Origin of the sequence: Ruegeria sediminis (assembly GCF_005938215.1) — a bacterium.
Classification (GTDB): Bacteria; Pseudomonadota; Alphaproteobacteria; order Rhodobacterales; family Rhodobacteraceae; genus Ruegeria; species Ruegeria sediminis.
Genome location: NZ_VCPD01000005.1, coordinates 111,576 through 222,987, shown reverse-complemented (window position 1 = coordinate 222,987; position 111,412 = coordinate 111,576). Strand labels below are relative to the sequence as shown.

Below are 111,412 nucleotides of genomic sequence, written 5' to 3'. Positions count from 1 at the left end.
GCGCGCCATCGCCGGATCGTACTCGGCCCGCCACGCCGTCGCGAAGGCCAGCGCGTCCACCTGCGGCAGCACCGCCGCGACCTCGCGCGCGACCGAGTTGCGCCAGTCCACGCAGGTTCCGAAAACGTCAAAGATAAGGGCCTGGATCATGGTCGGGCCTGTTGCTGTCAAACCGCCCGACCAGACTATCGCGAAAAAAGCGGCAGGCCAGCGGATTCAGCCGGCCCGCCCCCGATCAGCGCAGGATCGACCGCCCGGCATATTCGGCCACTTCGCCCAGGCTTTCCTCGATCCGGATCAGCTGGTTGTACTTGGCCAGCCGGTCCGACCGCGCCAGCGAGCCGGTCTTGATCTGCCCGCAATTGGTGGCGACCGCCAGATCCGCGATGGTGGCGTCCTCGGTCTCGCCCGAGCGGTGGCTCATCACATTGGTGTAGCGCGCGCGGTGCGCCATATCGACCGCCTTCAGGGTCTCGGTCAACGAGCCGATCTGGTTCACCTTGACCAGCATCGAGTTGGCGCAACCCCTCTGGATACCCTCGGCCAGCCGCTCGGGATTGGTCACGAACAGGTCGTCGCCCACCAGCTGCACCTTGTTGCCGATGGCGTCGGTCAGCGCCTTCCAGCCGTCCCAGTCATCCTCGGACATGCCGTCCTCGATCGAGATGATCGGATAGTCGTTCACCAGCGCCGCAAGGTAGGCCACGTTTTCCTCGCTGCTCAGGGTCTTGCCCTCGCCCGCCAGCACGTATTTGCCGTCCTTGTAATACTCGGTCGCGGCGCAATCGAGCGCCAGATAGATCTCCTCGCCGGGCTTGTAGCCCGCCTTCTCGATCGACTTCAGCACGAAATCCAGCGCCTCGCGGGTCGAGGCGATGTTGGGCGCGAAACCGCCCTCGTCGCCGACGCCAGTGGCCAGGCCCGCCGCCGAAAGCTCTTTCTTCAGCGTGTGGAACACCTCGGCGCCCATGCGCACCGCCTCGCGGATGTTCGACGCGGCGACCGGCATGATCATGAATTCCTGGATGTCGATCGGGTTGTCCGCATGTTCGCCGCCGTTGATGATGTTCATCATCGGCACCGGCAGCACCCGGGCCGAAGCGCCGCCGACATAGCGATACAAGGGCTGTGTCGTGAAATCCGCCGCCGCCTTGGCCACCGCCAGCGACACGCCCAGGATCGCGTTCGCGCCCAGACGCCCCTTGTTCGGGGTGCCGTCCAGTTCGATCATCGCGCTGTCGATGGCGACCTGCTCGGTCGCGTCAAAGCCCACCAGTTCCTCTGCGATCTCGCCATTCACGGCCGCCACGGCCTCCAGCACGCCCTTGCCCAGATACCGGGCCTTGTCGCCGTCGCGCTTTTCGACGGCCTCATAGGCGCCGGTCGAAGCGCCCGAGGGCACGGCGGCGCGGCCCATGGTGCCGTCTTCGAGGATCACGTCGACCTCGACGGTCGGATTGCCCCGGCTGTCGAGAATCTCGCGCGCGTGAATGTCGATAATGGTACTCATGTCAGCTCCTGAAAACGGATTGTTCGCCCGCCTCATAACCGGCCCGATTTCGAGATTAAAGGGTCGCCAAGGCCGCAGGCCGCTTTTTGCGCTCGCGCCACAGCGTATAGATGCCCGACCCCACGATCACCGCCGCGCCGGTCAGCATCATGGCGTCGGGGCTTTCCTTGAACACCACCACGCCGATGACCAGCGCGAACAGCATCCGCGAATACCGGAACGGTGTGACAAAGGACACCTCGCCGATCCGCATCGCCGCGACGATCGCGTAATAGGCGGCGACGCCCAGCGCCACGGCGCCCACGATCAAGAGCCAGTGATAAGAGGTCGGCCTGACCCAGCCCTGGTCGCTGAACTGCGCAAGGATGAACGAGGCCGGGATCAGCGTGAGAAAGGCCAGGAAACTGATCTGGAACGATGTCGTCTCCCGCGGAACCCGCCGCGTCGCCAGATCGCGGATCGCCAGGCCCACCACGCCCTGCACAGCGAACAGCGACTTGATGTCGAAGCCTTCGGTTCCGGGCCGGATCACCAGCATCACCCCCAGAAACCCGACGATGATGGCGCTCCAGCGCCGCCAGCCGACCGGCTCCTTCAGGAACAGGGCGGCGCCCAGCGTCACCGCCAGGGGCGTCGCCTGCAGAATGGCCGAGGCCTGCGAAATCGGCGTCAGCGCGATGGCGGTCACGAATCCCAGCGTCCCGACCAGCTCGCCCAGATTGCGCAGCAGCACCATCGGGTTGAGGTAGCCGCGCGAAAACAGCGGCTGGCGTTTCATCACGGTCAGGCCGGCAAAGATCACCGCCCCGCCTGCGCCCAGGAACAGGATGATCTGCCACGGCGCCATGGTTCCGGCCATGAGCTTGATGAACATGTCCTCGAAGGCAAAGCCAAGCATGGCCAGCGTCATCAAGAGCGCGCCGCGTAGATTTTCCATTTCCGGGTTCCAGATTGAGACCGTGTCGCCCCGCCTCCATGACGCGGGCCGCGGGCGAGTGCAAGCCGTATCGGGTTTTCCGCCCCCCTGCCTCCGCCGGTTTCGGTCACGTCACCGTGCGCCCGGTGCGCCGACTGATCCCTTCCGGCGACCCCCGCGTATCCCCTACACACCAAAGGAGGTTGACATGCGGCTTGCAGCGACAACTCTTTTCCTGCTGATCCCCCTTCCCGTCCAGGCGGGCTATGGATCGGCCTACGACATCTACCCCATGCAGGGCGACGTGTTCGAGGTCGTGGCGAAAACATCGCCCGGCGACGGCACGTTCTGGTGCGGCGCTGGACAGCACGCGATCGCGGATCTGAACAGGGATGCCACGCAACGGATCTACGTCGCGCGCGGCCGCGACGCCAGCACGGCGCAGCCGGGCCGCAGATCGGTCGTCTTCTCGTTCACGCCGCCAACCCCGGACCCGGTCCAAAGCCAGTCGATCTCGGTCGATCTGGTCGGCAACGCCATGAGCGCCGCGCAGGCGCAGGCCCATTGCTACGACCGCACGATCAAGGATTAACGCTTGCGGATCGGAACGCCGTACAGCTCCAGCTTGTGACCGCGCAGCTCGTAGCCCAGCTTGGCCGCGATCCTTTCCTGCAGCGCCTCGATCTCGGGATCGACGAACTCGATCACCTCACCCGAGGTCAGGTCGATCAGGTGATCGTGGTGGTCACGCTCGGCATCCTCGTAGCGGGCGCGCCCGTCTCCGAATTCCAGCCGCTCGAGGATCCCCGCCTCTTCGAACAGCTTCACCGTGCGATAGACCGTGGCGATCGAGATGCCCGCGTCCAGCGCCGAGGCCCGGGCATAGAGTTCCTCCACATCCGGATGATCCGCGCTCCGCTCCAGCACGCGGGCGATGACCCGGCGCTGTTCGGTCATGCGCAGCCCCTTGGCCTCGCACCGCTCGATGATCGTTTCCGTCATGATGCCCCCATCCGTCACTGGAACTCCGTCATAATATGCCGGAACCGGGTGCGCCACCGCGAAATGCGTGCCCGGGACCCGCTCAGGACGCGCGCCGCAGGTCGGCCCAGATCGGCAGGTGGTCCGACGCGATATGCGCCGGCCGTTCGGCATGGACCCCGTGCGCCTGCGCCTCAAGCCCCGCGCCCAGCGCGATCCGGTCCAGCGCGCCCAGGGGCTGCGCGGCGGGAAAGCTCGGCAGAGGCGGCAGAAAACGCATGTCGGGCGCCAGGTGGTCCAGGATCGGCTGGCGCGACCACTCGTTGAAATCCCCGGCCCAGACCGTCGGCATGTGGTTCAGCGCGCGGCTGTCCTGCCGCATGTGCAGGACCTGCATGTGACGCCAGCGGGACATAAGGCCCAGATGCACCCCCATAACCCGCAGCGGGCCGATCGAGGTCTCGAACTCGACCCGCACCGCGCCGCGCGGCTCCAGCCCCGGCAGGTCGTGGTGAAAGGTCTCGCGCACCGAGATGTGGTCGCCCCGCCAGATCACCGCGTTGCCGTGCCAGCCCAGGCTGCCCGCGCCGCCCAGATCGGCCGCGTTCCAGCCCGCCTCCTCCAGCATGAAATGCGGCAGCGCCGCCGGCCGCGGCGGCAGGCGCTTGTCGGCCTCCTGCAGCACGACGATATCCGCCCCGATCTTGTCGAGCACCTGCAGGATGCGCTGCGGCTGCCGCCGCAGGTCAAGACCGACGCATTTCTGGATGTTGTAGCTGGCCAGTCGCAGGGTGCCGTTTCGCGTCATCTTCTCAAGGCTCAAGGGGTCCGCCCCCAGTTTGCCAATGCGGACGCCCTGCGCAAGCCCCAGACCCGGCGCAGGCGGCCGTCCGGCGGGCAAACCGCCCCTTTTTGACCCATCAGACCGGGTCAGGTGCCGCAGAAAGTGGCATGAACGATCTCGCTCTCCGCCGGCGGGCGGGCCAGATCGGCGTTTTCGGGCTGGTCCTCGTAGGGTCTGGCCAGAACCGCGTTCAGCCGGTGGAACGGCGCGTAATCGCCCTGCACCGCCGACTGGATCATCTGCTCGACCCGGTGATTGCGCGGGATGAAAGCGGGGTTGGCCTGCCGCATCGTGGCCTCGGGCCCGGCCTCGCGCGCACAGCGCGCCTTCCAGTTCTCCTCCCAGGCGTCATAGGCGGCGGGATCGGTGAACTGATCGCGCGCCTTGCCGCCGCCCAGCGCCCGGAACGCGTTGGTGAAATCCGCCTGGTTCTGCGCCATCCGCGTCAGCAGGTCCGAAATCAGTTCCAGGTCGCCCTCCTCGGCCGACTTAAGCCCGATCTTGGCGCGGAACCGCGCCAGCCAGTGCGCCTGCATCAGTTCGGGCATGGCGTGGACGATGGCGGTCGCCTCCTCGACGGCGGCATTCTTGTCCTCCATCTGCTGGATCAGCGCCGTCGCCAGCTGCGCCATGTTCCAGACCGCGATCTCGGGCTGGTTGGAATAGGCATAGCGCCCGCCCCGGTCGATCGAGCTGAATACCGTGTTCGGATGATACCCGTCCATGAAGGCGCAAGGGCCATAGTCGATGGTCTCGCCCGAGATCGCGCAGTTGTCGGTGTTCATCACCCCGTGGATGAATCCCACGCTCATCCACTGCGGGATCAGCCGCGCCTGCGCGTCCCGTACCGCGCGCAGCAGCCCCATCGGCCCCTCGGCCTCGGGGTAGTGCCGGGCGATGGCATATTCCGTCAGCCGCTTCAGGCTGCCAAGATCGCCGCGCGCAGCAAAGACCTGGAACGTGCCCACCCGCAGATGGCTTTGGGCCACCCGCGTCAGCACCGCGCCGGGCATCGGCCCCTCGCGCAGCACGATCTCGCCGGTCTCGACCGCGGCCAGCGCGCGGGTGGTGGGCACGCCCAGCGCGTGCATCGCCTCCGAGACCACGTATTCGCGCAGCACCGGCCCCAGCCAGGCCCGCCCGTCGCCCGCCCGGGAATAGGGCGTGCGCCCCGATCCCTTCAGCTGGATGTCGCGGCGGGCGCCGTCGGTGCCGACGGTCTCGCCCAGCAGGATCGCGCGCCCGTCGCCAAGCTGCGGGTTGTAATGGCCGAACTGGTGGCCCGAATACAGCTGCGCCAGCGGCTCGGCCCCCTGCGGCACGGCGTTTCCCGCAAAGGCCTGCGCCATCTCCTCCACATCGCCCGGCGCGATCCCCATGATCCGCGCCAGGTCTTCGTTGAACGCCACCAGCCGCGGCGCGCGCACCGGCTCGGGCGTCAGCCGCGCATAGAACGAGGCCGGCAACCGCGCATAGGAGTTGTCGAACGGGATCGTCAGTGTCATGCGGCAAAACATATGGCCCTCGGGCGGGAATGCCATAGCGGATCGCGCCGTCGCATGCATAATTTCCCCGACACCGGACGGAACGCCATGACGCCGCAGCAGATCATCGACCGCCTGAACCTCGAACCCCACCCCGAAGGCGGCTGGTACCGGCAGACCTGGATCGCCGGCAACCAAGGCCGCGCGACGGGCACCTGCATCTACTTCCTGCTGCAGAAGGACGAGGTCAGCCACTGGCACCGCGTCGATGCGACCGAGATCTGGCTCTACCATTCCGGCGCGCCGCTGATCCTGTCGATGAGCGAGACAAACACCGGCCCCGCCGCCGACCACCTTCTGACCCCGGACCTCGACGCAGGCGCGCCGCAACTGATCGTGCCCGCCGGGCACTGGCAATCCGCGCGCAGCACCGGAGACTACACGCTGGTCAGCTGCGCCGTCTCGCCAGGCTTCCGGTTCGAAGGATTCGAACTCGCCCCGCCCGGATTCGACATACCGCGCGCTTGATCCGCCCAAAACACGGAATACAGTCGTTTCATGGACCACCGGACGCTCATCTCCTCGCTGCCGCCCGAAACCAAGGCCAGACTGCTGGCCCGTTCCGACGCGGCCGGGATCACGCATCTTGCGGCCTATTTCGGCGCATTGGCGCTGACGACGACGGGAATTCTGGTTCAGGTTCCGTTCTGGCAGGCCCTCTTGCTGCCGCAGGGCATCCTTCTGGTCTTTCTGTTCACCCTCAGCCACGAATGCACGCACAAGACCCCGTTCCGCACCAACTGGCTGAACGAGGTTGTGGGCCATGTCGTAGCGGTTCTGAACCTCCTGCCCTTCGTCTGGTTCCGCTATTACCACCTCGCCCATCACAAATGGACAAATGACCCGAGGCGCGACCCGGAACTGGCCGGGAAACCGCGACCCGAAAGCTGGGCCAGCCTGATGGTCTACCTGAGCGGCTGGTTCTACTGGAAGGGCATGGTGATTGTCCTGTTCAACAACGCCCTCGGCCGGATCGACGCGCCCTACCTGCCGGAAGGCCAGCACCGCGCGATGCGGCGCGAGGCGCGCATTCTGCTGGCGCTCTACGCCATTGCGGCGCTCAGCCTGTCCTGGTCGCCGGTCCTGTTCCAGCTCTGGTTGCTGCCCTTGCTGATCGGCCAGCCATTCCTTCGCCTCTATCTCCTGGCAGAGCACGGGCTCTGCCCGGCGGTGGCGAACATGCTGGAGAACTCCCGCACGACCATCACCAACCGGATCGTGCGTTTCCTGGCATGGAACATGCCCTACCATGCCGAGCATCACGCCTTTCCCAACGTGCCCTTCCACAAACTGCCCGAACTGCACGAATGGACGCGGGTCCACCTGAAATCAACGTCCCAGGGCTACCGCGCCTTCACGGCCGACTACGCACGGTCTCTGGCGCGCTGACAATGCCGCCGCCGACCAGCGCCCGCACGCCGGTCGTGCCGGGGCACGAGGTCGGCAGACCGCGCGCAACCCGCACCGCAAGATAGGCAAAGGCCTGCGCCTCAAGCATGTCTCCGTCAAGGCCGACGCTTTCGACCGGCTCGACCGGGCAATCCAGCGACACCCGCAGCATCCGCATCAGCACCGGGTTGTGCCGCCCGCCCCCGGTGACCAGAACGCGCGAGGGCGGCTTGGGGCAATGCTCCATCCCCTGCGCCACACCGGCCGCGCACATGGCGGTCAGCGTCGCAACCGCATCCTGGTCGCTCAACTCTCCCACCAGCCCAACCATCTCGGCGAAATCGTTCCGGTCCAGCGACTTGGGCGGCATTCTTGCAAAGAACGGTTCGGCCAGGAACAGCTCCAGCGCGCCGTTCTCGACCGTCCCGCCGCGCGCGACCGCGCCGTCGCGGTCCATCGGCAGGCCAAGGCGCGACTGCATCAGGTCATCGACCGGCGCATTGGCGGGGCCGGTGTCAAAGGCCAGCAGCGCGCCGGGCATCTCGGGCCGCTCAAAGGAGGGGTCCACATAGGTCAGGTTGCCGACGCCGCCGAGGTTCAGAAAACAGACCGGCTCGTCCGCGCCGATCCACTTGGCGCAGGCAAAGTGAAAGAACGGCGCCAGCGGTGCGCCCTCGCCCCCCATCCTCACGTCGTCCGAGCGGAAATCCCACACCACCGGCACGCCCATGGCCTGCGCCAGCGCGGTGCCGTCGCCCACCTGCAAGGTACCCCGCCCCTTGGGCTCATGCGCCAGCGTCTGGCCGTGAAACCCGACCAGGTCCACATCCCCGAACGGCGACAGCGCCTCGCGGTGGGCCTCGGTGACCAGCGCCGCGGCGGCCTCGACCTCATCGCCATGCCACTTGCCCAGCGCGGCCCGCAGAACCATGCGCTCGGCCTCCGAATAGGCGCGATAGCCGGTCTCGCCGAACTCCAGGATGGCATGGCCGTCGGTCTCGACCACCGCCGCATCCACCCCGTCCAGAGAGGTGCCCGACATCGCCCCCAGCGCCCTCACCGGCGCCGCCTTGCGAACGGCCTTGTTCATGGCCTTTTCCTTCCGTTTCCTGCCGCCTCGAACAGCCCGTGATTTTGTTCCTAAAACCGGTTTCCACTGTTCCGAATGCTCTCTATAAGTTGCCCCGCATTCGAGAGCAGAGGCAAGACATGACCTACCATCCCAAATCGGATTTCATCGCCACGATGATGGAGCGCGGCTTTCTGGCCGACTGCACCGATTACCAGGGCCTCGACGACGCCCTGATCTCGGGGGTGCAGACCGCCTATATCGGCTATGACGCCACGGCGCAGTCGCTGCACGTGGGTCACTTGCTCAACATCATGATGCTGCGCTGGCTGCAAAAGACCGGGCACCGGCCGATCACGCTGATGGGCGGCGGCACCACCAAGGTGGGCGACCCCTCGTTCCGCTCGGACGAACGCCCCCTGCTGGGCCCCGAACAGATCGACGCCAACATCGCCGGCATGAAGCAGGTCTTCGCCAAGTACCTCAGCTACGGCGACGCTCCGTCCGACGCGATGATGCTGAACAACGCCGAATGGCTGGACGGGCTGAACTATCTCGAGTTCCTGCGCGACATCGGGCGGCATTTCAGCGTCAACCGGATGCTGTCCTTCGAGTCGGTCAAATCCCGGCTGGACCGCGAGCAGTCGCTCAGCTTCCTTGAGTTCAACTACATGATCCTGCAGGCCTACGACTTCCTGGAACTGAACCGCCGCTACGACTGCGTCCTGCAGATGGGCGGCTCGGATCAATGGGGCAACATCGTCAACGGCGTCGACCTGACCCGCCGGGTGATCGACCACGAGGTCTATGGCCTCACCACGCCGCTGCTGACCACCAGCGACGGCCGCAAGATGGGCAAATCCCAGGGCGGCGCGATCTGGCTGAACGGCGACATGCTGTCGCCCTACGAATTCTGGCAGTTCTGGCGCAACACCACCGACGCCGACGTGGGCCGGTTCCTCAAGCTCTACACCGAACTGCCGCTCGACGAGTGCGAACGGCTGGGCGCGCTGGCGGGCTCCGAGGTCAACGCCGCCAAGATCATCCTCGCCAACGAGGTCACCGCCCTCCTGCACGGACCCGAGGCCGCCGCCACTGCCGAGGCGACCGCCCGCGAGGTGTTCGAGAAAGGCGGCGTGGGCGACGACCTGCCGACGCTGACGCTCAGCCCCGAGGAACTGGGCGACGGCATGTCCATCGTGCAGATCATCGTGAAATCTGGCCTCGCCAAGTCGGGCAAGGAGGCCAAACGCCTCATCGCCGAACACGGCGCCCGGCTCGACGACCAGCCGCTGACCGACGCCGGGCTGATGATCGACGCGGGCGCCCTCGCCTCGCCCATCAAGCTCAGCGCCGGCAAGAAGCGCCATGCGCTGGTGCAGTTGGGCTGATCTCCCCGCACCCGACCGAATGGACAACGGCCACCCGAAAAGGTGGCCGTTTTCATTCCCCCTGCCGGACGGGCGTTCACCTACGAGTTGTAGACGCTCAGATCCTGCGGCGCGTGAAGCAACGTGCCATCGTATTTCGGAAGATCGTCGTTCATCTGCAGCCACGGCAGCTTGCTTTGGTAGTTCACGTGGAAGGTCGGCTCGAATTTCAGGGGGTTCTCCAGCGAAGCGGCATATAGATGCATCCCGCCCGGGTAGTGATCCGCCTCGAACCCCATCGGAGACCCGCAATCCTCGCAGAAATGCCGGAAAACGCCCTTGGAGCTTTCCAGTGTTTTCGGCGCATCGCCCAACCACTTGAAATTCTTCAGCGGCACGCCAAGCCACGCGACCACCGGCGCCGCGCAATTCCGGCGGCAGTCGTCGCAATGACAGTAGCAGGCCCAGGTTACCTCGCCCGTGTACTCCCACCTGGTTTTCTTGCACAGGCAATGACCGCGTGTCGTCATTCATATCTCCGTATGTCGCGCCGAACAGCCGGTCCATGACTTCGGCTCCTTCCTTTCAAAAGCCATTTACAGCCTTTCTGGCCACGGACAGACGGGGGATGGACCGATCATCTTCCAAATGCGACATGGCGCTTGGGTTCGACCCGCTGCCTTGCGGAACAAACCGCTCCGGAGACGATCTGCCGGAAGCCGATTGCGCCGCGCCCGAAGCCGACATTCCAATGGATTTGCCCCCGGCAATGCCCTTACATTCGACTACATTCGACGGATCAACCAGCTCGCGGCAAAAGGGCAAGCAATGGCAACATTCGGTTTGGTTCACGGCGCTTGGCAAGGCGGGTGGTGCTGGAAACGGGTGGCATCGCTTCTGCGTCAGGCCGGGCACGACGTATTCACGCCCACCATGACGGGTCTTGGTGAGCGGGCGCACCTATTTGACACCGGGATCGACCTCGACACGCATATCCAGGACATTCTTGGCGTCATTCAGTACGAGGAACTGTCCGACGTCGTCTTGTGCGGTCACAGCTACGGAGGAATGGTGATCACCGGCGTGGCCGACAAGGCGTCCGAACGCATCCGCTCCTTGATTTACCTCGATGCCTTGGTGCCAGCCGACGGTCAAAGCGTTCTGGACGTCCTGCCAGCCGAAATCGCATCCGATCTGCACGACACTGCCAAAGACGGCCGGGTACCGCCAGGACCAGCCGCCGCTTTCTCCGTCAACGACAGGGATCAGACCTGGGTTGACCGGCGGAACGTCGATCAGCCGTTCAAAACCTTCCAGCAGCCAATTCACCTGGAAGGCAAATGGAGAATGGTTCCCAAACGCACATACATTTACGCAACCGGCTGGAACCCGGGCTTGGGCCGGACATTCTTCGAGAAAGCCCGGAACGAAGCAGAGTGGGAAGCCAGTTCAATCGCCTGCGGCCACTACGTGATGATAGACATGCCCGAAGAACTGACAGGCCTGTTGACCGCAGCGATCTGACTGCGGTCAAAAACGATTGGGCTGGGCGGCGGTGTTGTCGCTTGTGCCAATGTGATTTTCCGCTTCGGGCGGAGGGATGTCGATGGTCCCAAAAACCGCGCTCACCTCTCCACGCCGGTTGCAACACAACGTAACGGCAAGCCACCCCTAGACTCCCACCCCCCTCATCCATTATCTGAACACACGTTCATATCAGGGGGAGAGGAGCCCGCAATGCAACTCAGCACCACAGCCGCCATCGTCACCGGTGGCGCCTCGGGTCTCGGAGAGGCCACCGCCCGCCACTTCGCCGAGAACGGCGCGCAGGTCACGATCCTCGACCGCGACGCCGAGCGCGGTCCGCAGGTCGCCGCCGAGATCGGCGGGCACTTCGCCCAGACCGACGTGACCGACGAGGCCTCGGTGGCCGCCGCCATCGCCCATGCGACGGAAAAGATGGGCAAAATCACCGCGACCGTGAACTGCGCCGGCATCGCCTATGGCATCAAGACCGTCGGCAAGGAAGGCCCCCACCCGCTTGACGCATTCCAGCGCACCATCGACATCAACCTGGTCGGCACGTTCAACGTCTCGCGCCTGGCCGCCGTCGAGATGGCGAACAACCAGCCCGAGCCGGACGGCGCGCGGGGCGTGATCATCAACACCGCCTCGATCGCGGCCTTCGACGGGCAGAAGGGCCAGGCGGCCTATTCCGCCTCGAAGGGCGGCGTCGTGGGCATGACCCTGCCGATGGCGCGCGATCTGGCTTCGACCGGCATCCGGGTGATGACCATCGCGCCCGGCATCTTCATGACGCCGATGCTGGCCGGCCTTCCCGAAGAGGTGCAGCAGCAGCTTGCCGCCGACGTCCCGAACCCCGCCCGCCTCGGCGACCCGCGCGAATACGGCCGTCTGGCCGGGTTCATCGTCGAGATGGGTTACCTCAACGGCGAGGTCATCCGCCTCGACGGCGCACTCAGGATGCGCTGACCCGGTTCCGGCCCGGCCCATGGCGGCCCGGGCCGGCCTTTCCGGCGTTGTACAATCCGGAAGGTCACTGGTTCGCACCCTGTACAAAACGGAAGAAACTCAGCCCGCCTCGGCCTTTTCCTCGAGCGTCAGCCATTCCTCCTCGGCGGCGGCGAGTTTCTCCTGCCGCTCGACCAGCGCCTCGGTGGCCTTCTGGAACTTGACCGGTTCGCGGGAATACAGCTCCGGATCCGACATCAGCGCCTCCAGCTTGGCGATCTCCGCCTCCAGCCGTTCGATCTCGGCGGGCAGCTTCTCGAGCCGGTGCTTCTCGGAGAATGACAGCCCGGCTTTCGCCCTGCTCTCTTGCTTCACCTTCGGCTTGAAAGTCTTTGATTTATCTTCCTGTTTTTCGGAAATCTCACCACGCTGCGCGACATAGTCCGACCAACCTCCGGCATAGACCGTGGCGCGGCCATTGCCTTCCATCGCGATGGTGGTCGTCGCAACCCTGTCCAGGAAGTCGCGGTCGTGACTGACCAGCAGCACGGTGCCGTCATAGTCGTCCAGCAACTCCTGCAGCAGGTCGAGCGTCTCGACGTCCAGATCGTTCGTCGGCTCGTCCAGCACCAGCAGATTCGACGGCTTCGCCATCAACCGGGCCAACAGCAATCGCGCTTTTTCCCCTCCTGACAATGACTTAACTGGCGCTCTTGCCTGTCGCTCGTCGAACAGGAACTCCTTGAGATAGCCCACCACATGCTTCGGCTGGCCACGCACCATCACCTGATCTGCCTTGCCCGACACCCGCATCGCCGGGTCGCCTGTCAGGCTGTCCCAGAGGCTCAACTCGGGATCAAGCTGCGCACGGGCCTGGTCGAAAACGGCGGTTTCCAGGTTGGTGCCCAGCCGCACCGTCCCCTCGTCCGGCGCCTCCTCGCCCAGCAGCATCTTCAAAAGCGTCGTCTTGCCGACGCCGTTGGGCCCCACGAAAGCCACGCGGTCGCCGCGCAGCACGAGCAGATCGAAATTCCGGACAATCTGCTTGCCGCCGAACCGCTTGGCCAAACCCTCGGCCTCGATCACCTTGCGGCCGGATTTTTGTCCACTTTCCAATGACATGGCGGCAGAACCTTGCCGTTTGATCTGCGCCGCGCGTTCGCTCCGCAGCGCCTGCAGCGCCCGCACCCGTCCCTGGTTGCGCTTGCGTCGGGCGCTGATGCCCTCGACCGCCCAGCGGGATTCGGACTTGATCAGGCGGTCAAGCTTGTGCCGGGCCGTGTCCTCTTCCTCCCAGACCTGATCGCGCCAGGTCTCGAACGCCTCGAACCCCTTCTCCTGCCGCCGCACGGCGCCGCGATCGATCCACAACGTCGCCCGCGTCAGCGCCCGCAGAAAGGCCCGGTCGTGCGAGATCAGGACGAACGCGGCGCGGGTCGCCGCCAGTTCGCTCTCCAGCCAGCCGATAGCCTCGATATCCAGATGGTTCGTCGGCTCGTCCAGCAGCATCAGGTCGGGCGCCTCGGCCATCAGCTTGGCCAGCGCAGCGCGACGCCGCTCACCGCCCGATGCCGTCTCGACCGGCCGCGAGGGGTCGAATTTCAACCCTTCGCCGGCGCGCTCGACCTTGTAAAGCTCGCCCGGTTCCAGCCCGCTGGCGGCATAGTCCCCCAGCGTGGCGAAGCCTGCCATGACCGGATCTTGCTCCATGTAGCCAACCGATTTGCCCGGCGGGATCACGATATCGCCCGAATCCGGCTCGACCAGCCCGGCCATTACCTTCATCAGGGTGGACTTGCCCGAACCGTTGCGGCCCACCAGCGCAACGCGGTCGCCGGGCTGTACCACCAGGTCCAGATCGGAAAACACCGGCTCACCGCCAAAGGTCAGTGAAATGCCGGACATCTGCAAAAGAGGAATTCTCGCCATGAACGCCAGCTAAGACGGCGCAATCGGCGCGTCAACGCCCCTGTTTCAGCTTTTTGAAAAAACCCGGATCACCCGGCGACCGAGCGCAGCAGGCGTTTGCGCGCCGGCGGTATCGACCCGATCTCGAGCCCGGTGAAGACATGCAGCGTGTTCAAGTGCCGGTCCACCACCGCATGATCGCTGACCCAGCCCCCCATCAGCAGGTAGGTCTTCAACAACGGCGGCATGCGCAGCATCGCCTTTTTCGCGTCCGGCCTCCGGCGCAGGCGGGCGGCAAAACGGAAGACATCGGGCGCCTTGACCCGCGGCAACCAGCGTTTCGGCGCCAGGTGCCGCTGTTTCAGCATGGCGAAGGCATCCAGGTACTGCTCGGTTTCGGTGCCAGCAAAGGACGAACAGCCGAACAGCATCTCGATTCCGTTCCGGTCGACAAAGGCCGTCATCGCCCCCCAGGCGATGCGCAGGATGTCGGGATCGCTCCGGTCGGGATGGACGCAGAAGCGGCCCATCTCGACCATCGGCCCCCCAAACCCCTCAAGAGCCGACAGGTCATAATACTGCGCCGAATAGCTGCGCTGGATGTCGCTGCCGCCCGCCATGGTCAGCATCCGGAAACAGCACACAACCTGGCCGTCGGTCCGCATGTCTTCGATCAGCACATGCGAGCAGATCCCGTCAAACCGGTCGTGGTCGATGCCGGTTGTGCCGAACGTCACCGTCCGCAGGACCTGAGCCGCTTGCACGTCCTGATCCGTCCGCGCCAGCCGGGCGCGATAGCGCCCCTTGTTCAAAAGAACTGATCCTGTCACGCCCCGGTCCTCCGCAGTTGGCTCCTGCGCCGTTCCAGCCCCAACTACCACAAAAGATGTGACGCCTGGGTGACGCGGCAAGCCAGCGGCCCAGATCAATTCGTGACGGTGTTGGGGTTGAACGTGCCGATGTTGCCGATGAGCTGACGGATGAACGTCTTGTTCTCGACGCTCGAACTCGTCACCCGGCGCTCCAGCGGGACGACGATCCCGTGTTCCAGCCCGTAACGTTCGATGTTTCGCACCACGCCGCGCTGGTCAAAGCTGATCGCGACCAGTTCGCGCGACACGACCTCGGGCTCTTTGGCGCCGTAATGGCGGAACCTCGAGGCCACGTAGTAATACCCCGAATCCTTGAGTACCCCCGAAGAACTGGGCGCGCCTACGGCTTCGATCACGCTGTCGCGGGTATCCACCCCAACCTTCAGTTCCGCCAACTCATGCGGGCTCGGCACGTAACCGTGATTCTTGTAGATCGCGGTACAGCCGGCCGCGGCCCCCAGGCAGACGCAGAAGGCAACGGTCCTGACCGCCGGTTTTAGCATCTTGTCAAACATCAACATTGCAACCCTCTTGCCATGGCGCCATGCGGCTTCTATCCGATTACCGAAACCGACGTTCTGGTTCAACACAGGAAAGACCCCTGATGACCGACCAAACCGCCCTGCGGGTGGCCGACCTGCCGCAAAACGCGCCCACGCCCTTCGCGCTCCGGCCCGACGCCGACGCTCTCGAGAGGCTGAAACAGGAGCTTGGCCTCCTGGGTCTGCGCAAACTGAGCTTCTCGGGAGAGATCCGCGCCCAGGGCAAACGCGACTGGGTTCTGACCGGCAAGCTGGGAGCGACGGTCGTGCAGCCGTGCGTCGTCACGCTGGACCCGGTCACGACGCGGATCGAGACCGAGGTGCGCCGCATCTATCTGGCCGACTGGAAGGACCCGGAAGGCGACGAGGCCGAGATGCCCGATGACGACGAAGCCGAAGCACTGGGGTCCGAGATCGATCCGGGCGCCGTCATGGCCGAGGCCCTGTCGCTGGCCCTGCCCCAATACCCCCGCAAGGAAGGTGCCGGGCTGGGCGCAACCGTCCATACCGAGCCGGGCAAACCGGCCATGACGGATGACGATGCAAAGCCCTTTGCAGGGTTGGCTGGATTGCGCGACAGTTTGAAAAAAGGCGAGTGACAGCCGCCCCAAGACCTGTCATAGCAGGCCGTCAGAAAAACCGCTTGAACATGGCGAGAATCGCAGTATTTTCGCGCGCTCATCGGATTTTGGGTTGGACATTGCTGGGGCCGTGCCCTAAACGCGCGTCACGCCTGGAGAAAACGAAGAATGAAACCCGGTCGGCGGACTGATCCGCTGGCCCCAGTCAGACAAAGGTTGAGACAATGGCTGTCCAACAGAACAAAGTTTCCAAGTCGCGCCGCAACAACCGCCGCGCGCACGACGCTCTGGTTGCTGCCAACCCGAACGAGTGCCCGAACTGCGGCGAGCTGAAGCGGCCGCACCACGTGTGCGCCTCCTGCGGCCATTACGACGACCGCGAAGTCGTTGCTCAGGCCGACGAAATCGACCTGGACGAAGACGCGGCCTAAGCCCTTTCGAGTGCAGGCCACGGCATGACGGCTCAACCCGATCAAACCGGCGGACCGGCCGGACAGATCATCATCTCGGTTGACGCCATGGGCGGGGACGCGGGTCCATCGGTCGTTGTGGCAGGCATTTCGAAATCGGCCAAGAAGAACCCGGATATCGGGTTCATCCTTCACGGCCCCGAGGAACAGCTGCGCAAACTGGTATCGAAACGGCGCGTCCTGGATGGGCGCGTCGCTTTTCGTGATTGCCCCGACGTCGTCACGATGGAGGACAAGCCGAGCCAGGTGGTCCGCAGCGGCAAGCAGACCTCGATGTGGTCCGCGCTCGACTCGGTGCGCGACGGCGAGGCGCATGGCGCCGTCTCTTGCGGCAACACCGGCGCGCTGATGGCCCTGTCGATGATGCGGTTGCGCAAACTGCCGGGCGTGAACCGTCCTGCAATCGCGATTCTCTGGCCATCGCTCAACCCGCAGGGCTTCAACGTCATGCTGGACGTGGGCGCCGACGTGCGCGCCGACGCCAAGGATCTTCTGCAATTCGCGCTGATGGGCGCATCCTATGCCCGCAACGGCCTTGGCCTTGTCCGTCCGCGCATCGGCCTGCTGAACGTCGGCACCGAGGAACACAAGGGCCGCGCCGAACTGAAAGAAGCGCATGCCCTGATTTCCGATTTCGCGGAGCAGGGCAAGTTCGACTTCGTCGGTTTCGTCGAGGGCAGCGACATTCCCGGCACCAAGGCCGACGTGGTCGTCACCGACGGGTTCACCGGCAACGTGGCGATCAAGACGGGCGAAGGCACGGCCAACATGATCCGCGACCTTCTGCGCGAGGCATTCAGATACTCCCCGCTCTCTCGCCTGGCATCGATTCTGGCGATCACCTCGTTGCAGCGCCTGAAAAAGCGGGTCGATCCGCGCCGCGTGAACGGCGGCGTCTTCCTCGGCCTGAATGGCATCGTCGTCAAATCCCACGGCGGCGCGGACCCGACCGGAGTGTCCGCCGCATTGAAGCTGGCCTTCACCCTGGCCAAGTCCGGCTTTGCCGAAAAACTGGCGGCACGGGTTGCATCAACGTCGGAGCTTGACCAAGATGCCGCCCATGCTGCTTCGCAAGCTGAACGATAACAAAAAGGCAGTACCCAAATGGCAGGCCGCGCAGTTGTAGTTGGTGTCGGACATTATTTGCCCGAGCGTGTTGTCCCGAACTCGGAATTCGAAACGACGCTGGACACGTCGGATGAATGGATTCGCACACGGTCGGGGATCGAACGCCGCCACTTCGCCGCCGAGGGCGAAACCACCTCGGACCTCGCCTTCAATGCCGCCGAAGCGGCGCTGAAGGATGCCGGGCTGACTGCCGCCGACATCGACGCCATCATCCTGGCCACTTCGACCGCCGACCTGACATTTCCCTCAGCCGCGACCATGGTGCAGGCGCGTCTTGGAATGACAAACGGCTTTGCATTCGACGTGCAGGCCGTTTGCGCCGGTTTCGTCTATGCCCTGAGCAACGCCAACGCCCTGATCCTGTCGGGACAGGCCAAGCGGGTGCTGGTCATCGGTGCTGAAACCTTCTCGCGAATCATGGATTGGACCGACCGTTCGACCTGCGTTCTGTTTGGCGACGGCGCCGGGGCCGTTATCCTCGAGGGGCAGGAAGGCGCCGGGACCGCGCAGGACCGGGGCATCCTGTCCACCGACCTCAACTCCGACGGGCGGTACAAGGATCTTCTCTATGTGGACGGCGGTGTTTCCACCCAAAGCACCGGATACCTGCGGATGCAGGGCAACCAGGTATTCCGCCACGCCGTGGACAAACTGGCGGCGACCGCTGAAACCGCGTTGGAAAAAGCTGGCTTGAGTTGTGACGACGTGGACTGGATCGTGCCGCATCAGGCCAATATCCGCATCATTCAGGGCACCGCCAGGAAAATGGGCCTGCCGATGAAAAACGTTGTGGTGACGGTGCAGGATCACGGCAACACCTCCGCCGCCTCGATCCCGCTGGCCCTGTCCGTCGGCAAGGCGCGCGGCCAGATCAAGCAAGGCGATCTGATCGTGACCGAGGCCATCGGTGGTGGTCTGGCATGGGGCGCGGTCGTCCTGCGCTGGTGACAGGCACAATCCGGCTTACGCCGCCACCTGCAATTCATTGATATTGACAGGGAATTTCCCCTACCCCTATGCTTTGACAGCAACAGGGGGAAAAGAATGGGCGACAAGACACTCACACGCATGGATCTGAGCGAGGCCGTCTTCCGCGAGGTCGGTCTTTCCCGCAACGAAAGCGCACAGCTTGTCGAAAGCGTTCTGAACCATATGTCGGACGCGCTGGTGCGGGGCGAACAGGTGAAAATCTCGTCTTTCGGCACCTTCAGCGTCCGGGACAAATCCGCCCGCGTGGGCCGAAACCCCAAGACCGGCGAAGAAGTTCCGATCCAGCCCCGCCGCGTACTGACGTTCCGCCCGTCGCATCTGATGAAGGATCGCGTCGCTGCCGGAAACCGCAAGTAAGTCAGGGCCCATTGGACATGACCAAATCACCCGAAGCTTTTCGCACGATCAGTGAAGTTGCGGATTGGCTGGGGGTGCAGGCCCACGTCCTGAGGTTCTGGGAAAGCAGGTTTTCTCAGGTGAAACCGGTCAAGCGCGCCGGGGGGCGCCGCTATTACCGTCCCGGCGACATGCAACTGCTCGGCGGCATAAAGCGGCTTCTGCATGATGACGGCCTGACCATTAAGGGCGTCCAGCGCATCCTGCGCGAACAGGGCGTCGCCCATGTCGCGGGACTGTCACAGCCTCTGGAGGACTCGGCTGCGCCCGAGATGGAGGCCGGCAGTACCGTGGTTCCGTTCAAGGACAGACGCGCATCTGGCTCTGCTCAGTTCGACATGGACCTGGATCAGCCGCCGGCGAAAGAGGCGCCCGCCGCTGAAGCCGCGAATGGGGCCGCCACCTTGGGTCCGATGGCCCGAATCTGGGTCGCGGACGGGTTCGAGCCGGCCATTTTGCGCCAGTTGGCGCCGATCGCGCGGGAATTGCGCAACTGGCTCGACAGTGTCGAAACCCGGTCGGCGGGATAAGAAATCAGGCAATGTTTTCCTCTTGCCCCTGCCGGGAAAATCATTATGAACGTCCCAACGTCGGGCTATGGCGCAGCCTGGTAGCGCGTCCGTCTGGGGGACGGAAGGTCGCAGGTTCAAGTCCTGCTAGCCCGACCAAATCACACCGACGTTCCAGAACGAAATGCCAGGACCTCTGGCAAGAAGGGGGATCGGCATGACAGGCGTGTGTCCGAACCAGCAGATCGAAGCGATGATCCAGCGGGGCGAAATCACCGCCGACGTTCCGGTTCTGCCCGCGCAAGTGCAACCCGCAAGCCTGGATTTACGCTTGGGAACAGTGGCATACCGGGTCCGGGCTTCGTTTCTGGCGGGCGAAGGAAACTCGGTGGCCGATCGGCTGGCAGAGTTCGAGATGCACCGCATCGACATCACCGAGGGCGCGGTTCTGGAAAAGGGCTGCGTCTATCTGGTGCCGTTGATGGAGTCGCTCGCGCTGCCCCAAGATATGAACGCCGTGGCGAATGCCAAAAGCTCTACCGGGCGGCTCGACCTTCTGACCCGCACGATCACGGATGGCGGAAGCGAGTTCGACCGTGTGCCGACTGGTTATTCGGGACCGCTTTATGCCGAGATCTGCCCGCGTTCGTTTTCGGTGCTGGTGCGGCCCGGCATGCGCCTGAACCAGATCCGATTCCGGCAGGGTCAGGCGGTGCTCTCGGACAGGGATCTCTCTGCTTTGCACGCGGAGACGCCTCTGGTAGATGGTCCGGCGGTCATCCAGGACGGGTTGGGGTTTTCGGTCGATCTGCGCCTGCCCAAGACCGATCTAGTCGGCTACCGCGCCAAGCCTCATACCGGTGTGATCGATCTGGACCGTATCGGCGCCTATGATCCGCTTGAGTATTGGGAAGAAATTCGCACCCGCGACGGGCGCATCATCCTCGATCCCGGCGCGTTCTACATCCTGGTAAGCCGCGAGGCCGTCCACATTCCGCCGATGTATGCAGCCGAAATGGCCCCCTACCTTGCGATGGTCGGCGAGTTCCGCGTGCACTACGCCGGGTTCTTCGACCCGGGTTTCGGTCACGCGGCGGCGGGCGGCGAGGGGTCGCGCGGCGTGCTCGAAGTGCGTTGCCACGAGGCACCGTTCGTTCTGGAACACGGCCAGGTGGTGGGGCGTCTGGTCTACGAGAAGATGTCGGAAATGCCCACGCAGCTTTACGGCGCAGGCATCGCATCGAACTATCAGGGTCAGGGCTTGAAGCTGTCAAAACACTTCAAGACGCCTGCGTAAGCCGCGATAAAATAATCAAAACTTCACAAAGCGCCGCATCTGGCGTGTCAACCGCTGCGCCTGCTGGAACTTCTGTTTCTGATGTTTGACCGCATCGGCATCCTGTTGCGGAGACCTCGCCGAACCTGACTGCCCCGCTTCATTCTCGTGTTTCCGGGACATCCCTTCGGCAAGGTCGAACCCCTTGTCGATACCCCGGTTGACCAATGTGCGGATCGCGATCCGCACGAACCTGTCGATCATCCTGTTCGGATTCATGGCGCTCTCCGTTTTGCCATCCAGATACCCAACCCCTCTATTCCTCGAACAGTTCGGGCTGGCCTTCGTCGCTGCCTTCCTCTTCGCGTCCTTCGCCCACGGGCATCGACCCGGGCGGCGGGCGGTTTTCCAGCAGGCCGGCGGCCCGCAATTCCTTGAGCCCCGGAAGGTCGCGCGCGCTTTCCAGGCCGAAGTGATCCAGGAATTGCGGGGTGACGACAAAAGTGACCGGTCGGCCCGGCGTCATGCGGCGGCGGCCCAGTCGTATCCATTCCATCTCAAGCAACTGGTCGATGGTGCCACGCGACACCGACACGCCGCGAATTTCCTCGATCTCGGCGCGTGTGCAGGGCTGATGATAGGCCACGATCGCCAGGGTTTCGATCGCCGCGCGGCTCAGTTTGCGCGTTTCGACGGTTTCCTTCTGCATCAGGAAGCCCAGATCCCGCGCCGTTCGGATGGCCCATGCCTCTCCGACCTGAACCACGCGCACACCGCGCCCCTCGTACCGCTTGCGCAGCAGTTCCAGCGCCTGCGCGGCGTCGCTTCCATGCGGCATCCGCGCCTCCAGATCCGCGACCGTCACAGGTTCGGGGCTGGCGAACAGGACCGCCTCGACCATGCGTTCCTGCTCGGCCATGGGCGGAGCCTCGAACAGGGTGCCGGTGGCTTCGTCTTCGGTCGTGTCAGTCACGTTTGTCAGTCCTCTTGCGCAGATGGATCGGGGCGAAGGTCTCGCTCTGCCGGATTTCCATATGTCCTTCCTTGACCAGTTCCAGCGAGGCGGCGAAGGTCGCGGCAGTGGCCGAGCGGCGGCGCATCGGGTCTGCGCTCCACCCCTCGGGCAGATAGCTCTCCATGTCGGTCCAGCTTGCGGCGAAGCCGATCAGCGGCCGCATCCTTTCCAGCGCCTGCTCCATGGTAAAGACCGCATCCCGGTCCATCACGAAGGGCCGGAATTCGTCCCGCGTTCGAATGCGGGCATAGCCCTGCATCAGGTCCAGCAATGTCGCGGAATAGGTGACGGTGCGAATGCGCGTGACATCCTCACCCTGCCCCCGCTTGAAGAAGTCGCGCCCCAACTGATCGCGCGCCATCAACCGCGCGGCCACGTCCCGCATCGCTTGCAGACGCTCCAGTTGAAAGGCCAGATGCGCCGCCAGTTCCTCGCCCGTCGGGCCCTCTTCCTCGGGGTCGGGCGGCAAAAGCAGCCGGGATTTCAGAAAGGCGAGCCAGGCCGCCATGACCAGGTAATCGGCCGCCAGTTCGATCCTCAGCGCGCGGGCGCGTTCCACGAAGGCCAGGTATTGCTGCGCCAGCGCCAGAACCGAGATCTTGCGCAGATCGACCTTTTGCGTCCGCGACAGCATCAGCAGCACGTCGAGCGGGCCCTCGAATCCGTCCACGTCCACGATCAGCGCTTCCGCCGCCAGACGGTCGGCGATCGAGATCGGATCTTCGGAGAAAAGGTTATCCGTCATACACCCGCCCGCTCATGAGGCGAGATAGTTCCGCCTCGGCAGCGTCGATGTCAAGTTCCTGCGGGTTTTGCCGCATGGCCAGCGCGCGTTCGGCACGATCCTGCGCAACTGCGCCCATCTCTCCGGCGGCTTCCATGACCTCGGTCCGCTCGGCGAAGGTGCCGTTGCAGTGCAGCACCACGTCGCAACCGGCGTGCAGCGCCGCTTTCGACAAATCACCCAGCGACCCGCTGAGCGCCTTCATCGAAATGTCGTCCGTCATGATCAGCCCGTCGAATCCGATGCCTTCACGGATGAGCGTCATCATGCGTGTCGAGGTCGTGGCCGGAGCCGCGTCGATCCGGTCATAGACAAGATGCGCCGTCATCCCTAATGGCAAGTCGTTCAGGGCGCGGAACGGCGCGAAATCGGTCCGGTCGAGTTCGTTCTGCGCGGCATCCACGTGCGGCAGATCATAGTGGCTATCTTGGGTGGCCCGGCCATGACCCGGTATGTGCTTGACCACGGGCAGAACGCCGCCATCCAGATGCGCTTGCGCCACGGCGCGACCGATCCGCGCAACCGTGTCGGCATCGTGCCCATAGCAGCGGTTCAGCAGGAACGGATGCGTTCCGGGCTGCGCAACATCGACCATCGGCGCGCAGTTGCTGTCGATGCCAAGGTCCTTCAGTTCGTACGCGATCAGACGATAGCGCAGGTACATCGCCCGTTCAGCCTCTGCCCCCGCGCTCTTGGCATGCTCCAACGGCGGCGCCCATTCCCGCCAGACCGGCCCACGCAAACGTTGCACCCGTCCGCCTTCCTGGTCGATCGTGATCAGGCAATCGCGCCCGACCGCCTCGCGGAAATCGCCGCAAAGTGCCCGGACCTGGTCCGGCGTGTCGATGTTGCGGGCGAACAGTATGAACCCAAACGGGTTCATCTCGCGAAACAACGCCTTTTCCTCGGCTGCCAGGCGCAGGCCCTGTGCGTCAGTGATCGTAGCGCCGAATTTCACCGCACGGTCACCGGGATGCAATCCGCTCCCTGCGCGACCAGAGCGGCGCAGAACTGGCGCGAGTCGCTCAGATCGTCAAACCCAAGCGCGCGCAACCGGTAGAACGTGCGCCCGCCGCTCGAAGCTTTCTGGATAACGCGCTGTCTTCCATCCAGGTATTCCCCGAAGCGGCCGTAAAGCCGATCCCATTCCGCCTGTGCGATTTCGGCGCTCTCAAATGCCCCGAGCTGCGCCAACCGGGTACCGACCGGCAACGCATCGGCATCCATTTCCATGCCCACCGCAGCCATCACCGCCGCATCGATCGCCGCCTGGGCGCTTGCAGACGGTTCGGCGCGGCTTGGAATTGCGCGGGCCGGGCGGCGCTGCGGACGCGGCGAGGAAGCCACGCCGGGCGCATCCAGCCCCGCAATTTCGGCCTGCTGGGCCGCCCAGTCCACCGGGTCGATCGCGGGCTCTTTTTCCGGCTCTTCAAGAGCCGCCAAATCCTCGTCGCTCTGCTCGGTCTCGACCAGTTCCTGATCACCCGGGTCCGTCAGTTCGGGATCCGGGCTTTCCACGACGCCTTTCCGAAGATCAGCGGATTGTCCGTTAGAGGCGTCTTCCTCGACGACGAGAACCGCCGGGGTGGGTTTGAGTTCGCCCATCGGCGCGTCTTCGTCGGTCAGCGTGACCGGACGCGGCGCAAGGATCAGGCGATCCGGCGGCGGCGCGGCCGTGCCTTCGGCGGCCACGGTATTCACGGCCAGACCCTGATGATCCGCAGGAGTGCCGCCCGGGTTTTCCGGCTGTATCCGCATCGGGCCTTCGACGGCGCGGACCACGGGAACGCCACTGACGTCCCGCATCACCAGCTTGTAGCCCCAGACGCCAATGCCCACGATCAGCGCCAGCGAACCGACGGCCCCCGCGATGTTGACGATCCGGCCCAGACCGCCCGCCCCCTGCGGATGGTTGTCGGCCTCATAGTGCAGGTCATCTTCGGGTTCGAAATCACCGGGCTGGTGAAATTGGTCCGTGTATCTCACATGCTCGGGGCCCATGCGCCCCGAGTAATCGAAATTCGCCATATCCGCCTCACTGCCCATTGCACCGAAATGCGGTGTCCGGGTTTTCTTGTCTGCCTCAGTCCGGCGGTTCGGGCGGTATTGCTTACCGCATCTCCTGCGCCGGAGTGACGCCAAGAATACCCAAGCCGGCCGAAATCACAACCGCCACGGCACGGGCCAGAGCCATTTTCGACTGGCTTGTGGCCGCATCGCCATCCTGCAGGAAACGCAGCGAGGTCTCGTCGTTGCCCCGGTTCCACAGGGCATGGAAATCCCCTGCCAGCTCATAGAGATAGAAGGCAACACGGTGCGGCTCATGGGTGCGCGCGGCGATCTCGACCAGGCGCGGCCATTCGGTCAGTTTCCGGGCCACGGCCAGCTCGGCCTCGTGGTCGATTTTGCTGAGGTCGGCGGCGGCAAGCGTCGCCTCGTCGGCGTCGATCCCGGCCTCGGCGGCGCGGCGCAGAACGCTCATGACGCGGGCATGGGCGTATTGGACGTAGAAGACCGGGTTCTCGCGGCTCTGCTCGAGCACCTTGTCGAAATCGAAGTCGAGCGGCGCGTCGTTCTTGCGGGTCAGCATCACGAAACGGGTCACGTCGGGGCCCACCTGATCGACCACGTCGCGCAGGGTGACGAAGTTCCCGGCTCGCTTGGACATCTTGAACGGCTCGCCGTTCTTCCACAACTTGACCAGTTGCGTCAGCTTGATGTCGAGCGGCACCTTGCCGTCGGACAGAGCCGAGACCGCGGCCTTCATCCGCTTGACGTAGCCGCCGTGGTCGGCGCCGAAAACGTCGATCAGCGCGTCATAACCACGGCTCACCTTGTCGTAGTGATAGGCGATGTCCGGGGCGAAATAGGTCCAGCTGCCGTCGGATTTCTTCACCGGCCGGTCGACGTCATCACCATGCTCCGTGGATTTGAACAGGGTCTGTTCGCGCGGTTCCCAATCTTCGGGGGTCTTGCCCTTTGGAGGCTCCAGCACGCCCTCGTAGATCAACCCCTTGTCGTCGAGCGCGGCCAGCGCCGCCTCGATCCTGCCGGTGCCGTAAAGCGACTTTTCGGAAAAGAACACGTCCATCGTCACGCCAAGTTGCGCCAGATCCTCGCGGATCAGGTCCATCATCCGCTCGGTGGCGAATTCGCGAACCTCGGACAGCCACTCTTCCTCGGGTCGGTCAAGCAGGGTCGCGCCATATTTCTCTTTGAGCGCCTCGCCGATCGGGATCAGGTAATCGCCGGGATAAAGCCCTTCGGCGATCTCGGGGCTGAGGCCGTTCGCCTCGCGGTAACGCTCGTAGGCCGAACGCGCCAGCACATCGACCTGCGCGCCGCCATCGTTGATGTAATACTCGCGGGTCACGTCATAGCCGGCATAGTCCAGCAGGCTTGCCAGCGCATCGCCGAAGACGGCGCCGCGGGTATGGCCGACATGCAGCGGTCCGGTCGGGTTGGCGGACACGTACTCCACGTTGACCCGTTGCCGCTGCCCCATACCCGAACGGCCATAGTCGGTGCCTTCGGACAGGATAGCCGACAGAATGCCCTGCCAGACCGACGGAGCCAGGCGCAGGTTGAGAAATCCGGGTCCGGCGACTTCGGCGCTGGTGATCCGATCGTCGGCGGCAAGTTTCCCGGCCAACGCCTCGGCAATATCGCGGGGCTTGAGGTTTGCGGGCTTGGCCAGAACCATCGCGGCATTGGTCGCCATGTCGCCATGCGCCGGATCGCGCGGCGGCTCGACCGTGACGTTGTCAAAGTTCAGATCTTCGGGCAGAGCGCCTTCGGATTGCATCTGCTGCAGCGCGTCCAGAACAAGGCCGCGGATCTCGGAAAACAGGTTCATCTCGGTGTCCTCATGCTTGCCCGGCGGTTTATCACGCACCACGGCAAGGTCAATGGAACCCTGTCAGAGCCAGGATCAGATGCGTTTCGGATCGGCCCCGGTCAGACGCGCGTGATCCTGCAGGGCGAAGCGGTCGGTCATCCCCGCGATGTAATCCGACACCAGCCGGGCCAGCGCGGTTTCATCCTGAGCCGCCTCGATGTCCGAGTGCCAGCGCGCCGGCATCTGTCTGGGATCGTTCAGGTAGATCGGAAACAACTCTTCAACCACCTTCGCGACCTCGGCACGCACTTTCATGACCGACGGGGCGCGGTACATGCGGGTGAACAGAAAGGCGCGGATTTCCTTCAGTCGCGTCCACAAACCGTCCGAAAAACGAACGACCGGATGGCCCAGCCCCCGGATGTCTTCGACCGATTGCGCGCCCGAACGCGACAGGCAGTCGCGCGAAGTGTCGATCACGTCCGAAACCATGACCCCGAAGAACCTGCGCAGCGCCTCGTGACGCCGGCGATAAGGGTCGAGGCCGGGATATGCGCGGTCCACCTCGGCGTAACAGTCCGCCACGATGGGCAGTTGCGAAATGTCCTCGTCGGTGAACAGCCCCGCCCGCAATCCGTCGTGCAGATCGTGATTGTTGTAGGCGATGTCGTCGGACAGAGCGGCCACCTGTGCTTCGGCGCTGGCATGGGTGTGCAGTTCCAGATCGAAGGCCGCATTGCATTCGGCAAGCGCCCACGGCAGTTCGCCCACCACAGGACCGTTGTGTTTCGCAATCGCTTCAAGGGCTTCCCAGGTCAGGTTCAGGCCGTCGAACTCGGCATAGTGACGCTCAAGCTTGGTCACGATGCGGATGGCCTGGGCGTTGTGGTCGAAGCCGCCATAGGGTTCCATCAGCGCGTGCAAAGCGTCTTCGCCGGTGTGGCCGAACGGCGTATGGCCCAGATCATGCGCCAGCGCCACGGCCTCGGTCACCTCCGGGTTCAGCCGCAGCGCGCCCGCGATGGTGCGCGCCACCTGCGCCACTTCGATCGAATGGGTCAGGCGCGTGCGGTAATTGTCGCCCTCGTGCTCGACGAATACCTGCGTCTTGTGCTTGAGCCGCCGGAAAGCGCTGGCATGTATGATCCGGTCCCGGTCGCGTTGAAAGCATGACCGGAAACTGCTTTCCTCCTCGGGCACGAGCCGCCCCCTGGTGCGGCCCGGATCCGAGGCAAAACCCGCTCTGTTCAAAGGTCTTATCCTTGTCGCCTGTCCCTGCCCTTTCTATATTGTAGGACGCTCAGGAATGAAACTATCGGAGTACGGCATGAACCTGCCCCCCAAAGTCACCGAACGCGCTTTTGCCCGTCTGGCCGAAATCGGCGCCGCCGATCAGGGCCGGGCCCTTCGCGTTGCCGTGGAAGGCGGCGGGTGTTCCGGTTTCCAGTACGAGATCGCTCTGGACGAACCCAAGGATGACGACCTGGTGCTCGAAGGCCAAGGACAGAAGGTCGTGGTGGATTCCGTCTCGCTCCCATTCCTGGAAAACGCCACCATCGACTTCACCGAGGAACTGATCGGCGCGCGTTTCGTCATCGAGAACCCGAACGCGACATCCTCCTGCGGTTGCGGAACGTCGTTTTCCATCTAGCCAGGCTATGACTTGCCCCGCGCCGACGGATGCGGGATAGATCAACCGGCAGCCAGCCGAAGGATCGCGCATGAAAATCGCCACGTTCAACATCAACGGCATCAAGGCGCGCGCCGAAGCCCTTCCCCGCTGGCTGAACGACGCCCAGCCGGACGTGGCGCTGCTGCAGGAAATCAAATGCGTGGACGAAGCTTTTCCGCGCGAGATGTTCGAAGAGCGCGGCTACAACGTCGAAACCCACGGGCAAAAAAGCTTCAACGGCGTCGCGGTTCTGTCGAAACTTCCGCTCGAGGATGTGACGCGCGGCCTGCCCGGCGACGACGAGGACGAGCAGGCCCGGTGGATCGAGGCCACAGTTGTCGGCAAGCGGGCGCTGCGGATCTGCGGTCTGTACCTGCCCAACGGTAATCCGGCGCCGGGGCCCAAGTTCGACTACAAACTGGCCTGGATGGAACGGCTGTACGACCGCGCCCGGGATCTGCTGGCCTCGGAGGAGCCTGCGCTGATGGCGGGCGACTACAACATCATCCCGCAGGCCGAAGATGCCAAACGCCCGGATGCCTGGCGCGAGGATGCGTTGTTCCGCCCCGAAAGCCGGACAGCTTTCCGAAAGATCGTGAACCTTGGCTTCACCGAGGCTTTCCGCGCCTGCACGCAGGGTCCGGGCCACTATTCCTTCTGGGACTATCAGGCCGGGGCGTGGAACAAGAATGACGGTATCCGCATCGACCATTTCCTGCTGACGCCGCAGGCCGCCGACCTGTTGCGGGATTGCCGGATCGACGCCGAGGTTCGCGGCCACGAAAAGCCGTCCGACCACGTGCCTGTCTGGGTCGATCTGGACCTCTGATCCGCTTCAGGCGGTCGCGTCGTAGCCGTAGATCCACTCGTAACGGCGGCCAAGCCTCGGCCCGATCGCCGACAGGGCCAGTTGTGCGGCAAGCCGCATCGGACCCCGCAAGTGGAAATTGCGCGCATTGCTCGCCGCCGCCGCGACTACGCGGCGGGCCCTTTGCCGCCTGGCAGCCTGGTAATCGGCCAATCCCTGCGGAATTGTCTCCTGACCGTCCAATGACCTGGCCAGCATCCAGGCATCTTCGAGCGCAAGGCAGGCGCCCTGCGCCATGAATGGCAGCGTCGGATGGGCAGCATCCCCCAACAGGGCAACGCGCCCGTTCTGCCAGTTCTGCGCCACCGGACGCAGGAACAGCGCCCAAAGATGTGCTTCCTGTACGTCCGCCAGAATGTCCGCGACCGGGCCGCCGAAATCGGCGAACCGTGCGCGAAGATCGTCAGAATCGCCCCTCAGCCGCCAGCCTTCCTCGCGCCAGTCCGACCGCTCTTCGACCGCCACGATGTTCATCAGGGCGTGATCCCGCAGCGGATAGGTGACGACGTGGCGTCCCGGCCCCATGGTCAGTTCGGCCCGCGGCTGGTCCGCGCGGCGCCCCCAGGGAATCGTCGCCCGCCACGCAACCTGATGAGTGAACTGGGGCGTTTCCTCGCCGTTCAAGGCGGTTCTCAGACCAGACCTCCCTCCGTCCGCGGCCACGACACAGTCCGCGGTCATCGCGTCGCCGTCGCTGAACACGATTTCCGCGCCCTCGCCCGCATCCAGAACCGTTGTCACTTTCTGATCCAGACGGATCTCGACGCCATCGCGCAGCGCCGCCGAGCGAAGCAATTCTATGAGATCTGCGCGGTGGTAATAGTAGGTCGGCCCCGCTTTTGGCCCCGGCAGTTCGCTGACCAGGCGGCCCGACCGATAGTCCCGCAGAACCGTACCATAGGACCGAAGCCCCGCCTCGGGGGGCTCGCCCACAATCCCAAGCGCGCGCAGAACCACCATGCCATTGGCGCTGATCTGCAAGCCAGCACCCATTTCAGTGATTTCCGGGGCCTGTTCCAGCACCACGACCTCGGCTCCGCGCCGGCGCAACGCCACCGCGGCGGAAAGGCCACCGATGCCGGCCCCAACGACACAGAATTTCCGACCGCCAATATCCATGCCATTGGCATAAAGCAAAAACGCCGGGGCGGAAGGGCCCCGGCGTCAATTCCGTTGGTCGCACTTCGCGATCAATCGTCGCGGTGGACCTTTTCGCGGCGCTCGTGACGCTCTTGCGCCTCCAGCGTCATGGTCGCGATGGGGCGCGCATCCAGGCGTTTCAGCGAGATCGGATCGCCCGTCATCTCGCAATACCCGTACTCTCCATCCTCGATCCGGCGCAGCGCGGCGTCGATCTTGGCGACCAGCTTGCGCTGGCGGTCGCGGGTCCGAAGTTCCAGCGCCCTGTCGGTTTCCTCGCTGGCGCGGTCGGCGACGTCAGGAATGTTGCGGGTGTTTCCCTGCAGCCCTTCGATGGTGTCGCGGCTTCCTGCCAGCAGTTCGTGCTTCCACTTGATCAGCTTGCGACGAAAATATTCAAGCTGCCTGTCATTCATGAAAGGTTCATCTTCGGCCGGACGATAGTCCTCCGGCAGAAAAACTTCCTGCTTCATATTTGCTCCCTCGGCACGGCCAATAACGTCGGTCATAGTTGTGTCACCAGACATTCGGCTCTCCCTTCTGCGCTGCGTTTATCCGACAGGGCCGGGAATGTCACTACACAAACTCCGTATCCCAAGGTCAAAAAGACCGATGTGAACAAACTTGTCTAAATATGAGACATGTCTCATCAAAACCTTGTTTTTCTATGGTATTTCGCGGGCCATTTTAAGGCACGCGGCAATGTGCCGGACCTTGGGCGAATCGCGAATCACTTGAAAGCGCCTGTAGTTGCAGTGGAAATTCACGGGCCTGCGACGCAGCGGCTTCCCTTGCCAAATCCCCTCCCCCTCTGTAACCCGAACGACGCAATAAATTGCCGGACCCGGCGCGAACCAATGAGGGCCCCATGACCGCACGATTCCAAGGCACCGCCGAATACGTGGCGACCGACGATCTGACCATCGCGGTGAACGCCGCCGTGACGCTGGAGCGACCGCTGCTCGTCAAGGGCGAGCCCGGAACCGGCAAGACGGAACTGGCGAAACAGGTGGCGGGCGCGCTGGGGCTGAAGATGATCGAGTGGAACATCAAATCCACCACCCGCGCGCAACAGGGCCTTTATGAATACGACGCCGTCAGCCGCCTGCGCGACAGCCAGTTGGGCGACGAGCGGGTTCATGACGTGTCCAACTACATCAAGAAGGGCAAGCTGTGGCAGGCCTTCGAAGCGGATGAAAAGGTCGTGCTGCTGATCGACGAGATCGACAAGGCGGATATCGAGTTTCCCAACGACCTGTTGCAGGAACTCGATAAGATGGAGTTTTTCGTCTACGAGACCGGCGAGACCATCCGCTCCAAGCACCGCCCCATCGTCATCATCACCTCGAACAATGAAAAGGAACTGCCGGACGCGTTCCTGCGCCGCTGTTTCTTCCATTACATCCGGTTTCCCGACGAGGCCACGATGCGGCGGATCGTCGAAGTGCACCATCCCGGCATCAAGGAAACCCTTCTGACCACCGCCCTGACGCAGTTCTACGAGATCCGCGAGACCTCGGGCCTCAAGAAGAAGCCTTCGACCTCGGAGGTGCTGGATTGGCTCAAGTTGCTTCTGGCCGAGGATCTGACCGCCGACGACCTGAAGCGCGACGGGGTAAGCGCCCTTCCGAAACTGCACGGCGCGCTGCTGAAGAACGAGCAGGACGTGCATCTGTTCGAACGCCTTGCCTTCATGGCCCGGGCCAAACGCTGACCTTTCTGCAACGCTTCGATACCGGTGCCGATCACCCGGCCACGGAGACGGCTTGAATTGGGCAGACCGGGATGCGACCATGATCGGGCGCTCGACCGGCCTGCTGGCTGGTGAATATCGTTCACAAGTCAGGAAATCAGCCCGTGAGTGATCAGGCAGTCATCCGTCGACTTCGACCCGAAGACCAGCCGGAATGGGCCGAAATGTGGGGCGCCTACCTGGACTTCTACAACACATCCGTCCCGAAGGAAGTCTATGCTTCGACCTTTGCCCGCCTGCTGGGGGATGACCCGCAGGATTTTTCCTGTTTCGTTGCCGAACGGGGTGGGCGACTGGTCGGCCTGACGCATTATCTGTTTCATCGCCACGCCTGGAAGATCGAGAATGTGTGCTACCTGCAGGACCTTTTTGCCCGCCCCGAAGCGCGCGGCACCGGCGTCGGCCGCGCGCTGATCGAGGCTGTCTATGCCGAAGCCGACCGGCAGGGCGCGCCGACGGTCTATTGGCTGACGCAGGATTTCAACGCGACCGCTCGCAAACTGTACGACCGGATTGGCAAGCTCACCCCGTTCATAAAGTACCAGCGCGCATGATCCGGCTTGGCGTACTCATACTCGCGCTGGTTCTGGCTGGGTGCAACGGGGCGCAGTCGCTCGAAACCGCCACCCGCACCAAGGTCGCGGACAGCGCGTTGCCGCCGATGAAGAATTTCGCGACCGCGCGCCCGACCCCTCCAGTGCGGTCCAACGCCAATATTGCCGCCGATTTCCTGTCGCTGCACTTCGCGCTGGAAAGCGGGCGCGATCTGCCGGTTTTCACCCGGTTCGAAATGCCGATCACGGTGCGGCTTACCGGTTCGCCGCCGCCGACGATGAAATCCGACCTGAAACGCCTACTCGAAAGGCTTCGTCGCGAGGCCGGCATCGACATCCGGCAAGTCTCCGGCGGCACGGCAAACATCACGATCGAGGCGGTCAGCCATGATCAGATCCGCCGTGCGCTGCCCCAGGCGGCATGTTTCGTTGTTCCCAACGCATCCAGCCTGGCAGAGTTCAGACGCGACAGGCGCAAGGCGAAAAGCAACTGGTCCATGCTGCGCAGCCGCGAGCGGTTGGGCATCTTCATTCCCTACGACGTCAGCCCGCAGGAGGTCCGCGACTGCCTGCACGAGGAGTTGGCGCAGGCGCTGGGGCCGCTCAACGATCTCTACCGCCTGCCGGATTCGGTCTTCAACGATGACAATGTCCACACGGTCCTGACCGGGTTCGACATGCTGGTCCTGCGTGCCACCTACGCCCCGGAACTGCGCAGCGGGATGACACGGCCGCAAGTCGCGGCCGCGCTGCCCTCGGTCCTGCGGCGCCTCAACCCACGCGGGGATAGCATTGCTCCGATCCCCTATTCGGAAACCCCGCGCAACTGGATTGACGCCATCCAGACCGCCTTGGGACCGCGAACAGAAGCCTCGCGGCGAAACCGGGCGGCGAACACGGCTGCCAGCATCGCCATGCAATCCGGTTGGACCGACCACCGGCGCGCCTTTCCCCACTATATCATCGGACGGATGATCCAACTTGACGACCCGGAACAGGCCCAGCAGCACTATGGAACCGCGTTGCACTATCTCGCGCAGACCCCGGGAACCGAACTGCACCAGGCCTATGTGGCCACCCAAACCGCGGCCTACGCCATCGCGCGCGGCGACGGCGTCGGTGCGCTGCGCCAGATCAATCCCAGCATCGATGTCATGGCCCGCGCGGAAAACGCCGCCATGCTGGCGACGCTGATGATGCTCAAGGCCGAGGCGCTGGAACTGACCGGAAAGCCGGAACAGGCACGCGCCGTCAGGCTGGACAGCCTCGGGTGGGCGCGCTACGGGTTCGGTTCGGATTGGGCGGTTCGCTCGGTGATGCAGGACATCGCCCTGCTGAACCCCCAGAACAGGACGGGCGGATAACGGAAAGATGATAGTGCTGGCGATGGCGCTGATCGGCGCGGTGTTGGGCGGGCTCACGGCACGGAAACGGAACGGCACGCGCGCAGACATCGCGCAATACGCCGTGGGCTATGCGATTGCCTTCGGGCTGGCCGGGATGGTAGCAACCTTGGTGATCCACCGGGTAATGGTCTGAGCGATGTTCCTGCCCTTCTTCAAAAACCTGCGAAAAGGCGGCGTTCCCGTATCGCTGCGGGAATACCTGACTTTTCTTGAGGGGATGAAGCAGGGGCTGGCAACCTACGATGTCGAGGCGTTCTACTACCTCGCCCGCGTGTCCATGGTAAAGGACGAGCGCAACATCGACAAGTTCGACCGCGCCTTTGCGGCCAGCTTCAAGGGATTGGAAGAGATCAGTTTCGAACAGGTGCTCGAAGCGGTCGACATTCCCGCCGACTGGCTGGCGAAGATGGCCGAGAAACACCTTTCGGCCGAGGAAAAGGCCGAAATCGAGGCGCTCGGCGGGTTCGAGAAGCTGATGGAGACGCTGCGCGAGCGCCTGAAGGAACAGCAGGGCCGGCATCAGGGCGGCAGCAAGTGGATCGGCACCGCCGGCACATCTCCGTTCGGCGCGTATGGCTACAACCCCGAGGGCGTTCGCATCGGACAGAAGGAAAGCCGCCACCAGCGCGCGGTCAAGGTCTGGGACAAGCGCGAGTTTCGCAATCTCGACGATACGGTCGAACTGGGCACCCGCAACATCAAGGTGGCGCTCAAGCGCCTGCGCCGCTGGGCCCGCGAAGGCGCGGCCGAAGAACTGGATCTTGACGGCACCATCCGCGCCACCGCCGAGCATGGCTATCTTGACGTGAAAACCCGCCCCGAACGCCACAACGCGGTCAAGGTGGTGTTGTTTCTGGATGTCGGCGGCTCGATGGACCCGCATGTGAAGGTGGTTGAGGAACTGTTTTCCGCCGCCCGAGCCGAGTTCAAGCATCTGGAATACTACTATTTCCACAACTGTCTCTACGAAGGGGTCTGGCGCGACAACCGCCGCCGCTGGGACAGGCAGATCCCCACGCACGAAGTGCTGCGTACCTACGGACCAGACTACAAGTGCATCTTCGTCGGCGACGCATCGATGAGCCCCTACGAGATCGCCTATCCCGGCGGCGCCAACGAGCACTGGAACCAGGAGGCGGGCCAGGTCTGGCTGCAGCGCGCGCGCGAGCAGTGGAATTCGAACCTCTGGATCAATCCGGTTCCCGAGAAATACTGGGACTACACGCATTCCATCGGCATGATCCGCGAGATCTTCGAGGGTCGCATGGTTCCGATGACCTTGGCAGGTCTCGAGCGCGGGATGAAAGAACTGACGCGATAACGGTCGACCGACGACCGCTCCTGACCAAGCCTCCCTTGGCTACTGGTCGATGCGAAGACTTTCCAGAAGCGACGGAACGACCGCATCGGCCTTTGGCAATTCGACATCCAAAAGCACGGTCCGCTTCGCCGGCACCTCGCCCTGGCGTCCAGAAAACAGGATCAGACGGTGTGGCCGGTGGGTGGTTTCGAGATAGAGATATTGGGGCGAATTCGGCTGGGAACTGCCCGCAACCATTTCGGCCTCAAGCCGGAATTCCAACTGATAGCCGCTGGCAACGGCCGCTGACACGGCCTGGGCTTGCTCTGCGGTCATCGGTATTTCGGCAACTTGCGGAAAGAACGTGTTGTTCATTCCGAAATTCAGCGGCATCGTCTGGAACTGCTGATGCTGCGCGTTGAAATTCTGGACTGGCAGGACCTTTCTGACCGGATCATATGTGCCGACCTGCAACGCGCCGCTGAACGTCATCATGGTGGGCCCCCTGGTCTCGCCAAACTCAGCCAGCACCTGTTCGCGTGATTTTTTGGGTTCGTGTCCGCCGGTCGAATAGGCCTGCGACATGGCTTCGATGACCGCGTCGCTGTCGTTCAGCGTGGCGACGGCCCGAACGAAATCTTCGCCGCCGGAAAGCGGCCGTCTGAGGTATTCGACAACCTGGTCCGCCCTTGCCTGACGATCCGCCAGGGCCGGAGTGTAGTCAAACAGCAACTGCGTCAATCCGGCATCCGCAAACAGGGCGATCTGTTTGAGTTCAACATCCAGCGCCTTGCCGGGATTGTGGGAATAGTGATCCAGCGACGGGGGAACTTCGGGCGTGATCTGAGCGAAGATCGCCAGATGGAGACGCGTGTCATTCCTCTGCCGCAGGTAGTTGTCCAATTGCCGGGCCTGATCCAGATTTGCCACCAGTTCGTCCGGCAGAACGATTGCGCCGAAGGCGTTGGAAAGCTGCATGCTTTTCCACTGTGGGACCGGATATTGGCGCAATCTTTCACCATTCAGAGGAAAGGCGCCTTTGTCGAAGTCATACTCGCCCAGTTGGATCTGGACGGAATGATAGACATCTATCGGCCCGGTCTGGCGACGTGTGTCGAGACCCGGCGCCAGTTGCGTCCGCACGCGGTTCGCCAGATCACGCCTCTCGAACACTGACCATTGATGGATGTTCTTGTTGGCAAGAGGGCCTTTGAACTGCTGGAATTCGGCCGGCGTCAGCATCCGTTCCGCCACTTCGACGGCGATTTCGTCGTTCTGGATCACCTGCGGCCGCTCGGCATACACCCTGGCCGCAAGCACACGGGACCAGATGTCATTGTTTTCAAGCGAAACAAAACCTCGCACCGAGGGTACCGGCCCGAAATGCGCTGCGAACTGTGCGAAACTCAATCCCGGCTTGATTTCAGGTTTTTTGACCTCGGATATTTCTGGCCTGGCCGCCGCGGCTTTCTCGGACTTGGTCTCTGTGGATTGGGTGGGCGTTTGAGCAGCCTGTTTCGGTTCGGCTTCCGCCTTGGTCGACTCTGCCGGCGGATCCAGCCGCCAACCGTCCTCCCGCCGCACTTGGAAGGTGTAGCTGACCCCGCGATCCTTACCTGAGACGGAAACCACCCCAATGTCCGGGCAGCTCTGCGCCAACCCGGTGGCCATTTGCGATACGATGCTGTCAACCGAAGAACGATCTTCGGCGAACAAAGATCCGGCTGGTCCTTCCAGCGTGAATTCCGGCGGTTCCGAACAGGACACCGACGAAGGAGCCGAAAGGGTCAGCGCACCTTCGGAAATCTCGATACGCTCTTGCGCCGCCGCAAAGGTTGCGGAGAACACAAAACCGGAAAGCGGAAATATGCCAAACTTCCAAGCACTCATAACCGTTTCCTTAACAAAATGTACGTCGTCAATTGTGAACCCGCACCGGAATTTGTCAAGAAATTGGGGGATCCGGCATCGGCCGTTCCCGGGCCGAGTGAAAGGGCGAACTTGCGATGGCAATTCGTCTGGCCCATATCTAGGTCATGCTTCGTATCACGCCGATCCTGCTGGCGGTTCTCTACGCCATCGTTATGTACCGGATCTCGATCTGGCGCACCAATCGCGAACTGGACGCAAGATCCACGGAACTGGCCGACCCGCAGCTAAAACGGATGACGGATCGGCTGGCGGCTTCGCTCGATCTCGCGCGGATCCCCGTCTACATCTACGAAATCGATCCGGTGAACGGGCTGGCGGCCCCTGACGGGCGCATCTTCATAACGCGGGGATTCTACCGCAAGTTCAAGAACGGCGAGGTCACCGCCGAGGAAATGGCCTCGGTGATCGCCCACGAGTTGGGCCATGTGGCCCTGGGGCACGCGCGGCGGCGGATGATCGACTTTTCCGGGCAGAACGCATTGCGGACCGCCCTGATCATTCTGCTGAGCCGGTTCGTTCCGCTCATCGGGGTCTGGATCGCGAACGGATTGACCGCACTGTTGGCGTCGCGCCTGTCGCGGGCGGACGAATACGAGGCGGACGAATATGCCGCCGCTTTGCTGACCAAGGCCGGAATCGGCGTCGGGCCGCAGAAATCCCTGTTCCAGAAGCTCGAGGATCTGACGCAACAGCGCGCCGGCGTGACTCCGGCCTGGCTGATGAGCCATCCCAAGACGCAGGAGCGGATCCAGGCGCTTGAGGCGCTGGAACGGCGGTGGGAGAGTACAAGTTAGGTTGACAAGGCTTTGCCCAGTCGCGGCAGGCGGGCCTTTTTCATCAATCCGCGCATGGTCCACTGGCCACCGGACAGCCGGTTTGCTTCGGCCAGAACCCGATCCGCCAGCGAGGCCATTCCATCGGAGTCTTTCACCCAGAAACCATGCAGCAGGGCGTCCGGATCAATCCGGTCCAGACCCTCTTCGGCCAGAATGTGCTTTGGAAAATCCTTGGCGTTCAGCGTGATGATAGCATCCGCCGACCCGGCCACGGCAACGGCCAGCACGTGAATATCGGCGGCGTCGGGCAGCCAGAGGCGCTGTTCAACCCCCGGCGCCGGATCAAGCTCGGCCTTGGGCCAATTGGCCCGCGTCAACGCGATTTCGGCTTGCGCCTGCGCTTCTCCCGCGGGGCCGAACTTTCGGGCAGCGCGGGCCCATTCTTCGAGGATTCGCGCGGACCAGAGCGGGGTGAAATGGCCCAAGTCGGCCGCGCCCAACAGCATCTCGCGCATGACCGTCGGATAGATGACGCAGGTATCGAGAACCGCCTTCACAACCGGAAGAACACCGCTTTGAGGTAGCCGCTTTCCGCCAGTTGCGGCAACTGCGGATGGTCCGGCCCGGCAAAGCCCGTGTGGATCAACTGCGCCTGCCGCCCTGCCCGCCCGATGCCCCGCGCCGAAGCCTCGCGGAACCGGCCCAGATCGGCTGCATGCGAACACGAGCAAAGCCCGAGATATCCTCCCGGCTTGACCAGCGGCGCGGCAAGGCGGGCAACACGCTCGTAGGCGCGCAAACCGGCGTCGAGCGCCTGTTTCGAAGGCGCGAATGCCGGAGGATCACAGATCACGACATCGAACTGCGCGCGTTCCTCGCCCAAGTCGTTCAGAACCTCGAAGGCATCGCCCTGGCGGGTCGCGAAGCGACCGCCAACGCCGGTGGCCTCGGCGCCTTGTTCGGCAAGTGCCAGAGCGGCGGCCGAGCCGTCGACCGACAGCGCCGCTGCCGCGCCACCTGCGAGCATCGCCAGGGCAAAGCCGCCCACGTGGCTGAAGACGTCCAGAACCTGCGCCTCGGGGTGGACCAACCGGGCCGCAAAGGCGTGGTTCTCCCGCTGGTCGAAAAACAGCCCGGTTTTCTGGCCGCCCGTCAGGTCAGCCATGTAGGTGGCACCGTTCATCGGCACCGGCAAAGGCGCGTCGGGCGCCTGCCCGCGCAGGGTCATGCCCAGGTCGTCAAGCCCCTCCAATCCCCGGGTCCGGCCCGAAGCGTTCTTGAGAACCGTCGAGACACCCGCAACCTTGACCAGCGCCTCGGTCAGCAAATCCAGATGCGCCTCCGCCCAGGCGGCGTTGGGCTGGATCACGCAGGCATCGCCGAAACGGTCGATGATGACGCCGGGAAGGCCGTCAGCCTCGGCATGGACAAGGCGGTAATAAGGCACATCGAATAGCCGCTCGCGCAGCGCCAGTGCGTGGGAAAGGCGGGTTTCAAACCATGCGCCGTTCAGGTCCGCCTCGGGATTCCGGTCCAGGACCCGGCACATGATCCTGGAGACGGGATTCACCGCAACCAGCGCAATCGGGCTACGGTTGTCATCCTCCAGCACTGCCACTGATCCTGGCGCGATCTTGCGGGTACGGCGGTCGGTGACGATGTCGTTGTCGTAGACCCACGGAAACCCGTGGCGCAGGGCGCGCGCGTTGGCCTTGGGTTTCAGGCGGACACGAGGACGGTCGGAGGATGGAATTGGCGCAGTCATGGCGCCCTCATAATCCGGTTGCACGAGCGGGGAAAGCCCCAGCTTGCGCTGCCCCCGTTCAGCCCCGCGGACGCGACCGCCAGCCGCCGCGGCGTTTCGGAGCCTGCGACGCGCTGAGGCCATCGTTCAAGACCTGCGTCATCGGATGATCCGGCGCATCGGGTGCATAAAGAGCGTGCAGGTTTTGCAGTGCCTGCGCCTGGTCCCTGCCGTCCGGCAAGCTGAGCGCCCAGTCGAGGAAGATGCTCCGGCATTCGGGCATGCCGATGCCTTCGATGCGATACGCCTCGCGGATCAGCCCCTTCGGATCGTTTGGATCATTGCTGCGCGCCATCTGTTTCCTCTCCGACAACCGCCCCGATCAACAACGCGGCGGCCGCATAGTTCTTTTCCAACGCGGCCTGCAGATCGCTCAACCGGTCGAACCCGGTGGTGCGGCACAGGAATGCCGCCCCTCCCTCGCCGATCCGGTCGGCATCGATGGCCTTGTCCGACAAAAGCCGTGCCGCGCTTTGCACGGACCAGCATAGGTCATAGCAGTCCTTCAGCATCCGGGCGTCTGCGACATCAAACAGACCGGCAGCGACCGCGCCGTCGAGGCCCGAAGCCACGTCACGCTCGGCCCGGCCAGCCAAAAGCGCCCCGGTTTCGGCAACGAGTTCGATGTCAAGCAGCCGCCCCGGTCCGGTCTTGGCGTCCCAAACGCCTGTGGGCGGTTTGGCGGCCGCCAACCGGGCCCGCATTTCAGCCACTTCGCGCAACACTTTCTGCCTGTCCCTAGGGTTCGCGACAAGTTCCGCCCTGAACCGTTCGATATCCGCGCCCAGCCCGGCGTTACCCGCGACGACGCGGGCGCGCGTAAGCGCGAGGTGTTCCCAGACCCACGCCTCATTCTGCTGGTAATGCGTGAAACTTGCCCAACTGGTCGCCACCGGCCCCTGATTGCCCGACGGTCGGAGGCGCATGTCAACTTCGTAGAGCCGCCCCTGCGACATCGGCGCCGACAGCGCCGTGATCAGGGCCTGGGTCAGGCGCGCATAGTAGGTCCGCGTGGCCAGAGGCCGCGGGCCTTCGGACATGTCCTCGTCTTCCGGATCATAAATCACGATCATGTCCAGATCGGATTGCGAGTTGATGCGCCCCGCCCCAAGCGACCCCATGCCAAGCACCGCCGCGCCGCGCCCGGGCGCCGGGCCATGCTTGCGGGCGAATTGCCCGGTCACGTAGGGCAGGATCGCGGCAATAACCACATCCGCCAGTTCGGCATATTGCCGCCCCGCCGATGCCGCGTCGATCAGGCCGCGCAGCAGGTGTACGCCAATCCGGAAATGCCATTCCTTGCACCAGCGGCGGGCCATGTCGAGTTGGGTCTCGTAATCCTCTTCGGCTTCCAGCTTTTCCGCCAGTTCCACCTGCAAGGCGTCCCGCCCCGGCCATTCCTCGAAGAACCCGCCTCCGATCACGGCATCGAAGACCGACGAGTTGCGCGACAGGTGCGTGGCCAGCATGTGTGAGGTTCCGACGATATCCACCAGCAGGTCGATCAGTTGCGGATTGGCCTCGAACAGCGAAAACAGCTGTACTCCCGCGGGCAGGCCGGACAGGAAACCGTCGAGCGCCAGCAGCGCCTCGTCAGGTTTGGCGGTCCTGGCCAGGCGCGACAGAAGCTCTGGCTTCAACCGCTCGAATATCCGCGCCCCGCGCTGAGACCGCAGCGCCGGATAGGTCCGCCACCGGGCCAGAACGCCGGCGTCGAATTCGATTTCCTCGGCGGGCTTGGGCGCCGGCCCGGGTCCGGGGGCGAAGAACCCCTCGGTCAGTTCATGCACTTCGGTCAGACGCCGGGTCAGGTCCGCTTTCAATTCTGCGCTGCCAATGCCCATCAGGCAGGCGATCCTTTCGATCCCGTCCGGCGACTGGGGCACTTTGTGCGTCTGGGCATCGTGCACCATCTGGATGCGGTGTTCGACCTCGCGATGCGCGCGGTAGTGATCGGTCAGCTTGTCGGCCACGTCTTTCGGAACCCAGTTCTTGGAGGCCAGCGCCGCCAATCCCTCGACCGTGCCACGGACCCGCAAGTCATGGTCGCGCCCGCCCGCGATCAGTTGGCGCGTCTGGGTGAAGAACTCGATCTCGCGGATTCCGCCCTGCCCCAGCTTCATGTCGTGCCCCGGGATCGACAGCGCCCCGCCGGTGCCCTTGCTTTCGCGGATGCGCAGACGCATGTCGTGCGCGTCCTGAATGGCGGCGAAATCCAGGTGCCGCCGCCAGACGAAGGGGCGGATCGCCTCGAGGAACCGATTGCCGGCCTCGATATCGGCTGCGCAGGGCCGCGCCTTGATGTAAGCGGCGCGTTCCCAGGTGCGGCCCAGGCTTTCGTAATACCGTTCCGCCGCCTCCATCGCCATGCAGACGGGCGTCACCGACGGATCCGGCCGCAGGCGCAGATCGGTGCGGAACACATAGCCGTCCGCCGTCTTGTCGCTGAGCGTGGCGCAGAAATTCCGGGTCGCGCGCACCATACCCTGCCGCGCGTCGAAAAAGTCATCGGGGTCAAAACGTGTCTCGTCGAACAGGACGATCAGATCGATATCGGAACTGTAGTTCAGTTCGTGCGCGCCCATCTTGCCCATCGCCAGTATCACCATCCCGGCGGCGGTGGCGACATCGTCCTCGGTCATTCCCGGCAACTTGTTGCGCCGGATAAGGGCGGCGATCTCGGCCTTGGCTGCCACATCCGCCGCCAGTGCTCCGAAATCCGTCAGCGCCGCCGTCACCTTTTCCAGCGGCCAGGCCCCGGACAAATCGGCCAGCGCCGTCAGCAGCGCCAGCCGCCGCTTGGCCAGCCGCAGCCCCGGCTTCAGCTGATCTGGCGGCAAATTCGCTGCGCCCTGCATGATATCTGCCAGAGCGGCCTTCGGATCCGCCAGCGCCGGGGCAATCCAATCCGCCTCTACCTCGATCAACCCGTTCAGATAAGGGCTCGACCCCGCCGCACCGGCGATCAGCTCGCCCTGCTCGGGCGTCAGGTCCGGCACCTCGTCACGGGATCTTTCCCCGAGGGACTTATCAAAGGGGCGCGGTACGCGGGTGATGGCAAGTGGCGTGGTCATGCGCGGAAATTGCGCATTTGATTGCGGCAAGGTCAATGGGTCACATCCACCCGCCGCGGGCACGCCGCAGCACGTGTTTCCGATCACTCCGGACATGCTGGAAAAGCTGAGCCGCGCCACAAAGGCCGATTTCACTGAATAGCCGTCAGCCGGACCATTTACCCAGAAGCCGCCGAAGGACAAAGGCGAACAGCAGGCCGGCAAGGACGCCAGACGTGTTTGCCGCGATATCCGCGATATTCATGCTGCGGCCGACCAGCGGCTGAATCAGTTCGATCGCGATGCCCCACGCGACAATCCCGGCGGCCAGCCCGACAACCGGCCCGGATGCGCCCACCGCCGCAGGAAGCACGGCAAGAGCGTAGGCAATGACGTGCATCTGTTTGTCAGCACTTCCCGGATCGCCGGCGCTGCCCTTCGGCATCAGGCTGGCCACCGTGATCACCAGCATGAGCAGAAGGGTCATCGGGAAACCGGCCCGCGCGAACAGGGTTTGGATATTGGTTGAAAGGCGTTGCACACGGGCATTGAAACTCATGGCTTCTCAAATATCCATCGTTTCCCTGGAGCCGCGAGTGGAAAGAGTGTTCAGGGAGGAGGGTTGAGGGGCCGGCCCGAGGGGGGTAGCCAGCCCCTCATCGGGGGTTATTTGTGCAAGCCAATTCGTTTTCTTGTACGCGACCTTTGTACCCCAATACACGGCAGTCCGAAATTAGGGGTTCCCCGTATTGGACGAATTTTCTTCGCATGGCTGCATGTGACGTTGACCGGGATCGCACAGCCACACGGTTATCGACCCCTAAAGCGCCGCTGGAAGGTGACAAGAAAACTTCCTTGTGCTCTGATGCAACTCACCGGCTAACGGATATCTTCACGGAACGGTCCACGGCGATAAAATGAACAGAGCTACCGCAAACCGACAGACGCAGCCTGCCAAGCGCCGGTGTCACAGGTGCCACGGGTCGGGCCGGTCGCCATGCCAGATCTGCAACGGGGCCGGTCAGGTCGCAAAGCGCAAGGATGTCTTTGGGAATCCGCAGCACGAAAGGTGCGACGGGTGTTTCGGCATCAAGACCACACGTTGTTCGACCTGCGGCGGCGAAGGCTTCATCTGAGCTTGCGGCAGGTTTGGCGGCCCTCTGATACGGACACGCCGCAACCAGGGCGAAAACGGGCTCCAATGTAAATCTTTTTCACATTACCCCTTGCATCCGCGTCTTCACTCCCCATCTTGAGAAATGTGAAAGGGATTTACATCAACCTGGAGAGCCCCAATGACCACATTGTCCGAACCCGCCGCTCCGTCCCATTCGGGATGGTTTCACCGAGCTGAGGCTTGGCTTGACAGCAAGGGCAAAGGCGCTTGGATCGCCGTAATGGTCCTCGGCTTTGTCTTTTTCTGGCCCATTGGCCTGGCCCTTCTTGCCTATTTGATCTGGAGCAAACGCATGTTCGGAAAATCCTGCAGCCGCCGCAAGACCTGGCACAGCCACATGAGCGCGATGACCCCCACCGGCAACAGCGCCTTTGACGCCTACAAGGCCGACACGCTGGCCCGGCTCGAACGCGAGCAGCACGATTTCGAAGCGTTTCTCGAGCGTCTGCGCGAGGCCAAGGATAAGGCCGAGTTCGACCAGTTCATGGAAGAACGCGCCCGCGCCAACCGCGAAGAGGCGCAAGACAAGGAAAACGGCGACGCTTGATCGCCCACACCCTGCACTTTATCGGTGCAGGGTCTCGCTTCAACTCTGCACGGATAACCCGGAATGTCACACCTTCCCGACCCCGACCGCCAGCCCGAATTCTATCAGTCGGTGGCGGTAAAGCGCTTTTTCGCTTGGCTTTTCGACACAATCGTCATCCTGCTTCTCAGCCTCGTCGTGGTCCTGCTGACTGCGTTCGTCGGCGCCTTCATCTGGCCGATCCTGTACCTGACAGTGGGTTTCGTCTACCGCGTGGTCACCATCGCCAACGGTTCGGCGACCTGGGGAATGCGCTTTGTTGGGATCGAACTGCGCGACGCCTACGGCGCCAGGCTGGATACGGGCCTCGCCCTTGCGCACACGACGGGTTACACGGTCAGCATGGCCATCCCGGTGATCCAGGTAATCTCGGTCATCATGATGCTAACGAGCGCGCGTTGCCAGGGATTGACCGACGCCTTCCTTGGAACCGTCGCCATGAACCGGCGCGCGGTGGCCTGAACGGCATTTTGAACTCTTGGCGGGTCCCGGATCGGTTGTTATCATTCCTTCCGGAAAAGACGGGATCCGCATGCGCCACACGCTACCGATAGCGCCACAATTTTATGTGACGGCTCCTCAGCCGTGTCCTTATCTTGCGGACCGGCTGGAGCGCAAACTGTTCACGGCGCTGCAGGGCGAAGGTGCCGAGCGTTTGAACAATTCCCTGTCGCAGCAAGGGTTTCGCCGGTCGCAGAATGTGCTCTACCGGCCCTCTTGCACCGATTGCTCGGCCTGCCTTTCGGCCCGGATCGACGTCGCGGCCTTCCGGCCGAGCAAGAGCCAGAAGCGCACCGTGAAACGCAACGCGCATCTCGAACGCCGCGCCACGTCGCCCTGGGCCTCGGACGATCAGTACGAACTCTTCCGCAGGTATCTGGACGAACGTCATGCCGATGGCGGAATGGCGGACATGGACGTCTTCGAATTCGCCGCCATGATCGAGGAAACGCCGATCCGCAGCCGCGTCGTCGAGTATTCCGACGACCGGACGGGCGGCCTGACCGCGGTCAGCCTCACTGACGTGCTCGAAGACGGCCTGAGTATGGTCTATTCCTTCTACGACCCTCACCAGCCGCAGAATTCGCTGGGCACCTACATGATCCTTGATCATATCGAGATCGCCCGCGAAGCCGGTCTTCCATATGTCTATCTGGGCTATTGGGTGCCGGGCAGTTCCAAAATGGGCTACAAGGCCAAGTTTTCGGGGCTGGAGATCTATTTCAAAGGACGCTGGCAGAAGGTGAAGGATCCGAGGAAGTACGACAGGATCACGCATCACCCACTGTCCACGGATCCGATCGCAGAGCAGGTCGCAAACATCCAGCTTCCCGATCGCCACCCGACCCGCGGCTGAACGATCACGCGGTTGCACCTGCCTGGGCATTCCACGGCCTGAAGAACAAGAAAAGGGGGCGCTTCCGCCCCCTTTCAAGTTTCGACATCACGTCCACCCGATCAGTTCGGGATGAGATCCGGCACGATCGTCACGATCGACGGGAAGAACCACAGGATCCCGATTCCGACCACCTGGATGATCACGAAGGGAATGATGCCCCGGTAGATGTGGCCGGTCGTGACTTCCTTTGGCGCCACGCCGCGCAGATAGAACAGCGCGAATCCGAAGGGCGGCGTCAGGAACGAGGTTTGCAGGTTCACCGCGACCATGATCGTCACCCATTTCGGGTCGAACGAGCCGCCATAGATCACCGGCCCGACGATCGGAATCACGATGTAGATGATCTCGAGGAAGTCGAGCACGAAGCCCAGCACGAACAGCACCAGCATGACGATCAGGAAGACCTTGAACTCGTTGTCAAAGCTCTTGAGGAATTCCTGGATGTAGTGCTCGCCGCCGAAAGAGATCACCACCAGGTTCAGCAACTGCGAGCCGATCAGGATGGTGAACACCATCGACGTGACCTTGGCCGTCTCGCGCACGACCGGGGTCAGCACGCCGCTGGCGAACAACACCCAGCAGCCGAACAGCAGCCCGAACAGCGCATAGATATATGCGGCATAGGCCATCACGAAGGCGACCCAAGTTTCGGCCGTCACGCCGCCCTGGTTGATGCGCAGGTCAAAGTTCACGCCGATCAGCAAGCAGATGATGATGGCGAAGGTCGACCAGATGATGACTTTGCCCGATCGCCCCTGATCCTGCAGCTTGCGATAGGCCGCCAGCATGATGGCCCCGCCCGCACCCAGCGCCGCGGCGGGCGTCGGGTTAGTGATGCCACCCAGGATCGAGCCCAGCACGGCGATGATCAGAACCAGCGGTGGGAACACCACCCGGATCAGGTCATTGGTCGCACATCGTGCCGCGGCCGCCCTGCACCCATAGAAGGCCAGCGCCATCGGCAGCGCCATGATCGCGAAGGTCACGCCGGAGGATGTAGTCGGCGCGATCAGCAGGATGTCAGCCAGCACCACCAGAAGCAGACCGATCGCCCCGACGATCAGCGGCTGCGGCGACTGCGACGGGGCGATGCCCCGGCCGAACACCAGCGTCAGGCCCAGCAGAACCACGATCACCGCGATACCGGTGCCGATCGGAGCGGCGGAGGCAATCTTGGCTTCGCGCGCGGCGGCCAGTTCTTCCTCGCTGAGCCTCTGCGACTGGGTGACACCGCCGGCGGCGTCGATCTGTTCCTGTTCAGTCACGGCCTTGTCCCAGGCCTCCTGACCGTGCAGTTCGATCATCGATGCCTTGCACTCGGCCGAGACGTTCGTGCGCAGCGAAGCGCCCTCGGAAATCTCCGAGAACCCCGAGACGGTGATGTTCTGGCTGCCGACGAGTCCGACGCTGCTCATCAGCAGCACGCCGACGATCAGGCCAAGCGGCGCGGCCAGCAGCCAGGTCAGACCTTCGGCGCGGGTGATCGGCTCACCCGTGCCGCCCGCAATGGCCACCGCGGGCGCCTTTGACGGGTTGAGCAGTGCGTAACCGAAAGCATAGAGAGCGTAGAGGATGGCCAGCATGATCCCCGGCAGCAGCGCCGCCTGGAACAGGGTGCCGACCGAAACCACCGCCGGTTCGCCCAGATAGGTCAGCGCGTCGGTACAGCCGGCGGCAACCGCCCGCGTTTCCTGCGCCGTCGAATACAGATCGCCCGCAAGCGTGCCGAGCAGAACGATCACGATCGAGGGCGGGATGATCTGCCCCAGCGTGCCCGACGCGGCGATCACGCCGGTCGCCAGTTCCGGCGAATAATTGTTGCGCAGCATGGTCGGCAGGGCCAGCAGGCCCATGGTCACCACCGTCGCGCCCACGATGCCGGTGGAGGCGGCCAGGAAGGCCCCGACAACCACGATGGACACGGCCAGACCGCCGGGCAGCGGTCCAAAGACGCGCGCCATTGTGGTCAGAAGGTCGTTGGCGATCTTCGAGCGTTCCAGCGTGATGCCCATCAGGACGAACATCAGTACCGCCAGCAGCGTTTCGATCGACTGGCCTGCCAGCACGCGCTCGTTCATGCGGTTGACGATGAAAGACACGTTGCGGTCCAGCGCGGTTTCCCAGCCGCCGGTGAAGACCTGTTCGGCCACCCTTGGAAGATCCGGGTATCGGAAGACCGAAATCGTGTCCGGTTTGACGCCGGAACTCACCAGATCGCGGTACATCTGCGAGCCGGTGTCGATTGCCTGGTGGATCAGCAGTCCGGCGCTGTCGAGCGCCGCGATGATCGCGAACGAGATGATGCCGGCGCCGCCGATGGCGAAAGCCACCGGGAAGCCGCTCAGGATGCCTCCGAAAAGGCAGAAGAATACGATAATGAGGCCGATTTCGACGCCATCAAGACCGAATAGCATGGATTTTAGTCCCCGTACTTAATGAGCGCCTTCATAGGCTTCTTCACCCTCGCCAAGGCTGTCCTTGTCGAGGTATTTGCCTGCGCTTGCGGGCCCTTCCACGAACTCGAGATACGAGCGGTAGAAAAAGGCGATGGCGTGCAGGAAGACCATGGCGGCAAAGGCCACCAGCAGGATCTTAAAAAGGAAGTAGGCGTTGAAGCCGTTGGGGCTGAAGCCGATGGTCTCGACATTCCAGCGCAGCGCCATGGACTTTCTCAACAGCCCGTCCAGTGTGTCGCTGGCCGAGGGGTTCGGCACGATCAGGTGCCGCCAGAGGAAGAACCAGCCGTACAGCCAGGTCAGCACCGCCATGGGCATCATGAAGAAAAGCGAGCCGAACATGTCGACCACCCGCTTGCCGCGGTGGCTGAGACCGGCGTAGATCAGGTCGACGCGCACGTGACCGCCCTGAACGAATGTGTAGGTGGCGCATAGGCAAACGACCAGGGCGTTGTACAGCTTCAGTTCTTCGGCGTACCAGCTGATGTCCATCTGGAACGGGATGCCGAGGCCGAACGCCATGTCGGGCCGCGCGAAGACACGCTGCATGAAGACGATGACGATCTGCTGGATGACCATCAGAAGGCCCGCCCAGGCAAAGAAGCGCCCTGTCGTGTTGGCGAAGCCCTCGAGGCCGCGCACCATTCCCCACATGAAATTCCGGTAGAACAAGCCGATCGCCGTCAGCACCAGGAATATCGTGAAGACCACGAAGAAGAACTCCACCGATCCGCCATAGTAGACGAAACGCATGATCGCTTCGTTGTCCGACCAGTTCAGCCAGAGCTGCGGGTGCGTGATGGCGTATCCGAAGTTGTAGAAGGCCTCGGCGATGTTCTGAACCAGCCACAGCAGGCCGTTCCAGATCGCGCCGAAGAAGGAGATACCGTTATCGTCCTGCATGTTGTCCCCAGGTCACGTCGGTTGCAAGGCTGTCATATCGGACCCCACCAGCCCATGCCTTTGCAACAGGAAAGTTCCCCCGCGCGACGCGGGGGAACCAAAGCTCAGGTGTGTCTGCAATCAGCCCAGGACGCGGTCGCGCTGTGCGGTGTAGACACCCGACGACAGGTTCAACCATGCCGACGAGGATTTCATCGACGCCATGGCGCTGTCGTGGATCTTCTTGAACAGTTCGTCGCCCATGTTTTCGTCCAGAACTTCCTGGCTGGCCTTGCCGAAGGCATCCCAGACGCTGTCCGGGAATTCCATGACCTTGACACCGCCGGCCTGCAGACGCTGCAGGGCAGCACCGTTGTTGGCCAGGAACTGGGCCAGGTTCCACTGGTGGCATTCGGCCGCCGCGATCTCGATCACCTTTTGCTGTGCAGGCGTCAGGCTTTCGAACACTTCGCGGTTGGTGGCAACCGACAGACCGGCACCCGGCTCGTGGAAGCCCGCGGTGTAATAGGTCTTGGTGATTTCCTGGAAGCCAGCCTTTTCGTCCGCCCAGGGACCGATCCACTCGGTGCCGTCGATGGCGCCGGACGACAGGGCCTGGTACACTTCCGAACCCGGGATGTTCTGGACCGACGCGCCCAGCTTGCCGAGCGCCTTGCCGCCCAGACCCGGCATACGGAACTTGAGGCCGTTGAAGTCTTCGGGGCTGTTGATCTCTTTCGAGAACCAGCCGCCGGCCTGCGCGCCGGTGTTGCCGGCCAGGAAGGATTTCAGGCCGAAGATCTGGCCAAGCTCGTCATGCAGCTCCATGCCGCCGTCGTGATAGTACCAGTTGACCAGCTCCTGCGCGGTCATGCCGAACGGCACCGCGGTGAAGAACGCATAACCCGGGTGCTGACCGACGAAATAGTAGTCGGCGCCGTGGTACATGTCGGCCTGACCCGAGGTCACGGCATCGAACACCTCGAACGCGCCCACAAGCTCGCCTGCGGCCTTGAGGTCGACGGTCACTTGGCCATCGGTCATCGCGGTGATGTTGTCGGCAACACGCTGCGCCGAGTCATGCACGCCAGCCAGACCGCGACCCCAGGTGGTCACCATGGTCAGGGTGCGGTTGCCCTGCGCATAAGCCGGAGCGGCCAGAGCAGTAGCAGCAGCAGCCGAGCCGCCGAGTGCCGAGTTTTTGAGAAATGAACGACGATCCATGTGAGTGATCCTCCCCTATTGAAATTGTGCCCGAGTCAGTCAACTCGGGCGGATCGTTTTCGGTGGGCACAGCCTAGCGAAACCGAAGATCATGTGAATACCTAGTACTACGTAGTCTGATCGATTTTTTAGGGGGTCGGGGCGTGAAATTCACTCCGCTGCCGAGTTCACCGCCCTTCCTTTCATCCGTCACGGCCTGGAACCGGCCATTCTCTTTGCTTTTCACCCATCTCTTGCGTAACGATTTTGACATGCAGATCATCCGAGACCGGCTCAGACTGAGTTACGCGCAGAAATTGTCGCTGATCGCAGCGATCCCTCTGGTCGTGGCGGTTGCGGCCATCGCCGCCCTGGTGGCCCACGAAGCGCGCGCGACTGCCGAGCGGGAAATCGAGGCGCTCGAAGAACGGCTGATCGAAGCCAAGAAGGACGAATTGCGCAACTACGTGACGCAGGCGCGCAACGGATTTGCGCATATCTACGGCCTCGCCTCTCCGAACGACCAGGAAGCCAAAGAGCGCGTGGCGCAAATTCTGGCGGCGATGATCTATGGCAAGGACGGGTTCTTTTTCGTCTACGACTACGACGGCACCAACCTTGTCAGCCCGCGTCAGACGGAATTCATCAACCGGAACTGGGAGGGGCTGACCGACAGCAGCGGCACCCCGGTCGTCGATGAATTCATCCGTCTGGCGCGGCAGGGCGCGGGCTGGCACAGTTTCATGTGGCAGAAACCCTCGACCGGAGAAGAGGCGATGATGATCGCCTATGTCGTGGGCCTGCAGGACTGGCAATGGGCCGTAGGCACGGGCGTTTTCATCGACGACATCCTGGCGACCGTCGCAATGGCCCGGGCCGAGGTCGAGGCGCGGGTGCAGCGCACGTTCTTCTATATCGGCGCCATCGTTCTGGCCGCCCTGCTGATCGTTTTCGTCTCGGGCATGCTGCTCAACATCCGCGAGCGGCGGCTGGCGGACGCCAAGCTCAAGGAACTGACGCAGCGCGTGTTCGACGCGCAGGAGGAAGAGCGGGGGCGCGTCGCGCGAGAGCTTCACGACGGGATCAGCCAGATCCTCGTCGGAGTGCGTTATGCGCTCGACAACACCCGACGGCGGCTTGAGCGCGGCGATGACGAAGGCGCGCGGGCGCCGCTGGACAAGGGCATCGAAAACCTCGGGACGGCGATTACCGAAGTGCGGCGCATCAGCCGCGACCTGCGCCCGGGCGTGCTGGACGATCTGGGCCTCGGTCCCGCCCTCAAATCGCTGACGGACGACTTCCGCGAACGCACAGGTATCGAGACGGAATTCTCGACCGTGGTGTTCCGCAACCGGCTGGATCAGGACAGCAAGATCGCCCTCTACCGCATCGCGCAGGAGGCGCTGACGAATATCGAGCGCCATTCCGGGGCTACGCACGTGTCCATCGACCTGCGCGGCCACAAGCGCGGCGCCACCATGCGCATCGCCGATAACGGGCGCGGCCTGCGCTCGCGCTCGGGCGAATTCAGCGCCGGGATCGGGCTGAGGAACATGCAGGAACGGATCGAGCAGCTTGACGGCACGTTGCGAATTCTGTCATCACGCGGCGCGCAAAGCGGCACGGTGATCGAAGCCAGCCTGCCGCTCAGTCATCTGTTGTCGCCTCAGGAAGAGCCGACACGCAAGAGAAAGGCCGGCACATGAGTTCCGACCCTGTCCGCGTTTTGATCGTCGACGATCACCCGATGGTGGCCGAAGGCATCCAGTCGATCCTCGAAAGCTACGACGATGTCGAGGTGGTCGGAACGCTCTGCAGCGGTCAGGACGCGGTGGACAAGGTAGGGACGCTGCGGCCGGATGTCGTTCTCATGGACCTCAACATGCCGGGGCTGGGCGGCCTGAGCGCAACCGAAATCATTCTCGAGCGCCGGCCCGGGACGCGCATCCTGATCCTGTCGATGCACGACAGCCCGGAATACATCTCGACCGCCCTCAGCCACGGGGCCAAGGGATACGTTCTGAAGGACGTGCCGACTGACGAGATCAAGCAGGCGATCGACGCGGTGATGCGCGGCGAGAGGTATCTCTGCACCGGGGCCAGCGGTTCGCTGGAACCCAAGCAGGGCGAGGCGCGCGAAGCCCTGACCGGGCGGGAACAGACGATCCTGCTGCAACTGGCGCAGGGAAAATCGAACAAGGAAGTGGCAATCGCGCTGGATATTTCGGTCCGGACCGTGGAAACTCACCGCAAGAACATCAAGCGAAAACTGGGCATTTCCTCGACCGCCGGCCTGACCCGCTACGCCATGGAGCATGGGATGCTGCAGGGTACCGGAGTGGGGTTCTGACCGGCGCGAAAATTCTGTGGCCCGGCCACTTGAACCCGCGCTGCGGCACCCGATTTATAGCACGCTTCTTCTAAGGCGTACTCATGACAATCCTGCTGTTCCTGATCGGCCTCGCGGCGCTTTTCGTCGGCGGCGATCTTCTTCTGCGCGGCGCCGTTTCGACCGCGCGTTCCCTGCGTGTTTCCGACCTGGTCATAGGCATGACCGTCATCGGCTTCGGCACCTCTCTGCCTGAATTGCTGGTATCTGTACAGGCGGCCTGGACCGGGGCTCCGGGCATCGCGCTTGGCAACGTGATCGGGTCGAACATTGCCAACATCCTGCTGATCCTTGGCGCTGCCGCCCTGCTTTTCCCCGTGGCGGCGCAATTCGTCAATATCAGGCGGGACCTGCTGATGATGCTTGCCGCGACGGTCGCCTTGTGGCTGCTGATCGCGGACGGACGGCTGGGCCGGGCCGAAGGCACTGTGCTGGTGATCGGCCTCGCCGCATTCCTGTGGTTCAGCCTTCGACAATCCGATCCGCTGCCCGCTTCGGCGCCTGCCGACCCCGCTAGGTTCAAGTTCCAGAGCGCGGCGCAGCTTGGCGTCGGCCTGGCTCTGCTCATCATCGGCGCCCGCCTTCTGGTGGACAGCGCCACGACGCTTGCGCGGGATGCCGGGATCTCCGAAGCGGTGGTAGGGTTGACCATCGTCGCGATCGGTACCTCGCTGCCCGAGCTTGCGACCTCGCTGATGGCGGCCTGGCGGCGCAACGCATCGGTCGCTTTGGGCAACGTGATCGGATCGAACCTGTTCAACATTCTCGGGATCATGGGCCTGACCGCCGTGATCGCGCCCGTGACGGCGCAGGCGCGTTTCGCGACGCTGGACATGCCCATCGCCCTGGCGACGGCTGGCATACTTGTGCTTCTCTTGTGGCGGTCCCAAGGCATCGGCCGCGTGGGCGGGGCGATGCTGTTTGGTGGCTACCTCTTCTATCTGATCGCTATCGGCGCCTGAGCTGCCTCAGTCCATCAACTTATCGGCGCGCAGCCCTTCCCTTTCGTGGTGGCGGGGCAGCACCCGGCCATAGAGTTGCCGTGTGCGTTCGACCCCGCCGCACATGCCTTCGGTCTCGACGAAAGAGAAGATGCCGACGTAGCGGTTGCGGCCGCCCGACACCGGCGCCACGCGGTGCAGCGCGTAGCGCCCTTTGAAGATCTGCAGGTCGCCCGGCTGCAGCTCCAGCCGGCGGATCTGGCTGGTACTGCCGTCAAGAACCGAGGCCACCCCCTCGAAATTCTCGTCCGACGCGGTACGCAGGTTCGGCACGTATTCGAACTCCCCGCCGCTTTCGCCATTCTGGATCGCCAACGTCACAGTGTAGTTGTTGGTGTCGAAATGCCAGGGAAAGCCCTGCCCTTCCTCCACCACGTTGACGATCACGTCCGCCAGCGGATCGTCATAGCGAAAGAACCTGTCCTCGGGTTCGTTCAGCGCGTCGCGGATGAAAGGCATGAAATCGGGATGCTCGTAGATCCGCCGCAGCGGCCCTGATTGCGGGAAGTTGTCCGCCGGCACGAAGGCGTTCGAGCGCTCGTAGAATTGCCGGACCGGATGCGAGGGGTCGAGCGCTGGGTCATCCTTGCTGAAATATGGATTGGTCCGGTTGAACGAGCGATGCGCCTTGGGCGCGACGGCAACCGCCTCGGCTGCCAGCAACTCGATGCCGTTCGAATGCACGAAACCCGGAAGGACCGCGCAGCCATCCGCCTCGAGTTCGCGCCTGAGATCACCGATCAGGCAACGGTAGGCTGACGAATCCGGCCGGTCCAAAGGGTAGCGGCCCAAATCCACGAGATCGACCAGCGTCATGAGCATGTTCCCTGTCCTGCTGACTTTCGCCAAATGTGCCAGCGCGACTCATCCGGTTCAGGCCAGTTTCGGACATGTGACTGACGGATTCTGGCATTTTGACCAAAGGTCGCTTGCGGGTAATTCCCGACATGCGGCAATCCGCGCAACATAATGTCGCAAAAACGCCGATCTGCGACACGGATTGCTCCGATTGCCTGTTGACGCTCCCGGCCCCCGCCCATAATGTCCGGCCAAGCAAGAAGGAGCCGGTGGCGATGACCACTCTAGTCGTAATCGTGGGATCCAAGCGCATGGGCCGGTAACGGTAGACCATAATCGAACCCATGCGCCTCCGACAAACTCGGGGGCTTTTTTTATGCTGATACGGATGACGCCAATGGAGCAAAGCAGATGACAAGTGAGATGACCGGCGCAAAGATGGTGGTCCAGGCCCTCAAGGATCAGGGCGTGGACACGGTATTCGGGTATCCCGGTGGCGCCGTGCTGCCGATCTATGACGAGATCTTTCTGCAGAACGACATCCGTCACATCCTCGTCCGCCACGAACAGGGCGCGGTCCACGCCGCCGAAGGCTATGCCCGGTCGACCGGCAAACCCGGCGTCGTTCTGGTGACCTCGGGCCCCGGAGCGACCAACGCGGTGACCGGGCTGACCGACGCGCTGATGGATTCGATCCCGATCGTCGTGCTGACCGGCCAGGTTCCCACCTTCATGATCGGCTCGGACGCCTTCCAGGAGGCCGACACAGTCGGCATCACCCGCCCCTGCACCAAGCACAACTGGCTGGTGAAGGACACCGACAAGCTTGCCGCCACCATCCACGAGGCGTTCCATGTCGCCACCGCCGGCCGACCCGGACCGGTTCTGATCGACATCCCAAAGGACGTTCAGTTCGCAACCGGCAGCTACACCGGGCCGAAACCTTCGAACTCGCACTACCAGCCGGTGTTGAAGGGTGACCAGGAAGAGATCCTTGAACTGGTCGCCGCTATGGAAACCGCCAAGAAACCGGTGTTCTACACGGGCGGCGGCGTCATCAACTCGGGCAAGGCCGCAAGCCAGCTGTTGCGCGAACTGGTGGACGCGACTGGGTTTCCGGTCACTTCCACGCTGATGGGTCTGGGTGCCTACCCCGCCTCGGGCGCGAACTGGCTGGGGATGCTGGGTATGCACGGTCTCTACGAGGCCAACATGGCCATGCATGACTGCGATCTGCTGATCAACGTCGGCGCCCGTTTCGACGACCGGATCACCGGCCGCATCGACGCGTTCAGCCCGCACTCCAAGAAGGCGCATATCGACATCGACCCTTCGTCGATCAACAAGGTCATCCGGGCCGACATTCCGATCGTCGGTGACGTCGCGCATGTTCTCGAGGACATTCTGAAGATCTGGAAATCGCGGGGGCGCAAGACCGACGCGGCAGCCGTCAAACAGTGGCAGGCCCAGATTTCCGAATGGCGCAAGGTCAATTGCCTCGCCTACTCCAACAGCGAGAAAACCATCAAGCCGCAATACGCGCTCGAGCGGCTGGAGGCCCTGACCAAGGGCCACGACCGCTATGTCTGCACCGAGGTTGGCCAGCATCAGATGTGGGCCGCGCAGTTCCTGGGCTTCGAGGATCCGCACCGCTGGATGACCTCGGGGGGCCTGGGCACCATGGGCTACGGCTTCCCGGCCTCGATCGGGGTGCAGATGGCGCATCCCGATGCGCTCGTGATCAACGTGGCGGGCGAGGCGTCGTGGCTGATGAACATGCAGGAGATGGGCACCGCCGTTCAGTATCGCCTGCCGGTCAAGCAGTTCATCCTGAACAACGAACGCCTCGGCATGGTGCGCCAGTGGCAGGAGTTGCTGCACGGCGAGCGGTATTCGCATTCCTGGTCCGAGGCTTTGCCTGACTTCGTGAAGCTGGCCGAAGCCTTCGGCGCAAAAGGCATCATGGTCAGGGATCCCGGTGATCTGGACGACGCGATCATGGAGATGATCGAATATGACGGGCCGGTGATCTTCGACTGCGTGGTGGAAAAGCACGAGAACTGCTTCCCCATGATCCCGTCGGGCAAGGCCCACAACGAGATGCTGCTGGGCGAGGCCGAAACACAAGGCGTCATCCAGGCCGGCGGCGCGGTGCTGGTTTAACCCCGGATCATGACATAATTTTACCGGGGAACAGCCCCCGGTCCCGACTTCAGGAAAGGGACGTAAATGTCTGCCCTACATATCAAGAAAGGCTCCACCAGCCACTCCGCCTACAACCTGCGCCCGACCTTTTCCGACATGCAGGAACGGCATACGATCGCGGTTCTGGTCGAGAACGAGCCCGGCGTTCTGGCCCGGGTCATCGGCCTGTTCTCGGGCCGCGGCTACAACATCGAAAGCCTCACGGTGGCCGAGGTGGATCATACTGGCCATCTCAGCCGCATCACTATCGTCACCACCGGAACGCCGCAGGTGATCGCGCAGATCAAGGCGCAGCTGGGCCGGATCGTGTCGGTGCGCGACGTGCACGACCTGACCGTCGAAGGATCGTCGGTGGAACGGGAACTGGCGATGCTCAAGGTCGTGGGCGAAGGCGACAAGCGGGTCGAGGCGCTGCGGCTGGCCGATATCTTCCGCGCCAACGTCGTCGACAGCACGCTGAACTCGTTCATCTTCGAAATCACCGGCGCACCGGAAAAGATCGACGCCTTCGCCGATCTGATGCGCCCCCTGGGACTGGCAGAGATTGCCCGGACCGGCGTGGCGGCCCTTCTGCGCGGCGATTGATCTTGAACTCAGGCCCGGCGCCCCTGCGCGGCGGGCCGCTCTGCATCTGAATTCGCCGCGCATTTCGCGCGGTCCGGAGCCGTCCGATCGGGACAACGCAGTCCCCAGGAATTGGCAACACAACGCAAAACACCATTTTGAACAAACATAACGCTGTTTTGTTATTGCTTTTGCACATTTATCCGTTACCTTTTTTCGGCAACCTGACGTCAACCGACGCGAAATGGTGAAACGAGTGTGATTGTCGACGGGCCATTGGCGGCGCAGCCGGAGTGGTTCCGTTTCAAACCAGAACTGAATTCCGGGACATCCATGAACGGCCCCATACGCAGCCCGGCGGAGTTGCGTCGCATGTTCGGCGCGAACCTGAGGCACCTTGCCAGTCGCCATCCGACCGTGATCGGATTGACGAAGGAACTGGGTATCAACCGCACCCAGTTCAATCGGTACCTGTCCGGCGAAAGCTTTCCCCGCCCCGATGTTCTGGACCGGATCTGCCGCTTTTTCGACGTGGATGCCCGGATCCTGCTGGAGCCCGTGGAAAGCATCTCCGTCCAAGGCGGCCTGCTGACCGGAGACATCCTGAGGGATTTCCTCGGCGCCGGAACAGCTGGTCTTGGCGAAAACGAATTCCCCAGCGGCTATTTCCGTTTTCTGCGTCGGTGCTTTCCGGACACGGAACGATATTCGGAAGAGCTGTGGTTCGTTTTCCGGGACGGCCCTTACACCTTCATTCGCGGCTACCATCCCCGCAAACTCTGGCCCGGCGCAAGCGCGGCGTTGCGAGAGTATCGCGGTTACGTCTCCCGCATGGGCGACGGTTTGTGTCTTGTCGCCTCGCAACGATCGGCCGCGTCGGTCTTGATGTTTCGGGTCGGGCCTGCGCCCGCCTCCATCGCCTCGTGCTGGAGCGGCCACGTCCTGTGCAGCGCGAACGGGGATCCTTCGATGCGGGTCGTTCTTGAGCATCTGGGCCACGATCTGGGCGCAGCCCTGCAGGTGGCCCGCCGCGCCGGGACCGCCGAGGTGGACGCGCTTTCCGACCCCTACCGGCACCTCTTGCGGCTTGAGGCGACGGCCGGCTAGACCGAAATGTCGCTGGCGGGAAAACCGAAGTCGCAGAGATCGCAGCGGCTTCGGCCGGAATATGTCCTCTATCCCGCAAGTGGAGGAGGATGCATATGGCCCACACCCTGACCGATCTTTCTGCCGTCCGGCAACCGATCGAACGCGCCCATGGCCTGCCAAATGGGCATTACACCGACCCGGCCATCCATGCCGAGGAAACCCGCGCGCTGCTGATTGACGGCTGGTCCGGGCTTGCGGTGACTGCCGATGTCCCGGAACCGGGCGACGCCGTGCCGATGGAATTCCTGGGCATTCCGCTGCTTCTGATCCGCGACCGTGAAGGCCAGATCAGGGTGTTTCAGAACATCTGCCGCCACCGCGGCATGATCCTGGTAGAGGAACCGCGCAAAATCGAAGGCGCGATCCGCTGCCCCTATCACAGCTGGTGCTACTCCACCCAAGGCAGGCTGGTCTCGACCCCGCATGTCGGCGGTCCCGGCCAGAACACGCATGAAGGCATCAAGCGCGACGAACTGGGCCTGATCGAAGTGCGCAGCCATATCTGGCGCGAGGTCGTCTGGATCAACGTTTCCGGCAAGGCGCCCGCGTTCGAGGATGCGAATGCCAAACTGATCGAACGCTGGGCTGAATTCGACAAGCCGCTGTTTCACGGCGGTCCGGAAAGCGCATTCCGGCTTGACGTGAACTGCAACTGGAAGCTGGCGGTCGAGAACTACTGCGAAAGCTACCACCTGCCTTGGGTGCATCCCGGCCTCAACAGCTATTCCCGGCTGGAAGATCACTATCATATCGAGGAAAAGGGCCTGTTCTCGGGCCAGGGAACGCTGGTCTATCGCCAGCTGACCGGCGAGAACGGCGAGATGTTTCCGGATTTCGACGGGTTGAGCGACAAGTGGAACACGGCGGCGGAATACATCGCGGTCTTTCCCAACGTTCTTCTGGGTGTCCATCGCGACCACGCTTTCGCGATCATCCTGGTGCCCGAGGCGCAAAACCGGACCTCGGAACACATCCATCTGTTCTACGCCACGCCGGATACCGATGCGCATCTGCGCAACCGCAACGCGGAGCTTTGGCAGGCCGTGTTCGAAGAGGATGTCTTCGTGGTCGAAGGGATGCAGCGCGGGCGCGCAGCGCCGGATTTCGACGGCGGCCGCTTTTCGCCGGCCATGGACGGGCCGACGCATCTGTTCCACGACTGGGTCGCAGGCCGGTTGCAGGCGCACCGCACCGATCTGGCGGCGGAATGAGTGACCTCAACACCCGGCTTCTGGCCGCGCACGAAGCCGGGGACCGTGCCGCGTTGGTCGAACTCTACGAAGAGGCGGCCAATGCCGCGGCGGACGAAACCGCCTGCGGGTTCTACCTGACCCATGCCTATGTCTTTGCGCTCGAGGCGGGTCTGCCGCAAGCCGCGGCGCTCCGGGCGCGGCTCGTCGCCATGGGGCGCGAAGCCGCGCAGGACTGACCCACATATCCTTGGTGCGCGCGGCCCGCAGGTTCAGGCGGTTGCGGCGCCGCCGCTTTCCAGCCCCGGTTCATCCTCGACCGCGATCTGCCGGTAAAGGTGCCAACTTGCGTGGCCAAGCCACGGCAGCACCACGAGCAGCCCCAGAAACCACGGCAAGAGCGCCAGGAAGGTAACGATGGCGATGAACGCGGCCCAGGCCAGCATCACCTTGGCGTTGTTCACCACGTAAGCGTAGCTCGAGATCATCGCGGTGACGAAATCGAGTTCCCGGTCCAGCAGCATCGGGATCGACAGGACGGTGATCATGTAGAGCAACAGCGCGAAAACCGCGCCAACCGCCGTACCGAATGCCAGCATTGTCAGGCCGTTGAGGGTCAGAAACACCTCGTAGGAAGACGAGATGTTCGTCATCGTCGCCAGGCCCAGGAACAGGGCAAAGATCATGTGCCCCAGGAAAAACCAGAACAGAAAGACCACAACGATGATCGCGCAGATCGAAGGCAATTGCCGGCGGCTTTGATGGAGGACGACGCCGAAGATCTCGCCATAGTCCAGCGGCTCTCCGATGCCCAAACGGTGCGACACCTCGTAAAGGCCCACGGCAGCGAAGGGGCCGATCAGAGGAAAGCCGATGGTGGCAAGCACCAGCCAGAACGTGGTTCCGGTCTGCATCGTGACCCAGGCCATCGCCCATCCCGCCAGAACGTAGAACCCGGCGAAGATCAGGCCAAAGACCGGCGCCTTCATGAAATCGCGCCACCCACGGCGAAGCGCCTCGCGCAGCATGTCGAAACTGGCGGTTTTCAACCGCGGGACGCCAAAAGGTTTCTCCATCTTCTCCCTCCCCTGCGTTTTATCAGTCACATCGCCGGTCGCCGCTGCGGCCACTTCGTCCTGGCGTGATAGGCGGCGCCCAACGACAACAGCATCGCATCGCTGCCGCGCGGACCGAAGATCTGAATACCCATGGGAAGCCCCCCGCCCCCGAACCCCGCCGGGGCCGCAAGACAGGGCAGCCCCAGAAGACTGACCGGTACCACGACCTGCATCCAGCGGTGATAGGTGTCCATCGCGCTTCCCGCGATCTCGTTCGGATAGGGCAGCGAGACATCGAACGGCCAGACCTGAGCAGCTGGCAGGACGAGGGCATCATATTCCTCGAACAGCGCCGCCGCGCGCCGGAACCAGGCAGAGCGTGTTACGCTGGCATGGTGAACCGCCATCGCGCTCAGCGCCAATCCGCGGTCCAGTTCCCACTGCGCGCTGTCCTTCAGCATCGCCTTTTTCTCGATCAGCGGCGACAATCCCGTCGCCACGCTCCATGAGCGCAGGGTGATCCAGCTTTCCCAGATCCGTTCGGCGTCGAAAGGCGGCGCGATGTGCTCCACCTGGCAACCAAGTTCACGGAAAACCGCCAGCGCATCCTCGCAGAGAGACAGGATACCGGGTTCCATCGGAAAGGCGCCGTCCCAATCGCCCAGCCAGCCGATCCGAAGCCCCTTGGGTTCGGACGGACGGACCGGCGAGACCGGCGTGCTGACATGGGGGTGCGGCTGGCGCGGGTCCGGGCCCGAAATCACGTCAAGCAGAAGGCCCAGGTCCTCCGGGCTGCGCGCCATCGGTCCGAGCGTTGACAACTGGTGCAGGAACGTGTCGCCGACAGGCTCGGACGGAACCCGGCCCCAGCTTGGGCGAAAGCCGTAGACGTTGTTCCAGGCGGCGGGGTTGCGCAGGCTGCCCATCATGTCCGACCCATCGGCAAGTGCGGTCATTCCTGCCGCAAGCGCCGCCGCAGCGCCTCCGGACGACCCGCCGGAGGACCTGGAGCCATCATAGGGATTGCAGGTCGCGCCATAGACGGGATTGAAGGTGTGCGACCCCAGCCCGAACTCGGGCACGTTGGTCTTGCCGACCAGGATGGCCCCGGCCGCCCGCATCCGCGCGGCGATCAGATCGTCCGATTTCGGCACGAAATCCCGAAAGATCGAGGAACCCTGCGTCGAGGCGATCCCGGCGACGTTCACCAGGTCCTTGACGGCGATCGGAAGACCGTGAAGCGGCCCCTGCCGCGGTCCGGCGTCCATCGCCTCGGCCTCGGCCATCAACTCGTCCGCTTGCCGCAGCGCGACGATCGCGTTCACCTCTCCGTTGACCTTCTCGATCCTGTCCAGCGTCGTGCGCATCAGTTCGGTGGCCGTAAGTCGCCCCGCGGAGATGGCGGAAAGAAGGTCCGTCGCGGAAGTTCGGATCAGGTCCATGGGCGCTCAACATCTGATGGTTGAGTTCACCCTAGCCTTGGCCCAAAGCCATTTAAACCCACTGTTTCAATGTATCTTTTGAAACCCGGCACCACGCATCAAGCCTGACGGGCCGCCGGCACGCCGCGGAATTCAAAAGTGGATCAGGCCCCCGGCAGGTGCCGGTACCCTGCCCGCCGGAAACCGGGTCAGCCGTCCGCCCGCGCCTCGGAACGGCTCTTGCCCGCCACCTTCAGCGCCAAGGTCGCGGCCATGAAGGCATCCAGGTCGCCGTCCAGTACGCCCTTGGTATCCGAGGTCTCGTAGCTGGTGCGCAAATCCTTGACCATCTGATAGGGCTGCAACACGTAAGAGCGGATCTGGTTGCCCCAGCCCGCATCGCCCTTGGCTTCGTGCGCGGCGTTGATCTCGGCGTTTCGGCGGTCAAGCTCCATCTGGTACAGGCGCGATTTCAACGCCTTCATCGCGATGTCGCGGTTCTGGTGCTGCGACTTCTCGGACGAGGTCACCACGATTCCGGTCGGAATGTGAGTGATCCGTACCGCGGAATCCGTCGTGTTGACGTGCTGGCCGCCCGCGCCGGAAGACCGGTAGGTGTCCACGCGGATGTCCGAGGGGTTCACATCGATCTCGATATTGTCATCGACCACCGGATACACCCAGACCGAGCAGAACGAGGTATGCCGCTTGGCCGCCGCGTCGTAGGGCGAGATCCGCACCAGACGGTGCACGCCGCTTTCGGATTTCAGCCAGCCATAGGCGTTGTGGCCCGAAATCTTGTAGGCGACCGACTTGATCCCTGCTTCTTCGCCCGGGGTTTCGGACTGAAGCTCGACCTTGTAGCCCTTTTTATCGGCCCAGCGGACATACATCCGCGCCAGCATCGACGCCCAGTCGCAGCTTTCCGTGCCGCCGGCGCCTGCATTGATCTCGAGGAACGTGTCGTTGGCATCCGCCTCGCCGTCCAGGAGCGCCTCGAGCTCCTTTTTGGCGGCCTTGGCCTTGAGTGCCTTCAGCGCCAACTCCGCATCCTTGACGACCTCTTCATCGTCCTCCATCTCACCTAGCTCGATGAGTTCGATGTTGTCGTTGAGGTCCGTTTTGATCGACTCGTAGGTCTCGATCGCGTCAACCAGCACCTGACGCTCGCGCATCAGTTTCTGGGCGTTCTCGGGATTGTCCCAGAGGTTGGGATCCTCGACCCGCGCGTTGAACTCCTCAAGCCGGTGCGGCGCGGTCTCGTAGTCCATCCGCCGGGCCAGAAGGTCCAGCGATTTCCGGATATCCGCCACGATGTTCTGAGTCTCGGCGCGCATGGTATGTCCTGCAAATTCGGGTCTTACGAAGGGTTCTGATAGACCAGCACCAACCGCTGGGCAAGCGGTCAGTACAGACCCCCGGAACTGACGGTGCCAAAGTTCGCCTTTGGTCCAACCGTAGTGGTTTCCCCAGTCGACGTCCTGACCTGGCGCCCGGCCTGCTGCACTTCTTCGAACAGAGGCAGGTTGGACCCCATCGCAAATCCGCCGTCATAGGCCTGACCGAACAGCGGCTCGACGCCATCGCGGAAATACTCGGCCACGACGTATTCGCCTTCCGCGTCATCCGGCAGGCGCGCACCCGAGAAGCGGTCGATCTTGATGAAATGGCCGCCGGGCGGCACGTCGAAGGGGCCGCCTCCGTATTTCTCCACCGCCTTTTCCATGAAGGTCTGGAACACCGGCGCGCACATCGAACTGCCATAGGCGCTGGCCCCCATCGGGCGCGGGCGGTCATATCCGATATAGCATCCCGCAACGATGTTCGAGGTGAAGCCGATGAACCACACGTCCTTGGCGTCGTTGGTGGTGCCGGTCTTGCCCGCCGTGGGCACCGGCAGGTTGACGGCGCCCGACGCGGTTCCGCGTTCGACCACGCCGCGCATCATCGAGGTCAGCTGATAGGCGGTGATGGCGTCCATCACGCGCTGGCGGTCGGTGACGATCCGCGGCGCCGCGTTCGGCGGGATCTGGTCCGAGTTGCAGTCCACGCATTCCCGGTCGTCGTGGCGATAGATTGTCTTGCCGTAACGGTCCTGAATCCGGTCGACTAGCGTCGGTTCCACCCGCTCGCCGCCGTTGGCGAACATAGCGTAGGCCGCCACCATCTTGTACAGCGTCGTCTCTTCCGAGCCGAGCGCGTTGGCCAGATAGGGACCCATGTTGTCATACACCCCGAACCGCTCGGCATAACCCGCCACCACGGGCATCGAGACCTCTTGCGCAAGGCGGATGGTCATCAGGTTCCGCGACCTCTCGATCCCCGTGCGCAGCGGCGTCGGGCCGTAGAACTTGTTCGAAGCGTTCTTGGGGCGCCACAGGCCCTGCGGCGTGTTCACCTCGATCGGCGCGTCCACGACGATGGTCGCCGGGCTGTAACCGCTGTCAAGCGCCGCGGCGTAGACGAAGGGTTTGAAGCTGGATCCGGGTTGGCGCAACGCCTGGGTGGCGCGGTTGAACACCGAATCCTGGTAGGAAAACCCGCCCTGCATCGCCAGAACCCGGCCCGAGTTCACGTCCATCGCCATGAAGCCGCCCTGCACCTCGGGCACCTGGCGCGCGGACCATTGGCCCTCGTCGCCCTCGCGCACCAGGATGATGTCGCCCCGCTTGAAGTTCGACGGGAAATCGCCGCGCATCCACTTGATGTCCGACCGCGGGATGATGCCGTCCGAGGGGCCGTTCTCGATCCCGACCCTCAGCGTGTCCTCGGCAACGTTCATCACGACCGCCGGATACCACTGCGTCGGCAAGACCACGTCGCGTGGCACGTCCGCCTCGGCCAGCGCCTGGCGCCAGGCGTTTTCATCAGCCAGCAGATCCTCGGCGATCACCTCGCCGGTTCCACGCCATCTGCCGCGCGAGCGGTCATATTTTTCCAGCGCCTCGCGCAGGGCGCGGGCTGCGATCACCTGCATTTCCTCGTCGATCGAAGCGCGCACGCTGAAACCGCCGGTGAAAAACTCGCCCTCGCCGAAATCCTCGCTCAACTGGCGGCGAATCTCGTCGGTGAAATAGTCCCGAGGCGGCAGGGCGCTGCGGAACCCGTCGAAATCGCCGTTCTGCACCGAGCGCAACGGTTTTTCGACTTCGACCTCGTAGGTGGCCTTGTCGATGTAGCGGTTCTCGTACATCTCGCGCAGCACGTAGTTGCGCCGCGACAAAAGCCGCTCTTTCTGGCGCACAGGATGATAGTCTGACGGCGCCTTGGGCATCGCGGCCAGCGTGGCGGCCTCGTGCGGCTCCAGTTCCTGCAATGTCTTGTTGAAATAGGTCTGTGCGGCGGCGGCCACCCCATAGGAGTTCTGACCAAGGAAAATCTCGTTGAGATAGAGCTCGAGAATCTGTTCCTTGTCCAGCGTTTCCTCCAAGCGGGTCGCCAGGATGATCTCCTTGATCTTGCGCTCGGCGCGGCGGTCGCCCGACAGCAGGAAGTTCTTCATCACCTGCTGGGTGATGGTCGATGCCCCGCGCACGTTTTCGCCCTTGGACCGGATCGCTTCGATCCCCGCCGCCGCGATGCCGCGCACGTCATAGCCCTGGTGGCTGTAGAAGTTCTTGTCCTCGGCCGAGATGAACGCCTCCTTGACCAGGTCCGGAATCTCATCGGACGCGGTGAACAGGCGGCGTTCCTGCGCGAATTCGTCGATCAGGTTGCCTTCGCCGGAATAGATCCGGCTGATCGTGGGCGGCTTGTACTGGGCCAGCGACTCGTGGCTGGGCAGGTCGCGCCCATACATCCAGAACACCCCGCCGATGGTCAGGGCGGCCATGAAAATACCGAGTGTAACGAGGCTGAAGATGGCCCCGAAGAAGGAAAGAACGAACCTGATCACGTGACTGCCTTTACTGCGCGCTGCCGTCTATATAGTGACACCCACCCGCCGGGTCAAAACACATGGCGCATTTTGGCCCACGGCGCCGCAACGTTCCGGATTGTACCAACCGGGCAGCGGCATTTCCAACTGAAAACGCCACGGCAGACCGCCGTCTGCCTCCTCATCTTCAAGGGCGGATCATTGCCGGACCAGCGAACGCTGAAGCTGATCCGCCTCGCGCCAGGCGCGCAGGCCGGAGTGTATGCCCCGCGCCATCGACGCGCGCCATTCGGGATCCTTGATGTTCTTCAGATCACGCGGGCTGGACAGGAACCCTAGCTCCACCAGAACCGAAGGGATGTCGGCCGCCTTGAGCACCGAAAATGACGCCTCGCGCAATGGCCGGCGGTTCATCGGCCCGCCCTGCCCGGCCATGCCCTCGGCCAGCGCCCTTGCAAGCGACAGCGTCCTCGGCTGCGTTTCCTGCCGGGCGAGGTCAAGCAGCACGTCAGCCACGCGGTCGTCCGAACGGCTCAGATCGACTCCGGCGATGATGTCGCTGCGGGCCTGGCGTTCGGCAAGCTTGGCGCTGGCGATGTCAGACGCTTCTTCGGAAAGGGTATAAATCACCGCGCCATGCGCCAGCCCCTCGGCCAGCGCGTCGGCGTGAAGCGAGATGAACACGTCCGCTCCCGCTTGATGGGCCAATGCGATCCGCCGTTCCAGCGAAACGAACCGGTCGTCGTCCCGGGTCATCATCACCTCGAACCCGCCCGATCGCAGCAGCACCTCGCGCAGTTCCCGCGCGAAGGTCAGCATCAGCGATTTCTCGTTGGTGTGCTTGGTTTCAGCGCCGGGATCAATGCCTCCGTGGCCGGGATCCAGCATCACGCGCAGCGGCGCGTCGGCATCGCGGCGGGCGGGCGCCTCGACGACGGCGGGCTCAGGCAAGTCCCAGCGCGGATCATACGGCGCGCCGGCCGTTTCCGAAAAGAGGTCGGGCGCGACGGGCAGCAGCAACACGTCCAACGCGGCGGCGCCGGTCACCTGATCCACCTGCAGCGAAGCCTGATCCACGCCCAGAGGACGCCCGAGCCCGAGGACCATGCGCGACCATCCCGGAACATAGGTGCCGAACTGCGCATCCGTGATCCGGTCGGTCTGCAACACCGTCTCCGACCTGAGACCGGTCCAGTCCACCTCCTGGAAATCCAGAACCAGACGCCGAGGCTCCGACAGCGTGAAAAGCCGGTAGGGAACGCCCTGGCTCAACGCCAGTCGCACCCGCACGCCATTGCGGCCCGACTCGGTGATCCGGCTTTCGTCCGCGTCGATGCGCGCAAGTCCGCTGAACTCTTGCGCAAACGCGACCGATGCCCACGCCCAGAAGAGCGCCAGAATGAAGAAGATCCTGCTCATTGCCTCAGCTTGCCCGAGATCGTTTGGCGCGACCCTACACGACCGGAAGGCGCTTGTGAACGTGCCGCGAACCGGGCCGCGCTGACAATCGCCCTATCTCGTGCGCGCCTGCATGAAGGTCTTGAGCCGTTCCAGCCCCTCTTCGATATCGACGGTCGAGCGGGCGTAGGAAAAGCGCAGAGTCTTGTGCCCGCGCGCCGGGTCGAAATCGAGCCCGGGCGTGACCGCCACCCCGGCCTTTTCAAGGATCTCCGACGCAAAGGCGAGGCTGTCGTCCGTCAGGTCCGAAACATCGGCATAGACGTAAAAGGCCCCGTCGGGCGGCGCGATGTTGGTGAACCCTGCCCAGGGCAAACCTTTCAGCATCAGCGCCCGGTTGGCGCGGTAGACGTCAAGATTGGCCTGCAACTCATCCTCGCAGTCCATCGCCGCCAGCGCCGCGACCTGGCTGGCGTGGGGGGCGCAGATGAACATGTTCTGCGCTATGCGCTCGACCACGCGCACCTGGTCCTCGGGCACGACCATCCAGCCGACGCGCCACCCGGTCATCGAGAAATACTTGGAGAAGGAATTGATGACGTAGCACTCGTCCGTCAGTTCCAGCGCCGTGACCGCCTTGGCCTCGTATTCCAGCCCGTGATAGATCTCGTCGCTGATGAATGAGGCGCCCTGCGCCTGCGCCGCCTCGATCAGCGCGCCCATGGACGCGCGGTCCAGCATGGTGCCGGTGGGGTTGGCCGGCGACGCCACCATCAGCCCGGCCAGGTTCAGGTCGGCGAAATCAGAAGGCACCGGCTGCAGCCGGTTTTCGGGCGCAGTCGGCAGGTCCACCGGCACCAGGTCCAGCGCCTTCAGGATCTGCCGGTACGAAGGATAGCCCGGCGCGCCGATGCCCACCCGGTCTCCGGTGTCGAACAGCGCCGTGAAGGCCAGCAGGAAACCGCCGGAAGAGCCCGAGGTCACCACCACCCGCTCGGGGTTCAGGTCGACGCCGTACCACTCGCCATACAGCCGCGCGATCCGCTGCCGCAACTGCGGCAGGCCCAATGAAACGGTATAGCCCAACGCGCCTTCGGTCATGGCGCGTTGCAGCGCTTCGATCGCGCCTTTCGGAGCCCCGGTGCCGGGTTGGCCGACCTCCATGTGGATGATGTGGCGGCCGGCCTGTTCGGCCTTGCGGGCGGCCTCCATCACGTCCATCACGATGAAGGGATCGACGCCGGACCGGCTTGAGTTTCGCATGTCCATCTCCCATGTTGCGACCATGGCCTTTGAACGCGTATCCCGGCTGGCGTCAATCCCGGCGCTCTGTCTTGCCGCTGCAATGTGGCTGGCTGCGGCGGTGCCGGCGGCGGCGATCGGGCTTTTGCGCGACCCCGACATCGAACACGGCCTGCGCGAACTGGCCTTTCCGATCCTCCGCGCCGCCGGGCTGAACACCAACCGCGTCAAGGTGCTGGTGGTGAACGACAGCAGCTTCAACGCTTTCGTGGTCGACTACAACACGATCTTCATCAACTACGGCCTGATCCTGCAGGTCGAGCGCGCCGACATGCTGCAGGCGGTGATTGCGCATGAGGCCGCCCATATCGCCAACGGCCACCTGGCGCGGCGATCCGCGAATTTCGACAGCGCGCAACGTTTCGCGATATTGGGGACCGCGCTGGGGTTGGTCGCCGCCGCTGCCGGTGCGGGCGAGGCTGCGGGCGGCATCGCCGCCGGGACCAGCACTGCGGCGCTGCGCGGTTTTCTCAGCCATACGCGCGCCGAAGAAGCCTCGGCCGACCAATCCGCCGCAAGCTACCTGCGCTGGGCCGACGTGTCGCCGAAAGGCATGGTCGATCTGCAGCGCTCCTTCGCCGGGCAGGAACTGCTGGGCCCCGAGCAACAGGATCCCTACATGCGCTCCCACCCGATGAGCCAGGACCGGCTGCGCGCCGCCGAGGCGTTTCTGGCCGCCCATGGCGACAAGTCCGCGCCCAATCCGGACGCGGACTATTGGTTCGCGCGGATCAAGGGCAAGGTTTCCGCCTTTACCCGCGCGCCCTCCTGGACCCTTCGCCGCGCGCCCGAAGAAAAGGCACGGGACATTCGCCTGATGCGCGAGGCGGCCGCCCATCACCAGAACCGCGACCTGACCCGGGCGCTTGCCGCGATCGATGGCGCGCTGGCGATCCGGCCCGAGGATCCGTTCTACTACGAACTCAAGGGCCAGATCCTGCTGGAGAACCGGCGGGGCGAGCAGGCCATCGCTGCCTACAAGAAGGCCGTCGATCTTGCTCCGCGGGATTCGCTGATCCTCGCCGGATACGGGCGCGCCCTGTTGGGCGCCGGTCGGGCCGAACAGGCGCTGGAGTCCCTGGAAGCCGCGCGCGCCCGCGACTATCGCAACGCCCGCCTGATGCAGGATCTCGGGCTCGCCTATGCCCAGACCGGAAACAACGGCATGGCCTCGGTGGTGACGGCCGAGCGATACGCCATGCTTGCCCGCTTTGAAGATGCGGGGATTCATGCCAAACGGGCCATTGGCCAGCTACCCGAGGGTTCTCCGGGTTGGCAACGGGCCCAGGATGTGCTGATTGCGTCGGAACGAATGCAGAAAAGGAAGAAATGATGCTCCGTATTGCCGCCTCGGCCCTTTTGGGCCTGACCCTATTGTCCAGCCCGGCATCGGCGCTGGACCTCGACGCCATGAGCGACGGCGAAAAAGCCGCCTTCGGCGCGCAGGTACGGGAGTATCTGCTGGAAAATCCCGAAGTGATCCTTGAAGCCATCAACATCCTCGAAGAGCGTCAGGCCACCGCCGAGGCGGCTGCAGACCTGGAGCTGGTGGCCGCAAATGCGGACGAGCTGTTCAACGACGGCTACAGCTGGGTGGGCGGAAACCCGGATGGCGACATCACGCTGGTGGAGTTCATGGACTACCGCTGCGGCTACTGCCGCAAGGCCGTGCCCGAGGTGGCCAAGCTGTTGAAGGAAGACGGAAACATCCGCCTGATCATCAAGGAATTCCCGATCCTGGGCGAAGCTTCCGTTCTGTCCTCGCGGTTTGCCGTGGCGACCAAGCGGGTGGCCGGCGACGATGCCTACAAACAAGTGCATGACGCGCTGCTGGAATTCGGTGGCGACGTGACCGAAGTCACGCTGCGGCGCATCTCGGACGGGCTGGGTCTCGACACCGACGCGATCGTGGCGGAAATGGACAGCGACGAGGTGACCCGGCAGATCGCCGAAACCCGAGCCCTGGCGCAGCGTCTGAACATCTCGGGGACGCCGACATTCGTGCTGGAAACGGAAATGTTGCGCGGCTACCTGCCCGCCGATCAATTGCAACTGATCGCGGACAGCGTTCGCGAAGAAAAAAGCTGAAGCATCAAGGGGCGGCCCCGCCGCCCCGTTTTCAGGTCAGGGATTTCGCAAAGGTCGCCTTGGCGAAATCTCCGGCTTCCGGACCGTCGCGGTGGCTTTCGGTCCAGCCGTTGCGCAAATAAAAGCCGATGGCCTGCGCGTTTCCGACGAAGGTTTGCAACTGCGCCCGGTCGTGCCCTTCGACCCGCATCTGCGTTTCGCACCATTGCAAAATGGCGGTGCCGACACCGGCGCGGTGCAGCTTGGCGTCCACCATCATCAAGTGGATGGACCCTTCCCAATAGATGACGAAACCCACGATGCGCCCGTTCAGGCGCGCGACGTAGAGATTTGAGAAATGGTCGGAAATCTCGGCGTCCGACTGCCCGCTTTCGATGAAACCGGCGACCGTCTCTTCGCCCAGAAAGACCGAGGCGGTCTTGCGCAGCGTCTCGCGCGCGATTTCCTGAACCGGCGCGATGTCCCCGGTTGTCGCACGCGATATGCGCAGCCCCTCCACGGCGTCTACTCGGCGGCGTCCCGGGCGGCTTCGATTTCCGCCGCTTTTCTTTCGACCTCTTCGACGATGTGGTCGATCATCCGGTCATTCGACATCTTGTGGCTTGCCTTGCCCGCCAGATAGACCATGCCTGACCCGGCCCCGCCGCCGGTGAAGCCCACATCGGTCATCAGCGCCTCGCCCGGTCCGTTCACCACGCAGCCGATGATCGAAAGGCTCATCGGCGTCTTGACGTGTTCCAGCCGCTTTTCCAGCGTTTCGACCGTCTTGATGACGTCGAACCCCTGACGAGCGCAGGACGGGCAAGAGATGATGTTCACGCCGCGATGACGCAGTCCGAGGGACTTGAGGATCTCGAACCCGACCTTGACCTCTTCCACCGGGTCGGCGGACAGGCTGACGCGGATCGTGTCGCCGATTCCCATCCACAGCAGGTTGCCCAGGCCGATTGCGGACTTGATGGTGCCGCTGACCAGCCCGCCGGCCTCGGTGATGCCCAGGTGGATCGGCGCATCGGTGGCATCGGCGATGCCCTGGTAAGCCGCGGCGGCCAAAAAGACGTCGCTGGCCTTCACGCTGATCTTGAATTCGTGAAAGTCGTTGTCCTGCAGGATGCGGATATGGTCGAGCCCGCTTTCGACCATCGCCTCGGGGCAAGGCTCGCCGTATTTCTCCAGCAGGTGCTTTTCAAGACTGCCCGCGTTCACGCCGATGCGGATCGAGCAATTGTGGTCGCGCGCGGCCTTGATGACCTCTTTCACCCGTTTCTCGTCGCCGATGTTGCCGGGATTGATCCGCAGACAGGCGGCGCCCGCCTCGGCCGCTTCGATCCCGCGCCGGTAATGGAAATGGATGTCCGCCACGATCGGGACCGAGCTTTCCCTGACGATGTCCTTCAGGGCCTTCGACGACGCTTCGTCCGGAACCGAGATGCGGACGATGTCCGCCCCGGCCTCTGCCGCGGCTTGTACCTGCGCCACTGTCGCCGCCACGTCGGTTGTCGGCGTGTTGGTCATGGTCTGGACCGAGATCGGCGCGTCGCCACCCACGGGCACGTTGCCGACCATGATCTGACGGGATTTCCGGCGATAGATGTTGCGCCAGGGGCGCACGTGATTCAGAGACATGAAGATCGGGTCCGCGGCTGCTCCGGTTCTGCCGGTTACATAGGCCGGTCGCGCACTTCCTTCAATGGCGGACTTATTCCGTGGGCGCCGGCGGGGCAACCTCTTCGGGCTGGGCCTGCGCCTCGGCCACCATGCGGGCCAGATCGTCGTCCTGCGCCATGTCCGCCACCTTATAGGCCTCGGTCACGGCGTCGATCGACAGCGACACGTTCTTGGTCACAACACCCCGTTCACCGACCGGGCCGTAATGTTCACCGTTGGTGGCGAAGTAGATCGCACCGCTTTCTCCCGCACGCAATTTCGGCGGTTCCTCGGTCAGCGGCACTTCGTAGGTTTCTCCGGGCTCCATGATCTTTTCGAAGATCGTGGAACCGTCCGCGGCGGTCACCCGCACCCAGGACGGGCGCACGGCCACCATCACCAGCGAAGGCGCGACCTCCTCCAACACTTGCGGAGGCTGAGACGGCTCTTCCTGGCGCTGAACCTCGGCGATCTGCACTTCGGGCAGTTCCGGCGCGCGGAACGCGCCCACGGTTCTCGGGTCCAGCGTCGAGATCGGCGCGTCGCGGGCCACCAAGACCGGGACATCCAGCGCTTGCGGGCGATAGAGCCGGTCCAGCGCCTCGGATTCCGGGCTCACCAGCCCGGCATTCTCTGCGTTCGTTTCCCGGCTGCGCGCTTCGTCCAGCGGATCGAGGTCGGACAAAACCAGCGGCGCCTGTTCGACAGGCGCGACCTGCACCTGCTGCACCTCTTTCAGGACCGCCCAGCCGCCATAGCCGATGCCGGCGATCAGGGCCAGCAGAACCAGCGACGAGCCGATGGCCCGCGGCTCGATGTGATTCAGGACCGAATCCCTGCCTGGAAGGTAGGGAGTGTTCGGCGAGATGAACGGATCCCGCCCCATCGGACCGCGCGACGGCACGCCGCTGCTGGGCTTTTTGGCGACGGACGCGCCCGCCGACATGCCATGCGCCACTTCAAAGCCGCTTTCCTTGCAGAATGCCGCAAAGGTTTCGTCGGGGTTCATACCCAGGTAACGGGCGTAGGAACGCACGTACCCGGCGATGAAGCCGGGCGTTTCAAAAGCATCAGGGTCGGAGTTTTCGATGGCTGCGATGTAGTTGGCCTTGATCCGCAACTCTCTCTGGACGTCGAGCAGCGACTTGCCCATCGTCGCCCGTTCGCCCCGCATTACATCGCCGAGACGAAGTTCGAAGTCGTCGAATCCTTTTGGTCTGACGGTCTCCGTCTCATCGGAGTCGCGCTGTGTCCTGCGCCCAATCATTCCTGCCGCCCCATTCTGCCTATCGCGAGTTTTTCGCGTTACGGCGAACCGCTCCCATAACGATTCGTCCACTGCTTTTGTTAGCGGAAGCTTAACACGCCGCAAGCGAGTTGCACACCAAGGCCTAAGGTTAACCGGCAAGTTCGGCGCGATTTAGCGCACAATGTGACCAAAGTTCGTCCATGGCTTGCACCAAACGGTCCAATTCCTTGGGTCCGTGCACCGGGGACGGGGTGAAACGCAACCGTTCCGTCCCGCGCGGCACGGTGGGGAAATTGATCGGCTGAACGTAGATGCCGTAATTTTCCAGCAGCATGTCGCTCAACTTCTTGGTGTGTACCGGGTTGCCGACGATCACCGGCACGATGTGACTGCCGTGGTCGATCAGCGGCAGTCCAAGCCCCTTGAGGCGCAGCTTGAGGATCTTTGCCTGCGTCTGGTGCTGCTCGCGCAATTCCGGTGTGCGCTTGAGATGGGCAACCGAAGCCGCCGCGCCCGCGGCGACCGCCGGCGGCAACGACGTGGTGAAGATGAAGCCCGGCGCATAGGAACGGATGGCGTCGCACATCTTGGCGCTGGCCGCGATATAGCCACCCATGACGCCATAGGCCTTGGCCAGAGTGCCGTTGATGATGTCGATCCGGTGGGCCAGACGGTCGCGTTCCGTCACGCCGCCGCCGCGCGGCCCGTACATGCCGACCGCGTGCACCTCGTCGATATAGGTCAGCGCACCGAACTCGTCGGCCAGATCGCAAATTTCCTCGATGGGGCCAAAGTCGCCGTCCATGGAATAGATCGACTCGAAGGCGATCAGCTTGGGCGCCGCCGGATCGTCGGCCTCCAGCAGTTCGCGCAGATGAGCCACGTCATTGTGGCGGAAGATGCGCTTGGCCCCGCCGTTGCGGCGCACACCTTCGATCATCGAGGCGTGATTCAGAGCGTCGGAATAGATGATGAGCCCCGGAAACAGCTTGGGCAGCGTGCTCAGCGTCGCGTCGTTGGCGATATAGGCGCTGGTGAACAGCAGCGCCGCTTCCTTGCCATGCAGATCGGCCAGTTCCGCCTCGAGCCGCTTGTGATAGACCGTGGTGCCCGAGATGTTGCGAGTGCCGCCCGACCCAGCGCCGGCCGCCTCGATGGCCTCGTGCATGGCCTCCAGCACGACGGGGTGCTGCCCCATGCCGAGGTAATCGTTGCCGCACCAGACGGTGATGTCGCGCTCGGTCCCGTCGGGACGGGTCCAGACGGCGTGCGGAAAATGTCCCTTGCGGCGTTCGATGTCGATGAAGGTCCGGTAACGTCCTTCTTCATGCAGCCTGGCAATCGCGGAATCGAGCTGAGCAGTGTAGTCCACCGGGTCCTCCTTGATCGTCCGGCCGCCTTCAATTGGCTTGGCGGCAGGACTTCATTCACCGATGCGAATAAATTCACATTACTGAATGAATAACTTCTGTGTACCTTCAGATCAACTGCCTACATTCGCAGCCGACGTCGCGGCATTGATCTGCATCAAATATCCATTTGCGCCCCCCCGCTCAAGCAAAGTTACGGCGAATGGACGCGAGGAAACGACGCAGGGCAGCAGCCGATTTGAACGGCATTCGCCATTATACAACTTTTCTCGCCGCCGCACACTGGACTGTCCTGCCGGCGCTGCTAGGCTCCGCGCCAGAAATCAAGGACCCATTCAGGAGCCACGCATGTCGCTTGACGCCGTACTGAACCAGATCGACTCGGATCTTACCCCCGCCATCGACCGGTTGATGGAGTTGCTGCGCATCCCCTCGATCTCGACCGACCCGGCACACAAGGAAAGCTGCGACAAGGCCGCCGAGTGGCTGGTCGCGGACCTGAAAAGCATTGGCATCGCCGCCGAGAAACGCGTGACACCTGGATGTCCGATGGTCGTTGGTCATGTCGGCGAGGACGGAGACGGCCCGCACGTCCTGTTTTACGGCCACTACGACGTGCAGCCGGTCGATCCGTTGAACCTGTGGAACCGCGATCCGTTCGACCCCGCCATCGAAGACACGGAAAACGGCCAGGTGATCCGCGGCCGGGGCTCTTCCGACGACAAGGGCCAGTTGATGACCTTTGTCGAGGCGTGCCGCGCCTGGAAAGCCGTGCATGGCAAGATGCCCTGCCGCATCACGTTCTTCTTCGAAGGCGAGGAGGAATCCGGTTCGCCTTCGCTGATCCCCTTCCTCACAGAGAACGCCGCAGAGTTGAAGGCAGATCTGGCGCTGGTCTGCGACACGTCGATGGTGTCGCGCGGCGTGCCCTCGATCGCCTCGCAACTGCGCGGCATGCTCAAGGACGAGTTCACCATCATCGGCCCGCGCATCGATCTGCATTCCGGCCACTATGGCGGCCCGGGCCTGAACCCGCTGCGGGAAATCTCGCGGATCGTCGCATCTTTCTACGACGAGGAAACCGGAAAAGTCGCCGTCGAAGGGTTCTATGAAGGGGTTCACGAAGTTCCCGAGGATCAGCTTCGCCAATGGGCCGGCTGCGGTTTCGACGAGGCGGAATACCTGAATTCGGTCGGCTACACGCGGCCGCATGGCGAAAAGGGGTATTCGACCCTGGAACAGCAATGGGCCCGCCCGACGCTCGAGGTGAACGGCCTGTGGGGCGGCTACAACGGCGCCGGGTCCAAGACGGTGATCCCATCGCAGGCCCATTGCAAGATCACCTGCCGCCTGGTCGGCGACATGGACCCAGACGCCCTGCGCCGCAAGATCCGCAAGCATGTCGAGGACCGCCTGTCACCCGATGCCAAGGTGGTCTGGGACAACGATCTGGAAGGCTCGCCCGCGTCGGTCATGAACATTTCGCGCCCGGAATTCGAAGCAGCACGCACCGCGCTGTCGGATGAATGGAACCGCGAGGCGGTGTTCACCGGCATGGGCGGATCGATCCCGGTGGTCGGCTACTTCAAGTCCATCCTCGGTCTCGACGCGATGCTGGTCGGCTTCGCCAACGATGACGACGCCATCCACTCGCCCAACGAGAAGTACGACGTGCAAAGCTTCCACAAGGGCATTCGGTCCTGGGCCCGGATTCTGGATGCGTTGACCAAATGATCCGCGGGGCGGCGAACGTGGCGGCGCTTTCTGGCCGGGGGTGAATGAATGACGGTCCAAAACGATCTAAGGCGCGTTCTTCAGGTTGCGCAGCAGGGACGCCACAAGAAAACCCTGGCCGAAGCAAAGGCGGCAATGCGCCAGCACAACCGGCATCCCGCCTTTCCCAATTTCGCGGCCGTCGCGCTTTGCGCGATGGGGCGGGAACGTGACGCGGTCCCGTATTTCCAGAAGGCGCTGAAACTGGACCCGGAGTTTCATGATGCCGCCAAGAATCTTGCCCACGCGCTGATCGTTCTGCACCAGCCCGAGCCTGCGGCGAAGCTGCTGAAACGAGTCGCCGCCGCCTGTCCGCAGGACAGTGGAGTGTTCCGGATATTGACCCTTGCCCAAATGGACTCGGGCAAACTGGACGACGCCCTTGCGGCGGCAACGGACTACCTCAGGCTGTGTCCGAAAGACGCACAGGCGTTCATGATGCGCGCAGATGTTCATGCAAAACAGAACAACCTGGCATCCGCCGTGACCGACCTTGACGGCGCCGCCGCATTGGCGCCTGACAATTTTCAGATCTGGGTGCAGAAAAGCGCGGTACTGGCCCGGATGGCCGAACACGAAGAGGCCACGGCGGCGGCCAGGCATGCGGTTGACCTGGCCCCGCAGCACCCGCGCGTGCTCACCAACTATGCCACCCAACTGGTGAATGCGGGTGAACTGGAGCAGGCCGCGGAAGTCTATCGCCGGATTCTTGAAATCCAACCCGGTGAGCCGGACGTGCTTGAACACCTGGCGCGGCTGCAATCGCGCGAGGAGAATGAAGGTATCTGGCCGGTTGCGCTGGCGGAATATGACAAGGCGCCCAAAGGTCCCGGCCGCGCGGCGCTTGGGTTCGCTCTGGCCCACATGGCTGAACAACGCGGAGACCGGCAAGCGGCCAACACCTACCTGAACGCGGCGAACCGAGAGATTGCGAAGATCACGCCATATCCGGCGGCGGAGGAAAAAAGATTCAACGACAAGATCCTGAACCGCTTTCGATCCCCCTTGTCGTTCGACCGGCGAACGCGGGCACAGCACCCACGACCGATATTCATCGTCGGCTTACCCCGGTCGGGAACCACCTTGACCGAAACGATACTGGGAGCCAGCCCCGAAGTTGCCCCTCTGGGCGAGCGGCCAACATGTGATCTGCTGTACCCGATCATCCAGGAGGATTTGCCGTTTGGTCCTGACGAGGTGGAAAGCCTGGTCGCGGCGGATCAGGCCCAACTGCCGGAACACGCCAGATCCGCCAGGGCCTATACCGACAAGATGCCGGAAAATCACCGCCTCATCGGGTTTCTGGTCGCGGCCTACCCGGATTGCCGCATTGTCGATCTGCGCCGCGATCCGCGGGATGTCGCGCTGTCAATGTGGCGTGGACGGTTTTCGAATGGCGCCCTGTCCTATTCCTACGATTTGCAATCGATGGCGCACCGGTTCAACCTTTATGCCGAAATCATGGCCCATTGGCACAACCTGTATCCCGGTTCGATCTACCGGTTGTCCTACGAAGATCTTGTTGCCGACGTGACCTCGGCAAGCCGGTCACTCGCCGAGTTCTGCGGGATCGAGTGGGTCGAGAACATGGCGCGGCCCGAGTTGTACACGGGCGGCGTTCGCACCATGACCGCCCACCAGTTGCGTCAACCCGTGCATATGCGGTCAGTGGGAAAGTGGCGCGACTACGAGGATGTAATGGCTCCGTTCGTCACGGCGCTTGACAAGAAACTGTGGCAGGAACTCGAACCGGACAATTGAACCGCCCCGAAAAGACCAGGCGCCCGGAACACCGGGCGCCCGTGTTTGCCGCGGCGACAGCGCCTTACATGTGGATCACGCGTCCATAGGCGTCCAGAACGCTTTCGTGCATCATCTCGGACAGCGTCGGGTGGGGGAAGACCGTGTTCATCAGGTCTTCTTCCGTCGTTTCCAACTGCCGGCCCACGACGTAGCCCTGGATCAGTTCGGTCACCTCGGCGCCGATCATGTGCGCGCCCAGCAACTCGCCGGTCTTGGCGTCGAAGACCGTCTTGATCATCCCTTCCGGCTCGCCCAGGGCAATGGCCTTGCCGTTGCCGATGAAAGGAAAGCGGCCGACCTTGACCTCATAACCCAACTCCTTGGCCTTCGCCTCGGAATAGCCGACCGATGCGACCTGCGGCTGGCAATAGGTACAGCCGGCGATGCTTTCCGGCTTGACCGGATGCGCGTGTTTGCCGGCGATCAGTTCGGCCACCATGACGCCCTCGTGGCTGGCCTTGTGCGCCAGCCAGGGCGCGCCGGCGATGTCGCCGATGGCGTAAAGGCCCTCTACCCCGGTGCGACAGTATTCATCCGTGACCACATGGGTGCGATCCACCTTGACGCCCAACGCTTCAAGCCCAAGGTTCTCGACATTGCCGACGATGCCGACAGCCGAGATCACGGTGTCGAACTCGTGCTTCTCGACCTTGCCCTTGACCTCGATATGCGCGGTGACCTTGCCCTTGGCGCGGTCAAGCTGCTTGACCATCGCCTTTTCCATGATCTTCATGCCCTGCTTGGTGAAGGCTTTCTTGGCAAAGGCGCTGATCTCCGCGTCCTCGACCGGCAGGATGCGGTCCATCACCTCGACCACGGTCGTCTCGGCCCCCAGCGTGTTGTAGAAGCTTGCGAATTCGATGCCGATCGCGCCCGAACCGATGACCAGCAGCTTCTTGGGCATCCGTGGCGGCTGCAGCGCGTGCTTGTAGGTCCAGACCAGATCGCCGTCCGCCTCGAGCCCCGGCAACTCGCGCGCGCGGGCGCCGGTGGCGAGGACGATGTTCTTGGCGGTCAGTTCCTCGGTGCCCTTGTCCGTCTTGACGCTGACCTTGCCCTTGGCGGGCAACGTCGCCTCGCCCATCACCACGGTCACCTTGTTCTTCTTCAGCAGGTGGCCGATGCCGCCGGACAGCTGCGCGGCAACCCCGCGCGACCGCTTGACGACCGCGTTCAGGTCATAGCCGATCTTTTCCGCGCTCAGGCCGAAATCCTTGGCGCGCTCCATCAGATGGAACACCTCCGAGGATCGCAGCAGCGCCTTCGTCGGAATGCAGCCCCAGTTGAGACAGATGCCGCCCAGGTGTTCGCGCTCGACAACCGCCGTCTTCAGGCCCAGCTGAGCCCCGCGGATGGCGGCGACATAGCCGCCGGGGCCCGCGCCGATTACGATCAGATCAAAGGATTGTGCAGCCATGAGTACCCCTCGGCGCCGGTGGTTCGAAAAACTAGTTTACCGTTAAACTAAATTCCCCAACGCATCAACCGCCCCGTTCCGCGACAAATATGACGCAGGGTCCGGAAACGGGTTTCGCGCGGATTCCAGCCTATACCTGCGCCCGATGAATGGCTAGAACATAAGGCGTCGGCACGTCGCTGGCGCTGAAATCTGTTTGCAAATTATTGAATTGAAAGGCTTGTCATGGCCAAAACGCTCAAGGACTTGTTGCTCGCCCTGCTCAACGCCACCCTGCTTCTTTTGGCATTGTGCCTGTTTCTTGCGTGGAAAGTTTCCTCGACCATCGACGGGCTGGCCGCCACCTTCGCCCAGAACCTCCAGATGGTTGCGCCCCTGCGTGAGGAAGCGCAGGCCGTCCAAGGCGAACTCCAGGGATTGCGAAAAGATCTCGAAGCGGTCCTGCAGGAAAAGGGCGAGGAACTGACTGCCGCCACACAACAGCGCATTTCGGGGATTCTCGATCGGGCCGAGACGGTCGAAAAACGGCTGCAGTCCGCGCAGATGCGCATCACGGAACTTGCCGACGCGCCCGAGGACCTGATCGACCACGCCATCGAGACATCGGTCGACGCCATTGCCGACCGCGCCACGGAAATCCGAGGCTGTACGCCCGCGTCCTAACCGGCCGTCTGCAACTCGCGCACGGTCTGACCGTAGCCGCCGCTGCTGACATAGGCGGCCTCTTGCTCGGTCGTCTCGCGATCCAGCGCCTCGTTGCGGTACGGGAACCGGCCGAACTTGCGGATCACCTCGCGATGCGCCCGCGCGTGCAGCAGGTTGCCCGGACCGGAGTCCGGCATCCGCTGGCACATCAGGCGCACGCAGCGTTCCTGATCGCACAGGTTTTCCGAATGCATCATCGGCATGTAAAAGAACTGCCGCGCCGGTTCATCGATCTTGAGGTCCCAGCCCTTGTCCACCGCACCTTTCGCCGCGGCAAGCGCGGCCCGGTCCGATGCGAACGCACGCGCATCGCCCCGGAACATGTTGCGGGGAAACTGATCCATCAGGATGATGTAGGCCAGTGAACCGCTCGGGTATGTCAACCAGAGCGAAAACCTGCCGTGGCAGGCCGCCTCCCACGTTTCGAGGAAACGGTCGCGAATCCGCGCATCCAACGCGTCATCCTGTGCGTACCACCCTTCGGGGCCAACCTCGTCCAACCAAAAACTCAATACTTCTTCAGGACCAACCATTGCCCTTGCTCCGTTGTTGTCCTCCCCCAGGGACGTATGACCATTAGAAGCTTATTTGCACAATTGTTACAGTAAAATCTTGCTACATTGGCGACACAAAGCTCGCCACTACGCCACATCTTGTGTCCCTTGTCCCTCCTGTTCGGCTTCGATGGCGACTTCCTGCGCAAGTTCAAGCGCAACCGGGGAAACAGTCGGGTAAATGGGCGACATTATCCCGGTCTCGTCAACAGGCACCGAGGCGCGCTGAGTCATCCGGTAAAGCGCATAGGCCGCCATGATCAGCAGCAGCGCGGCGATGATGAAAAAGAACCCCGCGGGACCCAAAACCCCATCGCCCATCAGCCAGCCGGTGACCAGCGGTCCGGCAATCGCGCCCAGCCCGTTGATGAAGATCAACCCGCCGGACGCGGCCGCCATGTCCTCGTAATCCAGGTAGTCGTTGGTATAGGCGATCAGCAGCGAATAAAGCGGGTTCGACATGCCGCCGATCGCGAAGGCCGCGACCAGAAGCATCGTGTACTGGCCGCCCAGGAACATGCCGACCAGTGCCCCCGCACCTCCGATGAGCGCCACCAGAAGGATCAGGATTCGGCGATCCATCCGGTCCGAGAACCAGCCGATGGGGTATTGCAGCAACAGCGCGCCTACATAGAAGGTGGCGACGAAGATCGACAACTCCACCAGCGTCAGCCCGGCCCGCGCACCGTAGACCGCGCTCATCCCGAACTGCGCCGAGAAGATGCCACCCAGAAGGAACATTCCGACGCATCCCAGTGGCGAAGTGTTCATCAGCTGCTTCAGCGTCATCGGCTTGGTCGTGTCGAAGGCCGGGGTCGGCGAAATCGAAAGCAGGATCGGCGCAAACGAGATGGAGACAAGGATCGAAGCGATCACGAAGGTCTCGTAACCCGCCGGATCTCCGACCAGCAGAAGCCCCTGGGCGCTGACGATGCCCAGCGTCTGCACGATCATGTAAAGCGACAGCGCCTGCCCCCGGTTCTCGTTGCTGGCGGCGTTGTTCAGCCAGCTTTCCGCGGTCACGTAGACGCCCGAGAAACAGAAACCGATCACGACCCGACCGATGGACCACGCGATCGGGTCGGTCAGCATCGGATACATGATCATCACCGCCGAGATGAATGAGGCCAGCGCCGCAAAGACGCGCACATGACCGACGCGCCGGATCATTTCCGGCGCCAGTTTAGACCCGCCGAGGAAACCGACGAAATAGGCGGACATCACGAAGGACATCTCGAAGGTGGTGAACCCTTCGATTTCACCGCGAACGCCCAGCAACGTGCCCTGCAGGCCGTTGCCGACCATCAGAAAACCCATTCCGAGCAGAAGCGCCCATGCGCTGGAAAGAACCTGAAGCATTCGGGGCCTCCGCAATCAGATTTCGTACTTCAAGGTGTTGCCCAATCAGACACCGTCATGACCGCGCTTGTCCACGACATTCGTGGGACACGGCCCCGGGAACGCGCCGCTCAGGGGATCAAAAGCGACGCATCGCCATAAGAGAAAAACCGGTACCTTGCCGCGACCGCATGGGCATAGACCCGCTTCATCCGGTCCTGCCCCATCAGGGCCGACACCAACATCAGCAGGGTCGATTTGGGCAGGTGGAAATTGGTCATCAGCGCATCGGTGACATGAAACCTGAAGCCGGGATAGATGAAGATGTCGGTGTCGCCTTCCCAGGCCGCAATCTCGCCGCCGCGCGCGGCGCTTTCGATCAGGCGCAGGGCGGTGGTTCCGACCGGGATGACCCGCCCGCCGGCCGCCTTGGTCGCGCGGATTTCGGCGGAGGCCTCGGCACTGACCCGCCCCCATTCGGCATGCATCTTGTGGGTGGTGACATCCTCGACCTTGACCGGCAGAAACGTGCCGGCCCCGACATGCAGCGTGACATGGGTAAGCGCGACACCGCGCGCAGCCAGCGCCTGCATCAACGCCTCGTCGAAATGCAGCGACGCGGTGGGGGCGGCGACCGCTCCGGAATGGCGCGCCCATATGGTCTGATAGTCGGTCTTGTCGCGTTCGTCCGCCGGCCGCTTCGCGGCGATGTAGGGCGGCAGCGGCATCGCGCCCGCTTCCTCCAACGCGCTGTCAAAGTCGTCGCCGGTCAGGTTGAAACGCAGGTACGCCTGGCCGTCCGCGACCTTTTCCAGGGTGGCGCTCAGCTGCTCCGAGAACACGATCTCCTCGCCAAGCTTGACCTTCTTCAACGGTTTCAGCAGCGCCGCCCAGGTTCCATCGGCCTGCGGGTCGAGCAACGTGGCCTCGATCGCCGCCGCGACCGGTCCCTGCGCGCTGTGCCTGTGGCGGCGTCCGTTCAGCCGGGCCGGGATCACGCGGGTATCGTTCAGGACCAGCCGATCCCCCGGCCGCAGCCAGTCCGGCAGGTCGATCACGGTGGAATCGGTCACGTCATCCCCCTGCGCCACCAGCAGCCGCGCGGACGAGCGCGGGCTTGCCGGGCGGGTGGCAATCAGGTCTTCGGGCAGATCGAAATCGAAATCGCTGAGTTTCATGACCGCGCCTTATCGCGCCCCAACAGATTCGGCTACAGGGCCTTTCACCGGTCGCCGGTGCCCAACTCGAATGACCGCTCGTTCGCCGGCGGCTCCGGCACCTCGGCCCCCTGCCCGCCCCCCGGCACGCGCGGCGGCGGCGCGCGCATCAGGTCGCGAAGGAACACCGGCGCAAGCCCCGACAACGGGTTCACACCGACCTGCGGCGCCGACAGCGGCCCCCTGAGCGTATAGTTGAACGCGAACACGCCCTCGCCCTTGCGTGTCAGCAGGCTGCCGATGGCATTCACCATGTAGATCGGAGAAATCGCGCCCTGAAGATTCAGCCACTCCCTTTCGGTATCGATCCTTCCGTCGAAGGACAGGCCGATCGACGGCCCGACCGCGCTGCCGCTCAGCACGGTCACCTCCTGCGGGGCGATCCGCATCTTGCTGTCGATCGTGTTGAAGAAAATCCCCTGCCCCGACATTTCGTCCAGCAACCCCACGACGCTGATCGCGTTGAGCAGCGCCGCCATCGCCGGAGCGTCCTTGATCCGGGTATTGGTCATTTTCACGGCCGCGTCGTAGTGGCCCGGCCCGATCACCGGTTGCAACGCCAGCCGGAAATCGCCGCCATGCGCCTGGTTCAACAGCCCGGCGGACCGCAGAACCCCTCCGGCATCCTCCGATTGCAGGACCACCGCGCTGCGGTTTCCCTGGGGCGAGACCTGCCCCGAGACCGCCGTGCCGCCGTTGACCTGCGCGGTGAACGGCCCCTGAACCCCGCCCGTTGTCGTGAAAGAGCCGTTCAGACCCGTCATCGCGATCGTGTCGGTCACCTGCAGCCGGTTCAGCCGCACATCAAGGCGGGGTCCCGCGCCGCCGCCGCCGCCCGAACCAAAGGTCGCGCCCCGCATGTCGATCACGCCGCCAAGCACTCGGATGTCGGGCACCGACCGTCCCCGCGCCACCAGTTCGGCCGGAACCGACAACCAGTTGCCCAGTCGAAAGGACGAAAAGGATATCCGGTCCATCTGCGCGTCGTCGGTGAACGAAATGGTCCCGCTGGCGCGCAACCCGGCTGCGTCGATCTCCAGGGCGTCGACGCGCATCTGCTCGCCCAGCGTCACCTCGACACTCAGGTCGCCTCCGGTCTGCGGCGACTTGCGCCAGCCAAGCTCCGGGACGGACAGGCTGACGCCGATCAGATCCGACCGGGCTGACAGCGCCGGCGCCTCGCCACCGCCCAGATCGACCGTCACGTCCGCCTGTCCCTGGCCGGTCAACATGCCGTTGGGCAGGCCGGCGTGAATCTCCTCCATCAGCCTCGGCGACAGTTCGATCTGCCCGCTCAACCGGCTTCGCGCACCCTTGTCGCCACCGATCGGCTGGCGCCAGGTCGCGGTCATCGGAACCGCCCCGAACAGGCCGCTTCCCGACAGGGCGATCTGCGTCTGGTCCCCGTTCACCTCCAGGCCGTCGGCGCTGACCGTGACGCCGGGCACCAGCTTGTCACTGCGCACATCGCTCACGGTGCCGGTATAGTGGAACCGCATGTCGTGCAGTTTCAGCTTGTCCCTCAGCGGCAAGGACAGCGTTCCTTCAAGGTTGACCATTCCCTCGGCCAGATCCACCGGCTGACCCGCCTTGGACATGACCTCGAGCGGGGGCCGGTCCAGAAGCGACAACGCCGCGGTGACGCTCCCGCTGGCCCTGATCCGCGCGATGCCGGGGGCGGATTTCGGTATTCCGACATCCGGGATAATGAAAGACGTGCCCGCCGCGTTCACCGCGCCGCCCTCGTCGGGAACCACCCAGCCACGATGGGCAGTGACCGAAAAGCGCCGGCCCACGAGGCTTGCCTGCCCGCGCGCATCCACGACCGGAGGCAGGGTCTTCGCGAACTTGATCCGCGCCTTCTCGAAATCGAAATCCGCATAGATGTTCGGCTTCTCGCCGGGCCGCAACCGCAACGCCAGGTCCAGATCCTTCAGCTGCCCGTCGGTCAGGTTCTCGGTCACCCATTCGCGCGGCTTGGCAGCGACCTTCTCGGGCCAGTAACCCAGAAGCTGCTCTGGCGTCATCCGGTCGATGCCCGCATCCAGATTGACGTCCCATCCCGCGGGCGAGCCGGTAAGGTCCCCGGTCAGGCGCAACATGCGGTCATCATGCTCGACGACCATCTGGCCCAGTTGCAGCCGGAACGGCGCCAGCTTCATCTGGAAATCGATCTCGGCGCTCGAGAGTTCCAGAGGGTCGGGAAAGACCCCGGCGGGGTTCACGCGGATACCGGACAGCTTGAACTGCGCGGAAAGGGATTTCAGGGTTCCGGTCTCAACCCCGTCGAGAATGGCCCGGCCATCCGCCTGCGCCGTCCCCCATGCCGAGACGATCGAAACCTCGTTGAAGCGCAGCGCCTGTTGCGAGGGTTCATAGGTGAAATAGGTGCGCGCGGCCTCGAACGGGATCGGCCGCGTTTCGGGGTTCGGCTGCAAGGCGCCCGCCCCGATCTGCAGGGTGGCAAAGACAGGCCCCAAGGCGCCGTTTCCGTCGATGCTGCCGCGCAGCGCCCCCGAGATCGGGGCACGCAGCACCTCGAGCCAGGCCAACGCCGGCCCCTGTCCCGCGATGTCCTCGGCGGCCAGGTCGGTCACCGTAACCCCGAACTGCGCCGCGGGCGAGCCGAGCGTACTGGAGTAATTCGCCTCGATCTCGCTGGAATAATCCCGGCCACTCAGCAGCGAGAACCCGGTCGCGATTCGGATGTCGCCCTGGCTGCGCGTCACCTGCACACGGCCGCTGTCCAGGGTCCAGGACCTGCCCTGCCGCAGATCGCGGTATTCCAGCGTGACGCCGTCCAGTTCAAACGACGTCAGCGCCGACAGGGCCGGCGACAGGAACAGGTCGTCCGACTGCTCGATCAGCCGCGGCAGGTTCGGCGCCCGCTCAACCGGCGCGCTGTCCGAACCGACCGTCAGCGAGAACACGCCGTCCTGATCCCGCAGCAAGGACACCTGCGCACCGCTCAGGAAAATCTGCTTGGGCTGGACATTGCCGCGCAGCAACGGCCGCATCGCAAGGCTTGCCTGCATGTCCGACAACTGCGCGATCTGCGATCCGTTCGCGTCGCTGATGGTCACGTCGCGCAGGCGCAGACGCGGCCGCCAACCTTCGTGAATGACGAAACTGACATCGCCAAAGCGGATCTGCAGCCCGCCGAGAACGTTTTCCACACGGGTCTCGACCCGATCCCGCAACCAGGCGGGCGCGTGCATCGTCTGCCCGATCACCATGAGCCCGGCGAAGACGGCCAGAATGATCAGAAAAAACACTCCGCGCATGGCCCAAAGCCCGGCACGGCGGCGGCGTGACCGGCGGGCCGGCCCCTGGCTGTTTGCCTTGGCCTCCGCGTCGTTCTGCCGAAGGATTTTTTTCCCTGAGTCTTTCAACTTACAAGCCCCGGCCTAATATGCAGAGCATTCAAACCCATGTTTCTGCCGGAGAAAACCTATGCCCGAAATTTCCGATCTCGCCCCCGAGTTCACCCTTCCCCGCGACGGCGGCGGCGAAGTGACGTTGTCGGACCTGCGCGGTCGTGCCGTCGTCCTGTTTTTCTACCCCCGGGATGATACTCCGGGCTGCACCAAGGAATCCATCGGTTTCTCGGAACGGCTCGCCGCATTTTCCGAGGCCGGCGCCGAGGTGTTCGGCATATCGCGCGACAGCGTCGCCAAGCATGACAAGTTCGTGGCCAAGCACGGCCTGACCACGCCGCTGTTGTCCGACGAAGGCTCGACCGTGTGCGAGGATTACGGCGTCTGGGTGGAAAAGAACATGTACGGCAAGAAGTATAAGGGCATTGAGCGGACCACTTTTCTGATTGATGCCGAGGGGCGCATTAACCGTATATGGCATAAGGTAAAAGTTCCCGGCCACGTAGACGAAGTGCTTGAGGCGGTAAAGGCTCTCTAGGCCATAGGCGGTATAGGGGCGGTAAAGCGCCGCAAGAAAAGGGCGACCCGCTTGAGCCGCCCTTCTCGTTTGTAAGGTCGCTGATGTTTCACTCCGGTTTCCGGACCAACTGCCAAGACTCAATCTCGTTTTCCGCTCGTGAGTAAGCAGATATTAACCAATCACGAACCTCGTCATGGTAGGAAGACCCGATAGCGCGGGTAACGTCTAGAGCCTTTTCACCAAAGAATTTCGTCATATCGTCGTCCAAGCCAGTCATCAGCACAGAAAAAGAGCCAAGTGGCAACTTGTCCGGGTCATGAAACTGAACGTACCAGACGTCTGGGCCATCCAGTATCTTGCCGACTTCCTCGCGCGCATAGACTTTCAGGGTGACATGTTGTGATGCGTTGGATTCAAAGTTTTCGTGAACAAAACTCATCTCGCCGCCTCCGCTTCGAAGGCGAGCTTCAACGCCGCAACCTTGGGTTCCGAAAGACCCTGTTCCTTAGCCCGTTCAGCAACGCTTTCAGGAGTGTCGTTTTTGTAATCAACACAGAAGATGGGACCATAATAGTCTCGTCCGTGTTCTGGATGGTTGTACCAGAGCCAGAACGCATCACTGTAGTCGCCGTTTTCATCTTTACCGACGTCCGGCTCCCACCAAGTGGTGTCGTCTATCTTGTATTGTGGGGCTGAATCTAACATACAGCCACCCTCCTTTGTTTCAGAGATGTAAGCTGTATGCGTGAAGGCAGAATTGCCAACCGTGGGGGCCAGTCCAGCAGGTTTTGGTGATTCTGTCCAGCGGTCAGAGGCCGCCGCTAGGCCCTCTCGCCGCGTTCGTTAGGGATAGGGTAGCCCGGAACGTACGAACACCCCGAGAGGGCTTGCTCCGGGGTGCTCTGGCGGTGTTTTGATAGTGGGTTGGGGTACTAGGCGGCGTTCTCGCGCTCAGCCGCTTCCTGCCCGTAGCAATCAGCGGCACCACAATCGCAGCGCGCACCCCGCTTGGTGAAGCCACGCAGCACCTGTCTATGCGGTCCGTTGCGGTGATGATGGTTGGTCACGGGTTGCAACTCAAAGATCAACTCGGCCTCACGCAGCCTTGCACGGGCCGGACACTGGTGGGTCTCAAGGATCACCACCTCGACGTCTCGGCCCTGTACGTGGGAATCCCGCCCCCATCAGCCGCAGAACGGCGAAGACAGCGAGTGTGAGACCGGACCCAGCGGCCACAGACGCAACAACAATTTGCCACGGCGACCAGCGGGTCTTTGCTAGGTCGTGCATGGCCTCGGTCGTCAACCGCAGTATTTCGGCCTGCGTTTTGTCGGGCTGGGTCATGCCGCACCCTTCTCAGCCTTGGCCTCACGCGCCTTGGCCAAGATCTCCTTGCGCTTCCGCATGTTCGGGGATGCCGCCAGTTTGTTGATCTTGGCTTCTGCCGCATCGACCAACTGACTCATCATCGACGCCGACCGTTGATTGATTATGTGGCGTTCGACTACCAGCTGACCGACAGCGTTTTCGGTCAACGGATAGCCGACCATCGCCAGGAACTCAGCCTGATCCTCCTTTAGAACCCAGCCGTCACCACCGGCGAGGTGTATCTCCCTGAGACCACGCAACCGCTCGATGCGACCCAGAGCATTCAACTCCTTGTTTTCGCTCATTTTCGTAACTCCAGTACAACAGACTGGAGTCCACGATAGCGGCGCGAATACGGGCAAAATAGCGGTAACAAATAGGGGGTTATTTATTAACGGGTGTCGGGACCCACGATGCGCTGCAACCGGTCTGGCGTGACACCTTTCAGCGAGGCAAAGAACCGGGGGTCGTCGGCTATCACCCGCAAGGCTGCGTTGTAGCGGCTCAGTTGTTCACCACGTTCGTCGGCCTCAATCAGCGCGTTCTCCACGCGCAGGAGTAGTACTGCGTCGCGTTGGGCGTAGCTGGGCCTTCCCCGCCTACGGGCGTTTTCGAGGCCGCTCCGCGCTGCTCCGAGGGCTTCAGCGGCCTGTATTAGCTCCTCTCGCGCCTGAGACGACAACGAAGCCCATACTTGCGCCATCGCCGGGGTTTCCGAAAGCACGGTCCACGGAACTTCGTCGGGATCGACGTCCTCCCACCATCTGATTTCATGTTCAGCCACTGGCTTAGTCATTGGCGCGAACCTCCAACGACATTACATCAGCTCCTGCCCCAAACAGCAACGACCGCAGCCGGGTTGCGTAGGCATCCGTGATCGGACGCAGGCGAGCCAACCGCCGAGCGTGGTCATAGGCACCACTGACCGCATTGCCAACACTGTGGCCTATCAGCATTTCCTCATCATGCCATCCGCCGGGGTGCATGGTTTCCCCGAGCCATGTGCGCATCGTGCGGCGCAGATCATGCGGGGTGGCGTCTGGGGGAGCCACCTCGCGCCACCGTTGGTTACAGCTATTCGGCGCGAAATGGTTCCCCTTGTGGCCGACGAACACAAACGGGCAGTCTGTGTAGCGGGTGTTGCGTTCAGCAATCGCCGCTTTCCAAACGTCCACCGCAAAGGGGCTGAGCGGCAGATGTAGGTCTCGGGCATCGCGCCGCGACCGAGCGGTTGCCTTTCGCCCGTCTGCTGCCGGAATGACAATTCGGGGTCCGTCGTCCACGGCACCGACTGTAGCGACCGGGTCAAGGCCGAGGTGGCTGAACTCCACACGGCACAGAGCACCAATCCGTAAACCGGTGATGAGGCTTAACTGGAAGATGCGCCCGGACGGACCCATCGCTTCCCATTGCGGCCACATATCACGAACCTCGGTCTGGGAAAGAACGCGGTTGCGGGACTTCATGCGGTTCCGGCCTTCTATGGTCAGGTCGCGCGCAACCTCGTATCCTAGCATCCAGCCCCACCCCTTGCTCGAAGGCGTCCCTACGCTCGCCTGCCGCCATAGCGCCGTTAACAGCTGGGCTATACGGATAGCACGGCTTCGCCCGTCTCGCCCCTCCCTCCGCTTGGCGCCGAGGTAGTCGTCAATGACGGCCTGTAGCTGTGGCCGGGTAACAGACCCCATAGGCAGGTGACCAAGGTTCGCGCGGATCAAAGCAAACTCATTCAGGAACGTGTGGGTGGTGGCGGTGGTCCAATCACCGCTGCGTTCGTCAACGAAACGATCTATTGCGTCACTGACCAACCGAGAGTGAACTGCGGTCTGGTTGACTGCTTTCTCTGCTTCGCGCTCCAACGCCGGGTCTTGCCCTGCGTCGAGCATCTTACGAACGCGCCGCATTTCATCCCGAGCTTCATCCAGTGACATCTCCGGATAACGACCAAGTGTGATGCTTTTGGTGTTGCCCCATTTGCCGGTCAGTGGGTTTTTCAGTTTGTACTGGTGGCGGAACAGGACGTTGGTGGGGCTGATTGTCACCATCAAGCCGGGTGCGCGGCTGTCGCGTAGCACTGTCTTACCTGCCTCAATTCGGCGGGCTTCCGTTTCTATTGTCCGCAGAGTCAACGGTATTGCTGTCTGCCGTGGCATACCTGTATTCCTTTCAATAGGCGGTAAACGGGCGGTAAGGCGACCGATAAGCGGTAACAATAAACGCCCTATAGGTCAACTGTATATACGGTGCATATACGTTAAAGTAAAGGCTTTACAGATACTTACGATAAAAACTATTGAAAACCTATAGGCCACCAATAGTTACAACAGGGTACGGCAAGAAATCCATGGGAATCGAGCGTTCGACGTTTCTGATCGACGCCCGGGGCCGGATCGCGCGCATCTGGCGCAAGGTGAAGGTGCCCGGCCATGTGGACGAGGTTCTGGAGGCCGTGCGCCGCCTGAACTAGGCGCGGCTCCCTCGACCCGGCCGCTGAACCGGGCTATCACCCGCCCCGAAAGGCCAAGACCGGAGTGTGAGCGTGCCCCAGACCCTGACCCAGATGGCGACCGACGTGCTGCTGACCGGTGACGGGCGCGCCAAGACCGCGCTGTCGCGCAGATACGCCGCCGAATGGTTCGCCTCGCGCGACGGCGCCGCGACCGCGATCGAGATCGGGACGGCGAATCCCCCGCGGCATCCGGCCCGCCCGGACAAGCCCGAACTGCTGTCGCCGCGCCAGGTACCGAAACGGCGGCCCGGTTCCGAAGCGGGGCGGATCGCCCTGCTGCACGCGGTGGCGCATATCGAACTGAACGCCGTGGACTTGCATTGGGACATCATCGCGCGATTCGGCCATGTGCCGATGCCCATCGGGTTCTACGACGACTGGGTGAAGTGCGCCGAAGAGGAATCGCGCCATTTCGAGATGGTCTGCGATTGCCTCGAAGCGATGGGCAGCCACTACGGCGCCCTGCCCGCCCATGCCGGAATGTGGCGCGCGGCCGAGGACACCGCCGACGACCTGATGGGCCGGCTGGCGGTGGTTCCGATGGTGCTCGAAGCGCGCGGCCTGGACGTAACGCCCGGAATGATCGAAATTTTCCGCAGGGCCGATGCGCAACAGGCGGTGAAGGCGCTCGAGGTGATCTATGCCGAAGAGGTCGGCCACGTCGCCTACGGATCCAAATGGTTCCACTTTCTGTGTGGGCGTGAAAATGCCGATCCAAAGGATGTGTTTCACGAACTGGTGCGACGCTATTTTCACGGCGCCCTGAAACCGCCGTTCAACGAGGAAAAAAGGGCCGAAGCGGGTCTGCCGCCGGATTTCTACTGGCCCCTGGCCGAAGATCTGCCGCCCCCCGGAAAAAGCGGAAAGTTGCGCTGAATTCCCCCGTTTGACGCTAGGTAATCGGCGAAAATTCGCCCACCGTAAGCGCGAATTTTCCGCCGGTTCCGACCGGAAGGTTAACAAACTTGCCCTATTGCCCCCCCGTCGGTATGCAGGCGGCCCAAGGGTCGGGTGTCCACTCACGACCGGCCTTGAAGGGGATAAAAGAGGAAGGGCGCGTGCGAACACGTCTGGCGATCAGAATTCACGCTCTGCTTGAGAAGCATCTTCCCGAGCGCAGAGTGTTTCTCAAATCCGACAGTGACACACGGTTCATTCGGCTTCGATCCGAAACTCAGCTCGTCGCCGTTGCTGGCGTCGCGACCATGGTCGCCTGGACCATCGTCGCCACGGCGATCCTGCTGATGGACAGTATCGGTTCGGGCAATTTCCGCGAGCAGGCTCGGCGGGACCAGGCCACGTATCAGGAACGCCTGAACGTCCTGTCCCGGGAACGCGATGCCCGCGCGGAAGAGGCGCTGGCGGCTCAGGCCCGCTTCAACGCCGCGCTTGAACAGATATCCGCCATGCAGTCGGAACTGCTGAAATCCGAAAACCGCCGCCGTGAGCTGGAAACCGGGATCGAAGTGATCCAGACCACCTTGCGCGCAACAATGAAGCAGCGCGAAGACGCCCGGGCGCTGTTGGCAAGACTCGAGCAGGATACGGGCGAGGACGCCGCCGCTATTGAGACGGCGGCGTCTGCCCCGGTCCAGATGACCTTCATGACCGAGGCGCTGCTGCGGACCGCACAGGAACGGGACGCGATTCAGGCCGACGCAAAGACCGCGCTGGATCAGCGCGACGAACTTGAGCTGGAGATCCAGCTGATGCGCGAGCGCAGCGACCAGATCTTCCGCCAGCTGGAAGAAGCGATGGCGATCTCGGTCGAGCCGCTGGACAAGATGTTCCGGCAGGCGGGAATGCCGACCGACCGGATCATCGAGGAGGTGCGTCGCGGATATAGCGGTGTGGGCGGTCCGCTGACCCCTTTATCCTTCAGCACGCGCGGTGAGGAACCGTCTCCGGACGAGATCCGCGCGAACAATCTGCTGCAGCAGATGGACCAGTTGAACCTGTACCGTATCGCGGCCGAAAAGGCCCCGTTCGCCAACCCTGTCAAGGCGGCCGTCCGCCATACCAGCGGCTACGGATACCGCCGCGATCCCAAGACGGGCGGCCGGCGGATGCACAACGGTTCGGATTTCGCCGGCGCGCATGGCACCGACATCTTTGCGACAGCCGACGGCGTCGTCACGCATGCTGGCTGGCAATCGGGTTTCGGACGGCTTGTGAAGATCAAGCACGCCTTCGGGATCGAGACGCTTTACGCCCATAACACCAGCATCCGCGTCAAGGTTGGCCAAAGGGTCTCGCGCGGGGATCATATTGCTGATATGGGTAGCACCGGACGGTCGACAGGCACGCATCTCCACTACGAGGTGCACGTGAATGGAACACCAGTAAACCCAATGACATACATCAAGGCTGCGAAAAATGTTTTCTAAGAGCAAAATCAACGAGCCCGCATCCAAGGCACCCGAAGCCGCCAAGCCCGCGGCACCCGCGGCGCCGGTCTCATCCCCCGCCCCGACCGAGACGAAGGCCAGCACGCCCAAACCCAAGCCGCCGGCATCCGTCCTGTCCTCGGACCTGCACATCACCGGCAACATCAAGACCACCGGCGACATCCAGGTCGAAGGCACTGTCGAAGGCGACATTCGCGCCCATCTGCTGACCATCGGCGAAACCGCCACCATCAAGGGCGAAGTGACCGCCGATGACGTGGTGGTGAACGGCCGCATCGTGGGCCGCGTCCGCGGCCTGAAGGTGCGCCTGACCTCGACCGCACGCGTCGAAGGCGACATCATCCACAAGACCATCGCCATCGAAAGCGGCGCCCATTTCGAAGGCTCCGTCCAGCGACAGGACGATCCGCTCAATCCGGGCCGCGCCGCCAACAAGGCATCGGGCAACCCGGCCGCGGCAACGGCCGAAGTCAAACAGTAAGACCGCAAGGTCCCGGCCCGGCCGGCACCAATCAAGCGCGCTGCAGGGCAACCTGCGGCGCGTTTTTTGTTGGCCTGACGCCTCTGCGCGCGCCCGCAATCTGCCCGATGCAGCGGTCGGCGCCGATATTTCTTCCCAAAACGTGCAGGCGATGCCTACTATTTCTCATCAACTTTGGGAGGAAAGCATATGTCATCAAAGCTCTTGGCGGAATTTTTCGGCACGTTCTGGCTGGTGCTGGGGGGATGCGGCAGCGCCGTACTTGCCGCCGGCGTGGCCGATGTCGGCATCGGTTGGCTGGGCGTCGCCTTCGCCTTTGGCCTGACGGTCCTGACCATGGCCTTCGCGGTCGGGCACATCTCGGGCGGGCACTTCAACCCCGCCGTAAGTCTCGGCCTGATGATCGCCGGCCGGTTCGAAGGCAAGGACCTGCTTCCCTATTGGGTCGCGCAGGTGATCGGGGCGATTGCGGCAGCCACCGTGCTTTACGTGATCGTGTCGGGCGCGCCGGATTTCGCGGGCGTCGGCTCGTTCGCGTCCAACGGCTACGGCAGCGCCTCGCCGGGCGGGTATTCCCTGATGTCGGCCCTCGTGATCGAGATCGTCCTGACAGCCTTCTTCCTGTTCATCATCCTCGGCGCCACCTCCTCGGGCGCGCCAGCCGGGTTCGCGCCGATCGCCATTGGCCTCGCGCTGACGCTGATCCACCTGATTTCGATTCCGGTGACCAACACTTCGGTCAATCCCGCCCGTTCTACCGGCGTGGCCCTGTTCGCAGACAGCCCGGCGCTGGCGCAACTGTGGATGTTCTGGGTCGCGCCGCTCATCGGCGGAGCCATCGGCGGCCTGGTCTGGAAGCTGGTTTCGACCGAGGATTGAGCCAGACGACCTCTTTCGCCGCGTGATCCGAGGACATGCGGCGAAAACCGCCAAGCCCCGACGCCCCCCTGCCTGACCGCAAATGTGCTATGCTGATCGCATTGAAACAGTACATTTGGAGGCACCCGACATGACCCCGGAGATGCGCAGCACGTTGTCCATCGCGCGGCTGACACACTATTTTTCCATTGTCCGGACAACTTTCTTTTTGTTCGTCGCCATCGCAGCCATTCTCATTCTCGGGCCGCAAGAATTTTCGCTCGCATTGGCGATGCTGGTGGTGGCCACGACCGCCTTCGGGATACTTGCCGGCAACACGGCACTGGAGGACATCGAAAACCTGAGAGCGGACCTGTCGCCCGAGGTGGCCGATACGAATTACGGCAAGGGCATCAAATCGCGGAACATGCCGATGTTCAAGGCGCTTTCGGCGGGACTGATCGGCTTGACCGGGCTGGCTCAACTGCTCGCCATCCTGTTCTGAGCGGCGGGCGCGTCATCGGCCAAGCATCCATTGACCGTCCGGCCAGAAGGCGTGGAAGGCGAAGGCGAACATGACGTCATGCACCACGTCGCGGCCGCGCCCGTCCCTGACCCGTATCGACCCCACATCGCGGCCCTTGCCGATCTGCCCGGCGTCAAGCGCCGAGGCCTGTCCCGCGACCCACGAGATCCGCACCCCGGCCTCGCTGATCTCTCCGGCCTGGCTGAGCCGCGTCAGGGGCCAAGCCCTGTCGCCGACCCGCACGACGCGCTCCAGCGGATGAATTCCGTGCGGCGGCAGCTCGCCCGAGTACAGGAACGGCCTGCGCGAACTGTCATAGCCGCGGTACGGGTTGCGTCCGTAGTCGCGGTTGTATGCGGGCTCGGCCATGACCAGGCCGTCGGGGTTGCGCGCGGTGAACTGCTGCCAGCTTTCCATCCAGGATGGCAGCATCTTCAGCTGCGTGCCCGTAAGCTTGCCGACGATGGCCTCGCCGACCGCCTGCTGCCACCAGCTCTGGGTCTGGCGGTCATACATCACCATGTCCGAATGGCGCAGCTTGCCGCTGACGCCAAAGGTCAGCACGCCCGCCCGGGTGCGCCGGTCGAAGGTGACGGCCGAGTTGCACAGCGGGCAATAGGTCACCGCGACCGGAATGCCCCCCACCCGGTCGTTCACGATCTCATGCCACATCAGGTAGCGGATCGGATAGGCACGAGGTTTCTGCCCTCCGATCGCGACGGTTATCACCGGCTCCGTGGGCCCGATGCGAGTCTCGTCACGGGCATGCAGAAACTGCGGGTCATCGATCGCCGGAATCCCGTCCTTGGGCGGCCCGCCCGACAGGATCTCGGCCCAGTTGGTGACGCTGGTGCGGTTGAAATCGGTTTCCGGCCATTCGTGACGCCAGCGTTCGGGGCTGGCCTGCAGCATGGTGGCCGTGAAAAAGACGATGAGAAGCGAGAGAAAGCGCATGGATCCGATCCGTTCCGATGCGCAATGATGGAGTGCAATGGACCAACCGGAACAGCCCACTGCACGCACACGTGAAGGTCCGTGTGCCTGCCTGAACCCCCGGCGCCGCGTCGCCGGCGCCGGGGTCCGTCGTCATTCCGTCACGGTGACCGTCTTCATGACGTCGGGCTGGCCGATGACGGCGCCGTTGGGGCCGGTGCCGCGCTTGATCGCATCTACGACATCCATGCCGTCCGTGACCTTGCCGACAACCGTGTAGTCCCCGTCAAGGAAGGGCCCCGGCGCGAACATGATGAAAAACTGCGAGTTGGCGCTGTCGGGGTCCTGCGCCCGCGCCATGCCCACGACGCCGCGGTCATAGGTGATGTCCGAGAACTCGGCCGGCAGGTCGGGACGGTCGGATCCGCCGGTGCCGGCGCGGCGCATGTCCTCGCCCAGCTTGCCGAACTGCACGTCGCCCGTCTGCGCCATGAAGCCGTCGATCACGCGGTGAAAGACCACCCCGTCATACTTGCCTTCCGCAGCCAGGGCCGCAATCTGCTCGACATGCTTGGGCGCGACGTCCTCGAAAAGATCGACGGTGATCGTGCCGTTGGCGCCCTCACCTTCGACCTGGATCTCAAGCCCGGTGGCCAGCGCGGGGCCGGCCAGCAGGGTCAATGCGGCGGCCAGCTTATACATCGGCGGCCACCTTGACGCTGATCATGCGGTCCGGGCTCGCGGGCGGCTCGCCGCGGGTGATGGCGTCCACATGCTCCATCCCCGAGACTACCCGGCCATAGACGGTGTATTGGCCGTTCAGGAAATGGTTGTCCTTGAAATTGATGAAGAACTGGGAATTGGCCGAGTTCGGATTCTGCGATCGCGCAGCGCCCAGCGTGCCCCGGTCGTGCGGCAGCTTCGAGAATTCGGCCGGCAGGTTCGGCAGCGACGACCCCCCGGTGCCCGCCATGCGGATGTTGAAGCCGTCCTCCATGTCGCCGTGCTGCACGTCGCCTGTCTGCGCCATGAAGCCGTCGATCACCCGGTGGAACGCCACGTTGTCGTATTCGCCGGCACGCGCCAGTTCCTTCATGCGCTCGGAATGCTTGGGCGCCACGTCCGGCAAAAGCTCGATGACCACCTGGCCGCCCTTGAGTTCGATGATGATGGTGTTTTCGGGATCCTTGATCTCGGCCATTGGGCCCTCCTGTCTTTGGATGTTGCGCAAATACCTATGCCTCAGCCGCGCGAATGCCAAGTGACGCATTGACCTCTGCGCGAAATGCAGGAAAAGAACCGCCCAAATCCTTTCAACGCAGCGGAGCGGACGCGATGGGCTGGAAAACACTCGACGACATGGACCTGAACGGCAAGCGCGTGCTGGTGCGCGTGGACATCAACGTGCCGATCGTGGACGGCGTCGTGACCGATTCCACCCGCATCCGCCGCATCGCCCCCTCCGTTCGCGACATCCTGGCCGCGGGCGGCAAGCCGATCCTGCTGGCGCATTTCGGCCGGCCTGGCGGCGAGCGGCGCGAGAACCTGTCGCTGAAACAGCTGATCCCGACGCTGGAACGCGCCTTTGAAACCAAGGTCCGCTTCGCCGCCGACTGCGTCGGCCCCGCTGCGGAACTGGCCGCCGAGTCCCTGCAGCCGGGCGAAGTCCTGCTGCTGGAGAACACCCGGTTCCACGCCACCGAAACCAAGAACGATCCCGAACTCGCCGCCGGAATGGCGCGCCTGGGCGATGTCTTTTGCAACGACGCCTTCTCGGCCTCGCACCGCGCGCACAGTTCGACCGAGGCGATCGCGCGCCTGCTTCCCGCCTGCGCCGGGCGCCTGATGCAGGCGGAACTGCAGGCGCTGGAAAGCGCGCTGGGCTCGCCCGAACGTCCGGTGACGGCCGTCGTCGGCGGCGCCAAGGTATCGACCAAGCTGGAACTGCTGGGCAACCTGATCGAAAAGGTGGACTACCTGGTGATCGGCGGCGGCATGGCCAATACCTTCCTGGCCGCCAAGGGATACCATGTCGGCAAGTCCTTGGCCGAACGCATCATGAAGGACACCGCCGCCGAGATCATGGCCAAGGCCGAGGCCACGGGCTGCAAGATCGTTCTGCCCAGCGACATCGTCGTTGCGAAGAAATTCGAATCCGATGCGCCGCACGAGGTGCTGCCCGCCGACAAATGCCCCGAGGACGGCCTGATCCTCGACGCCGGTCCGGAAAGCGTCGCCAGGATCGTCGAAATCTTCGGGCAGAGCCAGACGCTGATCTGGAACGGCCCCCTGGGCGCATTTGAACTGGAACCGTTCGACGCCGCCACCAACGCCGCCGCTCTCAAGGCCGCCGCCCTCACCCGCGCCGGCAAGCTCACGTCGGTCGCTGGCGGCGGCGACACGGTCGCCGCGCTGAACGCCTCGGGTGCGGCCGGCGATTTCACGTACATCTCCACCGCAGGCGGCGCATTCCTGGAGTGGATGGAAGGCAAGACCCTGCCCGGCGTCAACGCGCTGAACGGAAACTGACGCCGGGCACGGCACAAGCGTTTCGCGCGGTCAGCGCCGGATGGTTCGGCGCAACCCTTCTGTGTCCGAGCGTTCCGGTCTTGTCCCATGCACGACCGGGCTGCCGCCATCCGGCCCATCGTCATCATCGTCATCGATGATGGCGCTGCGCATGTCTTCGATGTCCGAACTGTGCATCCAGCGCAGCCCGGTCGTGCGGTAAACGACGTCGAACATGTCTGATCCTCTCTGTCTGAAGCGTCAGCCCGATCCGGCGCTCTGCGCGCGCGGCGCCAGGGCGTCGAGCGTGCGCAGGATGCCTTCGTGCCGCGCAAGATCGTCCTTGATCCGCAATTTGCGGCGCTTGAGTTGCTGCAGCGTCGTGCTGCAGGGCGCAGGACGCTTGAGTTCCTCCACGATCCGGGCCTTAAGCTCCGACTGCCGTTGACGCAGCTTGGCCATGCGGACCTTCAGTGAGAATTTCTTGACGCGCGGACTGTACTTCATGGTGCCTCCCCTGGTTTGAAAATGACGTGTTTCGGTGTTCGCAATTCAAATATGGGAAGTGCAGGTCTTTAAACGAGACAATGCAATGATGATTTAGGATAGGAAAAACCTATCCAACACCGGATCCGCCCCCATGACGTCCGAAATCACCCTGCGCCAGATCCGCTATTTCGAAACCTTGGTCCGGGTCGGCCAGTTCCGGCGCGCGGCGCAGCAACTGGGTATCAGCCAGCCGTCGCTGAGCCTGCAGATAAGCGCCTTCGAGGACGCGCTGGGCGTCCGGCTGCTGGAACGCCATCGCAGCGGGCTGATCCTGACGCCGGAGGGGCGCGATGTGGCGGAGCTGGCCGAAAAGGTCTTGCACCAGGTCGAAGGCCTGGCCAGCTATGCCACGCCGCTCCGCGACGGGCTGCGCGGCACGTTGCGGCTGGGTTCGACCCCGACGATCGGCCCATACCTTCTGCCGCACGTGCTGAAGCGCCTGCATGCCGCGCATCCCGACCTGCGCCTGCTGGTGCGGGACGGAGCGCCGCGCGAACTGGCCGAAGACCTGGCCGCAGGTCGGCACGACATGATCCTCACCCAGCTTCCGGTGCAGGGCGAAGTCTTTCGGATCCGCCCCCTGTTCCGTGAACCGCTGCATCTGGCGGTCGCGCCGGAACATGACCTCGCCGGGCGCACCCGGGTCGAACGCGCCGAACTGGCCGGGCAAACCGTGCTCAGCCTCGGCCCGTCCTACCGCCTGCATCGGCAGATTGCCGACCTGTGCGAAGATGTCGGGGCGGTCCTGCGCACCGACTTCGAGGGCACCAGCCTGGATGCGCTGCGTCAGATGGTTTCGATGAACATGGGCGTCACGCTGCTGCCGGCGCTCTACGCGCAATCCGAGGTACAGGGGCGCGGCGGCGACGTTGCGGTGACCCGCCTTGGCGGCATGTACCGCAGCGTGGGATTGGTCTGGCGCAGCGCCAGTGGAACGCCCCGCGCCTTTGCTGATTTCGCCGCCTTGATCGACGCCGTGATCCGCCGGGATTTTGCGGGCGTCGTCACCCCGCAAGGATGAAAATCCGCAGCACCCGCAATATTTCGAGTCCGTTTGCAGAACGGGGATTCACAAGCCGAATCACCTGTGACATAGTGATTTCAGATGCCCGGCAAGGGCACGTTTCTTGAGGCAGTATTCATACGTGGTAACCAGAGTGTCCCGTTCCCATCGGCCCGGTTTGGGCTCAGTTCTCTTCTTCGCAGTTGCTTTTTCCCTGGGTGTCTATTTCACCTTCGCTGCGGTGCAGGGCGACTACGGCCTGTTCCGTCGGGTCGAGATCGCGGCGGAACGGGACGCCCTGTCGCGCGACCTCGGCAAGCTTGAAGCCGAGATCGCGAAAATGGAAAACCTGACCCGCCGTCTATCGGACTCCTATCTCGACCTGGACCTGCTCGACCAGCAGGCCCGCTCGGTGCTCGGCCTGCTGCGCGCCGACGAAATCGTCATCCGCTAGGCGGTCCGCAGCCCGGGCGGACGCTGCGTCACATTTCCCCTCGCCAGACCGGCCCAAATGCTTTATGAGATAGTTTAACGCTAAACTATCTTGCCGAAAGGGGGAGAGTGCCGGTATGGCCACGCGAAAAAGCTCAAAGAAACCAAATGTTTCAGCGGATGAACTGAAACACTATTACCGCGAAATGCTGCTGATCCGCCGATTCGAGGAAAAGGCAGGCCAGCTGTACGGCATGGGCCTGATCGGCGGCTTCTGCCACCTCTACATCGGCCAGGAGGCCGTCGTGGTCGGCCTCGAGGCCGCGGCCGAGGAAGGCGACAAGCGCATCACCTCCTACCGCGATCATGGCCACATGCTGGCCTGCGGAATGGATCCGGGCGGCGTGATGGCCGAACTCACCGGACGCACCGGCGGCTATTCCAAGGGCAAGGGCGGCTCGATGCACATGTTCTCGAAAGAGAAGCATTTCTACGGCGGCCACGGCATCGTCGGCGCGCAGGTGCCGCTGGGCGCGGGCCTCGCCTTCGCCGACAGGTACAAGGACAACGGCCGCGTCACCTTCACCTATTTCGGCGACGGCGCCGCCAACCAGGGCCAGGTCTACGAGACCTTCAACATGGCCGCCCTCTGGAGCCTGCCTGTGGTGTTCGTCATCGAGAACAACCAGTACGCCATGGGCACGGCGCAGGCGCGCTCGACCTCGACCAAGGACATCTACCACCGCGGCGAGGCGTTCGGCATTCCCGGCGAGATCGTCGATGGCATGAACGTGCTTGCGGTCAAGGAAGCCGGGGAAAAGGCGGTCGCCCACTGCCGCGCGGGCAAGGGCCCTTACATCCTCGAGGTCAAGACCTACCGCTACCGCGGCCACTCCATGTCGGACCCCGCCAAGTACCGCACCCGCGAGGAAGTGCAGAAGATGCGCGAGCAGCATGACCCGATCGAACAGGTCCGCGAGATGCTGCTGACCGGCAACCACGCGACCGAAGACGACCTCAAGGCGATCGACAAGGAGATCAAGGATGTCGTCAACAAGGCCGCCGATTTCTCGAAAGACAGCCCCGAGCCTTCGGTCGAAGAGCTCTGGACCGACATCTACGCCTGAGAGGACGAACAAGACATGGCAACCGAAATTCTGATGCCTGCGCTCTCGCCCACGATGGAAGAGGGCACCCTGGCCAAATGGCTGGTCAAGGAAGGCGACACCGTGAACTCGGGCGACATTCTGGCCGAGATCGAAACCGACAAGGCCACGATGGAGTTCGAGGCCGTCGATGAAGGCATCGTCGGCAAGATCCTGATCGGCGAAGGCACCGAGGGCGTCAAGGTCAACACCCCCATCGCGATCCTCGTCGAGGAAGGCGAAAGCGCCGACGATCTGCCCGAACCCAAGTCCGCGCCGGAAGACAGCGGGGACAAGGCTGCGCGGGACACCAGCGAACCGGCGGCAGCGGCTACCGAGGCTGCGCCCGCAGCGCCCAAGGTGGACCAGTCGCCCGACTGGCCTGCGGATGCGCAGATGAAACAGCAGACGGTGCGCGAGGCGCTGCGCGATGCGATGGCCGAAGAGATGCGCTCCGACGAGGACGTCTATCTGATGGGCGAGGAAGTCGCCGAATACCAGGGCGCCTACAAGGTAAGCCAGGGCCTGCTGGACGAATTCGGCGCGCGCCGCGTCATCGACACGCCGATCACCGAGCACGGCTTTGCCGGCATCGCCGTCGGTTCGGCGATGGCCGGGCTGAGGCCGATCGTCGAATTCATGACCTTCAACTTCGCCATGCAGGCAATCGACCAGATCATCAACTCGGCCGCCAAGACCCTTTACATGTCCGGCGGCCAGATGGGCTGTCCGATCGTGTTCCGCGGACCGAACGGCGCCGCCGCCCGCGTGGCCGCGCAGCACAGCCAGGACTACGCCGCCTGGTACATGCAGATCCCCGGCCTGAAGGTGGCGATGCCCTATTCCGCCGCCGACGCCAAGGGCCTGCTGAAAAGCGCGATCCGCGATCCGAACCCGGTGATCTTCCTCGAGAACGAGATCCTCTATGGCCGGTCCTTCGACGTGCCGCAGATCGACGACCTCGCCATTCCATTCGGCAAGGCCCGCATCTGGCGCGAAGGTTCCGACGTCACCATCGTCAGCTTCGGCATCGGCATGCAATACGCGCTTGAGGCCGCCGACAAGCTGGCCGAAGACGGCATCAGCGCCGAGGTGATCGACCTGCGCACCCTGCGCCCGATGGATACCGGCGCGATCATCAACTCGGTGATGAAGACCAACCGCCTGGTGACGGTCGAGGAAGGCTGGCCGCAGGGCTCCGTCGGCAGCTACATCTCGTCGGTGGTGATGCAGGAGGCGTTCGACTATCTCGACGCGCCGGTCATCAACTGCACCGGCAAGGACGTGCCCATGCCCTATGCCGCGAACCTGGAAAAACTGGCGCTGGTGACCACCGACGAAGTGATCGCCGCCGTCAAACAAGTGACCTATCGGTAAGGAGCGACACGAATATGCCCACCGAAATCCTCATGCCCGCCCTGTCTCCGACGATGGAGGAAGGCACGCTCGCCAAATGGCTGGTCAAGGAAGGCGACACCGTTTCCTCCGGCGACCTGCTGGCCGAGATCGAAACCGACAAGGCCACGATGGAATTCGAGGCCGTCGACGAAGGCATCGTCGGCAAGATCCTGATCCAGGAAGGCACCGAAGGCGTCAAGGTCAACACCCCGATCGCCGTGCTGCTGGACGAGGGCGAAAGCGCCGACGACATCTCGGCAGCGCCGGCCAAGGCGGCCGAGGCCAAACCCGAAGCCCCGGCAAGTGCCGAAGCGGCCCCCGCCAAAAGCGCCGAGGCATCCGCCCCGGCTCCGGCGGCGCCGAAGGCCGCCGATGGCGGGCGCATCTTCGCCTCGCCGCTGGCCCGCCGCATCGCGGCCCAGAAAGGTCTGGACCTGGCCCAGATCAAGGGTTCAGGCCCGCACGGGCGGATCGTCAAGGCGGATGTCGAAGGCGCGAAAGCCGCCGCTCCGGCACCAGCTGCCGCGCCCGCCGCCGCGGCGGCGCCTGCCGCGGCAACCCCGGCGGCAGGACCGTCGGCGGACATGGTCGCACGGATGTACGAGGGCCGGCCTTACGAAGAGATCAAGCTCGACGGGATGCGCAAGACCATCGCCGCGCGCCTCAGCGAGGCCAAGCAGACCATCCCGCATTTCTACCTGCGGCGTGAAATCAGGCTGGACGCCCTGCTGAAATTCCGCGCGCAGCTGAACAAGCAGCTGGAAGGTCGCGGCGTCAAGCTGTCGGTCAACGACTTCATCATCAAGGCCGTGGCCAACGCGCTTCAGCAGGTGCCCGAGTGCAACGCCGTCTGGGCGGGCGACCGGGTGCTGCAACTGAAGCCGTCCGACGTGGCCGTGGCCGTGGCGATCGAGGGCGGCCTGTTCACCCCTGTCCTGCAGGATGCCGACATGAAATCCCTCTCGGCCCTCTCGACCGAGATGAAGGATCTGGCGGCCCGCGCGCGCGAGCGCAAGCTGGCGCCGCATGAATACCAGGGCGGAACCTTCGCCGTTTCCAACCTCGGCATGTTCGGCATCGACAACTTCGACGCCATCGTGAACCCGCCTCATGCGGGCATCCTCGCGGTCGGCACCGGGATCAAGAAGCCGGTCGTGGGCGAGGACGGGGAACTGACCGTCGCGACGGTCATGTCGGTCACGATGTCCGTCGATCACCGGGTCATCGACGGCGCGCTCGGCGCGCAGTTGCTGCAGGCGATCGTGGACAACCTGGAAAACCCGATGGTCATGCTGGCCTGACGGGCTGCCCCGGACAAGAAAAAGCCGCCCCGGAACTCCGGGGCGGCTTTTCTTACTTGTAGCTTGAGGCCTACAGGTCCTTGCCCAGCATGTGATCCATGGAAATGGCCGGCTGGTCGCACCCCGCCTCTCCCACGATCTTCGCCGGAATCCCGGCCACGGTCTTGAACGGCGGCACCTCCTGCAGAACGACCGAGCCCGCTGCGATGCGGCTGCAGTTCCCGACCTTGATATTGCCCAGAACCTTCGCCCCGGCCCCGATCAGAACGCCGTTGCCGATCTTGGGATGACGGTCCTCTTCCTCCTTGCCGGTGCCGCCCAGCGTCACCGAATGCAGCATCGACACGTTGTCGCCCACCACCGCCGTTTCACCGATGACGATGGAATGCGCGTGGTCGATCATGATCCCCTTGCCGATCCGCGCGGCGGGATGAATGTCGATCCCGAAGATCTCCGAGCATCTCATCTGGAAGAAATAGGCCAGGTCGTGCCGTCCGCGCTTCCACAGCCAATGCGCCACGCGATAGGCCTGCATTGCCTGGTAGCCCTTGAAATACAGGATCGGCTGCAACAGCCGGTGACAGGCGGGATCGCGTTCATAGACCGCCATCAGATCGGCCCGCGCCGCCTCGAGCAATCCCGGATCGTCCGCATAGCCTTCGTCCACGATTTCCCGCAGGACCATCATCGACATCTCGTTCGAGCAAAGCTTGGCCGCGATCCGGTAGGACAACGCCTTGTCGAGGCTCTTGTGATGAAGAATGCAGGCGTGCACCAACCCGCCCATCAACGGCTCCTTGTCGACGGCCGACTGGGCTTCGGTGGTGATGCGATCCCAGACGGGATCGACGGGGGTCAGATTTCTACGCGTTTCAATCATGGCTTTCGGTCCTCTGCTCCGCCTAGAATACCCATCTAGGCGGCAAAAGGCCAAACGCAAACCCTTGATGTGCGACACAACGGAAATGAATGACTCGGAACTTGAACATTTTCGGCGCCTCATCCGCGAAAAGCTGACCGAACTGGAACGGGGTTCCAAAGCCGCGCGCGACGCGCAGGGCGTGGTCGAACTGGATCAGCAGGCGATCGGCCGCCTCAGCCGGATGGACGCGCTACAAAATCAGGCGATGGCCAAGGCACAGCAGGCGCGGCGCGATCTCGAGGCCAGGCGGCTCACCGCCGCCCTCCATCGGATCGACGAGGGCGAATACGGCTATTGCGAGGATTGCGGCGACGAGATCGCCCGGGGCCGCCTGGAACTCGATCTCGCGGCCAGCCGCTGCGTCAGCTGCGCGTCCGGCTGACGTGAAACCGGATCAGGTGACGCAGCACCAGTTCGAAACAGCTGCAATAGTGCGGATCGTCGAAACCGGGCTCATCCGCCAGCGCCCGCCTGCGCGCGGCCGACATCAGCGACCCGTTGCCGAAATCGGGATGCAGCCTGCCCGTCGCAGCCACGTGCCGATCCGCGATCTCAGCCTCGGTGATCATGCGGCGGCACAGCAAATCGCGCTCGGCGGGCGGAACGCCAAGCAGGACCCGTGCCGCCGAACTGACATCCCCGTGAAGCAGTGGGCGCATGATCCGGGTCACTCCACGGTCAGCCGGGCAAAGGCTCCCGGCCCGTATGTGGCCGATATCTGGGCCACCTCGACCTCGTACGCCCCCCAAAGCCCGTCCGAAGACCTTGCCGCCGAGTCATAGGTCCAGCCCGGCGTTCCCGTTGACACCTCCCGAACGACCCGCCCACCATGCCGCACCCGCAACAGGTAGGTTTCCCTTTCCTCGCCCAACGGAACGTCCAGGCCGCTCCAGTCATCGCCGTCAATCCGGGCGCGCCGGATCCAACTGAACGCGGTGCCATCGGCGGTCGCCTTGGCGACCAGATGCACGGGCGCATAAGGTTTCAGCCCGTTGCCATCGAAGGCCCGGATCAGGTGCGTGTAGGACGGATCGTCATATCCCCGCCGCGCGGGACCGATGCGATAGTGCTTCGCCACCCGACGCTCGGAACGCGCCAACCCGATCTGCGCGACCCGCCCGTCCAGCAGGACGAACATCGATCCGGCGGGCCAGACATCCGGCACAAGCGCGTCGCTGCCCAACTGGCCGCGCAATCGTCCGGACAGCGAATAGACTTCCGGCGCCAGCAGCTCCGCGGTGGCGAACTGGAAGACCTCCCAGTTTCCCGGTGTCCCGTCCCCGATGGCGGCCAGGTTCGCCCCGTTCAGGACAGCCGACCGAGACCGGGATTCCAGCGATCCCGCGACCAGCTTGACCTGCAGGGCGGGGCCTTCGTCCCACAACCCGGCGCTGGCCCGCGGCAGGGCGGTCTCGGTATAGCCGATCACGGCCCGGTCCGCGATGATCTCGCCCAGCGCATAGCCTTCGTCGTTCGACGACACGTAGACCGCCACACTTCCCGGCCAGGGCTCCGCCGTGACCGCCAGATACGGGGCATGGGGCGCCTCGTCCCTGGTGATCAACGGCAGATCCAGAAACACGGGCAGGACGGGCGTCGGCGCCACGAAAGCCTTCGCGCGAACCTCGTCCATCGGAAAATCGGCGGGCTGATAGACGCCTGGCTCGATCCTTACCGCCTCGGCAAGTTGCAGTTCCGCCTGCTCGATCCGGTCGATGCGATAGAGCAGTTCCGCGCCGCCAGCCGCCGCCGGCAGCCGCACCACATCCCCCGCGCTCAGCGCCATCAGCGAAGGCGGCAAGGCGAACCTCGCGGTCTCGCGCGAGACGCGCGCCTCGCTCAGCCAGCGTTCGACGGTCTGACGGCCCTCCGCCCGCGTCATCGACAACGGCATCTCGTTGCTCGCGACGGCGTGGGTCTCGGTATCGGCAAGCACGGCCTCCTCGGCCACGATGTCGTGGTCGGCATCCGATTGCACGAAACGCAGACGGACCCGCCCGGTCATCTCTGCTTCTGCCTCGCGGCGGTATTCGACGATTCCCTCGATCTCAGGACTTCGCGCTAGGTGTTCCGGCCACAAGGCCACGGCGCCGCTTCCGTCCCGCATCCGGAACCGCAGCACCCCGTCCCGCTCGACCACGTCGAACCCGTAGCGCAGCATCAACGGCTGCAGGGCCGCGCGGGCATCCGACACATCCTCCTGCAGATAGCCCCGCACGACGCCCCACAGTTCCGACACGTCGATCGCGGTGACGCCGGACCGGTGACAGATCTCGGTCACGACGGATGCAAGCGTCCGGTTGCCCGTCCGCCCGTTCAGCCAGTGCCCGCGCGCATGGTTGGCGCCGTCGCTCCACAGGTTCCGGCGGTTGGGAAAGGCCGGAAACGGGCGCGCATCCCACGCCCAGACATAGGCGTTCGTCAGGTCGATCATGCGGCCGCCATAGACCGGCGACACCGGGTTGTTTTCCGGACGGTCCCAATATCCCAGCATCGCCTTCAGGTATTGCACCTGGATCAGATCGTCGCGCGTTCCGTCCGAGTACCTGGGCAGGCGCGACTCCGAGGATTTCGGGTCCAGGAACTTGTTCGGCTCGTTGGTGCCCTTGTCGATCGCGGCGCAGCCGAGTTCGTCCACCCAGGCCGCATCGAATTGCGGGCCCCGCAGCCCCTCGGGGTCATGCGCCGAAAACACCTGCGCCTCGGCCCCGTTGGGCCAGATCAGCTTGCGCTCGGACGCCTTCCACTGCGGCCTCCGGTCCGGCGGAGAGCACCGCAGGATGCCGCTGTCGCCCATGATCATCACGTCCCGCACCTGGTCGAAGGTTTCGCCCACCAGCGCCACCCGCCGCGCGGCCCCCTTGTCCAGGGGTTTCGCCCCTTCGACCACCGACCGCACCCATTCGGCCCCGGCCCGCGTCTTGCCCGCGCCGCGCCCGCCCAGGATCACCCATGACCGCCACTCCCCCTCCGGCGGCAGCTGGTGCGGCAGCGCCCAGAACTCGAAAAGGAAAGGGAGGGCGCACAGCCCCCCCTCCCCGATTTCACTCAGAAATCCTTCCCGCACCGCATCTGGTGCGGAGGCGAGCCAATCGGCACCCGACTTCAAATCGAGCCTGCTCAAGGTCGAGGGCATAGCCCCCCCTGGGCAATTCCTGATTGTCTGTGATGGTGCTCGACAAAACTCGTCTCCACTTTCTGGCAACTTCGGATCAGGCTCTCGACCTGTCCCAGTTGCTTGCCGGCGCCGGCAAGGTCTGCATCCTCCCCGGCCTCGATCTGCCTGCGCAGGTCTTCCGCCGCTTGGCGCAGACCGCGGATGGACGTCTCCAGCGACAGCAAAAGCTCGGCCGTCCGGGAAATCCGCTCTTCCGGGGTAATCAAAGTCATGTTTGCTCGTGACCTCATGCGAGAGTGACCTCCGCACGAGAGAAATGAAAACGGCCGCCGGGTCGCCCCGGGGCCGTCGCCCACTTCTTCTAGCATGGCACATGCCCATACGCGAAACCGGTCGCAAAGTCAAGGATTTCGGCAACGGGCGCAACGGGTAACGCGCTGAAATAGTTAATGTTTTCTGAATTTCGCAAGGACCCGAATTACCGCCCTTTTCAACAGGCGATTTGTCCTTGACGCGAACCGGGCCGTTTCCGGTTCCAACTTGCGCGGCGGGATTGGACCCGAAAACTATTTCCTGGGCTTTCTCGCAATGACGGTTGTAACCGTGCGCGTCGCCCGGCTCTGCGTCAAAGCGATCGCGCCAAGGACCAAAGCGCAGGCAACTGCCTGCGCCGGGCTGATGATCTCGCCAAAGGCGACAATTCCGACCGCGAACATGGTGGGCAACTCTATGCTGCCAATGACGGCGGTTCGCGTCGCGCCAATCACGGGCGAGCAGATCGTATAGATCAGCTGCGGGACCAGCGCCGTAACCAGGCCGAGACCGGTATTCAGCGCCCAATCGCTGCTGTCGCCGGGCAGGATGTCGGCGATGTCCGAAGTCAATATCAGTGGCGACAACCCGAGAACCGACCCAAGCGACACCGACGCGATACGAGCGAGAGGCGCTATGCGCGACAGACGGTGCACGAGCACGCAGATGCCAAAGCCGAACCCGAACGGAGCCGCCAGCGCGACCAGAAGCCTTGGGATGTGGTCCGGTGGCACCGCGGCCGGTGACCCGGCGATGACCGCCGCCACGATGATCAAGCCGGCGGCGACCAGGCCGCGTTTCGTCGGCCGGTCTCCGAACAGCGCCCAGGCGATCAGCAGCGTGAAAACCGGATAGGTCATGTAGAGAACGCCCACCGTCGAAGCGGGCACCGTTTCCAGCGCGCTCACATAGCCGATCCATCCCAATCCCATGACGGCTCCGGCGGCCATACCCCAAAGAATCTCCCGCCAGGCTGACCTGCAGAGAACAAGAGCGGGAAACAGGACGACTGCGGCGAGGATGTAGCGATAGAATGCGACCGCGTATGGCGCGAGGCCCTGCTCCGTCAGGCCCCGGCTGAAATAGGGGACCAAGCCGAACCCAATCGACGCGAAAAGGACGCCCGCCGCAGCCAGTGAAATGGGAACCGCAGGTTTGTGTGATGCCGCGTCATCCATGGCCTCCCCTAACACGCAACGCCAGTGTTTGCAGTATCGACTTGATCGTGCCGGACTGACGCCCGCACTTTCATTGCGCCCCGCAACCTGAATGATGCCCGGGTTTGCCCCTCTTCCGGCAGCACCAGTTCCTTGCCGCCTCCCCTTCGAACAACGAAAACGTTTCCGGATGGATGTTCCTCGAAGGTTGCCGTGAACACTCCGTTCGAGTTTCCGGGTCCCAGTGACAGCGCGTCAGCAACAGGATTTCGGGATCTGTCGAGCGTGAACCGATAAACATCAGCCCCCTCCGGGCCGGAATTCAACAGGCGCAGCGCGGTGGCCGATTTTTCTGGATTGTTGAACGCCTGAACCATGCACTTCCAGTCCAAGGCCCCGAATTCCCGCTTGTTGGCCCGCAACTCGGAGATAATGAGGCTTTCAAGCTGCCTCTTGCTCCAAACGGACCTGTGATCGAATTTCACCACTCGGCAGGAACGCCCTTCGATCGCGACGTCACCGTTCGAGGCTGCGGCCGACGAGACCGCAATCGTCAAGATCACCATTGCCACGCATGTCGCCAGGACCGCGTTTCGTAACCTTGATACGGTCGCCGCCGCGAACTCCGTCCAGGTTCCGCTTCTGAACCCGTCGTCACGAAAGGACATTACTGGCCTTTCCGGCCGCCAAGGGAAGGATAGGTCGGTCA

At 63.4% G+C, this 111,412-nt stretch carries 112 protein-coding genes, 1 tRNA gene and 1 pseudogene (1 of these 114 running past the window's edge); 53 read left to right on the top strand and 61 right to left on the bottom strand.

All coding sequences use genetic code 11. The features are described from left to right. From FGK63_RS15310 to FGK63_RS15300, 3 genes are all read right to left on the bottom strand, one after another. Positions 1-150 carry the 5' portion of a haloacid dehalogenase type II gene (locus FGK63_RS15310; RefSeq protein ID WP_171052665.1) on the bottom strand. The gene continues 537 nt to the left of window position 1, outside the view, so the window shows 150 of its 687 coding nt (coding positions 1-150); it begins with the start codon at positions 148-150; its stop codon lies off the left edge, out of view. A gap of 85 nt (positions 151-235) precedes the next feature. Then, positions 236-1,510: a phosphopyruvate hydratase gene (eno, locus tag FGK63_RS15305; RefSeq protein ID WP_138843783.1), complete on the bottom strand. Its 1,275-nt coding sequence runs from the start codon at positions 1,508-1,510 to the stop codon at positions 236-238. 55 nt (positions 1,511-1,565) lie between these two features. After that, positions 1,566-2,447 carry a DMT family transporter gene (locus tag FGK63_RS15300; protein WP_138843781.1) on the bottom strand — a complete coding sequence of 294 codons (882 nt, stop codon included), beginning with the start codon at positions 2,445-2,447 and terminating at the stop codon, positions 1,566-1,568. Positions 2,448-2,634: 187 nt separating this feature from the next. Between FGK63_RS15300 and FGK63_RS15295 the strand changes: the two genes are divergently transcribed. Further along, positions 2,635-3,018 carry a hypothetical protein gene (locus tag FGK63_RS15295; RefSeq protein WP_138843779.1) on the top strand — a complete coding sequence of 128 codons (384 nt, stop codon included), beginning with the start codon at positions 2,635-2,637 and terminating at the stop codon, positions 3,016-3,018. Here the strand turns inward: FGK63_RS15295 and FGK63_RS15290 are convergent. The 3 genes from FGK63_RS15290 to FGK63_RS15280 form a co-directional block, all read right to left on the bottom strand. Then, positions 3,015-3,428 carry a Fur family transcriptional regulator gene (locus FGK63_RS15290; RefSeq protein ID WP_138843777.1) on the bottom strand — a complete coding sequence of 138 codons (414 nt, stop codon included), beginning with the start codon at positions 3,426-3,428 and terminating at the stop codon, positions 3,015-3,017. The genes FGK63_RS15295 and FGK63_RS15290 overlap by 4 nt on opposite strands. A gap of 82 nt (positions 3,429-3,510) precedes the next feature. Then, positions 3,511-4,215 (bottom strand): endonuclease/exonuclease/phosphatase family protein, encoded by a 705-nt coding sequence (locus FGK63_RS15285; protein ID WP_138843945.1) that lies wholly within the window; start codon positions 4,213-4,215, stop codon positions 3,511-3,513. A 122-nt stretch (positions 4,216-4,337) separates the two neighbouring features. Next, positions 4,338-5,756, bottom strand: coding sequence for a protein adenylyltransferase SelO (locus FGK63_RS15280; RefSeq protein WP_138843775.1), 1,419 nt, complete (start codon positions 5,754-5,756; stop codon positions 4,338-4,340). A gap of 87 nt (positions 5,757-5,843) precedes the next feature. Between FGK63_RS15280 and FGK63_RS15275 the strand changes: the two genes are divergently transcribed. Both FGK63_RS15275 and FGK63_RS15270 read left to right on the top strand, forming a co-directional pair. Further along, complete coding sequence (locus FGK63_RS15275) at positions 5,844-6,263, top strand: cupin domain-containing protein (protein ID WP_138843943.1); 420 nt, start codon at positions 5,844-5,846, stop codon at positions 6,261-6,263. 30 nt (positions 6,264-6,293) lie between these two features. Further along, the gene (locus FGK63_RS15270) at positions 6,294-7,184 is read left to right on the top strand and encodes a fatty acid desaturase (RefSeq protein WP_138843773.1); all 891 of its coding nucleotides are present in this window, start codon (positions 6,294-6,296) and stop codon (positions 7,182-7,184) included. Here FGK63_RS15270 and FGK63_RS15265 read toward each other — a convergent pair. After that, on the bottom strand, positions 7,150-8,274 hold the full coding sequence (locus FGK63_RS15265; protein WP_138843771.1) for an anhydro-N-acetylmuramic acid kinase: 1,125 nt from the start codon (positions 8,272-8,274) through the stop codon (positions 7,150-7,152). The genes FGK63_RS15270 and FGK63_RS15265 overlap by 35 nt on opposite strands. Before the next feature lie 119 nt (positions 8,275-8,393). Between FGK63_RS15265 and tyrS the strand changes: the two genes are divergently transcribed. Continuing rightward, positions 8,394-9,644: a tyrosine--tRNA ligase gene (gene tyrS / locus FGK63_RS15260; protein ID WP_138843770.1), complete on the top strand. Its 1,251-nt coding sequence runs from the start codon at positions 8,394-8,396 to the stop codon at positions 9,642-9,644. 80 nt (positions 9,645-9,724) lie between these two features. On the opposite strand, the gene FGK63_RS15255 is transcribed toward tyrS, so the two are convergent. Continuing rightward, a complete protein-coding gene (locus FGK63_RS15255; protein WP_138843768.1) occupies positions 9,725-10,153 on the bottom strand; it encodes a GFA family protein in 429 nt (142 codons plus the stop codon). 193 nt (positions 10,154-10,346) lie between these two features. On the opposite strand from FGK63_RS15255, the gene FGK63_RS15250 reads away from it, so the two are divergent. After that, entirely contained in the window at positions 10,347-11,147 is an 801-nt protein-coding gene (locus FGK63_RS15250; RefSeq protein ID WP_246044047.1) for an alpha/beta fold hydrolase, read from the top strand. Positions 11,148-11,360: 213 nt separating this feature from the next. Beyond that, positions 11,361-12,116, top strand: coding sequence for a 3-hydroxyacyl-CoA dehydrogenase (locus tag FGK63_RS15245; protein ID WP_138843765.1), 756 nt, complete (start codon positions 11,361-11,363; stop codon positions 12,114-12,116). A gap of 99 nt (positions 12,117-12,215) precedes the next feature. Here FGK63_RS15245 and FGK63_RS15240 read toward each other — a convergent pair whose 3' ends face one another. The 3 genes from FGK63_RS15240 to FGK63_RS15230 all read right to left on the bottom strand — a co-directional run bounded on the left by FGK63_RS15240 (position 12,216) and on the right by FGK63_RS15230 (position 15,396). Further along, positions 12,216-14,024, bottom strand: coding sequence for an ABC-F family ATP-binding cassette domain-containing protein (locus FGK63_RS15240; protein WP_138843763.1), 1,809 nt, complete (start codon positions 14,022-14,024; stop codon positions 12,216-12,218). A 68-nt stretch (positions 14,025-14,092) separates the two neighbouring features. Beyond that, the gene (locus FGK63_RS15235; RefSeq protein WP_138843761.1) at positions 14,093-14,833 is read right to left on the bottom strand and encodes a GNAT family N-acetyltransferase; all 741 of its coding nucleotides are present in this window, start codon (positions 14,831-14,833) and stop codon (positions 14,093-14,095) included. Between the two features lie 95 nt (positions 14,834-14,928). Continuing rightward, the gene (locus FGK63_RS15230) at positions 14,929-15,396 is read right to left on the bottom strand and encodes an outer membrane protein assembly factor BamE (protein WP_138843759.1); all 468 of its coding nucleotides are present in this window, start codon (positions 15,394-15,396) and stop codon (positions 14,929-14,931) included. A gap of 83 nt (positions 15,397-15,479) precedes the next feature. Here FGK63_RS15230 and FGK63_RS15225 point away from each other — a divergent pair, with 83 nt between their 5' ends. The 8 genes from FGK63_RS15225 (at position 15,480) to FGK63_RS15190 (ending at position 20,788) form a co-directional block, all read left to right on the top strand. Then, a complete protein-coding gene (locus FGK63_RS15225) occupies positions 15,480-16,016 on the top strand; it encodes a YceD family protein (protein ID WP_138843757.1) in 537 nt (178 codons plus the stop codon). 206 nt (positions 16,017-16,222) lie between these two features. After that, on the top strand, positions 16,223-16,429 hold the full coding sequence (gene rpmF / locus FGK63_RS15220; RefSeq protein WP_008756996.1) for a 50S ribosomal protein L32: 207 nt from the start codon (positions 16,223-16,225) through the stop codon (positions 16,427-16,429). A gap of 24 nt (positions 16,430-16,453) precedes the next feature. After that, complete coding sequence (gene plsX, locus FGK63_RS15215; protein WP_138843756.1) at positions 16,454-17,554, top strand: phosphate acyltransferase PlsX; 1,101 nt, start codon at positions 16,454-16,456, stop codon at positions 17,552-17,554. An 18-nt stretch (positions 17,555-17,572) separates the two neighbouring features. Further along, positions 17,573-18,544, top strand: coding sequence for a beta-ketoacyl-ACP synthase III (locus FGK63_RS15210; protein WP_138843754.1), 972 nt, complete (start codon positions 17,573-17,575; stop codon positions 18,542-18,544). A gap of 96 nt (positions 18,545-18,640) precedes the next feature. Further along, positions 18,641-18,943: an integration host factor subunit alpha gene (gene ihfA / locus FGK63_RS15205; protein ID WP_138843752.1), complete on the top strand. Its 303-nt coding sequence runs from the start codon at positions 18,641-18,643 to the stop codon at positions 18,941-18,943. Positions 18,944-18,960: 17 nt separating this feature from the next. Next, the gene (locus FGK63_RS15200) at positions 18,961-19,512 is read left to right on the top strand and encodes a MerR family transcriptional regulator (RefSeq protein ID WP_138843751.1); all 552 of its coding nucleotides are present in this window, start codon (positions 18,961-18,963) and stop codon (positions 19,510-19,512) included. 61 nt (positions 19,513-19,573) lie between these two features. Next, positions 19,574-19,650 (top strand) — tRNA-Pro (locus tag FGK63_RS15195). Between the two features lie 58 nt (positions 19,651-19,708). Then, positions 19,709-20,788, top strand: a complete 1,080-nt coding sequence (locus FGK63_RS15190; RefSeq protein ID WP_138843749.1) for a 2'-deoxycytidine 5'-triphosphate deaminase — start codon at positions 19,709-19,711, stop codon at positions 20,786-20,788. 15 nt (positions 20,789-20,803) lie between these two features. Here the strand turns inward: FGK63_RS15190 and FGK63_RS15185 are convergent, their stop codons facing one another. The 7 genes from FGK63_RS15185 to FGK63_RS15155 form a co-directional block, all read right to left on the bottom strand. After that, a complete protein-coding gene (locus FGK63_RS15185; protein ID WP_138843747.1) occupies positions 20,804-21,046 on the bottom strand; it encodes a hypothetical protein in 243 nt (80 codons plus the stop codon). A gap of 37 nt (positions 21,047-21,083) precedes the next feature. Continuing rightward, the gene (gene scpB / locus FGK63_RS15180) at positions 21,084-21,686 is read right to left on the bottom strand and encodes an SMC-Scp complex subunit ScpB (RefSeq protein WP_246044053.1); all 603 of its coding nucleotides are present in this window, start codon (positions 21,684-21,686) and stop codon (positions 21,084-21,086) included. Between the two features lie 46 nt (positions 21,687-21,732). After that, complete coding sequence (locus FGK63_RS15175) at positions 21,733-22,527, bottom strand: segregation and condensation protein A (RefSeq protein WP_138843743.1); 795 nt, start codon at positions 22,525-22,527, stop codon at positions 21,733-21,735. Next, entirely contained in the window at positions 22,517-23,524 is a 1,008-nt protein-coding gene (nagZ, locus tag FGK63_RS15170; protein WP_138843741.1) for a beta-N-acetylhexosaminidase, read from the bottom strand. The genes FGK63_RS15175 and nagZ overlap by 11 nt, the downstream gene beginning before the upstream one ends. Further along, positions 23,521-24,594: an SPOR domain-containing protein gene (locus tag FGK63_RS15165; protein ID WP_138843739.1), complete on the bottom strand. Its 1,074-nt coding sequence runs from the start codon at positions 24,592-24,594 to the stop codon at positions 23,521-23,523. Before FGK63_RS15165 ends, nagZ begins: the two co-directional genes overlap by 4 nt. Positions 24,595-24,676: 82 nt before the next feature. After that, entirely contained in the window at positions 24,677-26,422 is a 1,746-nt protein-coding gene (argS, locus tag FGK63_RS15160; protein WP_138843737.1) for an arginine--tRNA ligase, read from the bottom strand. 75 nt (positions 26,423-26,497) lie between these two features. Continuing rightward, positions 26,498-27,655, bottom strand: a complete 1,158-nt coding sequence (locus tag FGK63_RS15155; protein ID WP_138843735.1) for a deoxyguanosinetriphosphate triphosphohydrolase — start codon at positions 27,653-27,655, stop codon at positions 26,498-26,500. 76 nt (positions 27,656-27,731) lie between these two features. Between FGK63_RS15155 and FGK63_RS15150 the strand changes: the two genes are divergently transcribed. Further along, positions 27,732-28,055, top strand: a complete 324-nt coding sequence (locus tag FGK63_RS15150; RefSeq protein ID WP_138843939.1) for a HesB/IscA family protein — start codon at positions 27,732-27,734, stop codon at positions 28,053-28,055. A 70-nt stretch (positions 28,056-28,125) separates the two neighbouring features. Continuing rightward, on the top strand, positions 28,126-28,905 hold the full coding sequence (xth, locus tag FGK63_RS15145; RefSeq protein WP_138843733.1) for an exodeoxyribonuclease III: 780 nt from the start codon (positions 28,126-28,128) through the stop codon (positions 28,903-28,905). A 6-nt stretch (positions 28,906-28,911) separates the two neighbouring features. On the opposite strand, the gene FGK63_RS15140 is transcribed toward xth, so the two are convergent. Both FGK63_RS15140 and dksA read right to left on the bottom strand, forming a co-directional pair. After that, positions 28,912-30,063: an FAD-dependent oxidoreductase gene (locus FGK63_RS15140; RefSeq protein ID WP_138843731.1), complete on the bottom strand. Its 1,152-nt coding sequence runs from the start codon at positions 30,061-30,063 to the stop codon at positions 28,912-28,914. A gap of 71 nt (positions 30,064-30,134) precedes the next feature. Beyond that, complete coding sequence (gene dksA / locus FGK63_RS15135) at positions 30,135-30,557, bottom strand: RNA polymerase-binding protein DksA (RefSeq protein ID WP_138843729.1); 423 nt, start codon at positions 30,555-30,557, stop codon at positions 30,135-30,137. A gap of 395 nt (positions 30,558-30,952) precedes the next feature. Here dksA and FGK63_RS15130 point away from each other — a divergent pair, with 395 nt between their 5' ends. The 5 genes from FGK63_RS15130 to FGK63_RS15110 all read left to right on the top strand — a co-directional run bounded on the left by FGK63_RS15130 (position 30,953) and on the right by FGK63_RS15110 (position 35,118). Then, complete coding sequence (locus tag FGK63_RS15130) at positions 30,953-31,798, top strand: AAA family ATPase (protein ID WP_138843727.1); 846 nt, start codon at positions 30,953-30,955, stop codon at positions 31,796-31,798. Positions 31,799-32,001: 203 nt separating this feature from the next. Next, positions 32,002-32,391 carry a GNAT family N-acetyltransferase gene (locus FGK63_RS15125; protein WP_138843937.1) on the top strand — a complete coding sequence of 130 codons (390 nt, stop codon included), beginning with the start codon at positions 32,002-32,004 and terminating at the stop codon, positions 32,389-32,391. After that, entirely contained in the window at positions 32,388-33,755 is a 1,368-nt protein-coding gene (locus tag FGK63_RS15120; RefSeq protein ID WP_138843725.1) for a DUF2927 domain-containing protein, read from the top strand. Before FGK63_RS15125 ends, FGK63_RS15120 begins: the two co-directional genes overlap by 4 nt. Before the next feature lie 7 nt (positions 33,756-33,762). Continuing rightward, a complete protein-coding gene (locus tag FGK63_RS15115) occupies positions 33,763-33,930 on the top strand; it encodes an apolipoprotein acyltransferase (protein ID WP_138843723.1) in 168 nt (55 codons plus the stop codon). A gap of 3 nt (positions 33,931-33,933) precedes the next feature. Beyond that, complete coding sequence (locus tag FGK63_RS15110; RefSeq protein WP_138843721.1) at positions 33,934-35,118, top strand: vWA domain-containing protein; 1,185 nt, start codon at positions 33,934-33,936, stop codon at positions 35,116-35,118. A gap of 39 nt (positions 35,119-35,157) precedes the next feature. Here FGK63_RS15110 and FGK63_RS15105 read toward each other — a convergent pair whose 3' ends face one another. Beyond that, positions 35,158-36,987, bottom strand: a complete 1,830-nt coding sequence (locus FGK63_RS15105; RefSeq protein WP_138843719.1) for a hypothetical protein — start codon at positions 36,985-36,987, stop codon at positions 35,158-35,160. 146 nt (positions 36,988-37,133) lie between these two features. Between FGK63_RS15105 and FGK63_RS15100 the strand changes: the two genes are divergently transcribed. Then, the gene (locus tag FGK63_RS15100) at positions 37,134-37,823 is read left to right on the top strand and encodes a M48 family metallopeptidase (RefSeq protein WP_138843717.1); all 690 of its coding nucleotides are present in this window, start codon (positions 37,134-37,136) and stop codon (positions 37,821-37,823) included. On the opposite strand, the gene FGK63_RS15095 is transcribed toward FGK63_RS15100, so the two are convergent. From FGK63_RS15095 to FGK63_RS15080, 4 genes are read right to left on the bottom strand one after another with little or no spacing between them, the layout of a single operon-like run. After that, a complete protein-coding gene (locus FGK63_RS15095; protein ID WP_138843715.1) occupies positions 37,820-38,362 on the bottom strand; it encodes an RSP_2648 family PIN domain-containing protein in 543 nt (180 codons plus the stop codon). The two genes, FGK63_RS15100 and FGK63_RS15095, sit on opposite strands and share 4 nt — an antisense overlap. After that, complete coding sequence (locus FGK63_RS15090) at positions 38,359-39,570, bottom strand: RSP_2647 family RNA methyltransferase (protein ID WP_138843713.1); 1,212 nt, start codon at positions 39,568-39,570, stop codon at positions 38,359-38,361. The genes FGK63_RS15095 and FGK63_RS15090 overlap by 4 nt, the downstream gene beginning before the upstream one ends. Before the next feature lie 58 nt (positions 39,571-39,628). Further along, positions 39,629-39,904, bottom strand: coding sequence for a hypothetical protein (locus FGK63_RS15085; RefSeq protein ID WP_138843711.1), 276 nt, complete (start codon positions 39,902-39,904; stop codon positions 39,629-39,631). Continuing rightward, positions 39,888-42,683 (bottom strand): [protein-PII] uridylyltransferase family protein, encoded by a 2,796-nt coding sequence (locus FGK63_RS15080; protein WP_138843709.1) that lies wholly within the window; start codon positions 42,681-42,683, stop codon positions 39,888-39,890. Before FGK63_RS15080 ends, FGK63_RS15085 begins: the two co-directional genes overlap by 17 nt. Here FGK63_RS15080 and FGK63_RS20790 point away from each other — a divergent pair. Beyond that, on the top strand, positions 42,682-42,825 hold the full coding sequence (locus FGK63_RS20790; protein WP_171052664.1) for a hypothetical protein: 144 nt from the start codon (positions 42,682-42,684) through the stop codon (positions 42,823-42,825). The two genes, FGK63_RS15080 and FGK63_RS20790, sit on opposite strands and share 2 nt — an antisense overlap. A gap of 3 nt (positions 42,826-42,828) precedes the next feature. Here the strand turns inward: FGK63_RS20790 and FGK63_RS15075 are convergent, their stop codons facing one another. After that, positions 42,829-43,221: a VanZ family protein gene (locus FGK63_RS15075; RefSeq protein ID WP_138843707.1), complete on the bottom strand. Its 393-nt coding sequence runs from the start codon at positions 43,219-43,221 to the stop codon at positions 42,829-42,831. Positions 43,222-43,957: 736 nt separating this feature from the next. Here FGK63_RS15075 and FGK63_RS15070 point away from each other — a divergent pair. The 3 genes from FGK63_RS15070 to FGK63_RS15060 all read left to right on the top strand — a co-directional run bounded on the left by FGK63_RS15070 (position 43,958) and on the right by FGK63_RS15060 (position 45,782). Further along, complete coding sequence (locus FGK63_RS15070; RefSeq protein WP_138843705.1) at positions 43,958-44,386, top strand: DUF2852 domain-containing protein; 429 nt, start codon at positions 43,958-43,960, stop codon at positions 44,384-44,386. Positions 44,387-44,449: 63 nt separating this feature from the next. Beyond that, positions 44,450-44,887, top strand: coding sequence for an RDD family protein (locus FGK63_RS15065; protein ID WP_138843703.1), 438 nt, complete (start codon positions 44,450-44,452; stop codon positions 44,885-44,887). A 70-nt stretch (positions 44,888-44,957) separates the two neighbouring features. Further along, complete coding sequence (locus FGK63_RS15060; protein ID WP_138843701.1) at positions 44,958-45,782, top strand: arginyltransferase; 825 nt, start codon at positions 44,958-44,960, stop codon at positions 45,780-45,782. Between the two features lie 101 nt (positions 45,783-45,883). On the opposite strand, the gene FGK63_RS15055 is transcribed toward FGK63_RS15060, so the two are convergent. The 3 genes from FGK63_RS15055 to FGK63_RS15045 form a co-directional block, all read right to left on the bottom strand. Further along, on the bottom strand, positions 45,884-48,238 hold the full coding sequence (locus tag FGK63_RS15055) for a TRAP transporter large permease (protein WP_138843699.1): 2,355 nt from the start codon (positions 48,236-48,238) through the stop codon (positions 45,884-45,886). Between the two features lie 18 nt (positions 48,239-48,256). Beyond that, complete coding sequence (locus FGK63_RS15050; RefSeq protein WP_138843697.1) at positions 48,257-49,183, bottom strand: TRAP transporter small permease subunit; 927 nt, start codon at positions 49,181-49,183, stop codon at positions 48,257-48,259. Between the two features lie 120 nt (positions 49,184-49,303). Continuing rightward, positions 49,304-50,386 (bottom strand): TRAP transporter substrate-binding protein, encoded by a 1,083-nt coding sequence (locus tag FGK63_RS15045; protein WP_138843695.1) that lies wholly within the window; start codon positions 50,384-50,386, stop codon positions 49,304-49,306. Positions 50,387-50,637: 251 nt separating this feature from the next. On the opposite strand from FGK63_RS15045, the gene FGK63_RS15040 reads away from it, so the two are divergent. From FGK63_RS15040 to FGK63_RS15030, 3 genes are all read left to right on the top strand, one after another. Next, on the top strand, positions 50,638-52,071 hold the full coding sequence (locus FGK63_RS15040; RefSeq protein WP_138843693.1) for a cache domain-containing protein: 1,434 nt from the start codon (positions 50,638-50,640) through the stop codon (positions 52,069-52,071). Further along, complete coding sequence (locus FGK63_RS15035) at positions 52,068-52,715, top strand: response regulator transcription factor (RefSeq protein WP_138843691.1); 648 nt, start codon at positions 52,068-52,070, stop codon at positions 52,713-52,715. The genes FGK63_RS15040 and FGK63_RS15035 overlap by 4 nt, the downstream gene beginning before the upstream one ends. Positions 52,716-52,798: 83 nt before the next feature. Next, the gene (locus tag FGK63_RS15030; protein WP_138843689.1) at positions 52,799-53,716 is read left to right on the top strand and encodes a calcium/sodium antiporter; all 918 of its coding nucleotides are present in this window, start codon (positions 52,799-52,801) and stop codon (positions 53,714-53,716) included. 6 nt (positions 53,717-53,722) lie between these two features. On the opposite strand, the gene FGK63_RS15025 is transcribed toward FGK63_RS15030, so the two are convergent. Beyond that, positions 53,723-54,577: a HalD/BesD family halogenase gene (locus tag FGK63_RS15025; RefSeq protein ID WP_138843687.1), complete on the bottom strand. Its 855-nt coding sequence runs from the start codon at positions 54,575-54,577 to the stop codon at positions 53,723-53,725. A 387-nt stretch (positions 54,578-54,964) separates the two neighbouring features. Between FGK63_RS15025 and FGK63_RS15020 the strand changes: the two genes are divergently transcribed. From FGK63_RS15020 to FGK63_RS15000, 5 genes are all read left to right on the top strand, one after another. Next, entirely contained in the window at positions 54,965-56,716 is a 1,752-nt protein-coding gene (locus tag FGK63_RS15020) for an acetolactate synthase 3 large subunit (protein ID WP_138843685.1), read from the top strand. A gap of 66 nt (positions 56,717-56,782) precedes the next feature. After that, complete coding sequence (gene ilvN / locus FGK63_RS15015; protein WP_138843683.1) at positions 56,783-57,343, top strand: acetolactate synthase small subunit; 561 nt, start codon at positions 56,783-56,785, stop codon at positions 57,341-57,343. Between the two features lie 312 nt (positions 57,344-57,655). Next, entirely contained in the window at positions 57,656-58,429 is a 774-nt protein-coding gene (locus FGK63_RS15010) for a helix-turn-helix domain-containing protein (protein WP_138843681.1), read from the top strand. Positions 58,430-58,524: 95 nt separating this feature from the next. After that, complete coding sequence (locus FGK63_RS15005; RefSeq protein WP_138843680.1) at positions 58,525-59,682, top strand: aromatic ring-hydroxylating oxygenase subunit alpha; 1,158 nt, start codon at positions 58,525-58,527, stop codon at positions 59,680-59,682. Continuing rightward, entirely contained in the window at positions 59,679-59,900 is a 222-nt protein-coding gene (locus FGK63_RS15000; protein ID WP_138843678.1) for a hypothetical protein, read from the top strand. The genes FGK63_RS15005 and FGK63_RS15000 overlap by 4 nt, the downstream gene beginning before the upstream one ends. A gap of 33 nt (positions 59,901-59,933) precedes the next feature. Here the strand turns inward: FGK63_RS15000 and FGK63_RS14995 are convergent, their stop codons facing one another. From FGK63_RS14995 to FGK63_RS14970, 6 genes are all read right to left on the bottom strand, one after another. Then, positions 59,934-60,737, bottom strand: coding sequence for a DUF2189 domain-containing protein (locus tag FGK63_RS14995; RefSeq protein ID WP_138843675.1), 804 nt, complete (start codon positions 60,735-60,737; stop codon positions 59,934-59,936). 26 nt (positions 60,738-60,763) lie between these two features. Then, positions 60,764-62,161: an amidase gene (locus tag FGK63_RS14990; protein WP_138843673.1), complete on the bottom strand. Its 1,398-nt coding sequence runs from the start codon at positions 62,159-62,161 to the stop codon at positions 60,764-60,766. A 188-nt stretch (positions 62,162-62,349) separates the two neighbouring features. After that, on the bottom strand, positions 62,350-63,477 hold the full coding sequence (gene prfB / locus FGK63_RS14985) for a peptide chain release factor 2 (protein WP_138843671.1): 1,128 nt from the start codon (positions 63,475-63,477) through the stop codon (positions 62,350-62,352). Between the two features lie 68 nt (positions 63,478-63,545). Beyond that, positions 63,546-66,035: a penicillin-binding protein 1A gene (locus FGK63_RS14980; RefSeq protein ID WP_138843669.1), complete on the bottom strand. Its 2,490-nt coding sequence runs from the start codon at positions 66,033-66,035 to the stop codon at positions 63,546-63,548. Between the two features lie 180 nt (positions 66,036-66,215). After that, positions 66,216-67,436: an N-acetylmuramoyl-L-alanine amidase gene (locus FGK63_RS14975; protein ID WP_138843667.1), complete on the bottom strand. Its 1,221-nt coding sequence runs from the start codon at positions 67,434-67,436 to the stop codon at positions 66,216-66,218. A gap of 93 nt (positions 67,437-67,529) precedes the next feature. Then, entirely contained in the window at positions 67,530-68,678 is a 1,149-nt protein-coding gene (locus tag FGK63_RS14970) for a pyridoxal phosphate-dependent aminotransferase (RefSeq protein ID WP_138843665.1), read from the bottom strand. Here FGK63_RS14970 and FGK63_RS14965 point away from each other — a divergent pair. After that, entirely contained in the window at positions 68,677-70,050 is a 1,374-nt protein-coding gene (locus FGK63_RS14965) for a M48 family metalloprotease (RefSeq protein ID WP_138843663.1), read from the top strand. The genes FGK63_RS14970 and FGK63_RS14965 overlap by 2 nt on opposite strands. Then, positions 70,047-70,805: a DsbA family protein gene (locus tag FGK63_RS14960; protein ID WP_171052663.1), complete on the top strand. Its 759-nt coding sequence runs from the start codon at positions 70,047-70,049 to the stop codon at positions 70,803-70,805. The genes FGK63_RS14965 and FGK63_RS14960 overlap by 4 nt, the downstream gene beginning before the upstream one ends. A 31-nt stretch (positions 70,806-70,836) precedes the next feature. On the opposite strand, the gene FGK63_RS14955 is transcribed toward FGK63_RS14960, so the two are convergent. From FGK63_RS14955 to hemA, 4 genes are all read right to left on the bottom strand, one after another. Beyond that, positions 70,837-71,304: a GNAT family N-acetyltransferase gene (locus tag FGK63_RS14955; protein ID WP_138843659.1), complete on the bottom strand. Its 468-nt coding sequence runs from the start codon at positions 71,302-71,304 to the stop codon at positions 70,837-70,839. 5 nt (positions 71,305-71,309) lie between these two features. Beyond that, the gene (gene ispG / locus FGK63_RS14950; RefSeq protein ID WP_138843657.1) at positions 71,310-72,431 is read right to left on the bottom strand and encodes a flavodoxin-dependent (E)-4-hydroxy-3-methylbut-2-enyl-diphosphate synthase; all 1,122 of its coding nucleotides are present in this window, start codon (positions 72,429-72,431) and stop codon (positions 71,310-71,312) included. Between the two features lie 73 nt (positions 72,432-72,504). Continuing rightward, positions 72,505-73,719, bottom strand: a complete 1,215-nt coding sequence (locus tag FGK63_RS14945) for a helix-turn-helix domain-containing protein (protein ID WP_138843655.1) — start codon at positions 73,717-73,719, stop codon at positions 72,505-72,507. A gap of 130 nt (positions 73,720-73,849) precedes the next feature. Further along, entirely contained in the window at positions 73,850-75,073 is a 1,224-nt protein-coding gene (hemA, locus tag FGK63_RS14940) for a 5-aminolevulinate synthase (protein WP_138843653.1), read from the bottom strand. A 346-nt stretch (positions 75,074-75,419) separates the two neighbouring features. Between hemA and FGK63_RS14935 the strand changes: the two genes are divergently transcribed. Next, entirely contained in the window at positions 75,420-76,805 is a 1,386-nt protein-coding gene (locus tag FGK63_RS14935) for a M20/M25/M40 family metallo-hydrolase (protein WP_138843651.1), read from the top strand. A 48-nt stretch (positions 76,806-76,853) separates the two neighbouring features. Beyond that, positions 76,854-78,605, top strand: a complete 1,752-nt coding sequence (locus FGK63_RS14930) for a tetratricopeptide repeat-containing sulfotransferase family protein (RefSeq protein WP_138843649.1) — start codon at positions 76,854-76,856, stop codon at positions 78,603-78,605. Between the two features lie 64 nt (positions 78,606-78,669). On the opposite strand, the gene lpdA is transcribed toward FGK63_RS14930, so the two are convergent. Further along, complete coding sequence (lpdA, locus tag FGK63_RS14925) at positions 78,670-80,064, bottom strand: dihydrolipoyl dehydrogenase (protein WP_138843647.1); 1,395 nt, start codon at positions 80,062-80,064, stop codon at positions 78,670-78,672. A gap of 225 nt (positions 80,065-80,289) precedes the next feature. Between lpdA and FGK63_RS14920 the strand changes: the two genes are divergently transcribed. After that, positions 80,290-80,727 carry a hypothetical protein gene (locus FGK63_RS14920; protein ID WP_138843645.1) on the top strand — a complete coding sequence of 146 codons (438 nt, stop codon included), beginning with the start codon at positions 80,290-80,292 and terminating at the stop codon, positions 80,725-80,727. On the opposite strand, the gene FGK63_RS14915 is transcribed toward FGK63_RS14920, so the two are convergent. The 4 genes from FGK63_RS14915 to FGK63_RS14900 all read right to left on the bottom strand — a co-directional run bounded on the left by FGK63_RS14915 (position 80,724) and on the right by FGK63_RS14900 (position 87,162). Then, positions 80,724-81,302, bottom strand: coding sequence for a DUF924 family protein (locus FGK63_RS14915; protein ID WP_138843643.1), 579 nt, complete (start codon positions 81,300-81,302; stop codon positions 80,724-80,726). The two genes, FGK63_RS14920 and FGK63_RS14915, sit on opposite strands and share 4 nt — an antisense overlap. Positions 81,303-81,410: 108 nt before the next feature. Next, on the bottom strand, positions 81,411-82,682 hold the full coding sequence (locus FGK63_RS14910) for an MFS transporter (RefSeq protein WP_138843641.1): 1,272 nt from the start codon (positions 82,680-82,682) through the stop codon (positions 81,411-81,413). Between the two features lie 110 nt (positions 82,683-82,792). After that, the gene (queA, locus tag FGK63_RS14905) at positions 82,793-83,839 is read right to left on the bottom strand and encodes a tRNA preQ1(34) S-adenosylmethionine ribosyltransferase-isomerase QueA (protein ID WP_138843639.1); all 1,047 of its coding nucleotides are present in this window, start codon (positions 83,837-83,839) and stop codon (positions 82,793-82,795) included. Between the two features lie 44 nt (positions 83,840-83,883). Continuing rightward, a complete protein-coding gene (locus FGK63_RS14900) occupies positions 83,884-87,162 on the bottom strand; it encodes a YhdP family protein (protein ID WP_138843637.1) in 3,279 nt (1,092 codons plus the stop codon). A 169-nt stretch (positions 87,163-87,331) separates the two neighbouring features. Between FGK63_RS14900 and bcp the strand changes: the two genes are divergently transcribed. Beyond that, a complete protein-coding gene (gene bcp, locus FGK63_RS14895; RefSeq protein ID WP_138843635.1) occupies positions 87,332-87,793 on the top strand; it encodes a thioredoxin-dependent thiol peroxidase in 462 nt (153 codons plus the stop codon). 88 nt (positions 87,794-87,881) lie between these two features. On the opposite strand, the gene FGK63_RS14890 is transcribed toward bcp, so the two are convergent. The 5 genes from FGK63_RS14890 to FGK63_RS14870 all read right to left on the bottom strand — a co-directional run bounded on the left by FGK63_RS14890 (position 87,882) and on the right by FGK63_RS14870 (position 91,296). Next, on the bottom strand, positions 87,882-88,214 hold the full coding sequence (locus FGK63_RS14890; RefSeq protein ID WP_138843633.1) for a hypothetical protein: 333 nt from the start codon (positions 88,212-88,214) through the stop codon (positions 87,882-87,884). After that, the gene (locus FGK63_RS14885; protein ID WP_138843631.1) at positions 88,211-88,480 is read right to left on the bottom strand and encodes a hypothetical protein; all 270 of its coding nucleotides are present in this window, start codon (positions 88,478-88,480) and stop codon (positions 88,211-88,213) included. The genes FGK63_RS14890 and FGK63_RS14885 overlap by 4 nt, the downstream gene beginning before the upstream one ends. A gap of 635 nt (positions 88,481-89,115) precedes the next feature. Continuing rightward, the gene (locus FGK63_RS14880) at positions 89,116-89,448 is read right to left on the bottom strand and encodes a hypothetical protein (RefSeq protein ID WP_138843629.1); all 333 of its coding nucleotides are present in this window, start codon (positions 89,446-89,448) and stop codon (positions 89,116-89,118) included. Positions 89,449-89,534: 86 nt separating this feature from the next. Beyond that, on the bottom strand, positions 89,535-89,939 hold the full coding sequence (locus FGK63_RS14875; RefSeq protein ID WP_138843627.1) for a hypothetical protein: 405 nt from the start codon (positions 89,937-89,939) through the stop codon (positions 89,535-89,537). Next, positions 89,932-91,296, bottom strand: coding sequence for a tyrosine-type recombinase/integrase (locus FGK63_RS14870; protein WP_138843625.1), 1,365 nt, complete (start codon positions 91,294-91,296; stop codon positions 89,932-89,934). The genes FGK63_RS14875 and FGK63_RS14870 overlap by 8 nt, the downstream gene beginning before the upstream one ends. A 176-nt stretch (positions 91,297-91,472) precedes the next feature. Here FGK63_RS14870 and FGK63_RS14865 point away from each other — a divergent pair. From FGK63_RS14865 to FGK63_RS14840, 6 genes and pseudogenes are all read left to right on the top strand, one after another. Then, positions 91,473-91,610: pseudogene (locus FGK63_RS14865) on the top strand (peroxiredoxin); the annotation flags it as partial. Positions 91,611-91,703: 93 nt separating this feature from the next. Next, complete coding sequence (locus FGK63_RS14860) at positions 91,704-92,528, top strand: ferritin-like domain-containing protein (protein ID WP_138843935.1); 825 nt, start codon at positions 91,704-91,706, stop codon at positions 92,526-92,528. Positions 92,529-92,710: 182 nt separating this feature from the next. Beyond that, positions 92,711-94,039 carry a M23 family metallopeptidase gene (locus FGK63_RS14855; protein ID WP_138843623.1) on the top strand — a complete coding sequence of 443 codons (1,329 nt, stop codon included), beginning with the start codon at positions 92,711-92,713 and terminating at the stop codon, positions 94,037-94,039. Further along, positions 94,029-94,541, top strand: a complete 513-nt coding sequence (locus FGK63_RS14850; RefSeq protein ID WP_138843621.1) for a bactofilin family protein — start codon at positions 94,029-94,031, stop codon at positions 94,539-94,541. Before FGK63_RS14855 ends, FGK63_RS14850 begins: the two co-directional genes overlap by 11 nt. 189 nt (positions 94,542-94,730) lie before the next feature. After that, positions 94,731-95,420 carry an aquaporin Z gene (gene aqpZ / locus FGK63_RS14845; protein ID WP_138843619.1) on the top strand — a complete coding sequence of 230 codons (690 nt, stop codon included), beginning with the start codon at positions 94,731-94,733 and terminating at the stop codon, positions 95,418-95,420. A gap of 130 nt (positions 95,421-95,550) precedes the next feature. After that, entirely contained in the window at positions 95,551-95,904 is a 354-nt protein-coding gene (locus FGK63_RS14840; RefSeq protein WP_138843617.1) for a hypothetical protein, read from the top strand. Between the two features lie 12 nt (positions 95,905-95,916). On the opposite strand, the gene FGK63_RS14835 is transcribed toward FGK63_RS14840, so the two are convergent. The 3 genes from FGK63_RS14835 to FGK63_RS14825 form a co-directional block, all read right to left on the bottom strand. Next, positions 95,917-96,879, bottom strand: coding sequence for a DUF3179 domain-containing protein (locus FGK63_RS14835; RefSeq protein ID WP_138843615.1), 963 nt, complete (start codon positions 96,877-96,879; stop codon positions 95,917-95,919). A 132-nt stretch (positions 96,880-97,011) separates the two neighbouring features. After that, on the bottom strand, positions 97,012-97,560 hold the full coding sequence (locus FGK63_RS14830; protein WP_138843613.1) for a peptidylprolyl isomerase: 549 nt from the start codon (positions 97,558-97,560) through the stop codon (positions 97,012-97,014). Continuing rightward, a complete protein-coding gene (locus tag FGK63_RS14825) occupies positions 97,553-98,059 on the bottom strand; it encodes a peptidylprolyl isomerase (RefSeq protein ID WP_138843611.1) in 507 nt (168 codons plus the stop codon). The genes FGK63_RS14830 and FGK63_RS14825 overlap by 8 nt, the downstream gene beginning before the upstream one ends. A gap of 134 nt (positions 98,060-98,193) precedes the next feature. Here FGK63_RS14825 and FGK63_RS14820 point away from each other — a divergent pair, with 134 nt between their 5' ends. Then, positions 98,194-99,387 carry a phosphoglycerate kinase gene (locus FGK63_RS14820; RefSeq protein ID WP_138843609.1) on the top strand — a complete coding sequence of 398 codons (1,194 nt, stop codon included), beginning with the start codon at positions 98,194-98,196 and terminating at the stop codon, positions 99,385-99,387. A 30-nt stretch (positions 99,388-99,417) separates the two neighbouring features. Here the strand turns inward: FGK63_RS14820 and FGK63_RS14815 are convergent, their stop codons facing one another. Both FGK63_RS14815 and FGK63_RS14810 read right to left on the bottom strand, forming a co-directional pair. Then, on the bottom strand, positions 99,418-99,603 hold the full coding sequence (locus FGK63_RS14815) for a hypothetical protein (protein ID WP_138843607.1): 186 nt from the start codon (positions 99,601-99,603) through the stop codon (positions 99,418-99,420). Positions 99,604-99,627: 24 nt separating this feature from the next. Next, entirely contained in the window at positions 99,628-99,873 is a 246-nt protein-coding gene (locus FGK63_RS14810; RefSeq protein ID WP_138843605.1) for a YdcH family protein, read from the bottom strand. A gap of 133 nt (positions 99,874-100,006) precedes the next feature. On the opposite strand from FGK63_RS14810, the gene FGK63_RS14805 reads away from it, so the two are divergent. From FGK63_RS14805 to FGK63_RS14785, 5 genes are all read left to right on the top strand, one after another. After that, positions 100,007-100,936, top strand: coding sequence for a hydrogen peroxide-inducible genes activator (locus tag FGK63_RS14805; protein WP_138843603.1), 930 nt, complete (start codon positions 100,007-100,009; stop codon positions 100,934-100,936). Positions 100,937-101,072: 136 nt separating this feature from the next. Further along, a complete protein-coding gene (locus FGK63_RS14800) occupies positions 101,073-101,372 on the top strand; it encodes an FtsB family cell division protein (RefSeq protein WP_171052662.1) in 300 nt (99 codons plus the stop codon). Between the two features lie 115 nt (positions 101,373-101,487). Continuing rightward, positions 101,488-102,477: a pyruvate dehydrogenase (acetyl-transferring) E1 component subunit alpha gene (gene pdhA, locus FGK63_RS14795; RefSeq protein ID WP_138843601.1), complete on the top strand. Its 990-nt coding sequence runs from the start codon at positions 101,488-101,490 to the stop codon at positions 102,475-102,477. A 15-nt stretch (positions 102,478-102,492) separates the two neighbouring features. Then, positions 102,493-103,872, top strand: a complete 1,380-nt coding sequence (locus FGK63_RS14790) for a pyruvate dehydrogenase complex E1 component subunit beta (RefSeq protein WP_138843599.1) — start codon at positions 102,493-102,495, stop codon at positions 103,870-103,872. Between the two features lie 14 nt (positions 103,873-103,886). Continuing rightward, positions 103,887-105,194 carry a pyruvate dehydrogenase complex dihydrolipoamide acetyltransferase gene (locus tag FGK63_RS14785; RefSeq protein ID WP_138843597.1) on the top strand — a complete coding sequence of 436 codons (1,308 nt, stop codon included), beginning with the start codon at positions 103,887-103,889 and terminating at the stop codon, positions 105,192-105,194. Between the two features lie 70 nt (positions 105,195-105,264). Here FGK63_RS14785 and cysE read toward each other — a convergent pair whose 3' ends face one another. Next, entirely contained in the window at positions 105,265-106,074 is an 810-nt protein-coding gene (gene cysE / locus FGK63_RS14780) for a serine O-acetyltransferase (protein WP_138843595.1), read from the bottom strand. Positions 106,075-106,159: 85 nt separating this feature from the next. Between cysE and FGK63_RS14775 the strand changes: the two genes are divergently transcribed. Continuing rightward, the gene (locus FGK63_RS14775) at positions 106,160-106,498 is read left to right on the top strand and encodes a TraR/DksA family transcriptional regulator (RefSeq protein WP_138843593.1); all 339 of its coding nucleotides are present in this window, start codon (positions 106,160-106,162) and stop codon (positions 106,496-106,498) included. Here FGK63_RS14775 and FGK63_RS14770 read toward each other — a convergent pair. The 5 genes from FGK63_RS14770 to FGK63_RS14750 all read right to left on the bottom strand — a co-directional run bounded on the left by FGK63_RS14770 (position 106,479) and on the right by FGK63_RS14750 (position 111,275). Beyond that, positions 106,479-106,775, bottom strand: a complete 297-nt coding sequence (locus FGK63_RS14770; protein ID WP_171052661.1) for a DUF7742 family protein — start codon at positions 106,773-106,775, stop codon at positions 106,479-106,481. The genes FGK63_RS14775 and FGK63_RS14770 overlap by 20 nt on opposite strands. Before the next feature lie 8 nt (positions 106,776-106,783). After that, the gene (locus FGK63_RS14765) at positions 106,784-109,252 is read right to left on the bottom strand and encodes a baseplate multidomain protein megatron (RefSeq protein ID WP_138843591.1); all 2,469 of its coding nucleotides are present in this window, start codon (positions 109,250-109,252) and stop codon (positions 106,784-106,786) included. Next, positions 109,237-109,524, bottom strand: coding sequence for a hypothetical protein (locus tag FGK63_RS14760; RefSeq protein ID WP_246044046.1), 288 nt, complete (start codon positions 109,522-109,524; stop codon positions 109,237-109,239). The genes FGK63_RS14765 and FGK63_RS14760 overlap by 16 nt, the downstream gene beginning before the upstream one ends. A 276-nt stretch (positions 109,525-109,800) precedes the next feature. Continuing rightward, on the bottom strand, positions 109,801-110,724 hold the full coding sequence (locus tag FGK63_RS14755; RefSeq protein WP_138843589.1) for a DMT family transporter: 924 nt from the start codon (positions 110,722-110,724) through the stop codon (positions 109,801-109,803). Between the two features lie 8 nt (positions 110,725-110,732). Continuing rightward, positions 110,733-111,275, bottom strand: coding sequence for a hypothetical protein (locus tag FGK63_RS14750; RefSeq protein ID WP_138843587.1), 543 nt, complete (start codon positions 111,273-111,275; stop codon positions 110,733-110,735). Positions 111,276-111,412 lie beyond the last annotated feature (137 nt).

Coding starts and splice junctions, on each gene's coding strand:
- FGK63_RS15300 (WP_138843781.1), bottom strand. CDS start 2,447: ATGGAAAATCTACGCGGCGCGCTCTTGATGACGCTGGCCATGCTTGGC.
- FGK63_RS15055 (WP_138843699.1), bottom strand. CDS start 48,238: ATGCTATTCGGTCTTGATGGCGTCGAAATCGGCCTCATTATCGTATTC.
- FGK63_RS15120 (WP_138843725.1), top strand. CDS start 32,388: ATGATCCGGCTTGGCGTACTCATACTCGCGCTGGTTCTGGCTGGGTGC.
- FGK63_RS14885 (WP_138843631.1), bottom strand. CDS start 88,480: ATGTTAGATTCAGCCCCACAATACAAGATAGACGACACCACTTGGTGG.
- FGK63_RS15115 (WP_138843723.1), top strand. CDS start 33,763: ATGATAGTGCTGGCGATGGCGCTGATCGGCGCGGTGTTGGGCGGGCTC.
- FGK63_RS14850 (WP_138843621.1), top strand. CDS start 94,029: ATGTTTTCTAAGAGCAAAATCAACGAGCCCGCATCCAAGGCACCCGAA.
- scpB (WP_246044053.1), bottom strand. CDS start 21,686: ATGGCCGAGCAGGAACGCATGGTCGAGGCGGTCCTGTTCGCCAGCCCC.
- FGK63_RS14935 (WP_138843651.1), top strand. CDS start 75,420: ATGTCGCTTGACGCCGTACTGAACCAGATCGACTCGGATCTTACCCCC.
- rpmF (WP_008756996.1), top strand. CDS start 16,223: ATGGCTGTCCAACAGAACAAAGTTTCCAAGTCGCGCCGCAACAACCGC.
- FGK63_RS14820 (WP_138843609.1), top strand. CDS start 98,194: ATGGGCTGGAAAACACTCGACGACATGGACCTGAACGGCAAGCGCGTG.
- FGK63_RS15105 (WP_138843719.1), bottom strand. CDS start 36,987: ATGAGTGCTTGGAAGTTTGGCATATTTCCGCTTTCCGGTTTTGTGTTC.
- FGK63_RS14995 (WP_138843675.1), bottom strand. CDS start 60,737: ATGGAGAAACCTTTTGGCGTCCCGCGGTTGAAAACCGCCAGTTTCGAC.
- pdhA (WP_138843601.1), top strand. CDS start 101,488: ATGGCCACGCGAAAAAGCTCAAAGAAACCAAATGTTTCAGCGGATGAA.
- FGK63_RS15150 (WP_138843939.1), top strand. CDS start 27,732: ATGAACCTGCCCCCCAAAGTCACCGAACGCGCTTTTGCCCGTCTGGCC.
- FGK63_RS14815 (WP_138843607.1), bottom strand. CDS start 99,603: ATGTTCGACGTCGTTTACCGCACGACCGGGCTGCGCTGGATGCACAGT.
- ispG (WP_138843657.1), bottom strand. CDS start 72,431: ATGTCTCTGAATCACGTGCGCCCCTGGCGCAACATCTATCGCCGGAAA.
- FGK63_RS14880 (WP_138843629.1), bottom strand. CDS start 89,448: ATGAGCGAAAACAAGGAGTTGAATGCTCTGGGTCGCATCGAGCGGTTG.
- FGK63_RS14890 (WP_138843633.1), bottom strand. CDS start 88,214: ATGAGTTTTGTTCACGAAAACTTTGAATCCAACGCATCACAACATGTC.
- eno (WP_138843783.1), bottom strand. CDS start 1,510: ATGAGTACCATTATCGACATTCACGCGCGCGAGATTCTCGACAGCCGG.
- FGK63_RS14930 (WP_138843649.1), top strand. CDS start 76,854: ATGACGGTCCAAAACGATCTAAGGCGCGTTCTTCAGGTTGCGCAGCAG.
- FGK63_RS15295 (WP_138843779.1), top strand. CDS start 2,635: ATGCGGCTTGCAGCGACAACTCTTTTCCTGCTGATCCCCCTTCCCGTC.
- FGK63_RS14840 (WP_138843617.1), top strand. CDS start 95,551: ATGACCCCGGAGATGCGCAGCACGTTGTCCATCGCGCGGCTGACACAC.
- queA (WP_138843639.1), bottom strand. CDS start 83,839: ATGAAACTCAGCGATTTCGATTTCGATCTGCCCGAAGACCTGATTGCC.
- FGK63_RS15275 (WP_138843943.1), top strand. CDS start 5,844: ATGACGCCGCAGCAGATCATCGACCGCCTGAACCTCGAACCCCACCCC.
- FGK63_RS15040 (WP_138843693.1), top strand. CDS start 50,638: ATGCAGATCATCCGAGACCGGCTCAGACTGAGTTACGCGCAGAAATTG.
- FGK63_RS15280 (WP_138843775.1), bottom strand. CDS start 5,756: ATGACACTGACGATCCCGTTCGACAACTCCTATGCGCGGTTGCCGGCC.
- FGK63_RS14785 (WP_138843597.1), top strand. CDS start 103,887: ATGCCCACCGAAATCCTCATGCCCGCCCTGTCTCCGACGATGGAGGAA.
- FGK63_RS15035 (WP_138843691.1), top strand. CDS start 52,068: ATGAGTTCCGACCCTGTCCGCGTTTTGATCGTCGACGATCACCCGATG.
- FGK63_RS15175 (WP_138843743.1), bottom strand. CDS start 22,527: ATGACGGATAACCTTTTCTCCGAAGATCCGATCTCGATCGCCGACCGT.
- FGK63_RS14975 (WP_138843667.1), bottom strand. CDS start 67,436: ATGAGCAGGATCTTCTTCATTCTGGCGCTCTTCTGGGCGTGGGCATCG.
- FGK63_RS15065 (WP_138843703.1), top strand. CDS start 44,450: ATGTCACACCTTCCCGACCCCGACCGCCAGCCCGAATTCTATCAGTCG.
- FGK63_RS15245 (WP_138843765.1), top strand. CDS start 11,361: ATGCAACTCAGCACCACAGCCGCCATCGTCACCGGTGGCGCCTCGGGT.
- FGK63_RS15080 (WP_138843709.1), bottom strand. CDS start 42,683: ATGACCACGCCACTTGCCATCACCCGCGTACCGCGCCCCTTTGATAAG.
- cysE (WP_138843595.1), bottom strand. CDS start 106,074: ATGATTGAAACGCGTAGAAATCTGACCCCCGTCGATCCCGTCTGGGAT.
- FGK63_RS14945 (WP_138843655.1), bottom strand. CDS start 73,719: ATGATTGGGCGCAGGACACAGCGCGACTCCGATGAGACGGAGACCGTC.
- FGK63_RS15290 (WP_138843777.1), bottom strand. CDS start 3,428: ATGACGGAAACGATCATCGAGCGGTGCGAGGCCAAGGGGCTGCGCATG.
- FGK63_RS15005 (WP_138843680.1), top strand. CDS start 58,525: ATGGCCCACACCCTGACCGATCTTTCTGCCGTCCGGCAACCGATCGAA.
- FGK63_RS14825 (WP_138843611.1), bottom strand. CDS start 98,059: ATGGCCGAGATCAAGGATCCCGAAAACACCATCATCATCGAACTCAAG.
- FGK63_RS14810 (WP_138843605.1), bottom strand. CDS start 99,873: ATGAAGTACAGTCCGCGCGTCAAGAAATTCTCACTGAAGGTCCGCATG.
- FGK63_RS14860 (WP_138843935.1), top strand. CDS start 91,704: ATGGCGACCGACGTGCTGCTGACCGGTGACGGGCGCGCCAAGACCGCG.
- lpdA (WP_138843647.1), bottom strand. CDS start 80,064: ATGGCTGCACAATCCTTTGATCTGATCGTAATCGGCGCGGGCCCCGGC.
- FGK63_RS14870 (WP_138843625.1), bottom strand. CDS start 91,296: ATGCCACGGCAGACAGCAATACCGTTGACTCTGCGGACAATAGAAACG.
- FGK63_RS15225 (WP_138843757.1), top strand. CDS start 15,480: ATGACCGACCAAACCGCCCTGCGGGTGGCCGACCTGCCGCAAAACGCG.
- FGK63_RS14775 (WP_138843593.1), top strand. CDS start 106,160: ATGAATGACTCGGAACTTGAACATTTTCGGCGCCTCATCCGCGAAAAG.
- FGK63_RS15075 (WP_138843707.1), bottom strand. CDS start 43,221: ATGAGTTTCAATGCCCGTGTGCAACGCCTTTCAACCAATATCCAAACC.
- FGK63_RS15010 (WP_138843681.1), top strand. CDS start 57,656: ATGAACGGCCCCATACGCAGCCCGGCGGAGTTGCGTCGCATGTTCGGC.
- FGK63_RS14765 (WP_138843591.1), bottom strand. CDS start 109,252: ATGCCCTCGACCTTGAGCAGGCTCGATTTGAAGTCGGGTGCCGATTGG.
- FGK63_RS15165 (WP_138843739.1), bottom strand. CDS start 24,594: ATGGCGAATTTCGATTACTCGGGGCGCATGGGCCCCGAGCATGTGAGA.
- FGK63_RS14755 (WP_138843589.1), bottom strand. CDS start 110,724: ATGGATGACGCGGCATCACACAAACCTGCGGTTCCCATTTCACTGGCT.
- FGK63_RS14790 (WP_138843599.1), top strand. CDS start 102,493: ATGGCAACCGAAATTCTGATGCCTGCGCTCTCGCCCACGATGGAAGAG.
- FGK63_RS15110 (WP_138843721.1), top strand. CDS start 33,934: ATGTTCCTGCCCTTCTTCAAAAACCTGCGAAAAGGCGGCGTTCCCGTA.
- FGK63_RS15230 (WP_138843759.1), bottom strand. CDS start 15,396: ATGTTGATGTTTGACAAGATGCTAAAACCGGCGGTCAGGACCGTTGCC.
- FGK63_RS15185 (WP_138843747.1), bottom strand. CDS start 21,046: ATGAATCCGAACAGGATGATCGACAGGTTCGTGCGGATCGCGATCCGC.
- FGK63_RS15130 (WP_138843727.1), top strand. CDS start 30,953: ATGACCGCACGATTCCAAGGCACCGCCGAATACGTGGCGACCGACGAT.
- FGK63_RS15085 (WP_138843711.1), bottom strand. CDS start 39,904: ATGGCGCGCAGCAATGATCCAAACGATCCGAAGGGGCTGATCCGCGAG.
- FGK63_RS15125 (WP_138843937.1), top strand. CDS start 32,002: ATGTGGGGCGCCTACCTGGACTTCTACAACACATCCGTCCCGAAGGAA.
- FGK63_RS14805 (WP_138843603.1), top strand. CDS start 100,007: ATGACGTCCGAAATCACCCTGCGCCAGATCCGCTATTTCGAAACCTTG.
- FGK63_RS15140 (WP_138843731.1), bottom strand. CDS start 30,063: ATGGATATTGGCGGTCGGAAATTCTGTGTCGTTGGGGCCGGCATCGGT.
- FGK63_RS20790 (WP_171052664.1), top strand. CDS start 42,682: ATGCGCGGAAATTGCGCATTTGATTGCGGCAAGGTCAATGGGTCACAT.
- prfB (WP_138843671.1), bottom strand. CDS start 63,477: ATGCGCGCCGAGACTCAGAACATCGTGGCGGATATCCGGAAATCGCTG.
- FGK63_RS15000 (WP_138843678.1), top strand. CDS start 59,679: ATGAGTGACCTCAACACCCGGCTTCTGGCCGCGCACGAAGCCGGGGAC.
- FGK63_RS15090 (WP_138843713.1), bottom strand. CDS start 39,570: ATGACTGCGCCAATTCCATCCTCCGACCGTCCTCGTGTCCGCCTGAAA.
- argS (WP_138843737.1), bottom strand. CDS start 26,422: ATGAACCTGTTTTCCGAGATCCGCGGCCTTGTTCTGGACGCGCTGCAG.
- FGK63_RS15050 (WP_138843697.1), bottom strand. CDS start 49,183: ATGCAGGACGATAACGGTATCTCCTTCTTCGGCGCGATCTGGAACGGC.
- FGK63_RS14900 (WP_138843637.1), bottom strand. CDS start 87,162: ATGCGCGGAGTGTTTTTTCTGATCATTCTGGCCGTCTTCGCCGGGCTC.
- FGK63_RS15045 (WP_138843695.1), bottom strand. CDS start 50,386: ATGGATCGTCGTTCATTTCTCAAAAACTCGGCACTCGGCGGCTCGGCT.
- FGK63_RS14965 (WP_138843663.1), top strand. CDS start 68,677: ATGTCCATCTCCCATGTTGCGACCATGGCCTTTGAACGCGTATCCCGG.
- plsX (WP_138843756.1), top strand. CDS start 16,454: ATGACGGCTCAACCCGATCAAACCGGCGGACCGGCCGGACAGATCATC.
- FGK63_RS15240 (WP_138843763.1), bottom strand. CDS start 14,024: ATGGCGAGAATTCCTCTTTTGCAGATGTCCGGCATTTCACTGACCTTT.
- tyrS (WP_138843770.1), top strand. CDS start 8,394: ATGACCTACCATCCCAAATCGGATTTCATCGCCACGATGATGGAGCGC.
- FGK63_RS15025 (WP_138843687.1), bottom strand. CDS start 54,577: ATGCTCATGACGCTGGTCGATCTCGTGGATTTGGGCCGCTACCCTTTG.
- ilvN (WP_138843683.1), top strand. CDS start 56,783: ATGTCTGCCCTACATATCAAGAAAGGCTCCACCAGCCACTCCGCCTAC.
- FGK63_RS14915 (WP_138843643.1), bottom strand. CDS start 81,302: ATGGTTGGTCCTGAAGAAGTATTGAGTTTTTGGTTGGACGAGGTTGGC.
- FGK63_RS15190 (WP_138843749.1), top strand. CDS start 19,709: ATGACAGGCGTGTGTCCGAACCAGCAGATCGAAGCGATGATCCAGCGG.
- FGK63_RS15060 (WP_138843701.1), top strand. CDS start 44,958: ATGCGCCACACGCTACCGATAGCGCCACAATTTTATGTGACGGCTCCT.
- FGK63_RS15255 (WP_138843768.1), bottom strand. CDS start 10,153: ATGACGACACGCGGTCATTGCCTGTGCAAGAAAACCAGGTGGGAGTAC.
- FGK63_RS14760 (WP_246044046.1), bottom strand. CDS start 109,524: ATGAGGTCACGAGCAAACATGACTTTGATTACCCCGGAAGAGCGGATT.
- FGK63_RS14990 (WP_138843673.1), bottom strand. CDS start 62,161: ATGGACCTGATCCGAACTTCCGCGACGGACCTTCTTTCCGCCATCTCC.
- FGK63_RS15100 (WP_138843717.1), top strand. CDS start 37,134: ATGCTTCGTATCACGCCGATCCTGCTGGCGGTTCTCTACGCCATCGTT.
- FGK63_RS15200 (WP_138843751.1), top strand. CDS start 18,961: ATGACCAAATCACCCGAAGCTTTTCGCACGATCAGTGAAGTTGCGGAT.
- FGK63_RS15020 (WP_138843685.1), top strand. CDS start 54,965: ATGACAAGTGAGATGACCGGCGCAAAGATGGTGGTCCAGGCCCTCAAG.
- ihfA (WP_138843752.1), top strand. CDS start 18,641: ATGGGCGACAAGACACTCACACGCATGGATCTGAGCGAGGCCGTCTTC.
- xth (WP_138843733.1), top strand. CDS start 28,126: ATGAAAATCGCCACGTTCAACATCAACGGCATCAAGGCGCGCGCCGAA.
- FGK63_RS15030 (WP_138843689.1), top strand. CDS start 52,799: ATGACAATCCTGCTGTTCCTGATCGGCCTCGCGGCGCTTTTCGTCGGC.
- FGK63_RS14970 (WP_138843665.1), bottom strand. CDS start 68,678: ATGCGAAACTCAAGCCGGTCCGGCGTCGATCCCTTCATCGTGATGGAC.
- FGK63_RS14910 (WP_138843641.1), bottom strand. CDS start 82,682: ATGCTTCAGGTTCTTTCCAGCGCATGGGCGCTTCTGCTCGGAATGGGT.
- FGK63_RS14770 (WP_171052661.1), bottom strand. CDS start 106,775: ATGCGCCCACTGCTTCACGGGGATGTCAGTTCGGCGGCACGGGTCCTG.
- FGK63_RS14920 (WP_138843645.1), top strand. CDS start 80,290: ATGGCCAAAACGCTCAAGGACTTGTTGCTCGCCCTGCTCAACGCCACC.
- bcp (WP_138843635.1), top strand. CDS start 87,332: ATGCCCGAAATTTCCGATCTCGCCCCCGAGTTCACCCTTCCCCGCGAC.
- FGK63_RS15210 (WP_138843754.1), top strand. CDS start 17,573: ATGGCAGGCCGCGCAGTTGTAGTTGGTGTCGGACATTATTTGCCCGAG.
- FGK63_RS14960 (WP_171052663.1), top strand. CDS start 70,047: ATGATGCTCCGTATTGCCGCCTCGGCCCTTTTGGGCCTGACCCTATTG.
- aqpZ (WP_138843619.1), top strand. CDS start 94,731: ATGTCATCAAAGCTCTTGGCGGAATTTTTCGGCACGTTCTGGCTGGTG.
- FGK63_RS14830 (WP_138843613.1), bottom strand. CDS start 97,560: ATGTATAAGCTGGCCGCCGCATTGACCCTGCTGGCCGGCCCCGCGCTG.
- FGK63_RS15270 (WP_138843773.1), top strand. CDS start 6,294: ATGGACCACCGGACGCTCATCTCCTCGCTGCCGCCCGAAACCAAGGCC.
- dksA (WP_138843729.1), bottom strand. CDS start 30,557: ATGAAGCAGGAAGTTTTTCTGCCGGAGGACTATCGTCCGGCCGAAGAT.
- FGK63_RS15265 (WP_138843771.1), bottom strand. CDS start 8,274: ATGAACAAGGCCGTTCGCAAGGCGGCGCCGGTGAGGGCGCTGGGGGCG.
- FGK63_RS15285 (WP_138843945.1), bottom strand. CDS start 4,215: ATGACGCGAAACGGCACCCTGCGACTGGCCAGCTACAACATCCAGAAA.
- FGK63_RS14875 (WP_138843627.1), bottom strand. CDS start 89,939: ATGACTAAGCCAGTGGCTGAACATGAAATCAGATGGTGGGAGGACGTC.
- FGK63_RS15070 (WP_138843705.1), top strand. CDS start 43,958: ATGACCACATTGTCCGAACCCGCCGCTCCGTCCCATTCGGGATGGTTT.
- FGK63_RS14835 (WP_138843615.1), bottom strand. CDS start 96,879: ATGCGCTTTCTCTCGCTTCTCATCGTCTTTTTCACGGCCACCATGCTG.